Annotated in this window: 93 protein-coding genes (1 of these 93 running past the window's edge); 58 read left to right on the top strand and 35 right to left on the bottom strand. The window is 63.3% G+C overall.

Going from position 1 to position 115,343, the window contains the following annotated elements; genetic code table 11:
* Positions 1-848: choice-of-anchor tandem repeat GloVer-containing protein (locus EKO19_RS32995; RefSeq protein ID WP_217705764.1), on the top strand; the 848-nt coding region annotated here is incomplete at its 5' end.
* Positions 849-1,040: 192 nt separating this feature from the next.
* The gene (locus EKO19_RS33000; RefSeq protein WP_129781690.1) at positions 1,041-1,976 is read left to right on the top strand and encodes a hypothetical protein; all 936 of its coding nucleotides are present in this window, start codon (positions 1,041-1,043) and stop codon (positions 1,974-1,976) included.
* A gap of 75 nt (positions 1,977-2,051) precedes the next feature.
* Here EKO19_RS33000 and EKO19_RS33005 read toward each other — a convergent pair whose 3' ends face one another.
* Both EKO19_RS33005 and EKO19_RS33010 read right to left on the bottom strand, forming a co-directional pair.
* Positions 2,052-2,324, bottom strand: a complete 273-nt coding sequence (locus EKO19_RS33005; protein WP_129781691.1) for a hypothetical protein — start codon at positions 2,322-2,324, stop codon at positions 2,052-2,054.
* Between the two features lie 213 nt (positions 2,325-2,537).
* Positions 2,538-3,122: a hypothetical protein gene (locus EKO19_RS33010; RefSeq protein WP_129781692.1), complete on the bottom strand. Its 585-nt coding sequence runs from the start codon at positions 3,120-3,122 to the stop codon at positions 2,538-2,540.
* 558 nt (positions 3,123-3,680) lie between these two features.
* On the opposite strand from EKO19_RS33010, the gene EKO19_RS33015 reads away from it, so the two are divergent.
* The 7 genes from EKO19_RS33015 to EKO19_RS33045 all read left to right on the top strand — a co-directional run bounded on the left by EKO19_RS33015 (position 3,681) and on the right by EKO19_RS33045 (position 10,626).
* Positions 3,681-4,289, top strand: a complete 609-nt coding sequence (locus EKO19_RS33015; RefSeq protein ID WP_129781693.1) for a hypothetical protein — start codon at positions 3,681-3,683, stop codon at positions 4,287-4,289.
* A gap of 19 nt (positions 4,290-4,308) precedes the next feature.
* Positions 4,309-4,857 carry a type III secretion system chaperone gene (locus tag EKO19_RS33020; protein ID WP_129781694.1) on the top strand — a complete coding sequence of 183 codons (549 nt, stop codon included), beginning with the start codon at positions 4,309-4,311 and terminating at the stop codon, positions 4,855-4,857.
* A complete protein-coding gene (locus EKO19_RS33025; protein ID WP_129781695.1) occupies positions 4,841-5,308 on the top strand; it encodes a type III secretion system chaperone in 468 nt (155 codons plus the stop codon). Before EKO19_RS33020 ends, EKO19_RS33025 begins: the two co-directional genes overlap by 17 nt.
* Before the next feature lie 69 nt (positions 5,309-5,377).
* Positions 5,378-5,827, top strand: a complete 450-nt coding sequence (locus EKO19_RS33030; protein WP_157995554.1) for a type III secretion system chaperone — start codon at positions 5,378-5,380, stop codon at positions 5,825-5,827.
* A gap of 7 nt (positions 5,828-5,834) precedes the next feature.
* The gene (locus tag EKO19_RS33035; RefSeq protein ID WP_129781697.1) at positions 5,835-6,287 is read left to right on the top strand and encodes a hypothetical protein; all 453 of its coding nucleotides are present in this window, start codon (positions 5,835-5,837) and stop codon (positions 6,285-6,287) included.
* Positions 6,288-6,297: 10 nt separating this feature from the next.
* The gene (locus tag EKO19_RS33040) at positions 6,298-7,884 is read left to right on the top strand and encodes a hypothetical protein (RefSeq protein WP_129781698.1); all 1,587 of its coding nucleotides are present in this window, start codon (positions 6,298-6,300) and stop codon (positions 7,882-7,884) included.
* 147 nt (positions 7,885-8,031) lie between these two features.
* Positions 8,032-10,626 carry a TonB-dependent receptor gene (locus EKO19_RS33045; RefSeq protein WP_129781699.1) on the top strand — a complete coding sequence of 865 codons (2,595 nt, stop codon included), beginning with the start codon at positions 8,032-8,034 and terminating at the stop codon, positions 10,624-10,626.
* A gap of 126 nt (positions 10,627-10,752) precedes the next feature.
* Here EKO19_RS33045 and EKO19_RS33050 read toward each other — a convergent pair whose 3' ends face one another.
* The 13 genes from EKO19_RS33050 to EKO19_RS33110 all read right to left on the bottom strand — a co-directional run bounded on the left by EKO19_RS33050 (position 10,753) and on the right by EKO19_RS33110 (position 23,227).
* Positions 10,753-13,185 carry a choice-of-anchor tandem repeat GloVer-containing protein gene (locus EKO19_RS33050; RefSeq protein WP_129781700.1) on the bottom strand — a complete coding sequence of 811 codons (2,433 nt, stop codon included), beginning with the start codon at positions 13,183-13,185 and terminating at the stop codon, positions 10,753-10,755.
* A 73-nt stretch (positions 13,186-13,258) separates the two neighbouring features.
* Positions 13,259-13,600 (bottom strand): STAS domain-containing protein, encoded by a 342-nt coding sequence (locus EKO19_RS33055; protein ID WP_129781701.1) that lies wholly within the window; start codon positions 13,598-13,600, stop codon positions 13,259-13,261.
* Positions 13,597-14,655, bottom strand: coding sequence for a type III secretion system cytoplasmic ring protein SctQ (gene sctQ / locus EKO19_RS33060; RefSeq protein WP_129781702.1), 1,059 nt, complete (start codon positions 14,653-14,655; stop codon positions 13,597-13,599). Before sctQ ends, EKO19_RS33055 begins: the two co-directional genes overlap by 4 nt.
* Entirely contained in the window at positions 14,652-15,281 is a 630-nt protein-coding gene (locus EKO19_RS33065) for a hypothetical protein (RefSeq protein ID WP_129781703.1), read from the bottom strand. Before EKO19_RS33065 ends, sctQ begins: the two co-directional genes overlap by 4 nt.
* Entirely contained in the window at positions 15,274-15,771 is a 498-nt protein-coding gene (sctO, locus tag EKO19_RS33070; RefSeq protein ID WP_129781704.1) for a type III secretion system stalk subunit SctO, read from the bottom strand. The genes EKO19_RS33065 and sctO overlap by 8 nt, the downstream gene beginning before the upstream one ends.
* Before the next feature lie 10 nt (positions 15,772-15,781).
* Positions 15,782-17,107 carry a type III secretion system ATPase SctN gene (gene sctN / locus EKO19_RS33075; protein ID WP_129781705.1) on the bottom strand — a complete coding sequence of 442 codons (1,326 nt, stop codon included), beginning with the start codon at positions 17,105-17,107 and terminating at the stop codon, positions 15,782-15,784.
* Positions 17,108-17,112: 5 nt separating this feature from the next.
* Positions 17,113-17,736 (bottom strand): HrpE/YscL family type III secretion apparatus protein, encoded by a 624-nt coding sequence (locus EKO19_RS33080; protein ID WP_129781706.1) that lies wholly within the window; start codon positions 17,734-17,736, stop codon positions 17,113-17,115.
* The gene (locus tag EKO19_RS33085; RefSeq protein ID WP_129781707.1) at positions 17,676-18,419 is read right to left on the bottom strand and encodes a hypothetical protein; all 744 of its coding nucleotides are present in this window, start codon (positions 18,417-18,419) and stop codon (positions 17,676-17,678) included. Before EKO19_RS33085 ends, EKO19_RS33080 begins: the two co-directional genes overlap by 61 nt.
* Entirely contained in the window at positions 18,412-19,221 is an 810-nt protein-coding gene (gene sctJ / locus EKO19_RS33090; protein WP_246039012.1) for a type III secretion system inner membrane ring lipoprotein SctJ, read from the bottom strand. The genes EKO19_RS33085 and sctJ overlap by 8 nt, the downstream gene beginning before the upstream one ends.
* On the bottom strand, positions 19,218-19,658 hold the full coding sequence (sctI, locus tag EKO19_RS33095; protein WP_129781708.1) for a type III secretion system inner rod subunit SctI: 441 nt from the start codon (positions 19,656-19,658) through the stop codon (positions 19,218-19,220). Before sctI ends, sctJ begins: the two co-directional genes overlap by 4 nt.
* A 30-nt stretch (positions 19,659-19,688) precedes the next feature.
* Positions 19,689-20,096, bottom strand: a complete 408-nt coding sequence (locus tag EKO19_RS33100) for a tetratricopeptide repeat protein (RefSeq protein WP_129781709.1) — start codon at positions 20,094-20,096, stop codon at positions 19,689-19,691.
* Complete coding sequence (locus EKO19_RS33105) at positions 20,093-20,566, bottom strand: type III secretion system chaperone (protein ID WP_129781710.1); 474 nt, start codon at positions 20,564-20,566, stop codon at positions 20,093-20,095. Before EKO19_RS33105 ends, EKO19_RS33100 begins: the two co-directional genes overlap by 4 nt.
* A 27-nt stretch (positions 20,567-20,593) precedes the next feature.
* Positions 20,594-23,227: an inositol phosphate phosphatase SopB gene (locus tag EKO19_RS33110; protein ID WP_129781711.1), complete on the bottom strand. Its 2,634-nt coding sequence runs from the start codon at positions 23,225-23,227 to the stop codon at positions 20,594-20,596.
* A 170-nt stretch (positions 23,228-23,397) separates the two neighbouring features.
* Between EKO19_RS33110 and EKO19_RS33115 the strand changes: the two genes are divergently transcribed.
* The 14 genes from EKO19_RS33115 to EKO19_RS33180 all read left to right on the top strand — a co-directional run bounded on the left by EKO19_RS33115 (position 23,398) and on the right by EKO19_RS33180 (position 46,622).
* Positions 23,398-25,020: a hypothetical protein gene (locus EKO19_RS33115; protein WP_129781712.1), complete on the top strand. Its 1,623-nt coding sequence runs from the start codon at positions 23,398-23,400 to the stop codon at positions 25,018-25,020.
* A gap of 12 nt (positions 25,021-25,032) precedes the next feature.
* Positions 25,033-27,732: a hypothetical protein gene (locus EKO19_RS33120; protein ID WP_129781713.1), complete on the top strand. Its 2,700-nt coding sequence runs from the start codon at positions 25,033-25,035 to the stop codon at positions 27,730-27,732.
* A 33-nt stretch (positions 27,733-27,765) separates the two neighbouring features.
* The gene (locus EKO19_RS33125) at positions 27,766-30,327 is read left to right on the top strand and encodes a hypothetical protein (protein WP_129781714.1); all 2,562 of its coding nucleotides are present in this window, start codon (positions 27,766-27,768) and stop codon (positions 30,325-30,327) included.
* Between the two features lie 72 nt (positions 30,328-30,399).
* Positions 30,400-33,495 carry a hypothetical protein gene (locus EKO19_RS33130; RefSeq protein ID WP_129781715.1) on the top strand — a complete coding sequence of 1,032 codons (3,096 nt, stop codon included), beginning with the start codon at positions 30,400-30,402 and terminating at the stop codon, positions 33,493-33,495.
* A 21-nt stretch (positions 33,496-33,516) separates the two neighbouring features.
* The gene (locus EKO19_RS33135) at positions 33,517-36,648 is read left to right on the top strand and encodes a hypothetical protein (RefSeq protein WP_129781716.1); all 3,132 of its coding nucleotides are present in this window, start codon (positions 33,517-33,519) and stop codon (positions 36,646-36,648) included.
* 76 nt (positions 36,649-36,724) lie between these two features.
* Positions 36,725-37,861 (top strand): type III secretion system gatekeeper subunit SctW, encoded by a 1,137-nt coding sequence (sctW, locus tag EKO19_RS33140; protein WP_129781717.1) that lies wholly within the window; start codon positions 36,725-36,727, stop codon positions 37,859-37,861.
* Entirely contained in the window at positions 37,858-38,232 is a 375-nt protein-coding gene (locus EKO19_RS33145) for a type III secretion system chaperone family protein (RefSeq protein ID WP_129781718.1), read from the top strand. The genes sctW and EKO19_RS33145 overlap by 4 nt, the downstream gene beginning before the upstream one ends.
* A 9-nt stretch (positions 38,233-38,241) precedes the next feature.
* On the top strand, positions 38,242-38,637 hold the full coding sequence (gene sctX, locus EKO19_RS33150) for a type III secretion apparatus assembly protein SctX (RefSeq protein WP_129781719.1): 396 nt from the start codon (positions 38,242-38,244) through the stop codon (positions 38,635-38,637).
* Positions 38,638-38,753: 116 nt separating this feature from the next.
* Positions 38,754-41,975 carry a hypothetical protein gene (locus EKO19_RS33155; protein ID WP_129781720.1) on the top strand — a complete coding sequence of 1,074 codons (3,222 nt, stop codon included), beginning with the start codon at positions 38,754-38,756 and terminating at the stop codon, positions 41,973-41,975.
* 11 nt (positions 41,976-41,986) lie between these two features.
* Positions 41,987-42,445 (top strand): type III secretion system chaperone, encoded by a 459-nt coding sequence (locus tag EKO19_RS33160; RefSeq protein ID WP_129781721.1) that lies wholly within the window; start codon positions 41,987-41,989, stop codon positions 42,443-42,445.
* 18 nt (positions 42,446-42,463) lie between these two features.
* Positions 42,464-42,826, top strand: a complete 363-nt coding sequence (gene sctY, locus EKO19_RS33165) for a type III secretion apparatus assembly chaperone SctY (RefSeq protein WP_129781722.1) — start codon at positions 42,464-42,466, stop codon at positions 42,824-42,826.
* 81 nt (positions 42,827-42,907) lie between these two features.
* Entirely contained in the window at positions 42,908-45,031 is a 2,124-nt protein-coding gene (sctV, locus tag EKO19_RS33170) for a type III secretion system export apparatus subunit SctV (protein WP_129781723.1), read from the top strand.
* Entirely contained in the window at positions 45,028-46,092 is a 1,065-nt protein-coding gene (locus EKO19_RS33175) for an ABC transporter substrate binding protein (RefSeq protein ID WP_129781724.1), read from the top strand. Before sctV ends, EKO19_RS33175 begins: the two co-directional genes overlap by 4 nt.
* Before the next feature lie 26 nt (positions 46,093-46,118).
* Entirely contained in the window at positions 46,119-46,622 is a 504-nt protein-coding gene (locus EKO19_RS33180; protein ID WP_129781725.1) for a putative adhesin, read from the top strand.
* A 200-nt stretch (positions 46,623-46,822) separates the two neighbouring features.
* Here the strand turns inward: EKO19_RS33180 and EKO19_RS33185 are convergent, their stop codons facing one another.
* The 9 genes from EKO19_RS33185 to EKO19_RS33225 form a co-directional block, all read right to left on the bottom strand.
* Positions 46,823-47,560: a hypothetical protein gene (locus EKO19_RS33185; RefSeq protein WP_129781726.1), complete on the bottom strand. Its 738-nt coding sequence runs from the start codon at positions 47,558-47,560 to the stop codon at positions 46,823-46,825.
* On the bottom strand, positions 47,524-48,300 hold the full coding sequence (locus EKO19_RS33190) for a nucleotidyl transferase AbiEii/AbiGii toxin family protein (protein ID WP_157995555.1): 777 nt from the start codon (positions 48,298-48,300) through the stop codon (positions 47,524-47,526). The genes EKO19_RS33185 and EKO19_RS33190 overlap by 37 nt, the downstream gene beginning before the upstream one ends.
* Before the next feature lie 93 nt (positions 48,301-48,393).
* Positions 48,394-50,433, bottom strand: a complete 2,040-nt coding sequence (locus tag EKO19_RS33195) for a PP2C family protein-serine/threonine phosphatase (protein WP_129781728.1) — start codon at positions 50,431-50,433, stop codon at positions 48,394-48,396.
* Positions 50,433-52,223 carry a hypothetical protein gene (locus EKO19_RS33200; protein ID WP_129781729.1) on the bottom strand — a complete coding sequence of 597 codons (1,791 nt, stop codon included), beginning with the start codon at positions 52,221-52,223 and terminating at the stop codon, positions 50,433-50,435. Before EKO19_RS33200 ends, EKO19_RS33195 begins: the two co-directional genes overlap by 1 nt.
* Positions 52,220-52,897 (bottom strand): cache domain-containing protein, encoded by a 678-nt coding sequence (locus EKO19_RS33205; RefSeq protein WP_129781730.1) that lies wholly within the window; start codon positions 52,895-52,897, stop codon positions 52,220-52,222. The genes EKO19_RS33200 and EKO19_RS33205 overlap by 4 nt, the downstream gene beginning before the upstream one ends.
* Positions 52,894-53,334, bottom strand: coding sequence for an ATP-binding protein (locus EKO19_RS33210; RefSeq protein ID WP_129781731.1), 441 nt, complete (start codon positions 53,332-53,334; stop codon positions 52,894-52,896). Before EKO19_RS33210 ends, EKO19_RS33205 begins: the two co-directional genes overlap by 4 nt.
* Before the next feature lie 18 nt (positions 53,335-53,352).
* Positions 53,353-53,640 carry an EscF/YscF/HrpA family type III secretion system needle major subunit gene (locus tag EKO19_RS33215; protein WP_129781732.1) on the bottom strand — a complete coding sequence of 96 codons (288 nt, stop codon included), beginning with the start codon at positions 53,638-53,640 and terminating at the stop codon, positions 53,353-53,355.
* A gap of 185 nt (positions 53,641-53,825) precedes the next feature.
* Positions 53,826-55,172 carry a type III secretion system inner membrane ring subunit SctD gene (gene sctD, locus EKO19_RS33220; protein ID WP_129781733.1) on the bottom strand — a complete coding sequence of 449 codons (1,347 nt, stop codon included), beginning with the start codon at positions 55,170-55,172 and terminating at the stop codon, positions 53,826-53,828.
* Between the two features lie 120 nt (positions 55,173-55,292).
* Positions 55,293-56,216 carry a LysR family transcriptional regulator gene (locus EKO19_RS33225; protein WP_129781734.1) on the bottom strand — a complete coding sequence of 308 codons (924 nt, stop codon included), beginning with the start codon at positions 56,214-56,216 and terminating at the stop codon, positions 55,293-55,295.
* Between the two features lie 351 nt (positions 56,217-56,567).
* Between EKO19_RS33225 and EKO19_RS33230 the strand changes: the two genes are divergently transcribed.
* From EKO19_RS33230 to EKO19_RS33270, 9 genes are all read left to right on the top strand, one after another.
* Positions 56,568-57,191, top strand: coding sequence for a sigma-70 family RNA polymerase sigma factor (locus EKO19_RS33230; protein ID WP_157995556.1), 624 nt, complete (start codon positions 56,568-56,570; stop codon positions 57,189-57,191).
* Positions 57,192-57,269: 78 nt separating this feature from the next.
* Positions 57,270-57,545, top strand: a complete 276-nt coding sequence (locus EKO19_RS33235) for a hypothetical protein (RefSeq protein WP_129781736.1) — start codon at positions 57,270-57,272, stop codon at positions 57,543-57,545.
* A gap of 35 nt (positions 57,546-57,580) precedes the next feature.
* On the top strand, positions 57,581-58,927 hold the full coding sequence (locus tag EKO19_RS33240) for a hypothetical protein (RefSeq protein ID WP_129781737.1): 1,347 nt from the start codon (positions 57,581-57,583) through the stop codon (positions 58,925-58,927).
* A 12-nt stretch (positions 58,928-58,939) separates the two neighbouring features.
* Entirely contained in the window at positions 58,940-59,410 is a 471-nt protein-coding gene (locus tag EKO19_RS33245; protein ID WP_129781738.1) for a SycD/LcrH family type III secretion system chaperone, read from the top strand.
* Between the two features lie 9 nt (positions 59,411-59,419).
* Complete coding sequence (locus EKO19_RS33250; RefSeq protein ID WP_129781739.1) at positions 59,420-60,538, top strand: YopB/SseC family type III secretion system translocon subunit; 1,119 nt, start codon at positions 59,420-59,422, stop codon at positions 60,536-60,538.
* A 19-nt stretch (positions 60,539-60,557) separates the two neighbouring features.
* The gene (locus tag EKO19_RS33255; protein WP_129781740.1) at positions 60,558-61,589 is read left to right on the top strand and encodes a hypothetical protein; all 1,032 of its coding nucleotides are present in this window, start codon (positions 60,558-60,560) and stop codon (positions 61,587-61,589) included.
* An 11-nt stretch (positions 61,590-61,600) separates the two neighbouring features.
* Positions 61,601-61,999, top strand: a complete 399-nt coding sequence (locus tag EKO19_RS33260) for a tetratricopeptide repeat protein (protein WP_129781741.1) — start codon at positions 61,601-61,603, stop codon at positions 61,997-61,999.
* Positions 62,000-62,014: 15 nt separating this feature from the next.
* Positions 62,015-62,482, top strand: a complete 468-nt coding sequence (locus tag EKO19_RS33265; protein ID WP_129781742.1) for a type III secretion system chaperone — start codon at positions 62,015-62,017, stop codon at positions 62,480-62,482.
* A gap of 13 nt (positions 62,483-62,495) precedes the next feature.
* Positions 62,496-64,421: a hypothetical protein gene (locus EKO19_RS33270; protein ID WP_129781743.1), complete on the top strand. Its 1,926-nt coding sequence runs from the start codon at positions 62,496-62,498 to the stop codon at positions 64,419-64,421.
* Positions 64,422-64,494: 73 nt separating this feature from the next.
* Here the strand turns inward: EKO19_RS33270 and EKO19_RS33275 are convergent, their stop codons facing one another.
* Entirely contained in the window at positions 64,495-65,460 is a 966-nt protein-coding gene (locus EKO19_RS33275; protein WP_129781744.1) for a hypothetical protein, read from the bottom strand.
* A 58-nt stretch (positions 65,461-65,518) separates the two neighbouring features.
* Positions 65,519-66,028 carry a hypothetical protein gene (locus tag EKO19_RS33280; protein ID WP_129781745.1) on the bottom strand — a complete coding sequence of 170 codons (510 nt, stop codon included), beginning with the start codon at positions 66,026-66,028 and terminating at the stop codon, positions 65,519-65,521.
* Between the two features lie 188 nt (positions 66,029-66,216).
* On the opposite strand from EKO19_RS33280, the gene EKO19_RS33285 reads away from it, so the two are divergent.
* From EKO19_RS33285 to EKO19_RS33295, 3 genes are all read left to right on the top strand, one after another.
* Complete coding sequence (locus tag EKO19_RS33285) at positions 66,217-66,705, top strand: type III secretion system chaperone (protein ID WP_129781746.1); 489 nt, start codon at positions 66,217-66,219, stop codon at positions 66,703-66,705.
* Positions 66,706-66,762: 57 nt separating this feature from the next.
* Positions 66,763-67,836 carry a FecR family protein gene (locus EKO19_RS33290; protein WP_129781747.1) on the top strand — a complete coding sequence of 358 codons (1,074 nt, stop codon included), beginning with the start codon at positions 66,763-66,765 and terminating at the stop codon, positions 67,834-67,836.
* 71 nt (positions 67,837-67,907) lie between these two features.
* Complete coding sequence (locus EKO19_RS33295; RefSeq protein WP_175597278.1) at positions 67,908-70,544, top strand: LuxR C-terminal-related transcriptional regulator; 2,637 nt, start codon at positions 67,908-67,910, stop codon at positions 70,542-70,544.
* Positions 70,545-70,614: 70 nt separating this feature from the next.
* On the opposite strand, the gene EKO19_RS33300 is transcribed toward EKO19_RS33295, so the two are convergent.
* The gene (locus tag EKO19_RS33300) at positions 70,615-73,101 is read right to left on the bottom strand and encodes a choice-of-anchor tandem repeat GloVer-containing protein (RefSeq protein ID WP_129781749.1); all 2,487 of its coding nucleotides are present in this window, start codon (positions 73,099-73,101) and stop codon (positions 70,615-70,617) included.
* 562 nt (positions 73,102-73,663) lie between these two features.
* On the opposite strand from EKO19_RS33300, the gene EKO19_RS33305 reads away from it, so the two are divergent.
* The 17 genes from EKO19_RS33305 to EKO19_RS33385 all read left to right on the top strand — a co-directional run bounded on the left by EKO19_RS33305 (position 73,664) and on the right by EKO19_RS33385 (position 93,135).
* Positions 73,664-74,119 carry a CesT family type III secretion system chaperone gene (locus EKO19_RS33305; RefSeq protein WP_129781750.1) on the top strand — a complete coding sequence of 152 codons (456 nt, stop codon included), beginning with the start codon at positions 73,664-73,666 and terminating at the stop codon, positions 74,117-74,119.
* 39 nt (positions 74,120-74,158) lie between these two features.
* Positions 74,159-75,349, top strand: coding sequence for a hypothetical protein (locus EKO19_RS33310; RefSeq protein ID WP_129781751.1), 1,191 nt, complete (start codon positions 74,159-74,161; stop codon positions 75,347-75,349).
* A gap of 4 nt (positions 75,350-75,353) precedes the next feature.
* Positions 75,354-75,797: a CesT family type III secretion system chaperone gene (locus tag EKO19_RS33315; protein WP_129781752.1), complete on the top strand. Its 444-nt coding sequence runs from the start codon at positions 75,354-75,356 to the stop codon at positions 75,795-75,797.
* A 66-nt stretch (positions 75,798-75,863) separates the two neighbouring features.
* Positions 75,864-78,119: a hypothetical protein gene (locus tag EKO19_RS33320; protein ID WP_129781753.1), complete on the top strand. Its 2,256-nt coding sequence runs from the start codon at positions 75,864-75,866 to the stop codon at positions 78,117-78,119.
* A gap of 10 nt (positions 78,120-78,129) precedes the next feature.
* The gene (locus EKO19_RS33325; RefSeq protein ID WP_129781754.1) at positions 78,130-78,459 is read left to right on the top strand and encodes a hypothetical protein; all 330 of its coding nucleotides are present in this window, start codon (positions 78,130-78,132) and stop codon (positions 78,457-78,459) included.
* A 205-nt stretch (positions 78,460-78,664) separates the two neighbouring features.
* Positions 78,665-81,244, top strand: a complete 2,580-nt coding sequence (locus tag EKO19_RS33330; RefSeq protein WP_175597279.1) for a TonB-dependent receptor — start codon at positions 78,665-78,667, stop codon at positions 81,242-81,244.
* 2 nt (positions 81,245-81,246) lie between these two features.
* Positions 81,247-81,786 carry an RNA polymerase sigma factor gene (locus EKO19_RS33335; protein ID WP_157995557.1) on the top strand — a complete coding sequence of 180 codons (540 nt, stop codon included), beginning with the start codon at positions 81,247-81,249 and terminating at the stop codon, positions 81,784-81,786.
* A 139-nt stretch (positions 81,787-81,925) separates the two neighbouring features.
* On the top strand, positions 81,926-82,180 hold the full coding sequence (locus EKO19_RS33340) for a hypothetical protein (RefSeq protein WP_129781757.1): 255 nt from the start codon (positions 81,926-81,928) through the stop codon (positions 82,178-82,180).
* Positions 82,181-82,199: 19 nt separating this feature from the next.
* Complete coding sequence (locus EKO19_RS33345) at positions 82,200-82,406, top strand: hypothetical protein (protein WP_129781758.1); 207 nt, start codon at positions 82,200-82,202, stop codon at positions 82,404-82,406.
* 161 nt (positions 82,407-82,567) lie between these two features.
* Positions 82,568-83,596, top strand: a complete 1,029-nt coding sequence (locus EKO19_RS33350) for a hybrid sensor histidine kinase/response regulator (RefSeq protein ID WP_175597280.1) — start codon at positions 82,568-82,570, stop codon at positions 83,594-83,596.
* A 173-nt stretch (positions 83,597-83,769) separates the two neighbouring features.
* A complete protein-coding gene (locus EKO19_RS33355) occupies positions 83,770-84,306 on the top strand; it encodes an RNA polymerase sigma factor (RefSeq protein ID WP_129781760.1) in 537 nt (178 codons plus the stop codon).
* Between the two features lie 11 nt (positions 84,307-84,317).
* A complete protein-coding gene (locus EKO19_RS33360) occupies positions 84,318-85,325 on the top strand; it encodes a FecR family protein (protein WP_129781761.1) in 1,008 nt (335 codons plus the stop codon).
* 177 nt (positions 85,326-85,502) lie between these two features.
* On the top strand, positions 85,503-88,067 hold the full coding sequence (locus EKO19_RS33365) for a LuxR C-terminal-related transcriptional regulator (RefSeq protein ID WP_175597281.1): 2,565 nt from the start codon (positions 85,503-85,505) through the stop codon (positions 88,065-88,067).
* Between the two features lie 83 nt (positions 88,068-88,150).
* Positions 88,151-88,753, top strand: a complete 603-nt coding sequence (locus tag EKO19_RS33370; RefSeq protein ID WP_129781763.1) for a hypothetical protein — start codon at positions 88,151-88,153, stop codon at positions 88,751-88,753.
* 173 nt (positions 88,754-88,926) lie between these two features.
* Complete coding sequence (locus tag EKO19_RS33375; RefSeq protein WP_129781764.1) at positions 88,927-89,541, top strand: fibronectin type III domain-containing protein; 615 nt, start codon at positions 88,927-88,929, stop codon at positions 89,539-89,541.
* Positions 89,542-89,761: 220 nt separating this feature from the next.
* Positions 89,762-91,156 carry a papain-like cysteine protease family protein gene (locus tag EKO19_RS33380; protein WP_157995558.1) on the top strand — a complete coding sequence of 465 codons (1,395 nt, stop codon included), beginning with the start codon at positions 89,762-89,764 and terminating at the stop codon, positions 91,154-91,156.
* Positions 91,157-91,614: 458 nt separating this feature from the next.
* Entirely contained in the window at positions 91,615-93,135 is a 1,521-nt protein-coding gene (locus tag EKO19_RS33385; RefSeq protein WP_129781766.1) for a hypothetical protein, read from the top strand.
* Positions 93,136-93,187: 52 nt separating this feature from the next.
* On the opposite strand, the gene EKO19_RS33390 is transcribed toward EKO19_RS33385, so the two are convergent.
* Positions 93,188-94,306 carry a glycoside hydrolase family 3 protein gene (locus tag EKO19_RS33390; RefSeq protein WP_157995559.1) on the bottom strand — a complete coding sequence of 373 codons (1,119 nt, stop codon included), beginning with the start codon at positions 94,304-94,306 and terminating at the stop codon, positions 93,188-93,190.
* Between the two features lie 343 nt (positions 94,307-94,649).
* Between EKO19_RS33390 and EKO19_RS33395 the strand changes: the two genes are divergently transcribed.
* Complete coding sequence (locus EKO19_RS33395; RefSeq protein WP_129781768.1) at positions 94,650-96,608, top strand: J domain-containing protein; 1,959 nt, start codon at positions 94,650-94,652, stop codon at positions 96,606-96,608.
* Positions 96,609-97,208: 600 nt separating this feature from the next.
* Positions 97,209-98,270 carry a PDZ domain-containing protein gene (locus tag EKO19_RS33400; RefSeq protein WP_129781769.1) on the top strand — a complete coding sequence of 354 codons (1,062 nt, stop codon included), beginning with the start codon at positions 97,209-97,211 and terminating at the stop codon, positions 98,268-98,270.
* A 218-nt stretch (positions 98,271-98,488) separates the two neighbouring features.
* On the opposite strand, the gene EKO19_RS33405 is transcribed toward EKO19_RS33400, so the two are convergent.
* The 7 genes from EKO19_RS33405 to EKO19_RS33435 all read right to left on the bottom strand — a co-directional run bounded on the left by EKO19_RS33405 (position 98,489) and on the right by EKO19_RS33435 (position 110,259).
* Positions 98,489-98,671 (bottom strand): hypothetical protein, encoded by a 183-nt coding sequence (locus EKO19_RS33405; RefSeq protein WP_129781770.1) that lies wholly within the window; start codon positions 98,669-98,671, stop codon positions 98,489-98,491.
* Between the two features lie 1,378 nt (positions 98,672-100,049).
* A complete protein-coding gene (locus tag EKO19_RS33410; RefSeq protein ID WP_129781771.1) occupies positions 100,050-101,036 on the bottom strand; it encodes a D-cysteine desulfhydrase family protein in 987 nt (328 codons plus the stop codon).
* A gap of 4 nt (positions 101,037-101,040) precedes the next feature.
* Positions 101,041-102,405, bottom strand: a complete 1,365-nt coding sequence (locus EKO19_RS33415) for an amino acid permease (protein WP_129781772.1) — start codon at positions 102,403-102,405, stop codon at positions 101,041-101,043.
* Positions 102,402-103,631, bottom strand: coding sequence for a serine hydrolase domain-containing protein (locus EKO19_RS33420; RefSeq protein WP_157995561.1), 1,230 nt, complete (start codon positions 103,629-103,631; stop codon positions 102,402-102,404). The genes EKO19_RS33415 and EKO19_RS33420 overlap by 4 nt, the downstream gene beginning before the upstream one ends.
* Positions 103,632-103,691: 60 nt before the next feature.
* Entirely contained in the window at positions 103,692-105,851 is a 2,160-nt protein-coding gene (locus tag EKO19_RS33425) for a S41 family peptidase (RefSeq protein WP_157995562.1), read from the bottom strand.
* A 98-nt stretch (positions 105,852-105,949) separates the two neighbouring features.
* Entirely contained in the window at positions 105,950-107,119 is a 1,170-nt protein-coding gene (locus EKO19_RS33430; protein ID WP_129781775.1) for an aminotransferase class V-fold PLP-dependent enzyme, read from the bottom strand.
* Positions 107,120-107,145: 26 nt separating this feature from the next.
* Positions 107,146-110,259: a TonB-dependent receptor gene (locus EKO19_RS33435; RefSeq protein WP_129781776.1), complete on the bottom strand. Its 3,114-nt coding sequence runs from the start codon at positions 110,257-110,259 to the stop codon at positions 107,146-107,148.
* A gap of 168 nt (positions 110,260-110,427) precedes the next feature.
* On the opposite strand from EKO19_RS33435, the gene EKO19_RS33440 reads away from it, so the two are divergent.
* From EKO19_RS33440 to EKO19_RS33455, 4 genes are all read left to right on the top strand, one after another.
* Entirely contained in the window at positions 110,428-110,964 is a 537-nt protein-coding gene (locus EKO19_RS33440; RefSeq protein ID WP_129781777.1) for an RNA polymerase sigma factor, read from the top strand.
* The gene (locus EKO19_RS33445) at positions 110,961-112,028 is read left to right on the top strand and encodes a FecR family protein (protein ID WP_175597282.1); all 1,068 of its coding nucleotides are present in this window, start codon (positions 110,961-110,963) and stop codon (positions 112,026-112,028) included. Before EKO19_RS33440 ends, EKO19_RS33445 begins: the two co-directional genes overlap by 4 nt.
* Before the next feature lie 62 nt (positions 112,029-112,090).
* On the top strand, positions 112,091-113,209 hold the full coding sequence (locus EKO19_RS33450) for a membrane dipeptidase (protein ID WP_129781779.1): 1,119 nt from the start codon (positions 112,091-112,093) through the stop codon (positions 113,207-113,209).
* Between the two features lie 19 nt (positions 113,210-113,228).
* A protein-coding gene (locus EKO19_RS33455; RefSeq protein ID WP_217705765.1) for a prolyl oligopeptidase family serine peptidase crosses the window boundary here: on the top strand, positions 113,229-115,343 show its 5' portion. The gene runs 48 nt beyond the window's last position; the window shows 2,115 of its 2,163 coding nt (coding positions 1-2,115); its start codon is at positions 113,229-113,231; its stop codon lies beyond the right edge, outside the window.

The raw sequence follows: 115,343 nt of genomic DNA on the forward strand, positions 1-115,343 counted from the left end.
GCCGCGACGGCAACTTTTACGGAACGACGAGCGGCGGCGGCGAGTACTGGGGAGGCACCGCTTTCAGGATCACGCCGACCGGCACGAAAACCGTGCTCTGGTCGTTCGGTGCCGACTACAGAGACGGCAGTGCACCCTACGGCAAGCTGCTGCAGGCGAGCGATGGCAACTTCTACGGAGTGACTTCTCTAGGCGGCGACAATGGCGAGGGCACGATCTACCGCCTCACTCCATCCGGAACCGAAACGGTCGTGCACGTCTTCGACCGTTTCGTCGGCTACCGAGGTTCGATTGCAAGCGGCGGGCTCATCGAGGGCAAAGATGGCGCGCTCTACGGGGTCATCGGCCAGCAACCCACAGCTCCTCAATTGGGGACGATCTTCAGGATGGCGCTCGACGGCACCGTGACGACGCTGTGGACATTCGAAGATGCCGATGGCATCTATCCGATCGGCCAGCTTCTGCAGGCAAGCGACGGCAATTTCTATGGAGTAACCCAGCACGGCGGTGCCGCTGGTCAGGGAACCATCTACCAATTGACTCCCGACGGTGGCTTCTCGGTACTGTATTCGTTCGACCAGGGAACGGGTCAGCAGGCGTCGGGCGGGCTCATCGAGGGCAGTGACGGCAACCTCTACGGAATGACGAAGGTGGCCTGGGCTCCCGGCCAGGGCTCACTGTTTCGAATCACGCCGACGGGCACGCTCACCACGCTGTATTCGTTCGCGGAGGCATCCACGTATGGCTCTCCCTATGACGTTCTCCTCAAGGCTGCCGACGGCGCGCTGTACGGCATCTCGCTTTCCGGAGGCGCGAATGGCGCCGGCAGTGTGATTCAGCTCAAGTGATGGAGCTGAAGGCGCGGCCGAACGGCAACGGCGCCGTGGTCAGATCAACGCCGGATGAGGTGCCCCATGTCGAGCACTCAACGCAAGCCCATGCACTAACCCTCTTCAGGCGAGGACGGTGACATCGCCGGCATTTATGACGAGAGCCTGGAGGAAGACAGCGACGGCGACGAGGAATACCTGATCGGCCTGATGCGAGTTCACGCCGATGGGCGGCTGGAAGTCATCGTTTCCGATCCCGAGCGCGCCGCGTTCCTCGCTTCCTCGAGGCACTGCTGGCTTACGTTCGCGACCATTACTGACTGCGCATCGTTTGATGCCGTTGCAGGCTTCGGCTCGCCTGAAGTCGAGCTCCGCATCGCGAAGATGCTGAGCGGGAAATGCGCCACCAGTGCTCCCAGGGAGGATCCAGTGAAGCCAGGCTCGATTCAAACGACGGGCGGATATTTGCCGGCGACTACGATCTCGGTTGCTCCATCAACTGCCCACCCTGCCGCCGAACCCGATGATGCGCAGGGCGCGGCACCCGTGGAGCCCGCGTCCGAGCCGGCGGCACGGCAACCCAAGGACTGGGCGTGGGTGGCGCGGGGCGTCGCCAAGCTGAGCGAGTTATGCGAGCGCGAGGCGGAGCTCACGAGTCATTCGCGCAATACATTGAAATGGTCCAGCCTGGCGGAGCGCCTGGGCAAGCTGCATCGGACGCTGAGCTCGAACCTCCCGCCGATCGAGCTGGGGCGCCTGCGCACGCCGCCTCTGACAGGCGAGGAGCAGGCGCACGAGGCCGCGGCGAAGCTGGTCAATGAAACCATCGAAGCGATAACGGACGTGGCCTCGACGGCGGCCGCCGGCGGACAGAAGACACCTCGATCCATCGTCGAGCTGTGCGGAAAGATCGCCCTGGGGTTGATCGCCACGCTCGGTGCGATGACAGCCTGCCTCATGGTTCCGGCAGCGGGGCCCTATCTGGCTGCCGTGGCAGGCGTGGTGGGCGCAGGCGCCATCGGCGCCATCACTCTCGCGCACCGAGAACACAACCAGCATGCGGCGGAGTTCGCGGAGGTCGATCGATTCCTGTCGCAACTAGGCAGCGAGCTGGCGGAATCGCCGGCCGACATCACATTCGAGTGATGCGTCCCGGGCTGCAGTGACCACCCCATCGGCGGTGTGCCCAACGGAACTTCGTTGCCCGCCCGCCCCGATTCGTCAGGAATTCGCCGAGACTTGCGACTCGTCACCCGATGCGGGCTGCCCCACACCGTAGTCCGCCAGACGCATCCACGTGACCGTGCGCTCCCAGAACTCGTCCGTCGAGCCGTGCCGCATGTTGCCTGCGATGTTGAACTGCGTATCCAACATGGCCACGTCGATCTTCATCGGCATGCTTTGCGGGGGTGTGTCGTCCAGCAGCTCCAGCAACTGGCGCCCTACGATGTGATCGTCGATCACACCGGTCAGCTCGAGATTGTCGAAGTCCACACCTTGCCTGAGCGCGAGTCGCAGCAGTTTGATGGCATCCGGCGGGAACGGCCGCCGAAGCAGCCTCGCAATAAGCTCAGCGGACTAACCATCCCGGTTGATCCTGCAGCAGACGGAGTTGCCCCGGTCGCTATCCGCGCGACGCAATCTTCGCCCGGTTGCGTAGTGGTGCTTGCTCTGTAACGGCGCGCACCGCGAAGTTCTCTTTCGCTGTCACTGTGTTTCGCGAGCGGCCGATTTCGGGTCCCCAATTCCTGCCAGGGCGTCCAGGGCGCGCACGTACATTTGCAGATAAGCCTGCAGCTTGTCTTCGTAACCACCTGCGGGGATCGGCACCGGACCTTTCATCTCGGTTTCCGCGCGTAGCAGCACCCGCACGGAGTCGACCAGCCTCTCCGCCGCCTCCGGATCCGGGAACTGCAAAGCCGCGCAGGCCTTCTTCGCACGGTCGGTCGCGGCGGCATCGCCGGGTGATTTCTGCAGCTCGACCAGCAGGTCCATGAAACGCTCCACCTGCTCAGGATCCTGGCTCCGCGCTCCCAGGCGGGCCAGCAATCCCTGCGCTGCCTCACGCATCCGGGTGTGACTGTGCATGACCCGTGCAGCGATCGTGAGCGCCGAAGCAGGCGGATATTCTTTTAGCAGCCGGCTGATGATCCTGCGCGTACGGTCGGGAATCCCCATCGAGTCGAACACGACGGTCCGGTGCTGCTTCCCGCCCGCCAGGTTTTTCAGAACCCAGGGAACGAAGTCGGGATCCTCCTTGTGCACGCCCAGCCTGCGCAGCGCATCGGCCACTTCGATGTTGGAGTCCGTCTTCGGCGCGGAGCCTGCCGCTGACTTTTCAGTAGCTGTACAACGTCGCAAGCAGCGAGGCGTGAGAGCAGCAACGCATCGTCCGGCCAGACTCTTGAACTTCTGCCATCCACCCGAAGCGCAGCGACGCGGGCCCTCGGGCTGCGCAACGCGGACATCGCGCGGAGGCGATTCGCCAGTCGCGGCGGGCTTGGTGCCGGCATTTGCGCGGGAGAGCCGGGCCGGCCAGCCGAAACACGACGTCAACAAAGAAAGCGGTTTCACGTGGGCACTCGATCGCGTGGGTTGCGTAGCGATACGTCCGGCAGTATGGGGCGCGCTCCGAAGCAGTTCTCATCACGCACGCAACGCGCGTGCGACGGAACACCGTAACGATCTCGGCGTCGTGACGGCATCTCACCGAACTCACTGTGCAAGGTGCTCCGTGAGTAACCCCGGTCGCCGCCTGAGTTCCTCGCGGCAACCGCATACGCCGGCGCAAGGGAACGGAATCGCGCGCCCCGTTACCCAGTCGATGCCAACACACAGGAACGCGTTTTCATGCCAGTCAATAGCGTGGGCTCCCCGGGTTACAACCCGATTCCATCCGAGATACCGCAGCAGGAAAAACCTGCTCATGCTCGCGCCACGCCGAGCGCAGAGCTGAGAACCTCGGACATTCCACCGAGCGATGCGACTCACGGTACCGACGCGCCGTCCGACGAATCTGTGGACGTGAGCCGCTTGCACTCGGTCCCGCGGTCAGAGCAGACGCCTGAGCAGCGGGAGGCAACTCGCGCCACGGCCGAGAAGCCCTCGGTGCTGCGTCGGATCTGCACCGGCATCACAGGTTTCCTCTGCGGTGCCGTCGGCGGTGTCGGAGGAGGACTGTTCGCCGCCGGCGGGTTGGTCGGAATCACCGTCAATGCACTGCAGGACGCACCGCCCCTGGCATTCGTCGGCGCATGCATCGCGGGGGCGCTGGGGCTCGTATTGATCGGAGCCGGCGTGATCGGCGGCGCGGTCGCCGGCGCGGTCCAGGGCGCATCTACCGGCGAGTTCAAGGAAGCCGCCAAATCGGTCGCCCTGCCAGTGCACTTCGTCCACAACGTCATCAACGCCATGAGTAACCCGCCGCCGAAGGATCCTCCCTCGCCCGCGAAAACCTGAGCCATCACGCGAACCCGTCATGTCCACACAAGATCCCATCTCCCCACAACTGCCGATGTCCAGCGACTTTGGCGACGATGTCTCCCGCACCAGCGCCCTGTTCGCAGCCCTGGGCCTGGGGCCGATCGACGCCGACGACGACGGCTGCTTCGTGATGCGTTACGACGAGCAGACATCGTTGCATTTTCAGATCGTGCCTGGCGCGGATCTGCTGAAAGTCGCAGTGTCCGTTTGCACTCTCGATACGAGCGCGCTCGCATTGCGCATCGTCCTGCGAGCCAATCTGGACGCGCCGCGCTCCGAGCTGCCGGGAGCGTTGAGCCTGGTTGCCTCGACCCGGCAAGTGTTGTTCAACACCGCGATGCCCGTGGTCGTGCCCGTCAATGAGGATGCCGTGCGAGCGGTGCAGCCGCATGAGTTCGAAGCCCTCCTGCAACGCGTGCTCAAGGAGGCATTGCGCTGGCGACGACGGCTCGCACGCGATCTGCAGAACGCCGGCGAAGCCCAGAGCGACGCTACATCGTCACATCTGAATCTGGACGGAGCATCTCATGTCGTACGCGGATGAACTGGCCACGGCGCTCGCCGAGATCGGCCGGCACTACCAGATTGACGATCTGCGGCTGAACCATGCGCGGATGGCAACGTTCGCGCTATCCGACGGACTGACGGTCACGATCGAGTACGTCCCCGAGCCGCACCCTCGCGGCTTTCTCATCGTCGAGCTGGCAGATATTCACGAGAGTGTGTTCGAGGCAGTGGCCACCGCGCTGCTGGCGATCAACGGACGCTGGCTGGACACGGCGGGCGCCTCGTTCGCGTTGCACCCCGGTTCAGACAACGTGCTGGCCATTCTTCCGGTGCCACCGGCGGTGTTGAGCGCCGGCGCGCTCCCTCGCCTGCTCGATCGTTTCCTGGCCACCTGCCGCACCTGGGCCGACAAAGTTCGACGCGGCGAGGCGGACTTCAGTATCCGTGATGACATCGAAGCCGAGCTCGAAGGGATGGCGAACGATTGAGAGAACGTTCACGTCCGCTCTTCATGGCGTGCGGAAGTTTGCAGCTGCCGGCCGTTGGAGTACCCACTCATGCCCAGTCAATCGAATGTCCGAACCCTGTTCGCCGAGATCTATGCGCGCTGCGGAATGCCGCACGACGGCGGTGAGATCGAACCGTTCGTGCTACAGCCCGGCGGAAACGAGAGTGTCTGTGTGCACTATGACAGTGACGAGCAGGTCATCTGGCTCACGTCGCATTTCGAGCCGATTGCAGCGCTCAGCGCAGACAGCCTGTTGCGACACCTGCTGGAGAATAATCTGCGCAGCATCGAGAACGGTTTTGCGTGCGCGCTCGATGCCGGCAGCGCAGTGCCCGTCGTGCAGAGCTGGTTGCGCGGGAACTTGATTCACCTGCCGGATTTCGAGGTTGCCGTCGAGCGGCACGTGGCGGCAGTCCAGCAAGTGCGCGGCCTGCTGACGCTGCCGACGCTCGAAGCGGCGCATTCAACCCACGATTGCCACCATGCGGTGTGGGGGTAGCACGCCGATGAATGACACCGCACAAGTGCTGTCCGAACTGTGCGCCAGCCTGGGACTCACCGGCCCTGGGACTGTAAGCGACCCCATTGTGTTGCCGCTTGGTCTGCACGATGCGGCAGGCCGCATGGAGATTGGCCTGCGCGAGCAAGCGCTGTGCTTGCGAGCGATTGTCGATCCACGCCCGGAGGGAATGAGTACCGCCGCGCGGCTGTGCATGCTCGATCGCAATCTCTTTGCCGCGTGCGGCGGCATGTTCGCCGCCGACGAACAAGGCACCAGCTTTCTCATCCATAGCATTCCGTATGACGCGCACGGCGACTTGTCGGAGATCGGTGAACAAGTCACGCGGTTTCGCGACAGTGCCCGCGCATTCTTCGATGAACTGTTCAGACGAAGCACCGACGCCGCGCCATCGGACACACTCGAACTCACTATTGGAGACACGTCTCATGCCCGTTGATTTCACTTCGATGCTCGCGGCCTCCACGCGGATGACTCCGAAGGAAGCCGGTTCCTCCCGGTTCGTCAGCTCGAACGCTCCGGGTGGCTGGCAGGTCGCGCCGGCGAGCTCCAAAGGTCATTCGCTGGGCACGGCCTTTCGGAGCCTTGCGGATCGTGGCAAAAACGCGCTTGGCGCCGACAACAGCGAGCGCCAGGAACATGCCTCCGGCAAACAGCGCTTCCGCGCGGACGTACAACAGGCAATCCAGGACCATTATGGTCCTACGTTCGGTCAGGAACTGTGCGAGCGTGTCGGCCTGACCAAGGATCACTGGCCCACGCCGCAGCAGATCAGGCAGGTCCAGACGACGGCCAAAACGCTCCACCCGGAGCTGGTCGCGTTGGCGAGCCATATTCACGAGGACGAAAGACTCGGCCTGTCCTTGGTTTTGCCGCAACTGGAGCTGCTGAGCAAGGAACAACGATTGCAGTTCAACGCGGCCTTGCTCAGATCGTTGACGGAAGGGCGCCCACCGGAGCAAGTCAGATTCAGCGAGGCCGAAGCGTTGGCTGCGGCGAAAGCACTCATGGTGCAGCCGCAGTTCCGCCAGATGTTTCACGATGCCAAGCTCGCAACACTGTCGGCGGCACAACAGTCGCTGCAAGTAGTCGCAGCGGATGGCAGGAGCAAGACGTTGTTTGGGGAGGACTTGGGCGTCGACGCGGCTGCCGCACACCGCGCAATTCAGCGAGCGTATGACCACTACAGGGTGCAACCGGAATCATTGTCCGACACCATGGGCGCCGCCGGCGTAACAGGTGATCTTGTTGATCTGGCGCGACAGAACTTCGCCGAAGACTTGCTCGCCCCCTACATGGCGCAGCTGACCACCGATACTCCGCAGCGTCGCGCCTTGGCGGCCAAGCTCGGAGGTGCCTACGGCCCGCAAGAGCTCGATCAGCTCCTGGCATCCGCAAGCGATGACTTGAAGAACCACGCGAGCGGAGAGATTCGTAATCTGTTGTTGGGGGCGGCGGCGCCCTTGGAACGACGGATTTGCGCGCGCGTCGCGACGGATGCAGTCGCGAGTCTGCGTACCCCGGGGCCCTTGCGCGACCGTTTGAAACGAGAGCTCGGAGGCACGTTGAACGACGTGGAACTCGACAAGGCGCTGAAGAGAGCCGAGAAGAGTTTGCGCGCCGACACGCCTGTGCACGCCCTTTACACGCTGGCAACAGATCCGGCACGCGCGCTCGCTCGGCAAATGAAGCTCGATCTTCTATCGCCTTACCAGGCAGACGGCGACCCGAACGACGCGCTGATCGAAAAGTTCGAGGGCGTGCTGAGTCTCGGCTACACCGACACTTGCCGGCAGTTGGATAACGCCAGGCACCATGCTTCAAGAAAGCCGGAAGAGCTCGACAGGCTCGATTACGCAGCCCTGAAGAAGGATCCCAGCAAGACGCTGATGAGCATGATCGGCGACATGAACAAGGAAGCCGCTGCTCGCAAACAGGTGGAGGATGCCAAGATTGAGGCCCTCCGCGCGAAGCAGAAGGCCGACGCGGCTGCGGCGTCAGGGTCCGGCGGCGCGGCGCCCGCGCCATCCAATTGAAGCAGGACGCCGCAGCCATCTTTGGTTGCGGCGTCTCCGAAAGCTTCTGACAGGTGAGCCGCCCGGGCCGACCCCCTGCATCGTGGGCGTGGCATTCGTTGTCTGATACGATTCAGCGCTCCACCCGATTGGAAGCGGTGTCACAACGTGAGGGCTTCGACAGGATTGTCGCGCAGCGGCCGTACCGCAGGCTGGATTGCCGGCGTGATCGGCTTGCTCGGCGTCGCCGCTGCAGCCCTCGGCGAGCCAGTACGCTTCCCATTCTCGATTTCGTCTCAACCCCTCGCCACCGGGCTGCTGCAGCTCGGGCATCAAGCCGACATTTCCATAGCGTTCAATCACGCATTGGTCGAGAACAAGACCGCGGCCGCCGTGCAGGGAACCATGGATGTCAGCACGGCGCTCACGCGAGTGCTGACAGGCTCCGGCCTCACTTTCGAACTGGTGCGTCCGGACCTGGTGCGCATCGTCGCCGCGCCGGCACCGGAGCGCCCGCGACCGGCTCGCCCCATCGTTGACACCTCCATCACGAGCGGCCCGATAGAGGAAGTCACGGTCACTGCACGACGCCGCACGGAATCTTCCCAAAGCGTTCCTATATTTATGTCGGTCATGCAAGGCGAAGAACTCGCCGCCGCCAACCTCAACGACATCGAGGACATCAGCTCTCGCATCCCCTCCCTTCAGTTCCGCCCCAACCCCACGCAGAAAGACCGCTCGATCTTCATTCGCGGGCTCGGCACCATCAGCACGTCGCAGAGCACGGAACCTTCCGTATCCACGGTGATCGACGGCGTCGTGATGTCGCGTGCCGGCCAAGCGATGGCCGATCTGCTGGACCTGGAGCAGATCGAGGTACTGAACGGACCGCAGGGCACGCTGTTCGGCAAGAATGCCTCCGCGGGCGTGCTGAACATCACGACGCTGGCACCGACTCCGCATCTCAGCGGCTATGCAAGGCTGGCCTACTATGGGGGCGACGAATACCGCGTGAGCGCGGGCATTTCCGGGCCGCTGTCGAAGAACGTGGCCGCGCGCATCTCGGCGTTCCACAGCGACTACCCGGGCAACATGAAGAACCTGTACAGCGGGCAGGAGCTCAACGGCTACCGACACTATGGGGCGCGCGCGAAGTTCGTCGCCACGCCGACCGATGCGCTGAAAGTCAGCTTCGCGGTCGATCTCACACGCTCCTGGGAAAACGTTCCGGGCGGCGCCTTCGTCAGCAGCGCTCAGGATGAATACTGCCCCGTGGACCAGCTCGATCCGCTGCTGCGCAGCCTGTGCACACCGGGCGATGTGAACCTCAATCCCTTCCTGGAGCAACAAATCGCCGCTGGCGGCGTAACCCCGTCGGCGAGCAATTTCGCGATCAGCCACGATTCCGCCAACGAGACCTACGACCGCAATGGCGGCGCCTCGCTGCAGATGGACTGGACCCGTGGCGCTTATCTGCTCACCTCCATCAGCGCGTGGCGCGAGTGGCGCAACGTGCTCGAGGACTATGACTACGATCAGCTGTCGGTCGGGCCGCCGTACGCTTTTCCCAAGGTCGTCGACCATGGTCGCGTGACGACCAGGCAAACCTCGCAGGAACTGCGGCTGACCTCACCCGCCGATCGCCCGGTCGACTTCGTGGCAGGGCTTTATTTTTTGCGTGCTGAGAATCGCGAGCGCTACATGCGCGAGGACACCATCGTCGGGTTGACTCCGCAACCGCTGCCCTGGGGTTACGCGGTCAATCACTTTGGATCGACCAGCACGAATTACGCCGCTTACGGCGAGGTGAACGTCGATCTGGCGCCTCGCTGGCGGGCGTTCCTGGGATATCGGGCGATCTGGGACGAATTGAGCTATGACACGAATCGCGTCGGCTACGCTGCCAGACCGGGCCTGGTGTTCGCCATCGCGCCGGACTTCGCGGGCAGCGGCAGCGATCGCAGGCAAGGTTGGGCTGGCCGGACCGGCGTGCAGTGGCAGCTGACATCGGACGTCATGCTCTACTTCACGGCATCGCGCGGCTACAAGGGGCCCGCATACAACGTCTTCTTCAATATGCAGGCGGTCAATACTCAGCCGGTCCGGCCCGAGAAATCCGACGCCTACGAGATCGGCATGAAGAGCTCGCTCTGGGATCGCAGGCTGCGCTTGGACGTAGCGGCCTTTCACACCAGGCTGTCGGATTACCAGGTGAATCTGCCGCAGGTCATCGTCGCTGCACGGGTGACGAATCTGGTGAATGCCGATTCGGCCGTCACGCGCGGCGTCGAGGCGAGCCTCAGCGCAGCGGCGACCTCGCGCCTGACGTACAGCCTCGATGCCCAATACGACGATGCCCACATCGAGAGCGTTCCTTGCACGCCGCCGCTGATCGCATGCAGTGTGCGCGGGAACAGGCTTCCGTTCGCGCCCGAGTGGCGGATCAATGCCAGCCAGGAATATCGATACCCGCTGAGCGACCGCCTGGATCTGGATTCCAGCCTCGCCTACCGCTGGCAATCGCGCACGTCGTTTCAACTCATCGATACGCCGGATCTGAGCCAGGCCTCGTACGGTATCTGGGATCTGTCGCTGGGCTTGCGGGATACAGAAGACCGCTGGTCGAGTTGGCTCGTCGTCAAGAACGTCCTGGACAAAAACTATTCGTCGTACCGCGCCGGCGGCGATCTGGGCGGAATCGTCCGCTGGATCCCGCGCGACGCGCAGCGCTATGTCGGCATCAACGTTCAGCTCGACTTCTGAGCTTGCCCGCCTTCCTGGCGTCGCTTCGCACCTGCACGCGCGAACCGGCAGATGCCGGCACGTTTACGCTGCTGCTGCGGCGTAAACGTGCCGTGTACGGGAAGATCGACGAAGCAGGCCACCTCGTCACTTCACCTGTAACACCGAACCCAGGCCGTGCGAGAGCATGCCGTAGAGGGTACCGTCGGCGGCCTGCAAGAGCCCGCCGATAGGTGTGATCGAGAAGGAGAACTGAAGCGTTTCCTCGCCCGTGAGCGTCACTTGAAACAGCGTCCCTTGGTCGCCGGCGCCGCCATTCGAGGTAAAGCCGTAGAGATTGCCGTCATTGCCCTGGATGAGAGGACCGGTCGGATGAGATCCGTCGTTTTGTCCACCCTGGAAGGAATACAGCGTGGTGATCTCGCCGGCGGGCGTCATCTTGAAGACGGTTCCCAGATTGGCGGCGCCGCCATTGGCGGTAGCGCCATAGAAGTTGCCGTCGCTGGCGGCGATGAGGTTGCCGACGGGCAGCACGCCGGCAGCGCTCGCGGAGCCCAACGACGTGAACGTCGAGGTTGCCTGGTCACCGTCCACCGTAATCTTCACTACTGCTCCGCCACCGTATGCCCCACCCATCGCAGCCAGGACGTAGAGATTGCCAGCGGCGTCCTGCGCCAGCCCCCCGGACTCCGTGGTGTACGGCCCGCCGTTCCATCTGAAGAACGGCGTGAAAGTGGTCAACTCACCCGCCGGTGTGATCCGGAAGACAGTGCCGACATCATCGGTCCCCCCGAACATCGTGACGCCGTAGAAATTTCCGTCCTTTGATTCGAGCAACCCGCCGATGGGCCACGCGCCTTGTCCGTCGTCCCTGAACGACCAGAGCACCGTCTCCTCGCCGGCGGGCGTCAGCTTGAATACTGTGCCGTTGGAGAAGGCGCCGCCCCCGAGCGTCGTCCCATAGAAGTTGCCGTCGCGAGCCTGGATGAGACTCGAATACGGGTACCAACCGTCGCTGCCCGCACCGAAGGACCAGAGCACCGTCAACTCGCCGGCCGGCGTGAGTTTGAAAACCGCGCCGGCGTCATAGGCGCCACCTTTCGGCGTCGTGCCGTAGAGGTTGCCATCTCTGCCCTGGATGAGACTGGTGAAATTCGGCGAGGAGGGACCCGGGGCGCCGGCGAAAAGAGCGAGTTCCGAGACCGCCCCGGGTCCGCATGTCACGCTCACGCCCATGGCCGGCCCGTCACCCATGACTCCCGAACCGTTGAGCACCGTACAGGTTTTGGTCACCGGGCTGCTCACCACGGAGATGTTGTAGCTCGCACCGGTTGCGACCGCCGAGGGCATCGTGAAGGTGCTTGCATTGGCCAACACAGTCAGCGTTTCGCTGCCGTTCGACAGGACCAAGCCGTTGGTTGTGAGTCCGTCGATCGTTCCACCCAGCGTGAAGGCCGTCTGCGCGCAGGTGATCGAGACAGCGGTGACGGGGTCTGCGCCCATCGTCCCGCTGCCATCGCTCACCGTGCAGGTGAAATTCGCGGGCTGTGCCTGGACGACCAGGTCGTAGTTGCTGCCGAACGCTACCGGCGTCGGCATCGTAAAGCTGGATGCGTTCGCCTGAATGCTCAGGGTGTCGGGGCCGTTTGCAAGAACGAGCCCGGAGACGGTCAATCCGTGGATCGAACCGCCGACGTCGTAGGACTGATCCGCGCAGGCAACCACGACGTTCGTCAGGTCGCTCGCGGGCATCGAACCCGAGCCCTGGCTGATCGTGCACGTGAGGCCGGCAGGCGCCTGCTGGACCGTGACCGAGTACGCGGCGCCATAAGCCACGGCGCCAGGCATCGTGAAGCTGCTCGCGCCCGCATCGACGTTCAGCGTATCGGACCCGTTGGCGAGCACGAGACCGCTGTTGTTTCCCAGCCCCGTGATCGTGCCGCCGAGCGCGAACGACCGGTCGGTGCACGTAATCGAAATCGCGGTGACGTCGCCTGCAGAGAGGACGCCGGAGCCATTGGTCACGACGCACGCAAGACCGTCCGGCTGAGTCTGAACGGTGACGGCGTAGCTGCTGCCGACCGCCACTGCGCCGGGCATCGTGAAGGTCGTCGCCCCGGCATCGATAGCCAACGTATCGCCGCCATTGGTCACCACGAGACCGGAGACGCTCAATCCTTGAATCGGCCCGCCAATGTGAAATGCCTGATCGGCGCAGGTCACGACGACGTTCGCCGTATCGGCGGCGGCGATCGTGCCAGTGCCGCCCGCGACGGAACAGGTCTTGCCGACCGGCTGAGCGGCGACACTCACCGCGTATTCCGTGCCCGACTGCAGCCTGGTCGGGAAGGAGAAAGTGGCTGCGGTCGCGTCAACCTGGATGATCTCGACGCCATCGGTGAGTTGCAGTCCGCTGGCACCGCCGAGGCCTGAGACCGATCCGCCAAGAGAATACGTCTGAGTGACCCCTCCCCCGGTTGCCGGTCCTGAGGCAGGAGCAGAGGAACTACTGCCGCATCCAGCCATGATCGCCAGCGCAAACGCTAGCGCCGAGCTGAGCAAGAGACGAATCTGTCGCATGGGGTCGATCTCCAAGTGTCACCAGGTAGTGGCACTAGTAACCGCACTCGCCGAAATGGTTCCTCCCGAAGTCCTACGCGCTGCACGCGGCGAGCGCCGTTTCCCGCGATGGGCAGATCGTGAAGATCGACACGAACCCGCTGATCTCGAACACTTCGCGCACATGCGGTGCCAGCGAGCACAAGACCAGCTTGCCGCCAGGCACCGAGCGCATGCGCTTGCCGGCGATCAAGGTGGAACGCAGACCGGCGCTGCTCACATATTCGATCTCCGAAAAATCGAGCACCATGCGGCTGCTGCCGCGATCGAAGACTTCCGCCACCGCGCGCTCGAAAGCACCGGCGGTGGCACTGTCGATGCGGCCCGCGGGGCGAACGACATCGATGTTTTCCTGCGTTTCGACATGTATGTTCACGATCGATCTCCTCCGTCTGTCGCCTGGATACTTACAGCGAGCTCGGTGACTCGGACAGCCACGCGGCCGGCCAGCTTCACGAGCTCGCCGCGGCCGATGAGACTGCCATTGGCACGAATGCCGACGAGCTGTGGCAGCGGCACATCCAAAGCCAGCACCTGGCCGGGCTGCAGTGCCGCCAGTTCGCCGAGCGTCAGGATCTTCTCGCCCAATTCGAAACCGAGGCGAATCTCGAGCGCGTCGAGCGTCGCCGGGGCAGTTCCGGTCGTTGTTTCGGAAGAAGGCTTCACTTCATGTTTCTCCTGCAAGACAGAGTCGACGACGAGCGACTGCTCGTCGAGCTTCGCGCGCGCGGCATATCTGGAATCGGCGCGCAGATAGACGATGGGGGCTGCCGCGTCGATCTCGCTGTCGGGCATCAGCACATCGTTCACGGCAACCGCCTTCAACGCCGACAGCGCGATGCGCATCTCGCCGATTTCCAGACGCAGCGGCATCGGCGTGTCAGGATCGATGGAACGCTTCTGCGCCGGCCGGCGGCGCGCGAGCAAGGCGAGCAAGCCGAGTCCTGCCGCATCGGCGGCGATGATGCCTTCGAGTCCATCCCGCGCCGGTTCGCTATCCAACGAAACCGAAAACCGGAATGGTGTAGCGAGCAGCGAGCGCGCGTCGGCGGCCCCCGCCCTTGTGAAGCGCACGCGTCGCCCGCTCAATTCTTCGAGCTGCGCGGTCAGCTCGCCAAGCGACAGCTGCAAGGCCGCGAGTGCCAGATCTTCCGGCAACACGTCGACCTGCGCTTGTGGAAAACGATGTGCATACAGCAGTGGAAGCATCGCGCGCCCGGCGATCAGATGCAGCTGGCCACCGCCCCACTCCAGGGTGAGCTGGAAAGGATCGCTCAGTTTTCGAGTCGGCCCGGACACCGGCGCGAGCTTGAAACGCAGCGCGCTACTGCCGAGCGCGAATTCGCCCGCTGCGAGACGCGTCGCGATGAGATCCAGGTGCTCCGCGGTCTGCGAATCGATCGCAGGCAGCACATACGGCTCGACGCTCATGCCGTATCTCCCTTGCAACCCGAGGCAGCTGCGAAATAGGTGCTCTCCACGGCATCGCCTGGAAGCGCTGAGAAGACCAGACGCACTTCAACGTCGCTACGCAGCCTTTCGGCAAGCTCGCCTGCGAGCTGCTCGCCGGCATGATCGAGGATCTCGAAGCTGCGGGCGTCGCTGATGGCGAATTCCACGAGCCAGCGTCCGTGCTCCTGGGTGATACGCACCTCCACGCCGGGCAGCACGTCCTCGCGAATGAAGATCCGAGCCTCGCGATCGGCGTCAGCCGAAACCAGAATTCGATCGGCAACTTCGCTCGCCAGGCGCGACGTGACGGGTTGACGCCCGGGGGCAAGCGACGTGGATGTCTCACTCTCAAACTGCGGAGCGCGGCTCATCCCACCGAACAAACCGAATGCACCGAGAGCATTCGGCGTCTGCGCATCAGATGACCGTGCGGTCGTTGACGAGGCACTGACCTCGTCTGCACCGGCAAGTGCACGACGAAAGCGATCGACGTGTTCCTCCGCAGCCTGCTCGCCCAGCCCTCCACTGCCGGCGTGTGCGCCGGAGCTGTCTGCACGCGTATTGGCTTGTGCACCGATATCGAGTCTTACGGTTCGCTCACTCATCGTCGCGCTCCTCCCAGTCTTCGCGATCGCGCGTCACTGAATACAGATCTTCGAGCTCGACATCCTCCTTGCGTTCGGCCTCCACGCGGATCTCTTCCGACTGAGCCTCGACCAGTTGCACGAACTTCTCACGAGTGCGAGTCGCGCGTTCGTGGGCTGTACGGGAGTCGCGTACCGCCGTATCGGCCTGCGTGCGCTCTGCCTCGACATTCGTCAACGTTTCATTCAACGCGCGCTCCTTCACGCGAAGCATCACGACGTCCTCGCGCAGATGTTCGAGATCGCGCGGGCGAACGATGCGACCATAGACGGCTCCGTAAATCTCTCGTTCGTGCGTCTCGCTCCACTGCTGATAACTCACGAGAGCCCGCTGGGCCTCCTCCTTGCGTTTGGTCACTTCCGAGAGCGCCAGGCGGCTCCTAGCAAGAGCCATCTCCGCCTTATCCTCGCGATATCGTTTCAAGCCCAGCAGTTCGTTGAGTACGGTCACGGGTAGCGCCTCAACGTATCAGCGCCGTGAGCGCTTTCACGGCATCGGCAAGGCTGCTGCGCTCGTCCGTTCTCTGCCGGAGGAACTTGCGGATCGTCTCGTTCTTGTCGATGGCCGTGTCCGTCAGCGCATCGCCGCCGCGCTTGTATTCGCCGATCTTCACGAGCAACTCGACCTCGGCGTACTTCGCAAGAAGCTCACGCACCTTGCCGGCCGCAGCCTTGTGCTCGGGCGTGACGACTGCGTTCATCACGCGGCTCGCCGACGCAAGCACGTCGACTGCGGGATAGTGATTCGCGGCGCCGAGCTTGCGCGAGAGCACGATGTGACCGTCCAGGATGGAGCGGGTCTCATCGGCAACCGGCTCGGTCATGTCGTCGCCTTCGACCAGCACGGTGTACAACGCGGTGATCGAGCCCTTGTCGTTCATGCCGACGCGCTCCATCAATTTTGGCAACGTCGCAAATACACTGGGCGGATAGCCGCGACGAGTCGGCGGCTCGCCGGCAGCGAGTCCGATCTCGCGCTGTGCTCGGGCAAAGCGCGTGACGGAATCCATTAGAAACAACACGCGCTTGCCCTGGTCGCGAAAATATTCGGCAATAGCCGTCGCCACATAGGCAGCTTTGGCCCGCTCCATCGATGACTTGTCCGAGGTCGCGCACACGATGATCGACTTGCGCCGTCCTTCCGCGCCGAGCTCGTGCTCCAGGAACTCACGCACTTCGCGTCCACGCTCGCCGATGAGCGCAACGACAGTCACATCGACGTCCGCGCCCTTCACGAGCATGCCCATCAACGTCGACTTGCCACCGCCGGCCGCCGCGAAGATGCCCATGCGCTGGCCTTCGCCGCAGGTCAGCAAGCCGTCCAGAACACGCACGCCCAACGACAGCGGTTTGTGAATCAGACGGCGCTTCAAGGGGTCCGGCGCCTCGGCGAACACCGGGTAGAACTGATCGGTGACCAGCGGTCCATGCGTTTCACGATCCAGTGGCCGGCCCAGGCCGTCGATCACCCGGCCAAGCAGTCCGTAGCCGACCGGCACCACGTGCGCACGGCCCGTCGGAATGACTTCGGTTGCATTCGAGATGCCATACATATCGCCGATCGGCGTCAGCAGCGCGGCATCGCGCGAGAAGCCAACCACTTCAGCCTGCATTCCCAGGCTCTGGCCCGGATTCTTGAGCATACAGACTTCGCCGATGGTCACCGAAGGCACGACGGCCTTGATGATCGTGCCGACCACCTGGGTCACGCGACCTCGAATGGCGAGCGGCGGCGCCTCCTGCAACGCCAGCTCCATGAGCTCGGTGATGTAATCGAACTGACGCATGGCCATTACCTGCGACTGCCGAGGATCTTGGTAAAGGCGCGGCCAAGTGCGGCGACCTGCCCTTCCATCGACGCCTCGACGATGCCGATTTCGGTCTCGACGATGCAGGCATCGCCGTTCAGCCGGCCGTCGGCCACGATGTCCACGTAGCCGATGCCGGGGAAGCTCGCGAGCAACTCGTCGGTGGATTGTTTCAACAGGTCGACCTTGTCCGGGGCGATGCGCAGAGTGACTTGTTTCTGATTGCGAACCGCTGCCAAGGCATTGCGAACCACGGTGGTCACGCGTTGCCGGTCGTCATAGTCGGCGACGATCCGGCGCATGGCTTGCAATACCAGGTCGACCATGCGGCCTTCGACCTTTTCGTAGTAATCGATGGTGCTGCCGACGTTCGCAATCATCTGCTCAGCCGCTTCCAGCCGCGCGGCTTCCAAGCCTTCCGCATAACCCCGCTGGCGCTCCTGCTCATGCGCATCGCGCGCAGCGGTGCGGATCGCTGCTGCCTCGGTTTCGGCAGCCTCGATCACCGCGGTCGCTTCTTGCCAGACCGCGTAATCCGCCGCGGGGATTACCCGCGCAGATGGATCTGGCTGGCGGGACGGCGCAGCGTGGCGAACAAAGAGGACCATGGTGACTCGAATTCCTTCAGGATCTTTCGGACCAGCCCGTGCAGCAGCGCGGCACCCGGCAACGACTTCGCAGGCTGGCCTGGCTCCAGCGGGGTCTTCCACAGGAACCGGCGGCGCACATCGCCCGGCTGGCCTTTGAGAAGCAGGCGCAGGACGTGCCAACCGGTGGCATCGGGGTCATCGCCTGCAACGACGCGAACGTGCCAGTACAACGGCACACGCTGCGTTAGAAACAAACGTTCGTCCTCATCGAGAGCGGTCAGTGATTCGCACGCGGCAGCGCCGTGCAATACCAGTCCGATGCGCCGCGCGAGACGCGCCAGCGGTGATTGCGGAAGTAACGCCAGCATGAACTCGCTGTCGCCGCCATCGCGTACGACGGCTCCGACCGAGGTCACGGTGTTTTCGAGTAACCCGTGCGCGCTCAGCAGATATCGAGAAACATGCGCGAGCGCGCGCTCGTCCGACCACACATCTTCCGGCCATCCGGGCAACAGAGATTGACGCCGCGTGGGATGCAGATCCAATGCCGGGGACCAGAAGAACCGGCCCACCCACGGCCACAGTGCAGCTTCACTGCGCACCCATTCGGCATTGCCCTCGGCTCGAGCGAGCGTACCCTCAGCCAGCAACACATTGGTCGCGCGATCTGCCCTCTCGGCACGAATTGCGCTCTCAGCCACTGGCCACCTCCGAGCGCTTCGCTTTGAACAACAGCACTCCGACGCCTGCGCATGCTGCAAGCAAGGCGAGAGTCAACACGCCGAGAATCACCCTCAATGCGCCGGCCGAAGCGGCGGCCACCTGAATGCTCCACACGGAGTCGAGCCGCGCATCTGAGCCGGCGGCCGTGGTCTGCGGCGCCGAAGGCACCAGCTGCACCGACACCTTGTCATAGCTGAGTCCCGGAATACTGTTGGCGACCAGCCGCCGGATCTGCGGCACGACGGAAACCAGGTCCGCCGTATCTTCGTGCTTGATGAACACCGCGGCCGAGGAAGGACTGGAGGTCTCGCCGAAGCCCGCTTGTTCGGGCAGCACCACGTGCACCTGGGCGAAGATGACGCCGTCGATCTTCGAAATCGTCCGCGACAATTCCTGCGACAGCGCGAACACCATGCGCGCGTGTTCCTCGGTGGGCGAAGAGATCAAGCCGTCCTTTTTGAACACTTCGCCGAGGCTGGCATACGGCTCGCGTGGCAAGCCGGCCGCACGCATGATTTCGATTGCCCGTGCGATCTTGTCGTCCGCCACTTGCACCGACACGACGCCGTCCTTGCCCGGAACCTTCACCGCCTCGATGCCCTGATCGCTCAACGCCGCGATCACGTCGTTGGCCTGCATCTCGGTCACTTGCGAAATCAGCTCGACCTTCGAGGAGCAAGCGGCGAGCAGCAGGGCGAGGCAGCAGCCGAACAGGCTGCGCCATCGCCGCGTACGGATCGCAAAGCTGGCTGTCAGTTGCACGGCGGCGCGCTCGCTCACTGCATCTTCACGAGTTGATCGATACTTTGCGAGGTCTTGCCCGCAATCGTGCCGACCAGCTGGCTTTCGAAACTCATCTGCAACACGCCGGTCTGGAACTGCAGCAGCCCGGTCGCCGAGACCGGCCCCTGCTGCGGATCGAGGTGAGCGACGGCCGAGGACCAACCGTCCTTCATGCGATGTCGCAAGTGATCCAGTCCCTGCAGGATGGCGTCGCCGATGCTCACCGGCGCGACCGCCTGTTTCGCATTAGGGGCGGTCGCTGCCTCCTGCGGCCCGATTGCGTCGAGCGGCGCAACGCCACCGGCAGGCATCGGGGAGTCCAAGGCCGCGCGAAATTCAGCTGCTCGCGCCGCGTCCACCGCGGGCGGCGGGCCGCCGGGCACCGTCGTGTTGATCGCCTGCGCCGCCAGGGCGGCGGGAAACTCTATGGCCACGAAACTTCTCCCAGCGCTTCATAACTTTCGTTACAACGACAGCTTGAGTAACTGCCGGGCCAAACGAGTTCGCGCGGAATCGTCATTGCGCTCGGCCAGCGTCGTGAGCACCGCGCCGGCCTGCTGGCCGCGATTGGCCATGCGCAGCGTCATGCCCAGATAGACTCGTACGTCGTCGTCATCCGGACGGCGGCGCAATGTTTCTTCGAGCACACGCACGGCCTCCTCGGCCCGTCCCATGGCAATCAGGGCGAGCGCGCAACCGATTCGGGGAAAGCCTGCATCGGGGCGCACTGTGCACAGGCTCTCGAACAGCCGCAGCGCCGCCTCCGGCTTGCCGTTGAGCACGCCATGAAATCCGATCGACACGAGCCGGCGGACTTCCTCGGGTTCCAGAGCGACGCTCGATGAGTGCGAGACGAGCGTCGGCGCGATCATGGCGCGATCGCTCCTCGCGGCAGCATTGCGCCCATCGCCAGCGGCACCTCGAACGCCGCGGGTGACGCCGGTGCCGTGGATTGCAACGCCTGCTGCTCCGCCAAGGCCACCTCGACGAACACCGCCAGCTCGGCGGCCAGCGGCTCGACCTCCAACCCTTCCAGCACAAACAACCGGCTCAAGATCACTTCATTGCCGGACAGCGACCAGGTCGCGCCCCGGCTGCCATCCCAGATGTGATTGGCCGCCAGCAGGCCGCGCAGCACCGCCTCCACGCCGCCGGACGGCAACTCGCCGACTGGCGCATACGCGAGCAACGCGGGAGGGCTCGGCTCATAACGCAGCGTCACATCGACGCGGTCGTCGATGCGGATGGCGCACGCACCGGTTTCATCCGGGTGCAGCTCCAGGCCAAAGTTGTCTCCCAGCGCCTTCATCAGCGCAAACGCCTGCTCGGACAGATCGATCATGCGAATACTCCTGAAGCGAGCTGCACTTCAGCTCGCGGTCATCTCGGACAGGCCATGGAAGCTGGCGGTGAGCTCGTCGTGACCGTCGCCGCCGAACTGCCGGTAGAGCGCATCCACGCCCTTGAGCTTGTAGCCCGTGAAACCCGTGTTGAGCTGCTGCATCTCGAAGTTGCCGCTGTTGGTGACCACCTCGTGAAAATGGCGAATCTCCTCCGGCGAGCGCTCCCGCCGGTAGTCCGGCACCGTGCCGGTGGCCGCCATCTGCAGCTTGAAATGTTTGATCTCGGCGTCGAGCTCGCCGGTGCGGTCCTTGCCGCTTTTGCAATTGAATGCCACTTTCACGCCCAGCAGATCGGCGAGCACCGCGAGGCGCGTAGGCATCTTGTAGGCTTCGCCGTCACTCTGCCGATGCGCGCCTTCGCGATGGATCTCGCCGATCTGGCGCGCCAGCTCGCGGACAGCGCCAAGCGGCGTGCCCGGGTCGTTCGGAGCATTCTCGATCCGCTTCAGTTCCGCTTCCAGCGCCAGTCTTTTTTCGTTCGCCTCCTCCGGGTTGGCGCCGCTACTGCGAAGAGTCGCGGCGTTGTGCCGCTGGAGTGCCATCCGCGCTTTGTCGAGATCGCGCTGGTGACGCTCTTCGAGATGGCCAATGCGCTCGCCCAGCACGCCCGAGCGGGAATTGGCGATGTTCGACAGATCGGCGCCGAACAAGGTATGCAAGGCTTCGTCGTTGAGCGTGTCCGAGACATGCCAGCCAGCAACCTCATCGGTGTGAACACCCGCCACGCCTTTCACCGCGCCCTGGTTGACGCCATAGTTCATCGGCACGGGCTGGACGTTCACACGCACGTACACCGGATTGCCTTGGTCATCGGGAATCTGAATCGTCTGCAGGCCGCTGACGGCACCCCACGCGTTCACTTGGTCGGTGACCATGAGGCTCTCGTTGCTGCTCACGCCCTTGCGAAAACTATCCGGCGTGAGCAGCGACAACGACAGCACGTTGACGGTCGGCGGCTCCGAACCGTCGGTCACCGCCTTCATCGCGGCCGCGCGCAGCTCCGGATCGCCAGCCACCGTCATGGCGACAACCTCCTTCGCACGAGTTTCGTTCGCCCGCGCGCGCATGGCGTCGGCAAGCGCGGGCTCCGAACGCACCTTCTTCAGCGTCGCCGCGACGTCCCGCTGGCCGTTGCTGTCATGCGTCCACTGGTCTTCGGGCAACAGGTCGGTCATCAAGCGTTCGAGCTCGTGGTCCGGCACGCTCTTCAGCCCGTCTTTGGTGATGCTGTACGCAGACAGCACGCCATGCCGCACACCGCTGAACAGGGTGTGGCCTGCTGAATCCCGCAGCGTCGTCTGCGCCAGGTTCGTCGAGTGCAAATGCTCCGCGGAGCGATGTGAGTTGACGCCCTTGCCTTTGTAGCCAGGCAGCCGCGCCGCCGGCGCGGGTTTGATTTCGCTTTGGGCAATCCGTGTCTCGACGGCAAGCGCACCGGTCCGCTCGCTGTCCGTGTCGGGTTTGGGGACCACCACCGGCAGATGGATCTCGGTCTTGATCGGCTCCTGCCAGGCCGGGTTGGCGTCCAGAACCTCGAGAAACGCCTCCTGCACCTCGCGCTTGGCATTGTGACCGCTGACCTTCGCATCCTTGAGAATCTGCGCGAGCGCATCCTCGACCACGCTCATTTCGTTCGTGCCGCGCGCTTCGACGTCCGCACCGCCCTTGCCCGACACGATTTGCGAGACGCACTTCTCTCGCGCGCTGCGCTCGGCCGACGCCTTGAACGGATGCAGTATCTTGCCGAGCGCGCCGAATTTCTTCGTGCCGCCAAAATCCTGCGGGCGGCCGATCTCGCCGCGCCGTTCATCCGCCACTTCTTTCATGCGAGCCTGGCGTGCCTCGAAACTGTCCCGGCCTTTCTGGAGCACGGTAACGGCAGCGCGATTGCCCTTGGCCTGTTCGGCCGCGATGACTTCATCCAGCACCGCGATCGCGGCGCCATTGATGTTCGCCTTCGTTTCGTAGTTCTTGGAAACATTGAGCGCCGAAGAGCTCAACGACTGCGACAGATACTTGAGGCGATCCCCGGCGAGCGCCTTGACCTGCTCGGTCCAGGCCTCGATCCGCCCGAGCGCTTTGCCGAGGTTCGCCGTGCTCGATGTGCCCTGGTCACGGATCGCCTCCATCCCCAGCTCGAGGCTTCCCTGTGCGTCGGTATCTCGCCCGGCGAGATCGGCCAGCGCATGCCACTGATCGACCAGCGACTCGCCCACCGCCGGACCGCCGGTGATCAGGTCGCAGGCTTCTCCGATGCGATCGAGCTGCTTGAGCATCGCTCGCGCGAGCGGATGCAGCTCGCCATTCGGGCCTTGGGGCAGTTTCCCGATCGCGGCCAGCACCGAATTGAGCTCATGAGTATTCTGGAACACGGCGTTGCCAACTGGATCGCGCGGTCGTGCCGGCGTCGTCGGCGCTGCGCGTCCGCGAAGCGAGGGAGCGCCATGCGCAGCCGTGCCGCCCACCTGTCCCGGCACACTTGCCGCTGTTGCAGCGGCCCCCGAGCGCTGCGCCGTCGCAGGCGCTTTTCTTCCCGCGACTCGCCATTCGGTCGGGGTGACCGGCAATTGGCTGTGATCGTTTTGAACGCTGAATGGCATCGGCAAAGGCTCCTCGAGGCGTCCGGGCGAGCCGCGAACGCTTGCCCCGACTCTGTAACGCTGGCCGCTGCTGAGTTCATTGCGGATGCGCCCTCGCCCAGGGCGGAACCTCCAGTGGGTCTGTTGTTACAACTGCCGCGGATGCTCTCATCCGTTGGAAATCAGCGCCCATGCCTATCAACGCAACGTCCGGACCCTCTGTCAGCTCGCCGGGCGTCCGCATCTCCGATGAGCCTGCCGCGCCGTTGAGCACGCTCGCCGACCGCATAACCGTCGGCCCTCCCGCGCCGGTCTATCGTGCGCCTCCCGCGCAAGGCTTCACTGCTTGGGTGCGCAACCTCTTTCAGAAGATCACGTCCGTGCTTCCCGGTGCGCCGCGCGCGCAATCGCCATTCGTGCTGACACCGCAGCTGCCGGAGTACCCACAACATGTGAACCCGGAACTGAGTGGAGAGACTCTCGCCGAAGATTCGACGGACGATGAAATCGACGGCCCGACGCAGTCCGAGGCAGCGCAGTCCGAGGAACGAGCACGCGCCGATCTCATCTCACGCACCGGTGCGCGGATCGAATCCGAAGTCGAGAAGGTGCTGGCGAATGCTGCGAAATCTGCGGGCAGTCGCTCACCCGACGAGCTCGCGAATGACATCCATGGCGCTTTCAGCAAGGCCGAGTCGATCCTGACCGAAGTGAGTGGCCCCGACGAGACAGGGGGTGCGAAAACCGAAAAGGCCGCGGCACTCTTCGTCGCTGCGGGTCTCAATCGCCTCGAACCGCGTGAGCTCGAGAACGTGCTTCGTGCCATGTCCGCGGAGGATCTCCACAAAATCTGCACGCTGCGAGCTGCGACTGCCAGCAGCGCCCCCCGCATCACGGCAGCCATCACAGCCGCCCGCTCGGAGATGGCCCTTCGTCATACGCGCCTGCTCACGGACTTCGATAAGAGCAGCCAGGCACTGCTCAAACTGCCGGCCACGTCCGATCTCAGCTCGCCCACGCAGCTGGGCAGCGTATTGAGCGAGCTCGACAGCGCAGGCCAGTCGCTGCACAAGCTGCAGACGCTGTGTGAAGCGTGCGGTCAGAAGCTTCCGCCTGAAGCCTTGAAGCTTCGCGATCAGGTTGCCGACCACTTCCACAAGATGCTCGAGAGCAGCGAGCCGAATCTCGCTGCTCTCAGCAACGCCGAGGTCGTCAAGTTCCGGGCCGCGCTCGCGCAGTTCGGTGTCGAGCTCGACCCGGCGGTGCTGCAGAAGACGGCAGCGAAGCGCCTCGCGCCGCTCGAAGCGGCGTGCAAGCAATCCGCCGCCGCAGTTTTCCGTGGAGTGCTCAACGGCTCGCCGGAAAGAGTGTTACGCGGCCTGAAGGATCTCGAAGACGGCTTTGAGATGCTGCGTGAGACCCAAAGCGCTCTCGGCGATCCGACGAGCGGCGTGCAGGACGGCTTCAAGCTGCGTCAGAAGATCCTGTCGAGCGCGCTGGACCAACTCAGTCCCGCCGAGAAAAGCGAGCTCTCGAAGAAACTGCACGCAGCGGATACGGAAGCCCTTCGCGAAGGGATCTACACCGCCAGCGACGCGGCCTCGACCTCTGGACTCGACGAGTTGAGCGACTCATTCAACACCCTGGGCGCTTATCTCGAAGAATGTACGTCGGTCGCGGATGAAGCCGCGGGCGTGAAACCCGCAGCGACCAGCGGCACTCCCGCGGAGCTTTCGCCGGCGGCGCGCGAAGCGTTCAGCAACGTGCTGGGCATTCGCTGGACCGCCAATGGCACGCCGGTATTCGGGGTCTGATCCGGAGCACGCATGCCACAGATCGACAACCGAGCCTCCGCTACCGGGTCCGCGCCGCTCGATCTCGACGCCACGCTCATGCAGGCCATGCGGGTTGCTGGCAGCGACCAGAAGAACCAGGCCATCGTGCTGGGCGCGGACGGCACCATGCAGGTCCACAGCCTGCCGAACCGGCAGCTGCCGGACCGCTGGACTCACTTCAAGGCGGCCTTCGTGCGCGTGCCTCTGATTGGCCGGCTCAGCTCCGTCCAACAGGCCGCGCACCTGGTCGATGCCGTGAATTTCCGCAACAGCTTTCGCTGCGCGCTCGCACAGCGCTTCGGTTCGGAGCTTGCCGATACCTTCGTTCCACGGGCCGACGGTGAGCAGAAGGTCACGCTCAGCCCACGCAAGATCATCAAGGTGGTGAACTCCGCCAAGCTGGCGCTCGATGCGATCAAGCGGCAGAACATCACGGCGATCCGCACCGGCGATGCGGACTCGCCGCCGCCCCTTGATCAGGATGCCGCGGGCCGCTACGCCTGCATGCTGGGCATGGCCAGGCACGCCGATTTCTTCCAGAAGCACCTGGCTTTCTCGGAGCCGCGCAAACTGCTCGACTCGGCCGAAACGACGCTGCGGCGCATGTCCCGGCAGCCCGGCTCCGCGAGCGGCGCCCCGGGCTTCGCAGCACTGCCGCCCACGTTCGAAAAGGTGCTGGCCTCCTACGAAAAGCAGATCGAGTACGCCCCCGCCGGACAGCGGCAGCAAATCGCCGCGCGTTGCCTCGATGCGCTCGAGAATCTCGCCACGATCGCAGCCGTGCATGACGAACAGGCCAGCGGATCGTCGCATGGCGCTGCGCCGCTCGACCCCCGCGACATGTCGATCGTGTCACAGCTGTGTGTCCACGCCACCGGCCCCGACACCACGCGCTTGCCGGAGCAGACGGTGAAACAGGCGTGGCACGACCTGAACGAGACGCGGCAGAAACTGCACGCCGAGATGCCCGACCTGTCGGAGGAAGCGCTGACCAGCGTTTTGCACGAAGTCACCTCGGGTAACACGTCCATCTCGCCGCAAGCCCTCCATCAGATGGCGCGCGAGCGAATCATCGTCAATGAAGTGAAGCGCATGTTCGATCCGCAGGACGCCGAATCGACCTTATGGAATGCAGTCATGCTCGCCGCACAGGACCACCCCGCAGCGAACGGCGCGCCGCCGACCGCGCTCATACCGACTATCGCCAAGGAAATGATCCTGGATCTCGAGTTTCGCGCGCCTTCTCTGCACGAACACCTCGGCTGCGAGGACCATCTGCCGACCATCATTGCCAAGGCACGCGAAAAGTTTATCGAGAACACCACCGCCGCGGTGGTCGGCCATCTCGACGCGCTCCACGAGATCGAGACATCCACGGAGCTGACGCCCGCCCAGAAGGAAGTGTTCCGCCGCTATGCGCAGGGCACCGAAACCCGGCGGCCGCGCCGGCTGGATCCGGTGCAGGTTCGACAATTCACGGCCATTGGCAACACACTGGCCAGGAACGTCACCAGCCTGCGAGACCCTGCGGCACTTTTCGATGCGATGGTCGAGAACCGTGCCGTGTTCGACAACGGCGTCGGCGAGATCCTGCGACATGCCGAAACGATGTGGATCTCGCGCAGCCTGGACGGCGTCGACTCGGAGGAGCAACTGACCGAAATCTGCACGCATCTCGGACGGGCGAAGCTCGCGCTGCCGCCGGTGCCCGGCAAGCAGCCGGAGGCTGGCGAGCCCCGGCCCTCCAGCTCCAGCCCCACCCGCGCAAACTCCAGGAAATTCTTCACCGACGGTGCATCCCTCGAAACCCTGAAGGCGCTCGGCGAGATCGGCGGCGCGCAGCTCCTGACCGCGCGGGGACAGCAGGAATCCAAGACAGCGATGCGGCAGTTCATGCATGCCTGCAATCAGTCGCCATGGATGAGTGTCGCGAAGCTCGCGATGATGCTCAGCGACATCCTACGCATGTCCGGCCTACCCATCGAAGACGAGGCCCCCGGTACTCCGCAGCCAACACTCAACCGCGCGCCGCCGGATCTGCTGGTGCGCACGTTCGCGCATCCGTCCGGCAAACCGGATGAAGAAGGACAGCTCGATGAGCGTGGCGTTCTGGTTGGCTCGCCGCATGCAGCGCTGGTCGCGCGCGACTTCACTCCGCACGGGGTCCTGAATCCCGAGCGCCACGCGGCAAAACTCGAGCAGGCACGAGCCGACGGCGGCGACCGCATGCCCGCTGCACTGAATCGCGCGCTCGTGGGGGCCGATGTCATCGTACAGGGGCACCGCCTGACGCCCTTTCCGGCGAGCAGCGTGGACGGCCTGGGCAATGAGCCATCCATCGCCGCCTACGAGCGGTTCCTGGGCACTGTGCCGCCCGAAGTGGGCGCCGCCATCAACACGTGTATTTCCTCGAATGCCATGCGTGACTTCGTTGGAGACGTCAATGCCGCGGCGTTCAACCCGCCCGTCGCAATGACCAACCCGCGCGGCTCGCACGAAATCTGGCAGGACAAAGACGGCAGCTGGCTCGTGCGTTCGACGCACGTGAGCTCGCCGATCGCTCAGGGCGGCAAGCCTATCCATACCGACGGCGTGGTCCTTTACACGTTGACCCACCGGATCACCCCCGCGCAGGACGGTGGCGACGCACGAATCGAGCTCAGCGATTCCGACGTCGTCTTCGCGTTCTGATTGCCGTGTTCCAGGCCTGATCAGGAAGCGCACATGCCAGTCGACAATAGAGCGCCCGCCTCCACCCCAGTGGATTTGAACACGACTTTGGCGCAAGCCCGCCAGGTCGCCGGCAATCCTGAAAAGAACCAGGTCGTGCTGCTCGGCGCGGACGGCAAGATGGAGGTTCACAGCCTGCCGACGCGCCAGCTGCCGGGCCGCTGGACTCACTTCAAGGCCGCCTTCGTGCGCGTCCCGCTCCTCGGCCGGCTCAGCTCTGTCCAGGATGCCGCGCGACTCATCGAGGCCAGCAACTTTCGCAACAGTTTTCGAGCCGCGGTCGCGCAACACTTCGGCGAACTGGCGGTGGCGGACCTGCCTCCCAGGGTGCACGCAGGCGAGAAAGCCACGGTGAGTCCGAAGAGAATCATCAGAACGCTGGACACCGCGAGAAAGGCCTCGGCGGCGACTGGCGAGGCAAACGGCGAGGCACTCCTGGGAGGAAACAAGAACGATCCGGCGCCCCTTACCGGCAACGCGTTGGGCCGCTACGCCCGCATGACGGCCATCGCGCAGCAACCCGATTACTTCCGCAGGCCTCTGGGCGCCGAGGAGTGCAACGAGATTCGAGCGTCGGCCAGGACATCGCTACAGGCGATGTCCGGCGCGGCGAGTTCATCGTCGGGCGCGCTGGACTTCGACGCCCTGCCACCGCTGTTCCGGAAGGTGCTCACGTCCTACGAAAGCCGGCTCGAGCACGCCGCCATCGAGGCGCGACCGGCCATTGCCGCCCAAGCACTGGAAGCGCTCGACAACCTGGCCACTATTGCCGCCGCGCATGCGGACCATCTGGCGGTGCCTCTCAACGATACGACCGCATCGATCGTGTCTCAGCTCTGCGCCCGTGCCGCCGGGCCGCAACCGCAACGCTACTCACCAGAGCTCGCGCAACAGGCGTGGACGGATCTGCGCGACACATACGAAAAATTGCGTCACGAGGTGCCGGACATGCCGCCGCAGGCGGTAATGACCGCGCTTCGCGACGTGACGGCGGGCATGACATCCGTCTCGCCCCGGGAATTGCATCAGATGGCGCGCAACCGGCTGCTGGTCAACGAAATGAAGCGTCTGTTCGATCCGCACGATGAGGAATCGATACTCTGGAATGCGGTGATATTCGCTACCAAGGATCACCCCGCTTCGCTGAACGCGCCGATGACGGCAGTCATGGAGACGCTCGCGAAGGAGATGCTTCTGGATATCGATTTCCGTGTCGGCTCGCTGCATACACACTTCGGCTGCGAGGATCATCTGCCGACGGTCATCGCCAAGACACGGGAGAAGCTGATCGAGAACACTGTCGCTGCCGCGGTCGGACATCTGGAAGCCCTGCAACTGATCGAAGAGTCCACGACGCTCAGCCCGTCGCAGAAGGAAGTGTTTCGCAAGTATGCCGAAGGTGGCGAAGGTCAGCCGCCGAGGCGCCTCGATCGGGTGATGGTCGAGCAGATGATCGCGATCGCAGAGCCCATGGCACAGCGTGCCGGCGGCGAGCGCGATCCCGCGACGCTGTTCGACAACATGGTCAAGAGCCAGGAAGCATTTCAACACGGCCTCGGCCAGATCCTCCGGCACGCCGAAACGATGTGGATCTCGCGCAGCCTGGACGGCACGGACTCCGAGGCGCGGCTGGTCGAGCTTGCCGTGCGCCTGGTGGTCGCCAGATTGAAAGACAGTGCCGAGGAAGCAAGCGGTCCGAGCGAGAACCGGCCCGACGCGGACGCGGAGGAACAACGCAGGAAAGTAGAAATGTCGATCCAGCAGTTCATGCTGGCTTGCAACCAGTCTCCGTCCATGCAGGTCGCGAAGCTGGCCATGCTGCTCGGCGACATGCTGCGGGTCTTCAACTCACCGGTGCTCCAGCCAGACGGCAGCATCACCGGCCCGCCTCCGACATTCAATCAGATACCGCCCGAGCTGCTGGTTCGAACGCTGGCACATCCATCGGGCCGCGCGGATGAGGGAGGCTCGCTCGATCATCGCGGCGTGTTGGCCGACTCGCCGAACGAGTCGAGAGTGGCCCGGGATTTCAATCTCGCGGCGGTCACCAACCCCGAGCGCCATGAAGCGAAGCTCGAGCGGGCACGCGCCGATGGCGGCGATGGCATGCCAGCCGCGTTGAATCGCGCGCTGGCAAGCGCCGATGTCATCGTGCAGGGCCAGCGCTTGGCACGCGATCCGGCCCAGGGCAACGAGCCGGCGATCGCGCAGTTCAACAGATTCCTCGGCACCGTTTCGCCCGAGGTCGCTGCCGCAATCAACACGTGCATCTCCTCGCATGCGCTGCGTGACTTCGTCGGAGATGCCAACGGCGCCGCGTTCAACCCGCCCGTAGCGATGACCAACCCGCGCGGCTCGCACGAGGTCTGGCAGGACGAGGACGGCAGTTGGCTCGTACGCTCCACGCACGTCGGCTCGCCCATTGCCCAGGCCGGCAAGCCCATCCACACCGATGGCGTGGTCCTCTACACGTTGACCCATCGAATCACGCCACCTCAGGACGGCGGCGACGCGCGAATCGAGCTCACCGATTCGAATGTCGTCTTCGCGTTCTGACGCGCTGTTTGCGCTGCTCGCTCGCAGGCCCTAACGCAACCGATTGGACACAAGATCACAGGAATCGCAGACATGCCTGGAACGAACATTGACGTCGCCGCGCCTCACACGCCGGCGATCGCGCCGGACATCATCGAGCAGCAGCCGGTCGCCGGCCCACCCCCGAGCAAGCTCGCCGGGCACGTGGAGATCGGCACGAATCCGGGCCCGCGCGGCGGGGTTATCGGCAAGATCATCAGCTTCGCGAAAAAGATGCTGAATCGGATATTTCCGGCTCGGCAGGCGAGCGCCCCGCGTGTCGAGAACATCCAGCAGCGAGAGATGATCTTTACCGACAAGCTCCGCAACATCGGCGACGCCGTGCTAGCCGACAACGCAACGACTGAAACCGTCAAGCAGGCGCTGCTCGAGGCCGAAACAGCGGGCGCGAAGCTGACGACGGCGCAGGGCTCGCCCGACCGGATGATTCCGGAGACGTTCCAGAAATTCTGCGAGGACGCCAGTACGACGCAGCTCAATCGGCTCGTGCTCGCATTCGCCGGCGAGGCGGTGGCCGACGTTCCGAATCAGCTCATCGAGCATCCGGGGGCGACGCAGATGCTCGTCGCGCTCCAGCGATCGCTGAACGCCGAGCTGGGGCGGCGCGCGGAAAAGAACATCGCCGATGAGATCGCCACCGCGGTGAGCGTGATGCAGTCCGGTGGGCCGCCAGAGCGAGTGGCGGAACACCTGCGTCTGGCATTCGGGTCGGCAGCGCCGCTCGTCAAGCACGGCGTGGTGCTGCCGATGCCGCCGACGGACCAGTCGGTGAGGAAACTGATCTTGCAGCATCTGGAGAACCAGCCTCCGGAGACGTTCGGCAAGTTGCTCGCACACCTGAGCCATGAACAGCTCGCGCTCCTGCACGCGGACGTCAAGGACACGGGAAGAGTGATCGAGCGCGGCCTGCAGAACGAGATCCAGCAGCGCCCGATTCGGATGTTCGCGAACCTGCAGCGACACACGGATGAATTCCTGCACAAATGCCAGTCCGATCGTCCGCTGGATCCGCGTGTGTTGCTCTCCGATCTCTCCGGCATCACGAACGCCCTGCGCGCCATGGACAAGCACAGCAAGACGTTCGGCACCCACCTGCCCGCGGAGCTCGTGGCTCTCAAGACAACAGTCGCCGCCGCGCTCGAGGACACCATCACCTCGGGCAAGCTCGATCTCTCCAGCTTGACGGCGGCGCAGGTGACGAACATCGCGACCACATTCAACGGGCTCGGTGCCCGCAAAGCCGGCGAGAAACTGCTGGATCAGGCTCGAGACAAGGCGATGGGCAAGTGCACGCAGGCGTACCAGGAATCGTTCGGTCGAGCCTGCACTGCCCTGTCCGCGGGGCAGCCCGAAGCGTTCCTGAAAGAGCTCAGCCAGCTCGCGGAGTGCAGGAAGAACGTCTTCGACACGGCGGCGGCGTTCTCGTCGAATTCTCGTCAGATCGACCATTCCGCAGTGATGGAGAAGGCCGCCAACGAATGGCTCGCCAGGTTGTCCCCCGCCGAGCAGGAGCAACTCAAATCCGGGGTTGCCGACGCGAACATGGGCGCGCTCGGTCTGACGCTGCTCGATGCAGAACGGATCGCACGCGCCGCTCACGATCCGAAGCTCGCCAACCAGCTGCAGTCGATGCACGAGATGCTGCTGCCCCTGACAGCAACCATTAGGGCGAAGCTGGGCAGCGTCCCGCCAAAAAACGTACCGCTGTCGGAACCGATGAAGACGGCGCTCGGCAAGTTGTATGGCATCAACGTCAACGGCCAGGCCCTGAAGCTGAACACCGGCCACTTCAACGCTCAGCAGACGCAGATGGCCGCGGAATTCATCGAACGCCCCGCGGACGAGGGTGAGATGAAGACGGAGAAGCTGGGCGGCCATGATGTGAGCTGGCAGTTTCTCCGCGACCAGCGCGCCGGGGGCAAGCCGACGATCGCCCTCGAGACGTCCACCGGCACGCGACCTCTGATCAATCGCGAGAACTGGCCCACCTCGGCGAGCTACAAGGACGACCGGACCCAGCGCGTCGAGCAACGCGTCAATGACGCGCGCGAGGCCCGGGTGCTCGAAGGGTATGAACGCCTGATCGATTTCTGTAACGGCAATGTGGACGAGGCACGCGTTCTAAGCACCTACCTTCACCAGGGGCTGAATGGCGGTTCGCAAGTGGCCTTCAACATGGACAGTCCGCTGCATCTCGACGATGGCCGGGTCGGCACCATCGCCAACAACCCCTTCGGCGGCGGCGGCGATTCGCTCGAGTTTCACCTGTCCCGCGGACCGAACGGGCATCCCATCATCGACGTCACGCATCGCTACGAGGGCCGGAACACGTTCATACCCGCGGACGGCGGTAGCCCGATCACTCTGAGCCCGGGCAGCACTGTCGTGCGGCACTTCCGTGCGGAGCTGGTCGACGGCAGCCTGAAGCTGCTCGGCCCGCCTGCATTCAGCTTCCATCTGCAGGCCGATGATTTTCCGAAAGACTACGAGCCGCCCACCGCGAGCGTCATACGCCGCATGACGGTGCTCGACGATCCCATGAAGCTGGACGATCCGCTGCAGGACGTGCTCGCCTTCAGCACGCGCATCGGCAAGGACCATCAGGTGAAGGCGATGCGCGCGGCCGATGCGTTCCGCGAAACGCCGAACCTCATGAATGCGACCGAGATCCTCCACGAGTGCGATCGAGGCGACGACGGACTCCACGCGCTCGTGCCGCAGACCGCCCGCGAGCACGTGCAACGTGCGAACGAGAACTGCCGGCAGGGAATCAACGCAGCCTTTGCGGAGTCGAAGAAATTCGCCGAGGCACGCGTCAAGAGCGGCAATCCGGGCGTGTTGGGCAGCGCCGCGCACGATTCTCAGGAATTCCTGAAGGAGCTGGCGCTACTCGACGGCAAGAGCGGCGCGGCGCTGGTCAACGGCGCCGAGCTTCTGTATCGGAAGTTCGGCGACCAGATCAGGGACCAGGAGAAAGTCGGCGAGCAGCTGCGAGCGGTGCGCGAGAACGCGGAAGCACAGCAGTTCGACGAGAACCTGTTCGGCGACCTGGCCGACGCGATCGCCAAGCGTGTCGATGCCGAAATCAGTGCGCCCATGATCGACGCGATCAAACGCGGCGAGCTCTGAACGAATCCATAGGAAGCACCCATGCCATCCCCTGACTCGATCTCCAATACGCTGTCTCACGTCTCCGTGCCGGGGCCGGCTGCAGACTCGATCACGCAATCCAAGGGCAAGGAGCCCGTTCGCAGCGGCCTCACCAACCGCGTGAGCACGGCGCCCAGCACGCCACCGCGTGCCGGTTTTCTGCGCAACATCGGCCGTGCCGTCGTCAACGCGCTGAGCCGGCTATTTGCGGGGCCGCAAACCAACGTCGCGCGCCTATCCAACAGCGAGAAGCGGCAACTCGAGTTCCAACAGAGCCTGCACGGCCTCAGGGATGCCTTGCTCGCTCCCAATGCAACGAAAGACAGCATCAAGGACGCCTTGCTTGCTACAGAAGCGTCCGCGCGAATGCTGCAGAAACAGGACGGCTCCACGGGAAAGCTGATTCAACGCACGTTTCAGGAGCTCTTCTCCAAAGCGAGCCCCGAAGAACAGGGTCGGATCGCAACGGCGCTGCGCAGCGATCAAGTCGCCGAGGCGCAAGCAGAGTTGTGCCACAACGATCGCGCCATACAGGTGCTGATGGGCGCCGAAGTCGCTCTCCATGGAGAAATCACGCGCAGCGTGCAATCGAACGTGCAGCAGCAGATCGATGCCGCTGTGAATGTGATGAAGCTGGGCGGCCCGGCGGCGCGCATCACGGATCATCTGCGACTCGCCTTCGCCGCCGCCGTGCCCCAGGTCAAACCGGGAACCCTGCCGCCCGGCTACCCGACGGACACCGAGGTTCACACCGCGATCCTCAGCTCGCTGATGAAGGTGCCCGATCCGCAACTGCGCAGCACCCTGCTCAGCCATCTCAATGATCAGGATCTCTGCTCGCTCCATGAGGCTGCCCAGGGCTTGGGCGAAGCACCCATCAAGCGGGAGTTGGAAAACGAATTGCAGGAGCGCCCCCAACGTCTTGCCACGAGCGTGCGGCTCCGCGCCCGAGAGCTGGAACAGCGCCACGGCGCGGCAGGCGCGTTCGAGCGCAAGACGTTTCTGCGCGAGGTCTCGGCAATCGCCCGGGGGCTGACCGCTGTCGATCAGCATGTTTCCCGTTACAACGCTTTGGTGAGCACCCCGCCCGAGCTGGCACAGGTCAGGCAGTCCGTCCTCGCGGTGCTGAAAGAGACAATCACTTCCGGGAAGCTCGATCTCAACGACCTCATGGCGATCGAGATCCGGGAGCTCACGTCCGCCTTCGGTGCGCTCGGCGCCTCCGAGGTCGGCAACACGCTGTTGACCGAGGCGCAGGGCAAGATGCTCCGGCAGTGCTGTCACGAGCTGGAAGGCTCGCTGGACAAGCTCGGCAAAGAGCTGATGTCGGGCAAAGACCCTGCGCAGCTGCTGAAGACGTTGACCGAGGCCGCCGAGAAGGCCACGCAGCTCAACGAGACGCGCCACACGCTCGGACCGGTGGCGAAGCAACTCCTCGAGGGGTCGACGGTGCGGGACGTCGTCGCGCAGTGGTACAGCGGCCTTCCCGAGGACGGGCAGTTGAAACTCGTCGCTGCCCTCTCCGGTCCCCACTTCAAGCCGCTCACCGCGGATCTGTTTCAGGCGCACAGCGCCGCGCAGGACGCCAAAGAGACGAAGCTCGCCACGCAATTTCTTCAGATGGCGCAACTGCTGAACGACATCGAGGAAGGAATACGGGAAGAGCTCACCGAGCCGCCGGCCGAGACCCACGCTGCCGCGCCTGCCTCGGAGCCCACGCGGCAAGCGCTCGGCCAGTTGTATGGCGTTACGCTCTCCGGACAACAGGCGACGCTGAAGGCGGGACACTTCAATCCCGAGCAGACCGAGGCCGTCGCGCAACGCCTTGGGCAGCCACTCACGGTCAGCGACCTGAAGTGCGTCCGGGTCGGGACGCAGATCGTCGCCGGCAACTTTCGGGAGGATGCCCGCCGCCGAACGCCGAACATTCATCTTGCAAACGCGGACGGGACTCGCACGCCGCTCGTCGATCATACGAACTGGCCGGCCGAGGACGATACCGACTACAGCAAACGCGACGCGCGCATCGCCGAGGGATTCGTGCGCCTGACCGAGTTCTGCGGGATCGATGCGGCGCAGAGCCTCGTCGTCCATTTGAATCAGCAGATCGCTGCCGGGCTCGGCACGGCCTGTTCACGAGACGGCAGCCCGCTGCATCTGGAAGACGGCACTGCCGGATCGATTCTGGAAAATACTGCCGGCGGCGGCAAGGTCGACATCGACGTCACCATTTCGAAGGGAGACAACGGACAGCTGGCGCTCGATGTCACCTACCGCGCCGAAGGGCGCAACACGCTCGCACCGGTCGACGGTGGCGAGCCGATCATGCTGAGTCCGGACAGCACCGTGCAAATGGACTTTCGTGCCCAGCTGAACAGCGATGGCACGCTCAGCCTGCTGAATACCCCCTCGTATCGTTTCTCGCTCAAGAGGGACGACTTCCCGAAGCACTACGCGCCGCCGACAGTTGCGTCGCTGCGCGAAGCCGCAGACGGAAGCAGCGTACTCGACGACACGCTCATCTATGCGCAGTCGGTCGGAAAGGAGTACCAGATCACTACGCTGCGGGCCGCCAATGCCTTCGAGCGTCAGCCTACGCTTCAGAACGCCATCGCCGTCATGACGGAATGCGATCGCGGCGGCGAGCAGGCCGAAGGACTCATCAGCCCGGAAGTCCGGCAGAAGGTTCGGGCGGCGGCCGAGAACAGCAAGCAGGGAATCCTCGCCTCGCTCGCCATGGCCGAGAGCACCGCCATGCAAATCGTTCAGCATCCGGGCGACTTTGCTGGCATTCCCGCTACGACGGCTTACCGTGCCAGGGCCTTCCTCGAAGCGCTGAATGAGCTCAAGGGGAAGAGCGGCGCAGAATTGCTCGAGGGTGCCGAGCGGCTGTACCACGAGTTCATCGAACAGCCGGAAGCAGGGTCCGGGCGACCGGCGGGGGACACACTGCCGCTGGATCCCGAAGTTCGGGAAGACATCGGCCGGCAGCTGGCCGCGCAGCGGCAGTCGCTGACACAGCACGCGTTCTCCCCCGACCTGTTCGGTCCACTGACCGCCACGCTCGACGAGCGCATCGAGGCGGAAGTGCTGCCGGGCCTGATCGACGCCGTCAAACGCGGCGATATCTGAAGGAACTTTGTCCCGTCGCGAAGTTACCCAAAGTCCAGCCCGCATCGCACTGCTCATCGTATGGCGGGCCAGGGATATGCCACTTCGCATCGACAACGCCACCACTCAGCAACTCGGGACGCGCCAGGACGACAACCTGGCGCAGGACCCGTCTTCGCAAGAAGGAGTGTGGCGCGGCGCGAACGTGCAGGTGGCGGCGAGTGCCGAGGATCTGCTGACGGACGCGGCGGAAGAGATCACCATGGAACACTCCGAGCACGTGGAATCTCACAAGCTCGAGGAACGGGAGATCGAGGAAGAGCCGCCGCTGCAGCTGCCCAACCTGGAGGAAATCCTCACCTACCTGGAATCTTCCGGCAAACAGGACCAGCAAGAGAAACTGCAACAGTTCGTCGAGGCCCTGAAGCGCAACTCGCAGCAAGGCAGCGACACGAGTCCGCGCGAGGAGTCTCGTCGACAGTTCGGCAACGAGACCGAACAGTTCCTCGCGTTGTCGTATGCCGCGCGAGCTCTGGAACAGGAAGGCGGGCACGACGCGCTGCTCGCGCAGGTTCGCGAGTCGCTGCAGGATCTGCACGAGGACGCGGGCTCGCAGATCCGGGCGAACCTCAACACCATCCAAGCCGCCGCCGAGTTCGGCGCCGGCAACGCGGAGCAAGTCGCCGCCTTCCAGTCGACGTACCGGGATGCGGTGCTCAATGGCCAGAACCTCGGCGCGATGCTCAAGGGCACGCTCGAGCGCTTCGGCACCGATGACTATCGGGGCGCGGTGCGCTCCTTGATTCGTGCGCTCGGCGATGACCTGAGCTCGATTCGCGGCGCATCCGTGCAACCGAACCGCCTCAACGCGGTGCTGCAGGATCTGTATCAGATGGAAGTGCTCGCCACCCTGCTCGATGGCTGCCAGTCGCTGTCCAGCAAGATGACCGCCAAACACCAGCTTCCCGCCATCTCGGCGGGCATCCTGATGCAGGACCTGGTCGCCGCGAGCGGTGAGCGCTGGAGCAACGGCAGCCGCTTCAGCGCGATCGCCCAAAAGCATGGCGCGGACGAACCGCCCGCACGCGTCGAGTTCCTGACGCAAGCGAAACACCTGGTGCGAGAGATGCCAGTCAAAGTGTTCGCCGACACCGATGCGCGCTCGAACGTGCTCGATGCCGCGCAGGCTGCGCTCGACGACGCAATCGCGCTCGAAGAGGAAGACGCGTCGTGAGCTGGATCAAACATACATTCGAGGAGCTCGCTCGCAGCATTGGCGTGCCGCGTCTGCTGCCGGATGCCAACGGCCTGGTGTCGCTGCGATTCAGCAACGATCACCGACTCGACTTTCGAGTGCTGGAGGACGCGGTGCTGCTGCTCATGGTGCGCTCGATCGACAGCCACGATCGCCTGCTCGCGTTGCGCCGCGCCTTGGACGCATGTCACCTGCGTCATGGCTGGAACCTGCCCGTGCAAGCGGGACTCTCCCGCGAAGGCAAGCTCGTATTCATCACGCGCGTGCGCACCGCCGACTTTCGGCCGAACACGGTCGAGCAGGCATTCGATCTGCTCACTCGCCTGCACGATCGCGTGCGCCAGCGGTAAGGACGCGCCATGCCCATCAACAACGCACTGGAACGCTACAGCCTGGATCGCGGCCTGGAGAGCATCAGCCGGAGCAGTCTTCCGGACGTGCCGCTGCCGGACGCTGCGCATCTGCCGCCGGCCGATCAGCTCAACCGCCCCGAGCTGGACCGGTTGTTACATCAACCCAACTTGCAGGATTTCCTGGCCGGCGAGCTGCGGCCGGAAATCGCCGACCGTGCATTGCTCACGCCGCAACGATTCGAGCTCACGCTGCGGCGAGCCGCGCAGACGCTGAGCGATGCTTCATCGAAGGACGATGCTCCGGCCTCACCGGCGCTGAAGAAGGCCGCCCGGGCGCTCGGCGAAGAAGCCAATCTTCGCGAGCTGCTGAACATGTACCGCAGCACGCTCTTTCAGGGATAATCGCCATGCCTTCGCCGGACCGGGTCGCACCAAGCTCACGCCCTGCTGCTGCATGGGTGCCGCACGTCAACGCCGCCCCCGAGGTACACCGCGCACTGGCTGAACGTTCGGTAGACGTGGATCAACCGATCGGTCCGCGCAACCCGGTGTTGCGTGCACTGACGAGCTTCGGGAGGCTGCTCACGCGTTGCTGTACGGGATCGACAGCCGGCGCGCCACGCAATCTCTCTGCCGAACAACGAACGGCGCGCCAAACGCAAACGCAGGTCTCTCACCTGTTCAACTGCCTTGCGCCACAGCAGTCGCCTCGCAAAGCGACCAGCGCAGCGGCGTCCCAGAAGGAAACAGACAGGAAGACCAGCCAACTCACGAAAGACCTGCGCACGCTCGCCGCGGCTCACAAGACGATGGTCCAGCAGTACCTGGCTCAAAACGCCACGGCATCGAAGCCCACGGACGCCGCGGAACTGCCGGCCGACGAGGCGAAAGCCGAGGCGGCGAAGGACCTGCACGATGCGCAACTGCAGGCCGACAAGGCGATGGAGAAAGCGGTCAAGGACCTCATCGATACGCAATGGCCGGGCGCAAGCGCGCTCAACCTTGCTCGCGACCTGCATGGACCGCTCGCCGCTGCCGCACAGCGATGTCTCGAGGACGATCCAGAGGCGGCGCGCGTGCTGGGCCTCATCGAGAATTGCGTCGCGAACGCCATTCACGAGCGAGCCAATGCAACCATCGACCGCGAGCTCACGCAGACACTCGACAAGATCCGCAAGAACGAGCTCTCGACCGCCATCAGCGCCCAGGCCAAGGAGTCCTTCGACACGGTGCGGGCCGTGCTCGCCCAACTGCGCGAGCAACACTTGCTCAAGCCGACCGGCGGCGGCACGACGCCGCGACGGGAACGGGCCATTGCCGAACAGACTGCACAGATTCTTCAGCTCCACTTCGCCGCTCTCGCCGCGACCCCGGAGCAACTCGACACGTTGCTGCGTCACCTCGACTCGGAATCGCTGGCGATGCTGGTGGCCGAGCATGCCACGGACGAGATCGTCGCAGCCGCGGTGCGTCGCGAAATCGAGGGGCGTATTCCGCGTTTGATGAACCAGCTCGAGGAACAGATCCGAGGCGACAGCGCGAGCGGGCGGGCGCGTTCCAGCACCGTCTACACGTCGTCTCTCGAGACCGACATGCAGGAGCTGCATTCACTGAAGGAGCAGATCTTCGAGCACAAGATGGTGTTCGGACAGCCGCTGGACCAGGACCGATTCAACGAGCTCGTCACAGTGCTCGACCAGCAGATGGAGCATGTCGCCACGTCCGTTCACCTCCGGCCAACAGGCCGTGGCACCGAGCTGGCCAGCGTCGCCAAGACCGCGGTGAGATTGCTGGACCCGAGCGTCACGCAGCGCCTGCAGGGACACCTGGATGCGCAGATCGAGAAAAAGAAAAACGCCGCGCGCGCCAACGTGACCGCCGCGCTGGGCGTGCTGGCGGGGCGCGATCATCCCAACCGGACAGGCGACTATCTTCTCGCCTGCAGGAACGTGGTGAGCGCGCTGCAGGAGTATTTGCTCACGAAGGGCGAGTCGCCAGCCCAGATTGCGGAACCCGGCCGACTCGAACGGGAGTTGGGCGAGCTCATCGCTTCGCTTCCCGAAGTGAATGCCCAGGCCATGCCCCACATGTTGCAGACCGTGCGTTCAGCGGAGATGGTGAGGCTCGCCCAGGTCCTGTCCGAAGCCGCCAGACAGGCCCAGCATCAGCAGCTGCCTGAGCTGCATGCCGACTTGAGCGCGACCGTTACGGTGATGAGTGTCATCGGCGCCGCCTTGACGCAGAAGTCAGGCAACGCAGTCCGGCCGAACCGCAAGGTCTCCACGCTCACACACGCACCTGGCGCGCTTCAAGAGAACACGCGCGAAACGCTGATGAGTCACTTCTCCACGGACGTACACAAAGACGGCAAGGTCGCGTTGACGGCGGGTCATTGCGCCAAGCCCTTCGCCGACAAGGTCAAAGAGGTCATCGAAACCCCCTTCTCCCTGGACGAGGGTCAATTCGTCACGCTGCCCGGCAACCTCAAGGTTCCCGCGCAGTTCTACGCCGACGCCCTGCGTGACGGCACGGATTATCTCGGCCCCGATGATGAGCCGATCATCAACCGGCGCGACTGGTACCGGCTCAGCGACAACGAGAAAGACGAACGCATCGCGGAAGGCTACCAGAAGCTGCTGAAGTTCTACGAAGGCAACGAGACGCAGACCGCCGGCATCGTCATGAACGCGAACCAGACCCTGACCGCGAGCTTCAAGAACGCCGCGCAGTACGTCAACGATCACAGCCCGCTGCGCCTGGGCGAATATGGCGCTGGCGTGGTGAACCGCGGCGCGATGAACACCGACGAACGCACCACGATCCGCTTCCTCAAGGGCGAGAATCATCAGCCCCAGCTCGAGTTCAGTTATGAGATCCGGGGCGGACGATTCGATCTGGTCGACAGCAAGGGCCAGCTCCTCAATCAGGCGGTATACCTGGACCGCCAGCGCAGTCGCGCGAAGTTCGGGGTCAAGGTGGAGGTGGACGCCGCGCACGGCAAGCTGAAGGTCCTGGACACACCCACCTACGACGTCCATCTCGTGAGGAACTCCGTTCAGCATCCGTTCTCGCTGCCGAAACCGGCGGATTTTCTGGATCAGTATGCGTCGCCGCTGTACCAGGCCGCGATCAGCTTCGCCGAAGACCACTCGCCGGAGACGGTCCCGGCGCTGCAGGCGCTGCGGCGGCTCGTGTTGTGGCACCAGGGGGCGGAGTGGCCTCAGATCCAGAAGCTGTACGACGCCCATTTGCGACCCGGCGCGCCGTCCCCGCTCGTGGAGACGGACAACGTCCGCCGCGCCCGCGAGGTCGTCGGAGAAGTGATGCAGCATACGCTGGGCATCTTCGACGCTGCGAAAGCCGCGGCGCAACAGCGGCTGGATGAAATGCCGCCGAGCCAGGAAGTCCGCGCGCTCACTCAGTTCCTGCATCGTATCGAAGAGTTCGAGAAGAATCCGGCCCGCTCGGTCGCGGACGCCGAAGCGATCCTCGCCAGCTTCCCGCTGCTGCCCGACTCGGAGAATCCCGACCGGATCCAGCTCCCCGAAGAAGTCGTCGGCAGGACCTACAACGCCGTCAACACCGTCAATCAGATCATCAAGGAGGACCTGCAAAGCGCGCTGGTGACGCTGCAGAGCGAGGATCTGAACGACAGCATCGACGGCATGCTGGATGCCTTCACTCGGGAGCTGCAGAAGCAAGCTGCCGAGGACCCTACCCCCGTCAACCTGGACATTTGAGGTCTCATGCCATGAATCTGCGCCACCTGGTCGAAGAGCTCGGCCGCCGTCTCAACACCCCGCTCGTGCTCGATGCCGGCGGTCTCGCCCGCATCATCGTCGACCAGAGTCTGCCGGTGGACTTCGAGCTCGACGAGCCGCACGGACTGCTGCTGGTGTACGCCGTCATCGGCATTCTGCCGGCCGGCCCGGCGCGCGAACAGTTCTTCGAAAAGCTGCTCTCCGACAATCTGTTCGGTGCCCAGATGGCGCCCTGCTCGCCCGCTTTCGATCCGGAGCGCAACGAGATTCTGTTGTGGTTCTCGCTCGGGGAGAGCGCGCACATCGAAGGCGCGGTCGATGCTCTGGAAAAACTGGTGGGCCTCGCCGAACAGTGGCGCGGCGAGTTGACCCGTGCCCAGATGGTCGACGCGACCATCGAGACCGAAGCGTTCGCGCCCTCCGCGCTCAACACCTTCATGCGGGCATAGGCCTCGAACGGCGTCGCCATGCACGAAGACGAACGGACGCTGCTGCTGCTGCTGGCTTACGTCCATCTACAACACAGCGCACCCGCGAAAGCGGAGACTCTCTACGCCGCACTCGTGGCGCTGAACCCGAACGATGCGCTGGCGGCGAAGGGGTTGGCCTGTGCGCGACTCGAATCCGGCAAGCCAAAGGCGGCGCTTGCGGTGCTCGACGGAATCGTCGGGCCGGGAGAGCCAAGCGCTGTGGTGCAGTTACTGAGGGCACGGGCGTTCGCGCAACTGGATCAATCCCAGGACGCGCAAGTCGCGATGCGAGCGTTCGCTGCTGCGAGGACGTCGAAGCGAACGCCCGCGCCGCGGCTTGCCCAGCAGGGCGAACCGTAACGCCATCACGGGTTACTAAGTCGCCACAGGCCGGAACGCCGCGGAGCAATCGCTCCCGTGGGCCGCCGCAGTGGAACACTCATGAATGCCGCCATCGACACTCTGAACTCGCGATTGACGCGCTGGATCCTCATCGGCGCGAATCGCACCGACATCCTGCTCGCGTTCGTCATCGTCGCGGTCATCTTCATGATGATCCTGCCGCTGCCGATCCCGCTGGTCGACACGCTGATCGCCATCAACATCTGCTCGGCCGCGATCCTGCTGATGGTGGCGATGTACATCACCTCGCCGCTGGCCTTCTCGGCCTTCCCGACCGTGCTGCTGGTAACGACGCTGTTCCGCGTCGGCCTGTCGATCGCGACCACGCGCCTGATCCTGCTCAACGCCGATGCCGGCCACATCATCGAGACGTTCGGCAATTTCGTCGTGGGCGGCAACCTGGTGGTCGGCCTGGTGGTGTTCCTGATCCTCACCATCGTGCAGTTCGTCGTCATCACCAAAGGCGCCGAACGCGTGGCCGAGGTCGGCGCGCGCTTTTCGCTCGATGCCATGCCCGGCAAACAAATGTCCATCGACGGCGACATGCGTGCCGGTGTCATCGACATGGAGGAAGCCCGCCGCCGTCGCGGCATCGTCGAAAAGGAGAGCCAGCTGTACGGTGCAATGGACGGCGCGATGAAATTCGTCAAGGGCGATGCCATCGCGAGCCTGATCATCGTGTTCGTCAACCTGCTGGGCGGACTCGCGATCGGCGTGGTGATGCACGGCATGACGGCGGGCGATGCGCTGAACCGCTACGCGATTCTCTCGGTGGGCGACGGTCTCATCGCGCAGATCCCGGCGCTCTTCATCTCGATCTGCGCGGGCATGATCGTGACACGCGTGTCGAACGAAGACGGTACGGCTTCGAACATCGGCAAGGACATCGGTCGCCAGATACTCGCGCAGCCTCGCGCATTCATGATCGCCGGCGTGATCATGCTCGGCTTCGCGCTGGTGCCGGGCATGCCGATGCCGGTGTTCATCACGCTGTTCTTCGTCGTCGGCATCATCGGTTTCGCGCTGCATCGGCACGCAACGCGCCCGGCCGGCAAGGGCTCGGGCGACGTGACCAAGGTGCCTGCCATGGCCGCCGCCGGACAGGCCAAATCTGCTGCATCGCCCTCCGAGCCGGGCAGCGAGTTCACCCCGACGGTGCCGCTGCTCATCGACGTGGCCCAGAATCTTTCGGCGAGCTTCCGCGCGGAGGATCTCAACGAAGAACTGATGAAGGTCCGGCGCGCCCTGTACTTCGATCTCGGTGTGCCGTTCCCCGGCATCAACCTGCGTTTCAACGATCATCTGGCGCCGGGCACCTACGCGATCCAACTGCACGAAGTGCCGGTAGCCAACGGCGAGCTGCGGCCGGACTTCCTGCTGGCGCGGGAGAGCGAGGACACGTTGAAGGCGCTGGGCGTCGAGTACCAGACCGGCAAGAAATTCCTGCCCAACCTGCCCACCCTCTGGGTACCGCAGCGCCTGCGCGAGCCGCTCACCCAGGCCGGCACGAGCACCATGGATGCAACCCAGCTGCTGACCTATCACCTCGCCTTCGTGCTGAAGAAATACGCCGGAGATTTCATCGGTATCCAGGAGAGCCGCTTCCTGCTCGCCTCGATGGAGAGCCGCTTCCCCGACCTGGTGAAGGAAGTGCAGCGTGTGATGGCCATCCAGAAGATCGCCGAGATCCTGCAGCGCCTGGTCTCGGAGGACGTTTCCATCCGCAACCTGCGCACCATCATGGAGGCGCTGATCGAATGGGGCCAGAAGGAGAAGGACTCGGTGCTGCTGACCGAGTACATCCGCTCGGCGCTCAAGCGCCACCTGTCGCACAAATATTCGACCGGGCAGAATCTGCTGCCCGCCTACCTGTTCGCTCCCAACGTCGAAGACACGATTCGCGGCGCGATTCGTCAGACATCGGCGGGCAGCTATCTCGCGCTCGATCCAAACATTTCCCGCAAGCTGCTGGAAAGCATCAAGCGTACCGTGGGCGATATCTCGCGCGCCGCCCAGCGCCCGGTATTGCTCACATCGATGGATATTCGTCGTTACGTGCGCAAGATGATCGAACAGGATCTCTACGAGTTGCCGGTCATCTCCTATCAGGAACTGACGGCAGACATCAACGTGCAGCCGCTCGCGCGCGTGGAGCTCGCATGATCGGGCGCTTCTGCCGTGCCGACGCGCATGGTCTGCCCCGCATCACAGGTCGTCCGCACCTTGCATTGCTGGTGTGCATGAGCTTCCTTCTATGCCTCACATTCGCGCTGCCCGCGGCAGCGAGATCGGATCGGCCTTACCACATTGCCATGGTGCTGCCCCACTCCGAAGGAAACATCGAGCGGGCCTTCGAAGAATACTTCGCGAAACGCGACACACCGTTGCGCACGACCTTGGTCACCTATTCCGGCCGCAGCAGCGATCAGCCGGCGCTGATCAGCAAGCTGCGGCGTCTTGCGCCGGATCTCATCTACACGTCCGACACGGCGACTACGCTGGCCGTCGCCGGTCCCCTGAATGCGGATCGTGAACGTTACATCGCCGACATCCCGATCGTATTCACGTCCGTATCAGATCCCATCGCCGCGGGTCTCGTCACGGATTTGCAACGACCAGCGCGCAAGTTGACCGGCATCATCCCCGTTGCACCGATGAGCACGCAGCTGGATACGATTGCGGCTTACCGGCACTTTGGAAAGCTCGGCTATTTGTATGGACCCAGCGCTCAATCGTTGGCCGTTCGCGATCGCTTGCGTGACTCTGGTCGACGCCGGGGATTCAACCTGGTGGACCGGGCCGTGGCGCTGGATCGCAACGGCGCCATCGACGTCGCAGCCCTTGCCGCGCAGGTCCGGAGCCTCAAGCAGGAGGGCGTGGATTTTTTGTACCTCGGGCCGGAAACTTTCATCACCAGCTCGCTGCAAAAAGCCGTGGCACAGGCCGCGCTGGCAGTCGGCCTGCCGACTTACTCCGCCTTGGAAAGCGCCGTGCACGACAACGGGGCGCTGTTCGGCGTCTTCAGCCCCGACAGCAACGTCGGCCGTTTCGCGGCCCTCAAGGCGATGCGCCTGCTGACGCGCTCGGTGCCAGCGGGCAACGAACCCATCGAGTCGCTCGAGCACTTCTCCATCGTCATCAACATGCAGACCGCACAGCGTCTGCAGCTGTATCCGCCGCTGCTGCTGCTCGATGCGGCGCAGGTCCTCGGCGGTCCGCCCTGAGATCACCCCTTCGAGGAATCGCGATCGTGCCCATCCATCGAGTCGCCGTCGGCGCCAACCTGTACCTGTTCCAGAGCCCGAACCCCAACTCGAATCAATGCGTGATCCTGGCGCACAGCGGCCGGAAGGAGGACGAAGGCGCCACCGCCATGCCCGCCGGCACCTCGACGCACTTCTACACCGCCGATCGCAGCTCGACCGCGGGAAATGTGGCGTCCTCCGTGGCGCTGGGACGCGAAGGCCGAGTGGTCCACGAAACGATCCGCCCCGGCGCCGGCGTCAGCAACTATCGCCTCGAGAAATTCCATGAGCAAGGCGGCGCGACTTATCGCAAGATCAAGAATGAAATGGCGCGAAACACCGGCGCCGAGTGGCAACCGCACGTCGTCACCATCCGCAATCGCAAGCTCGGCGCCGCCCGCACCATGCAGCTTTCAGATGTCATCACCGAAGTCCAGCGCGAGCATCCTGGCATCACGCAATTCCACTTCTCCGGCTGCCGCGGCATCATCGGCGAGCACGAAGACTAGCAGGGTGTTGAAAAAGTCCGTCCTGGACTTTTTCAACCTCGCTTGCAAAAAGGCGTGGCTTTTGCGGCGCTCACGAAATCAAGTGCTTGACGCACATGATTTCGCCGGGCCATCCGTGGCCCGGCACTAGCAGGCATGTTGAAAGAATTTTTCAACAGCCTGCTAGTAGCCGTTCCGGCCGGCGTACGCTGTTCTTCGCGTTATTCCGGTACCCATGTCTGCTCGATGACGCTCGGCGATAGGTCGTGGGCCTGCTTCGTCACATTCCACTGCGCAAGCTCGTCGGAAAGATCCATGGCTTCGGCCAGCCTGCGCAGGCGCGCTGCATTGAGTGCTTCCATGTCGATGTCGAGCGGCGGCGCCAGGAGATTGCTGTGAGCGGAGGCGGCCAGATATAGCCAATGCAACAATGCCGCTTCGGGCGTCGCCCTCAGGTAGCCCCGGACATCGGCCAGGCGATCCGCCTCCCGGCCAGCGACCAGCACGGACTCCGGAATCCCACGGAACTGAAACCGTCCGGCCAATGTAGAGCGCATACCAAGCGAGGGCCGCGGCCGATCGCTCGCGAATGGAACAACCGCCGTTACCATCGCGGTGTAGTTGTTCCAGACACCGCTATCGCCGAGCACGGTTTGCAACGACACCACGCAGCCGGGTCGCAGCCAGGTCGCGGCCTCGGCCAATTCCGCCGGCGGGGTCGCCATTCGATTCAAATAGAGACCTCGAACGACCTTGATCAATCGCCTGGACGCGAGCGCATCGTGAATCCAGCGCTCGAGCGATGCGCGCGACAGCTGCGACTGCTCATGACGTGCGAGCCGATAGAGCGTCGATGTGTTCAGCACGCGCGCAGCGTCGGACTCGGAGAGCCGCAGCTCCAGACGGGTATCCCAGCTTGCTTTTACGGCCCTGGGCTTCTTGCCGGTTGCGCGGTCCACTTCATCACCTCGTTCAAGATGCGCTCCTGCATGGCGGCGTATTCCACTTCATTGATCCGTAGCCGCAAGGCATCCGGAATCACGCTCAATGTCTGGCTTTCGAACAGAGGCCACGGCATCGCAGCCAGTTTTTTGATGAGCTGCCCGCTCACATCGCCGTACTTCGCCTGCAGGTTTGCCATCGCCTCGCCCGAAGGTGCCGCCCCTTCGCCGATGAGCAGATCCAGATCGTAAATGTCACGTGGCGCGATACGATTGTCGTCGAGCAGCGCGTAGAGCTTCATCTCCGCGAGCTTGTCGGCCCTGTAGATGTCGATGTAGACCCGAGAAGAAAAGCTTCGGTCGCGAATCTGCAGCAGAGCCGTCTCGATTTCCTCCTGGTTGATCGCATGCCGGCGCGATACCTCGACGGTCAGCTGGAAGTCTTCGCCTTTCGGTCCCTGGCCATGGATCTTCCACCGCGCCACCGTGTCCGTCTGCTTGGGCTCGGTCACCTGCAGCTTCTTGAAGCCGCCCACGAAAGCCTGATCGATTGCCTTGCGGATCGACTTCACCAGGCTATCGAGCCCTCGCCTTGGATCGTGGTCGAGATCGATGTCCTGGGTGAAACGGGCGCTGTCGGTTCTCACCTTCATCGCGCCGCCGCCCTTCAGGATGAGCTCGCCCGGCTGGCGCGCTTTGTAGATGGCCGCCAGCAGGCGCTCCTGAAAGGCATTGCGCAGGTCGGCTTTCGAATCCATCGCAGCCCCCAAAGTTAAGTACATTAGCTGCACTATAGCAGATAACGAACTTAACTCTAGTGCGCGAATTTGTTTTTTATCTTATAAAAACAATCACTTAATAGAACCTGCGTACCGCAGCGTCACACACGTGATGTCGTCCGCTTGCGGCGCGCCGGTCATGTATTGCTGGACGGCCTTCACTACTTCAGCTGGATATGCATCCGCCGGTGCGTCCGGGTCGATGCTCGCCAAGGTGTCGAGCAACGCGGCGTCGCCGAAGAGCGCACCGTCCACATTCTGCGCTTCTGTGATCCCGTCCGTGTAAAGAAACAAAACATTGCCCGGCGCGAGGTCGAGCTCGCCTTCCAGGATCGTGGCCTGCTCGGCGATGCCCAGCGCCATGCCGCCTCGGCAGTCCAGCATGCGCAATTCGTTTCCCGCGCGTAGCACTGGAGGGTTGTGGCCGCCCGTGGCGTAGATGAAGTGTCCGGTCGCGGGATCGAGAATGCCGTAGAAGAGCGTGACGAACATCATCTCTTCGTTCTCCGACACCAATGAGGAATTCACCCGTGCCAGCGTCTCCGCGGGCGAGTCGACGAAACGCGCGCTCATTTTCAGCAGCGTGCGACAGATGGCCATGAAAAAGGCCGCGGGGACGCCCTTACCCGAGACATCGGCAACCACGACGCCGATCCGTCCTCCATCCAGAGGGAAATAATCGTAGAAATCGCCGCCTACCTCCTTGGCGGGCAGAATGAAGCTGGCGAGAGATACATCCGAACGCTGCGGGAACTGTCGCGGCAACACCGACAGCTGCATGCGCCGTGCGATCTCCAGTTCCTGCTGGAGAGCGACGAACGCCTGCTTGGTTTTCAAGGCCTCCCGCAGTTCCTCGATGAGCTCGTGCAGCCGTCCCTGCTGGTCCAGGATGCGTTCGGAGAGGCGTCCCAGCACGAAAGCCACCGTCGACAGCTGATTGCTGTCGTCCGTCGCGGCACCCTCCTCGGCCAGCACGCTCACCAGGTCGGCTGCGATCTCCTGCCTCGCCTCCTCATCCAGCGTCGCCGCCAGGTCACCGAGCTCCTCGCGGATGATGGATTCCTGTCGCCAACGTTCCCGCTGCCGCTCTTCCGTCAGTACTTCGAGATTCAACAATGCTTCGCGCAGACGCGCGATGCCATCGGCGATCTGCCCGGTCTCGTCCCGATGCTGAGCATCGAGCCGTACCGAAGTGTCGCCGCGAGACAGTGCCGTCAACACATTGACCGCGCCGGAGAGCGGTTCGAACGCACGGCGCAGATGAATGAACAACGCACTGAGAATGGCCGCGATGGTCACGACCGCCACGCCGACGATGCCGAGCATCCATCGCAACTCGCCGGCCCGCTCCATGGATGTTTCCTGCATCGTGATCAGGCTCGCCACCAGTTGCCCGTCGGGCCCGGCCACAGGGGTCGCCGCGAATCGATAGTATCCGTCGGGATACCCTTGATTGCGTATCTCCGCACGCCGCAGGGCGATCTCCGGTTGCAGGCGATTGAACAACGCCGTGCCGTTGCCGACTACTGCATGGCCACGCAGATCGGCGAGCACTACCGGACGCGCCAGCCCGTCAGACAACTCATCGAGCACGGATTTCACCGGCTGGCCGACCACGACGCCGCCGATCACCTGGTCCTTCATACGAATGGGCGATGCAGCCACGAACGAAAATTCATCGCTGGTGGTGTCGGCAACACCCGAGAGGTGTTCATCGCCACCGAGCACGCGCTGCACCCCACCCACGTCGAGTTGCAGCTCCTGTGAGAATGCCAGCGACGAGGTGTAAAGAAGTGCGCCCTCGCGATCGAATACATCGACGCGCGCATCCTTGCTCAACACGCTCGATGCCTTGCGAATGGCAGCAACATCCTTGGCCGAGAGCGCGCGCGCCAGATCCGGATTGGCGGCGAGCACGCTGGCGGCACCGTCCAGTCGCTCGAATACCACGGCCTGAAATTTTCGCCAGGCGATCTGCTGCGTGTCGAGCACGAGCCGGTCGAATCGATCGTTCTCGGTAGTGCGCCAGGTCGCGACGATGCCGATCAGCGTCAGCACCAGCAACGTCGACGCAAACGCGAAGACCATCATCAAGCGGGTTCGCAGTGACATCAGCGCATCCTGCCCCAGGGGTTGCGGCGCGCCGCGAACAGCGCTGCGAGCCCGGCGACAATGATGGCAAGCGCCACGGGATGCGATGCATCCGCGGAGAGCTTGCCGACCGTCCAGATCGCCAGCAACGCAGCAGCGACCCCCAGGGAGAAACCTGTCACCGCTCGCGATGGCGGCGCTCTCCAACAATCCGGAACAGCGCCCAGAGCACCCGCCGTGCACGCCGCGCCGAGCCAGGTGAGCCAGGTCGGGCTCGCCCACGCAGCCAGCGCCTGCGGCAGCAACGGCTGGATCAACCAGACCGAGGCAATGACGGCGAGAGCGATGGCAAGCGCGGTGCGTGGCCGCTCCCGGGCGCTGGCAAGAATGAGCAGGCCGGGCAGCTGCACGATCATGATCCAGAGCGCTTCCTCGGGACTGGTCACGCTCATGGCGAATGCCGCGGTTGCCCCACTCCACACCGCACCGCTCAACAAAGGCGCAAGCGCGACGCGCTCTCGCCGCGGTCTCGAAACTGGAATTTCTTCATCGGCGACGCGATAGATCAACCAGCCCGCAGCGACGACGGCAAGCCCCGCAGCGATGAAGTACAGCCACACGGGATCAGCAAATGTATTCAATGCCGCGACGGCGGCGAACACGACAATCGGACCGGCGACCGTGCCGGCGAGCAGCGCCGACGCGACCACGGGGCGTATATATGCACGGCCCGCTTCCATCGCCGCACGCGCAGCGAGCGTGCTGGCAGCCCCTGCCAACAGGTTGCCGGCAATCTGTACCCATTCGAAGCCGGCCGCATCGAATGAATGAGTCGCCGTCAAGGCATTGCAAACATTCGCCAGCGCCGCCACGCCGAATCCCGCCACCAGTCGCGTCGGCCATCGGACCGCCAGACCGCGCGCACCGATCACGAGCCCCACGCCCCATTGAGTCAGGTCGGTCAGCGAAAAAACCGTCGGCAGATTCGCCAGTAGGACGGCCAACGCGGCGAAGCATCGAGCTGTGTCGGCATCGGGCCACGCGCGGCGGTCGCATGGTCTTCCGCCATCGGCAAAACGGAACCGCGCGCACAATTCCGCCACGAGCGTGCCCATTTCGGTGCGCTTGTCAGCATCGGGCTCGGTCCGCCGCAGCGAGTCGATCAAGCGCGCGACGCGTTGGTAGCGCTCGTTCAGCAGAAATACCTGGTCTCGCAGCAGCGACAGGCGGCCGTCGCCGGCGTTCGCCGCCGACAGCTTCCAGGTGACGCGAAAATCCCGCCGCCGCACCGCCTCGCTTTGACGCAGCAGATGTGCGGCGTTGAAGCCGTCCCTGCCCACGTCCAGTAGACGCGCCAGCTCCAGCAGAGGAATGGCGAGCCCGATCGCAACCCCGATCACGACGACCGCCAGACGCAGGAAGACCGGCAGATCGCTCGGCGGCACGAAGTCCGCCTGCAGCTTGCCGACATTTGCTATCGGCGCCTCGAGCGTGCCAGCCTGGCCGTTCGTGTGTTTTCCATCGCGCCACACGACCGTGTCACCGTGGTCCAGCAGCCGCAACGATGCCAGACCGCTGGCGGCTGTGACTCGGGAACGGATCAGATCCTCGAGGCCGACCATTCGGTCGAGCGGAACCCCGAGATGACTGGCCCGCGCGACACTTGCAGCCACGGACTGCAACGCGATCTGCGCAGTCGCCCTGTGTTCTTGAAGAGCGCGCTCCCGCAGCGAGCCGGCCACCACGAGCAATGTGATCAATGTCCCGAAGGCGAGCAGTACCAGCACGCTGACTGACGCGTGATGTCTCATGACCCGAGTCCGGCAATGCGATGCGCTTCATCGTTCACGCGCGCGATGTCGCCGCGCGCCTCTTCGATGACGTGCATGACGTCCGACACGACACCATCCGCCGCAGGATCGAGCGCCCGGGCACGCCGCTCCGTCAGCCATCCAACCAGCAAAGTCAGCAGTCCCACGAGGGTCGCAGCCCACACTACCGGCGCCGGCAACATCACTTCATCTTCGTCGTGCTCGGTCTGATGTGTCAGCACCAGATATCCGGCGATCTCACCGGTGGCATCGCGTAAGGCGGCCGCGAGACTAAGCTCGCCGCCGCTGACGACCTGCCACCCTGCTGGAGTCGCATGCATCGCTTGCCGCCACGAGGGCGGAATGAGCTCGTTTCGCAGCACGCGATCGGAGGAAAAGAGCACGCGGCCATCCTCGGAATCGATCTCGACGGACGCCAGCATCGAAGTGTCGGCGACGGCATTCTCGAGCATCACCTGGGCACGCTCGTTATCGGCAAGCGCGATGCCGACGTGCAAATCCGTTTCCAGCGCCGTGCGCAGCCGCGCTGTCACGCTCTGCAGACGCTGCGTCTCCATGCGCTGCAGACTCACCGCGTTCACGGTGCTGCCCAGAACGCCCATCAGCAGCATGCTGATGAACAGCGTGAGCGCGATCACCACGCGGCTCGTCATGGACAGTCACTCGATTGGCGGGCGAAGAGATGCTTTCGCAGCGATACGAAGTTGCGGCCGTCCATGCGGGCGTAGTGCCATGCATCCATCAGCGTGCGGACCAGATGAACGCCCAGACCGCCGACCGGACGGCGCTCGATATCGGCGGTCAGGTCCGGCGGCGCGATGGAAAACGGATCGAACGGACGTGCATCGTCGATGAGGACGATGTCGAGAACGTCGCCCGCGCGTTCCATGCGCACCACGATGCAACCAGGTTGCCCCACGCCCAGGCCGTGCATGATCACGTTGGTGATCAGTTCGTCGAGCACCAGGTTGACCTGGAACACCGTCGCTTCGGCAAGACCGGCCGCCTCACCCCAGCGGGCAACGTCGTCGGCCAACGCGACGATGTCGCGCAGATCGGTGACCAGTCGCCGCTCGAAACTCAGGTCCATGGTGAATATCAGCTCGCGTCAGCCGGCTTTCTGCAGGACTTCCTTCAACGAATCAAAGAAATCCTTGGTGACCGTGCTGCTGGTCTGGATCGTGATCGTCCAGTTGCCGAGCGCCTGCTGCAGGGCCAGCGAGTCGGTCACCGACGGACTGTCCTTGGCGCCGATCGTGGTCAGCAGGTTGTTGAGGTTGTTCTCGGTGCTCGCCGTTATCTGGCCCAGCGAGCTGTTGATCGTGTCCAGGTCGAGCCCACCACCCGGCCCCGCGCCCACACCGGCGCCACTCACCGCGGGATTGAAATTGATCATCTTGCTTCTCCACTGCTGCAACGATTTCGAGCGCGGCGGCGAGCGCTGTCCGGCTCGCCTGCCAGCTCACATACACATCACGCGCTCCGCCGGCGGACATCGCCTGCGCGAAGCATTCGATCCGTTCCCGTAACGCTTGCGCGATCGTGGGAGCGGACTTCGTCTTCAACGAATCCATCGAGCCATCACCTTTCACCCGCGCCGGCGGACATCGCTCGCTTCGTACCATCCCGCAGCAGCACGTAAGGCATCGGACCTTTGACGACCGCGACGATGTCCTGCGCGACCGGCGCTACCGATGGCGGCAACACGCCCGGTGCGCGGATCTCCTCGACGATCGCGAGCGCAGCGCCAAAACGCTGCTCGAGTTTCTGATGCACGCCGAGCCAGCTCGGACGATCGCCATCCGGCAGCACGCCGCGCACGATGAGGCGGCCGCTGTCGTTGCGATCCAGCTCGCCGGCAATGCGTCCGGCCAGGCCCGCCTCGTTCAGCGCGGCGCTCAGGAAACCGAGCACTTCGTCGCCGGCGAGGACTTGGGAGTCGATGGCTTTGAGCCCCGGCACTCCATCCCACAACGCCGCGACGATCTGGTCGCGCAGCTTCGCTTCACTCACGCGTCCCGTCAGAACCAGCCGGCCCGCGTGCACCTTTTCGAGTGCGACACCGGACTGAGGGAACAGCGACAGTGCATCGCTGGCGAGCGCATCGAGATCTTCGTCCGCGCTCAACTGCAGCAGCACGGCAGGCTCGATCGCTCGCGCGTCTCTCGTCAGCTTCACTTTCTCTGCCCGCGTCGCGACCGTGCCGGTCAACTTCAAACGCGCAGTGCCGACGTGCTCGAACTGCACCTCGCCAGGCGCCGACGCGGCAAGCCTGGTCAGCTCATCAACGGGCCGATGCGAATCCTCGACATCCGCGGCGGACCGCGACGGCGCCAGGGACATCACCAGCACCATCACGCCACAAAGCAGAAATGCAGCGGTGCCCGCCAGGCCGATCACCCAGAACGGCACCTTTCGTCGCGACGCAGTCGCCGACACCGCGGCGTCAGCGCCAGTCGACGGCGCAACGGTTTGGGCTTCGCGCCGGTCGTCGGAAAGAATTTGCTCGGTGACAGGCATGTCGTCGGCGCCACCCTCGGCGGCCAGCGATGTTTGCTCATCGCCGCCCGGAGACTCCGATTCAACGGCTGCAGTGTCGGGCTCGACATGTTTTCGCAATGCCTCCGGATCCGCGGGCCACGGTGCTTGTGGATCGTCCACCGCGAACAGCCACTGATCGAGCTCGAACACCTGTCCTTGCATGAGTGCGACGAGCCCGGTCACGCAGCGCCCGCCGAGCCGCACAGCGTCCGAGAGCGATTCGAGCCCGATCGATCGTTGCCCGATGTAGAGCACGAAGGCGAGCTGTTGCTCGGGCAATCCTTCGAGCACGACGTCGCAGGTTTCGTCGGCGCCGGCGCGATATGTGCCCGCGCCGAGCGGCAAACGACAACCGGCTTGCGGGCCGGAAAGGACTCGAAGCTCCATCGTTGAACCAACCTCGACTCGACGTAATCGCCATCACGGCATGTCCCGTGGCATGACGGATGGGTAACGGTCGAGACGGAATTGGTTCGGAGCGAAGCAAAAGTGCCGGCGTAGCGCGGCTCAGGCGGCGCGCGACGCCGCGACGGACGAGTCCAAAGCGGACATCTCACGCCTCAATGTTTCCAGGAAGCGATGGACCATCGTCGGCAAGCGCCGCCCGTGCATCGTGATCACCTGCATGGAACGTGCAGCGAGCTGCGGCGCTTCGATGCGTTTGACGACAAACCCGCCGCGGGCACAGAGCTCCTGCATCACCAGGCGATTGCCGACCGCGACGCCGCTGGTGAGCGACGTGAATTGATGAATGACCGCGGGGCAATCGGTGACCAGCAGCGGCTCGAAGCGTTTGCCGGCGGCTGCGCAATGATCGTCCAAGAGCCGGCGCAGCGCGGCGTCGTGCTCCGGCACGGCCAATGGATGAGCGAGCAACTCATCGAGCGTGATCGAGGGCTTGCGCGCCAGCGGATGCCCGTAGCGGCACAGCACTTCCACCGGCGAGTCGGCACTGAAGGCAACATTCACGTTGCCCGAATGCCCGGTCGAGCAGGACAGGCCGAGATCGATCTCTCCCTTCTCGACCCAGGACTCGATGTTCTCCGGCGAGCCCGAGCGCACCACGAAGCGGGCGATGGGCTGTTCGCGATGAAAAGCCGCCATGATCTTCGGCAGCAACGAAGCGAATCCTTCGTCGCAACCGATGCGCACGTTGCCGCGCGCCTGCGCATGCGATGAGGAGATCTCGGCGAGTACGGCACTGGCCTCCAGAAACACGCGGCGCGCATGTTCGGCCAGCACTTCGCCCGGCCGCGTGAGCACCATGCCGCGGGCGGTTCTTTCGAACAGGTCGGCGCCGATCTCACGTTCCAGCATCGCGATCTGCCGGCTGATCGCCGAGACCGCCACGTGCAGCTTCTCCGAAGCGGCGGCGAGCGAGCCGGTGCGAGCCACTTCGTCGAAGTATCTCAATGCGGTGCTGTGAACCATCCCACTTCTCCGGAAAGCCAAAGTCGATCGGCGATCGCGCCGTGGAGGGAATGATCCGCGGGGCAGCGAGGCGGCCCCATACGCCGAACGGGTGGGCGGGCGGGAGCCGCCGGGTAGCACGGCCGGTCACCCACCCGTCCGAGTGACGCGCCCCACCCGTCCGTAGCGTTGCATGGCGCGCCAGCGCGCGCGCGAACCTTTCTATTTCTCTGGTTACTCATTCGCCGTTCCCACCCAGCACGCTTGCCGTTTCGGCAACGCTGCTTCGAAACATTGAAATCCGCGCGCAGCTGCGCCTGCCTAGAGTGCCTCCCCACAGCAACTTCGTAATCAATTGCTAGGGAGAGATTTGTGGAACACCTGATTCAGCACGACCGCCCTGTTGTCGGCAACACGCGTACCGCTGCGCTCACCGCCGACGGCGACATCAAGCCCGTCGCGTCATCCGCCCGCAGCACGGAGCAGCAATTCAGCGAATTGGTGAAACTCTATCGCACGCCGATCTATCGCTTCGTGATCCGGCACATCGGCAATCCAGCGGATGCCGAGGACATCGCACAGCAAACATTCGTGGATGCGTACGGCGCGCTGCAGACCTTCCGCGGACAGTCGGCGCTCTCGACCTGGTTGTATGGCATCGCGATGAACCTGGTGCGGAACTATCTGAACCGCGCGCCGCATCGCGTTCGAAAATACGAGTCCGACGACGTGCTGGCTTCGATGGCCACGGACTCGGATGGACCCGACACGCTCATCCAGCGTGCGGAGTTGTTCACTCGCCTCTATTCGGAAGTCGACTCCCTCTCGGACGAGCTGCGTCAGACGTTCCTGCTGGTCGCGATCGAAGGCCGCTCGTACGAAGAGGCGGCGCAGATGCTGAGCATTCCCATCGGCACCATCCGCAGTCGTTTGTTTCGTGCGCGCGAAGCGATCAAGGCGCGGCTCCCCGAACTGCACGACGCGCTCACCGCCTGAGCCGAGAAACTGCAGCCGAGAACTTTTTTTCTGTGGGCGTTACTACACCGGCACAGAGCTGACCGAAGGAAGCTACAGATGACCGCATCGAAAATGTTGACTCAGGAACAGATCGACGCCGGCCTGCGCGAGACGCGGGCGGCCATCGAGCGAGGCCGCAAGACACTGGAGAAGTCGCGCGAGGTCCAGGCCAAGACCGGCCTGACGCCGGACAAGCTCCAGCACATCGTCCAGCGGCTCTCGCCCCGCGCCCGCATGTGGGTCGGCACGCTCGTTTCCGATCGGATGAGCGAGATCACGGGAAACAAGCGGCCCGCTGCCAAGATGCCGCGCAAACCGCGCGCCATGGTCTGAGCCGCACGCTGTATTTTTAGTTCCAGGAGATTCACATGACGACGCCCATCGACGTCACCAGCAACCAGCAGTACATCGATCTCAAGAAGCAGTACGACGATCAGATCGCCCAGGTCGACGGTCCGTACAACTACGTCAAAGACCGGTGCGACCAGATGGACGCCATCTATGACAAGTGGCAGTACATGACCCCCGGTTCCCAGGAGTACCAGGATGCGCAGGACAAGTACGACGAACTCAGCAACGACGTCGCACACTACGACATCTATGGAACGATTCGTCAGCAGGTCTGGAACGGCCAGGACCCGGCAGCGGACCTGAAACAGAAGGAAACGGATGCGCTGAGCGCGCTGGCCACGGCACTGATCAGCCAGGACTCGGTGAACAACGCGAATCAGGCGGCCCAGAACACGCCGCCGTCCGATCCGGCGACGCCACCTGATCCGACGTCCGGTACGACCTCGCCACCCGATCCGACGTCCGGTACGAGCTCGCCACCGGTGCCGCCGATGCCGACGATCATTATTTTCTTCGAGTATCCGCAGACTCACCATCACCACGGGCATGGCACTCACGGCGGCGACGCATCGGCGTCCGGAGACGGCTCCGCCTCTGGCGGCGGCACTGCATCGGGCAGCAGCGGCACGACCGGCAGCGGCTCTGCGTCGGGCACCGGCAACACCACGCGCAGCGGCAATCAGACGGACGGCACCGACACCGACAGCGGTAGCGGTGCTGCCTCCGGCACTGGTGGTGCGCAAGGCGCCCACGGCGGCCATCACGCGCATCGCAAGCATCACGGCAGTCATGGCACCGACGGCACGAATGGGTCGGGCGGCACAAGTGGCACTGGCGGAACGAAAGGTCCCAGTGGCACGACCGGCACCAATGGCGCGTCGGACGCGGGCCAGAAGAAGCTCGACACCGAAGACATCATGACCCGCGCGCTGATCGTGATGGCGCTGCTGGGCAACGCGTGCGACGGCTGTTCGAACGGCTTCATGGATCAACTCACGGACAACTGCGACAAGATCGACCAGCTGAACGGCCTCGCACAGCAGGTTCGCAGCCTGCGTCCGACCGGCACCGATACCACCAAGACGGCCAATGTGGATGCGAACACGATCAATCAGCTGAAGAGTCTCAACGTCACCCTGCCGACCGATCTGAAACAGAACTCGGATGGCAGCTACAGTGTCTCGCAGGCCGATTTCGACACGCTCCAAAACAACGTCCAGAGCCAGTCGAGCAGCCTCACGACGCTGAACCAGAACACGACGATCAGCATGAACAAGGCGATCGACGCGAGTCAGCAGTGCTCGACCTTCCAGGCCAGCGACCTCGAGAAGTGGGCGCAGCTGATGTCGAAGATCCTGAGCTGATGAAGTGCGGCCATGACCCAGGATACGCGAGACATCAACGACCTCCTCCAGGAAGTGGCGGACTTCATGTTCGCCGGCGGCACCGTCGCGGACCTGTACGGCCTGAAGCCGGAGGAGCTGGAGCCGATGTATGCACTCGGCTACAGCCTGTACAACCAGGCCCGCTGGAGCGAGGCACTGAAGATATTCAGCTTCCTCACCTATCACAGCCACCTCGAGCAACGCTTCCACGTCGGCAGAGGCGCGTGCCTGCAGATGCTGAAGCAACACCAGGCAGCGTTGAACGCCTACGGACTCGCGTATCTGCTCGACGCGAGCGATCCGTCGGTGTGTCTTCACATTGCCGAATGTCTGATCGCACTCGGCAAGAAAGAAGACGCACGCGGCGTGCTCGAGGCCGTCGCGGACATGACGCAGGGTGATGCGGCGTCCGCGGAGGTCGGTAAACGCGGAGCCGCGCTGGCGGCGCTCATCGGCCACTAGGAGGTCGCGATGGTCGATGCAACTCACGACACGGGATTTCGTGCGCCCGGCCCTCCTTCCGATCTCGGCGGGCCGTGGCAGCAGCCGAACATTCACACGCCTCCGAGCCACGTAACGCTCGGCGTCCCTCCGTCGCCGGACCCATCGACGTTGCCGCCTCCCGATGAGGGTGGCGGCAAGCCTCCGGGCGGCGGCATCGCTCCTGCCGGTGGACCCGCGTTGGCGCCGCCACAGCGGCAGATGGATCCCTCCGAAATGGCGATGCAGGTTTCGATGCTCATCTCGCGCATCGACGATGCGCAGTCCAACGTCGAGCAGAACGGGCTGCAGGTGAGCGACACGCAAAAGCAGGAGGCCTTCAAGAAATCGAACGACGCGATCGCCAAGGCGGCCAAGAAACTCGCGCAGGCCAAGCATCGCCAGAAAATTCTCGGCCCGCTGGCGACCATCGGCAAGATCCTGGGGAGCATCGCCGCCGTCGCGCTCACCGTGTGCACGGCGGGAGCCGCAGCGCCGCTGGCAGTCGCCATGATCGCCTACACGGTCGTGGACACAGCGCTCACGATCGCGGACTCCATTAGCCAGGCGGCCGGTGGTCCCGCGCTCGATCTCGGCTCACTGCTGCAGAAAGGCTTCACGGAGCTCGCGAAGAAATGCGGTGCCAGCGACCAGGAGGCGGCAACCATCGGTAAATGGACGGCCTTCGGCGTGCAGGCCGCGATTGCTCTCGCAACCATCGCCGTCAGCATCAAAGGCGTCGTGCAGATGGTCAAGGGCACCGCCCAGGCAGGCGGCCTGCTGGCCTCGAAGCTCGGCACCACCGCTTTCAAGGCGACCAAGATTGCCGGCGTCGCGACCCAGTTCGTCGCCGGCGCGACCAACGTGACCGCGGGCGGTCTGGCGATCTCCGTCGGTGTGCTGAGCGCCGACGCTGCGAAAGCGCAGGCCGACAAGACGCACATGGATGCGGTCGCCGCCGCCATCCAGGAGGCGATCCGCAACACGCTGGATCGGCTCCAGCTGATCGCGGCCGACCTGAGCCAGGGAATGCAGTCCGCCGCCAAGGACATCTCGGATATCAGCCAGACGAATATCGAAATCGCCGGCGGCAACGCCGCCATGGTTTGAGAACCAAAGGATCACGCTCATGACCGTTCAGCTCCCCCCCGAAATCCATTTGCTCAGCAGAATGCAGTCCGCCGTCGTTCCCGACCAGGTGCAGGCGCCGGCTCCGGTCGACGGCAGCTCCGGCGTTGCAGCGCCTCCCTACTCCGGCCTTCCGCCCCCGAACAACAGCGATCTGCCGGTGCCGGCCCAACCCCTTCCCGTGCCGATTGCGCCGCCGCCCAGCGGCAGAGCCGACCTAGCGACCCAACAGACCCTGGTAGCTACCCTCAGTGGCATCGCCATCGGCCATCAGGAGAACGGCGGTCCGCAGGGCAACGACATCACCTTCGTTCCGCCGCAGGCTGCACCGCCGGGCACCAACGATCCGTTGCACGACGGCACGCCGGACGGCGGCGATAGCAAGCCGCCAGCCAAAGCGTTCAGCATCGATGACGTGCTGCAACTGCTGGTCAGGGAAGGCGCAGATGGCTTCAAGGAGGAAGCCCAGCAAACCCAGCAGGCCGCCAAGGAGAAGATCGAGTTTCTGGGCAGCGAGGAAGCCGATATGCGCAGCGCCGGCAAGGACCGCGAGTTCGGCGCCATCATGGGCGGCGTCGGCACCATTGCCCAGGGCGCGGCCGGCATGGTGGGGGCCGGGTTGAGTGGGGCGGGCTTCGTCGCTGGAAACAACGCCATCACCAACGCCAACACGCAACTGGCCGCCGGCGCCCCGGAAGGCGCTCCCGCTCCTACGCTGGACGCGCAAGCGAGCGCCCAGATCTACTCTCAAGCCTCCGGCGGATATAACGCCTGGAGCCAGGGGACCAGCTCACTCGGAACGGCGGGTCAGGGCGGCCTGAACGTCGGGCAGGGTACGGAGGAGTCCGCCGCGAGCCGCGCCGATGCAGCCAAGGCCGCCGCCGAAAAAGGCGCCACGGAGGAGGATGCCCTGCACGACAACGCGCAGGCGATGAAACAACAGTATCTCTCCACCGCGCAGGACTTCGTCGACAAGAGAAAGGCCATGGAACAGTCGCACGATGAAACCATGAAAGCGATCATGCGAGCCTGAAGGACACCATCATGAATACCTCGATCGCGACCGCCCGCTTTTCCCAGGCCGAACTGGACGAACTGCATCGCATGGCTCACGGCGCCTACCTGCAGGGCCGTTACGACCAGGCAGTTCGATATTTCTGGTTCATCTCGCTGCATGCGCCCACGGATCTTCGCTATCTGAAAGGACTGGCCGCGGGATTGTTCATGTCCAGGGCATTCTCCGAAGCCTTCGTGGCTTATTCGTATCTGCGCCAGACCGCGCCTGAAGATCCGGAAGTGAGTTGCATGCTCGGCAACACGCTCTTGTTGCTCGGTCAACAGGACGAGGCCAAAGCGCATCTCGAGCAGGCCATCCGCTTGCCGGGTGCCGCAGACGAGATCACCACGCGTGCGCACGCGTTGCTGGAGTTCATCGCGGACTGACGCGATACAAAAACCGTGGACTCGACGCAATGGCATGAGGCGAATGCGGCCGTAGAGCACTTCGGCGCGCAGACCGGGCTGGAGCAATGTTCGCTGGACGAACGTGGCACGGCCCTGCTCGCCTTCGACGATGTGCCGGTGAGCCTGCTGCTGGATGAAACAAACGGTGCCTTGCTGTTGCTGGCGACGATCGGTCGCCCGCCGGCGAGCGCGCAGACGTACGGTTGGCTGCTGGATGCCAACCTGTTCTGGGCCGCGACGCATGGCGCAACCGTGGCCAGGGATGTGGCAGCGGGCACAATCTTCTTGCAGCAGTCGCTGCCGGTCGCGGGTCTGCAGTCAGAACACCTCGAGGCGGCGTTGCAGCGCTTCGTCACCAGCGTCGAAGAACTGCGCCGGCGGCTTGGGCAAACAGATGCCGGCCCCTCGCCCGATGATCGAGGAGAGCTCACCTCCTTCATGCAACACCTCGTTCGGGCCTGACGATGGCGTACGCATGCCGACGGCAATTTCATCTCAGCCGCTGACGCAGGCGACCGCGGGCGCGGCCGGCAGCGACATCGTCCAAGTCAAGGACGGCAAGATCGCCACTGCCCGGCAGAGCTTCTTCGGACGCATGTTGCGATTCATTCCCTCGGGCGCCCGTGCAACGCGCGAGCGTCAAGCGCAATCCGATCTCATCGCACATGCTCTGCTGGTCGACCTGAAACAGCGCTTCGATGGCAATACAGCCGGCGGCGAGGACATCGCCGAGACGGCGATGCGCATGGTCGGGCTGAGCGCGTCAGGACAACTACAAGATGGACGCGGCGCTTCCATTACCGTGCGCCAGATCCGCGACGCGCACGCCTACGCCAAGATGCTTTCCGATCAGGCGAAGCACTCTGCAGCCCTGTCGGCTGCCACACTTGCAGCGACCAGCTATTCGCCAGTCGCACCGGGCTTCGACAAGTTCGCCCGCGAGCAAGCGGGAATCGACCCCGAGCGGCTCACGCAGGCGCAACGCGGGCACTATCAGTACATGCTGCAGAGGCATGTCGCCATCGAGCCAGGCAAATATGTAGCAAATGGCGAGGCTCTGCAGAAGTTGGCGACCCACGCACTCAGATACGTATCGAACATGAGCGATGCGCAGATCGAGACCGCGCAAAACGACACGCTCGCGCAACGCGATGCCGCTGCAGCGGTGCTGGCTGATTTAACCTCCGGCGCTGGCATGTCGTCGTTGGTCGCGAATCTGGATCGGCTGCATGACGCATCTCACGTGGGAATCGTCGATGCCATGTTGGGAGACACGGAATACGGGGCTTTCATGACGCTCGACAGCCTGGCCCTGGAGCGTGCCGCAGCCGCATTGACTCCGCAGCAGGCGCGCGAAGCGTATTTCAAGGCGATGGCGAACGACGGCCCCGGCCGCGCTGCGCTCGCGGCTCTCGATGAGAAAGCAGATGAGCTCGGCCAGCAATCGCGGCAAGCCACCGATGTCGACAGCGAGATGCAACTCGAGCTCGGTGCGAGGCGTGCGCGAGAATTGCATTCAACCGCGCAACTGGTATTGCAGGCGCTCGGCAAACGCGGCGGAGTCGAGAACGTCGAGCAACAAGTTCGCGATGCGAGCGGCAAGGGCGCCGAGCGCACGAAGGCCGCGTCCAGCGCCCGCGCCGTGGTAGGCAGCCGGGTGGATGCAGCGGCTGCGAAAGAGTTGAAAGAGCTGCAGTTGCGGGCAACGGCGCTGAATCGGTCACGCGTCAGCGAGGGTGAGGGAATACTCATTCCGGCCGATGACGAGCAGTTGCGAGAGACCCTGCAGAAAGAGGATCGCATTCCCGCAAGACAGGGGCAGCAGCCGCTGCGCTCCGTCACGAAATCGGGCGACGCAGCCACGGAATTTTTCGGGAATGGCTTCTACCAGGATGTGAACCGCATGCACGTCATCCTGCAGACCGAAGCAACGCAGGCACGAATCGGCACGGTCGCGCCATCCGATCGCACCCCCACCGAAGAAGAGAAGCATGCAGCCAAGCTCGAAGGCCTCGAGCGCTTGGTCGAATTCGTAGGTGATGAAGCCCTCGCGGCGCGCGTAACGCGCTTGGTGTCGCAGAAGCTATTCGTACCCATGAGCTTGGCGCTAGAGGATCCGAACTGCCCGGTACAGCTCCCGGACGGCACTCACGGCCAAGTGCTGCCGGTCGAGGCCAACGACCAGCGTACCTGCACCCTCTCGAAGACCAGCGATGGTGAGATCAGTGTGCACGTGGAGCAGAACTACGCTGCGCGGGCCGTCGCAACGCCGGACGGCGTGCGCGAACTGGATGCGGAACATTCACACTTGCGAATGAGCTACGACTTCAGCATCACGCGCGACGATGTACGAGCGACCAGCCCCGTAACTTATGACTTCCGTTTCGCCGAGGCGCGATGAGCTGGCAGTAAGTCGTCCTCGGTCTCCACCGTGAGTGTCGCGGTGCCTGACTGGGCCGTCGGTGGCGCGGCACTCATTCGTTGGTCTTCAACAAGCCTGCGTGCTCGACCAGCAAGGGAAATTGCGCTTCGAACGACTCGAGATCCTCGATGGGCCACCGGTCATGGCGGATCAAGTAACCACGCACGTCATCGAACAGCTTCTGTGATTTGCCCGCGAGCGCATTGGCATCGGATAGTCCGACCTCCCGACGTACGAATTCCGTGCAGACGCCGAGCAATCCCACCGGCGCCTCCGGCGACTTCTGGCTGGACTTGTCGCGAATCGCCGGTGGCTGCGCGTCGTGCGCAGCCGGCGCCACAGGCGTACCTCGTAGAGCGAGCTGCTGCGCGCGAGTGAGCTCGGGCTGATCATGGTCGACCCCGGCATTACGACGCATCTGCGCGGGACGTGCATTGGCTCCGACACGAGACGGGCCGTCAGGAATCTGCGCCTTGATACGCTCCAATCGAGCACCCGCAGCCTGTTGGCTGATACCGCGCAGCGCGCTACCTAACACATGTTCCACTCTTCGCTTGGTGAGCGGCTTACCCGTGAGCTTCCGGCGAGCCCACCCCGTGTAGTACCCATTCAGCTCGATGCCCTGGTCTTGCTCGACGCTCTTTTCTTCTCGCTCCACTGCCGAGACCAACTCATTCATTCCTTCGGAGTCCAGGGGCTTCGAGTCGACCTCCAGGCGCGCCGCGCGCAACGTGGCCGAGCGACCGAGCAACGGCAGATTCGACAGTGCGGCCTTGATGCGCATCCACATCGTAGGAACGGCAGATGACGAACTGGGGACGACGATCTTCACACCCTGCGCATCGTGGACCGCACGCAGGCCGGCTTCTTCCAAACCCGTCGCCGTGGCGAACGAGCTCACCACGGCGTCGAGCTTGCGGCCCCTGATGTCGATGACATTCGGTGTTGCGCTCGAACAGGCCTTGCTCTGGGGAATGGATGTGTAGCCTATGGAAGGCGCATCACCGATGGGAGGCATTGAATCTCCTGCTAGTCCGCCACTGGGTAACGCTGCATGCCCAGAAGTCCAGCTTTTTTCAGCTCACTTCGGAGCTACGCCACGCCGCCAGCACGAGAATGGCTGGCTTCGCGTTCGCCTCGAACTCTCGAGCACCGAGAACCGGCCAACGGCCGCGCTTGTCGAGGAACGCTCGCACCCGATCGTGCAACCGCTCGGCCTCATTCACCACGAACTCGAAATCGGCGCAGTCTTCGGCACTCTCGTTGATGATGTCAACGCAATAATCGAGCACCGCGCGGTCCCAGCGCTGGCGCATTCGGACCCGGCCGCACTTGGTGCGAACCAACGCGCCGATTTGAAAGCCGGCGGAAACGAATGCCAGCCTACGAGCTTCGCCGAGGCTCGCAGCCGCCCGCAACAGTCTCTCGGCGTCGCGCCTCGTCAGAGGATCCCTGAGAGATCGCGACGCAAGCTCTGCGATACGCCCGCCGAACCGCGTATAGGTTTGCAGCAGACTCGCACGAATCGCATCGGTCGCCGGGCTGCTTGCGAGCGTGTCACGCGGATGACTGGTCTCGATCGGCATATCAGGGGCTCCTCGTCGGTCGCAAAGGTGGTGGTTTTCGCTGAATCGTTACCCCGGCGAATCAGTAACACCGGGCGTTGGGGAGGTTCCGTGGCTTCACGATGGAGCAACCGCCAGGGACGGAACCAGCGCAGCGCTGGCGTTACTGAATCCCTCGACATCACGTAGACGACCTCCCGGAGAATTCGATGGATCATCGCTACCTGGCCAATCAGTTGCTCGCCGCGTTCGGCAAGACCTTGACGGTGAGCGGGCTGGCGTTGGGCGAGGACGATACTTGCGTGCTGCTGTTCGATGACGATCTGGCCCTTACCATCGAGTTCGACGAGTCCGAGCAGCGGCTGGTGTTCTCGATCTTTCTCGACAAGCTGGCCGAGGACGCCGGCTACGCCGGGCCCCTGCTGCGCGAGCTGCTGGCGGCCAATCTCTATTGGCTGGGCACCGGGGGTGCCAGCGTCGGCCTGCAGAGCAGCACCGGCGCCTTGATGCTGTTCCAGGCGAGCCCGGTCGCCGCGTTCGATGACTCGAGCTTCGAGCACCTGCTCGACCAATTGCTCAAGACCGCCGAGCGGCTCCGCAAGCGCGCCGCTGCCCATCGGGCTGGCCTCGCCTCCGGCGCCGATGACGCGACGCCGCCCGCCGCGCTGGCTTCCGAGATCCCGCCGATCTACGGCTGAGTCGAATTAACAAAACCGCCTCCGCTACCGACGTAGTAGTCAAAGGAGGCCAAGACGGTGGTACAGCGCCAGATCGATGAATTGCTCGCCATCCGCGCCTCGGAATGGTTCGAGCTGCTACCTACCGCTTCCCCGGCGCAATTGCACGAACTGCAAGCGTGGCTGAGCGAGTCCAAGGTGCACGTGCAGGAGTTCCTCGAGATCGCGGCAGTGGACCTGGCGCTCGGCGGACTCGACCGGCAGCGTCAGCACGATATAGAAACATTGCTCGGGCGAATCTTGCCGAAAGTCGTGCCGATACGGCCGCGGCCCGCCGCAGCGGCGGCAGCCCAAGCCCCGGCGTGGCGCCGCAGCTGGAAGATCGGCGCGATGGCGGCCTCCTGGGTGGCGCTCGCCTTGGTCTCGACAATGACCGGATGGAAGCCCGCCCCTCCCGAGCAGGAATACACCACGGCCATCGGCGAGCATCGAGCCGTGCAGCTCGCCGATCGATCCCTCGTGACCATGAACGCGGATTCTCACATCGACGTGAACTTCGGGAAATCGGCCCGGGAGATCGCGCTGGTAAGAGGTGAAGCCACGTTCCAGGTTGCGCACGATGCAGCGCGTCCGTTCCGCGTTCACACGCGCGCCGGCATCGTTCAGGCGATGGGGACGAAGTTCAACGTGCGCAATCTGATGAACGGCGTCACGCGAGTGTCGCTGCTGGAGGGCCAGGTTCACCTCGAATCCCGCTCGCATCAAATGACCCTCTCGGCCGGCGAGGAGGTGGACATTCTTCTCGACGGATCGTTCGCGCCGCGTGCCGATGCCACTGTCGCCAATGCCATTGCCTGGCAAGCGCGACGACTGGTTTTCGAAGCTGCACCACTGACCGAGGTGGTGCAAGAGTTCAACCGTCAGAACCGCACTTTGCGCTTGCGCGTCGATGGCGTGGACGGTGTCTCACATCGCTACGACGGCATCTTCGACGCGAACGCTCCGGACGCGCTCGTACAGGTACTCGCGCTCGAGCCGGACCTGAAAGTCGAGCATGTCGGCAACGAGCTCATCATCCGTCCGAAACACCGCCCATCGCAGCCCGTCGAACGCGGCGTCAGCGCAACATCCGCGCAAGGAGCACTCGAGTGAACGCAATGCCGTGCAGTCTGCAACCGGAAAATCCGGGGCCGCAGGCCCGCTCTGGAGAACGGCCGTACGCAGTGCTGCGACCAGTTCCGGGCGGCGGTGCCAAGACGTCGAATCGAGACAACGATTGCTCGCCGTTCGCTTTCGAGCTGCTCGCGAGGCCCGCTATCGAACGGCGACTCGATTCCGTGCTGGCGCACGCCGTCACCGTGCTCGAAGCACCCGCTGGTTACGGCAAGACCGCCACGCTCTGGCAGTGGTACCAGGCGGCCAGACATCGCAGCATCCTCGCTGCGCAGGTCTCGCTGAATGAGCTGGCGCGCGATCCCGAGCGTTTCGTGGCACAGATGAACGCCGCTCTGCGTCCGGCCGGCATTCGCATCGAGGATTCGTCGTGGCAGGGGGTGACGCGGCGCAGCCTGATCTTGATCGATGACTATCCCATGGGCGCCGCGGAACTGGATGAGGCGTTCGGCACCTTGATGCGCAGCTTGCCGTCCGAGCTGCACGTCGTCGTGGCCAGCCGGGCACCGATTCGCTGGCCGCTCTTCAAACTGCTTCTCGAAGGCCATGTGCAGTGCCTGACCAGCGAGGATTTGCGTTTCAGCGCCGCAGAGGTCGGGCAGTACCTGCAACCCCATGGATTCAGTGTCGAAGATCTGCAAACGCTGGAGGATAGTGTGCAAGGCTGGCAAGCGGCGCTCCATGTACTGCGCCTCGGCTGCGAACGCCGTGCGACGGCGGGGTTCAGCATGCTGGCGCCGCCGGAGCTGGCGATCCGCTATGTGATGGAACAAGTGCTGGACACCGTGCCGAAGCCGGTCATCGAGATGCTGATCGTGATGGCAGCAGTAGAGCGTTCCAACGCGCTACTGCTCGACCACATTCGCGACGCCGAGAACTCGGATCGGCTGCTGAAGAACGCGCTGGAATGCGGCGTACCGCTGCTGCTCAAGCAGGGCTGGTATTCGCTGCATCCCTTCATGCAAGCGTGCCTAGCGCGCGAAGTGGCGCGGCTCGGGGAGGCGCAGCGGCGAAAACTGCATCTGCGCGCGCACCAGTGGTTTCTCGAAGCAGGCGACATCGAAGCCGCCGTGCATCACGCCCGGATGGCGGGCGATCCTCGCAAGATTTTCGAAACGATCGAATCGATCGATGGCATCGAGCTGGCCCTGCGCGACGGTGCAACGGCGCTCGAGCGCGTGTTCCAGCAATTGCCGCAGCAACTGCTCTGCGAATTTCCGCGCGCCGCGATTGCACGCTCGTTCCTGTTGGCAAAGAACGGGCGTCTGCACGAAGCACGTCGCATTTTGGAAACGCTCCAGTCCGCCGCCAATGCGTCTCCGGGCTTATCGCCGCAGGTACTGCAGCGCCTGAGTGTGGCTCACTATTTCCTGGCCTTCGCGGAAGATCGGACCGAGGCCGGTCATGACGAAGCCGATCTGCAGCAGAAACTTCTGCAGACCAGCGCAGGCTACGATCCCTGCACCCAGTTGATACTGAACCTCGCGCTGTGCAATGCGCGTCTGCGCCGCGGTGACCTGGTCGGCGCGACCAACAGCGCGCTGGAAGCAGATTTCTGGTGCAAGGAAGCCAATACGCCCTATGCCGCGAACTTCGCGATTCACCGCCTGGGCGCTTCCTATATCTATCGCAACAAGTTGCACCTCGCCCGCGAATGCTTCGAGCGCACGATGCCGATCGTCGCCGCCCTGCAGTCCAAGGAGCCGCAGCTGCAACTGCTGGCGGATACCTTGGGGATCGCGGTCTACTTCGACCAGAACGATCTGCCGACCAGTTACCAGATGCTGGATCGGCTGCTGCCGCGTATCGATCAGCTCGAATGTTCCGTGCACACGTACATGTCGGCGAACATCATGGCGAGTCGCATGGAATACATGCGCAAGGGACTCGGTGCGGCGCTGGAGATACTGGCCCACGCTGCACGATTCGGAGAGCGCCGGCAGCTGCCCGGTCTCTGTCATGCAATAGATGTCCAGCGAGCCGAGTTACTGGCGCGCGCCGGCCAAGGTGAGCAGGCACTGGCCCAACTGGCCCAGCTTGGCGTGCAGATGAAGGACGGACAGTTCCTGTATCCGACCTCGCACACCTGGCTGGAACTCACTTATGACGGCTTGGCGCTGACTCGCGCGCTGCTGGCAGCGGGGGATGCGCACGGCGCGCTTTCGATCTGCACCACCGTCAACGAACAGTGCGCGCGCATCGGCGCGTTCCGTTTCTTGCTTCGAGGCCGGCTGCTGGAAGCGCTGGCATACGATGCACTTGGCGAATCGGAGCAGGCTGTGGAAGCGCTCCGCTCGGCGCTCGACATTGCTGTTCCGGAACATACGTTGCGCCCGTTCCTCGATGAAGGCGAGCCGATGCAGAAACTGCTGAAGCAACTGATACGTGTCACTGGCGTCAATCAAGTGCCGGGCGACACCGTGGACTTCATCGCAGCCGTGCTCGGCACTTCAAGCAGCGCGACAACATCGTCAGCATTGCCTGGCAACTCGATTCTGAGTCCCCGCGAGCACGACGTACTCGCGCAGTTGGCCGACGGTCATTCGAACAAGCTCATCGCACGCAAGCTCGATCTCACGGAGAACACTGTGAAGTTTCATCTGCGCGGCTTATATGAAAAGCTCGGCGTGAGCTGCCGCGTTCTCGCCGTCTCCGTGGCTCGCGGCAAAGGCATCCTCGCGACCTGACGTCCAGTATCGAAATCGCGTCGCCACCGCGGACCGAGCAGCGTTGCGCTGCTCGGTCCGCGCATCAATCCTACTTCAGCTGAAATACCATGCCCTCGCCGGTCGTTCCGCCCGTTGCCATGCCGTAGATCGTACCGTCGCCGGCTTGAACGAGGCTGCCCATCGGCGCATCCGTGAATGAATGCACGATCGACTCGTTGCCGTCCAGCGTCACTCGGAAAAGAGTGCCGGCGCCGGCGCTGCCTCCCTGCGAGGTAAGGCCATACAAAGCGCCGTCATTTGCCTGGAGCAGCGTTCCCACCGGATGGCTTCCATCGCCCGCATTCGCGCCGAAGGAGTACAGCGTCGTACGGCTCGATCCGTCACTTGCGAGCTTGTAGATCGTTCCGAAGCCGTACGCGCCGCCATTGGCTGTCGCGCCGTAGATGTTGCCATCGTTGGCTCGAATCGGGCTGCCCACGGGAGAGGCGCCATCCGGAGCGACTCCGAAGTCCCACCAACTGATGGGTGAGGGTCGGCCGTCTTGAAACTCTCTGAAGAGCGCGCCATTGCCGGCCGTGCCGAACGAACTGCCCCTGGACATCGCACCATACAACGTCCCGTCAGCGTCCTCCATCAGGCCGGTCATCCCAAACGGGAGACCCCGGCCGAAGTCGACGTAGATATCATCTGCCACTTCGTCACCCGCAGGCGACAGCCGGAAAAGCTCAAACGCACTCGGGTTGCCGCCCGAGCCCAACTTGGTGACACCAAAGAAATTGCCATCGCGCCCCTGGTTCAGCGTCAACGGCCATGCCCCAGAGTTGCCGAAGGAAAAGAGTACGTCTTCCTGACCCGCCGGAGTCAGCCTGAAGACCGTGCCAAAATCTCTGCTGCCACCGTTCGCTGTCGTCCCATACAAGTTGCCGTCCGTGCCTCGTATCAGGCCGGAAGTCGGGCGTCTGCCGTCGCCGGGGCCACCGAATGACCAGAGCACCATCTGCTCGCCCGCGGGCGTGATCCTGAACACCGTGCCGAGATCGTTCGTGCCGCCGCCCCAAGTCGTGCCATACAAGCTGCCGTCGTTGTCAAGGAGCAGAGCGCCCGACTGCGGATCGCCACCGTCCCCCGGGTTGCCCTGGAACACGTGCCACGCCGATACAGTCGCTGGCACACAGGACACGTCGAGATTCGACGTGGCCCCGCCCGGCACGGCGACGCCGGACTTATTGCTCACCGTGCAACGCACGGCGGCCGGGTTGCTGACCACGGAAATCTCATAACTCGCGCCCTTCGCAATCGCAGCCGGCATCGTGAAGGTGGCGGCATTCGCCAGAACTGCGAGCGTGTCGCTGCCATTCGCCAGAATCAGTCCGTTCGAGCCGAGTCCGCTGATCGATCCGCCCAGGGTGAAAGCAGTCTGCGCACAGGTAACCGCGATATCCGTCACCGGCCCCGCGCCCATCGTGCCCGCGCCGTTGCTGACGGTGCACATGAAATTCGTCGGCTGCGTGGCGACGACCACCGCATACCTGCTGCTGAACGCCACGGCGGTCGGCATCGTAAAGCTCGTCGCATTCACTGGAACGGTGAGCGCATCCGGACCATTCGTAAGCACCAGTCCCGGGACGGTCAATCCGCTGATCGCACCGCTGATCGCATAAGCGTCGATCGCGCAAGTCACCGCGACACCCACAACGTTGCTCGCGGGCATCGAGCCCGAGCCCTCAGCGACCGTGCACGTCATGCCGGCGGGCGAGCTCTGAACAGTGATGGAATAAGCGCTTGCGTAAAGAAGCTTGGCAGGCATCGTGAAACCGCTGGCTCCGGCGTCGACGCTCAGCGTGTCGGTGCCATTGGCGAGCACGAGACCACTGTTGTTTCCCAAGCCGGCGATGGTTCCACCGAGCGAGAAGAACTCGTCGCCGCAACTCACGGCGATCGCGGCAGCTCCCGCTGCAGACATCACGCCCTCACCGTTGTTCACCGTGCAGGCCTGTCCGACCGGCTGGCTCACCACGGTTACCGCAAAGTTGCCGCCGAACGCCACCTGCTTGGGCATCGTGAAAGTCGTGGTACCAGCATCGACGATCAACGTATCGGCGCCATTGGCCAGTACCAGGCCGGTCCTGGTCAGACCCTGCACCGTCCCACCGAGGGTGAACGCTTGATCGGCGCAGGTCACGACGATATTGGCCACATCGGCGGAATCGATCGTGCCGGTGCCGCCGGCGACGGAACATACTTTGCCCGCCGGCTGGGCTGTCACCGCGACCGCGTATGCACTGCCTGACGCAAGCTGCGTCGGAAACGAGAACGTCGATCCGCCTGGATCGATCGAGAGAATGTCGATGCCGTCGGTCAGCTGCAGGCCGCTCGCGTTGCCCAGCCCCGAGACCGATCCACCCAGCACGTGCCCCGTGCTGGCTGCACCCTGATCTCCCGAGTTCGGGATATCACCCTGATCTCCGGAGTTCGGGATGTCACTCGCCGGGTGGCTGGAGTTGCCACCGCCGCCGCAGGCCGCGAGCAAGGTCGTAACGAAAATGGCAGCGAGCCATGAGCAAGCTTGTTTCATAAGAGAGTTCCGTGTGCCATGGTCGTCGCTGAGTAACGGCACACGCGGCGAAGTTCCCGTTGACGCGTCATCCGTGCGCCGCGAGCGAAGCTCTCATTCCCGAGACACCACGAGGCTTCTTCGGAGTTACAGATCGCAGACGAACACCGGCGTGCTGCGAGACAGAGGTCCCGGGGGTCGCGGTCTACGAGCGCCTATCAGCGCTACCGTCCCACATCCAGCTGCGTACCGGCATCATCGCCGCTGCACACGTCGGATCTCGGCACTTCCCGTTGATGCGCCCGTGGCTACGCCCTCCGCCGATATCGCGCCACCGAACGATCAAAGGACGCTGCGTAACGCATGTATGTAACAACGCTCGTCACGAAGTTCCCAAGGCGGCTCATTAAGAAAGGAGCCGCCTGCATTCGCTTTGCAGTCGCTCGCAAGGGTCCCGTCGAACATCGAACTGGAGTCGATGCCGGCGCGCGCCATCCCTGCGCTCGAAGCATCGACCGAACAGGACCAGCGCTGAAGTCCGGACCGCGAACTTTGTCACGCGCTCGGTTACTCATGCGTGCAGATGGAAGGTCACTCGCATCTCAGGGATCTCGCTCATGCCGCCGCGGCGGTCATCGGCGTTCCGGTCGACACCGTGGGCGATCAGTTCATTCTGACAGTCGATGGAATATACGAATGCAGCTTCACGGTGTGCGATGCCGAGGATGCAATCGAGTTCTCGACCGCGTTGTGCCTCGTTGGAGCCGATCGCGAGCAGCTGTTCGAGCAGGCGTTACGCCTCAATCTGCACGCAGCGGCGACGCGCGGCGCGGCCATCTCCCTGCACCCGGATGCGTCGACATTGGTACTGCACATCCGGCAACGTGCCAGCCATCTCGACGCACAGCGACTGTCGCAGTCACTGATCGATCTCCTCGACACCGCCAGAACCCTCCGCCATGAGCTGCACGATGCCGTCGCGGCGAGCGCCGCGATGTCCCACGAATTCACCCTGCCGATGCACCTGATCCGGGCCTGACCCGCCAGCCGGCAAACCTGTCAACAAAGGAGTCAATCCATGGTATCGCGCACGAGAGCCAACGGAATGGTTGGCGGCCAACCCCCGCAGACCACCGTCGCCCCACCGCCCCAGGCGCCGAATGCACAGCAGGCGCACGCACCGCTGCAATGGCTTCAAGTTGCTCCGGCTGCACGAGGAGCGATCGGCAGCGAAGTGGCGCCACCACCGACGGCTGCTCACGCGCAGCCCTTGATCGGTGAAGGCACGGCAGAGTCGTCTGCGACAGGGGCGGGACGCGCAGCTGTGCGAGAAGGCTTGCACTCGCTGCGGCCTTTCCGGTCCTCGGATCACAACGATGGGGAGATCCTCCGCGAGATCGGTCCGGAGGCCCTAGCAAGTCACGGCAAAGCCTTCCAGCAGCGCTGTGACAACGCCACGCCCGAGCAAAGACAGCAGCTCGCGAAACAATTGCACTATTCCCCAGTGCAAGCTGCCAAGACCACGCCGGAACTGCGGCTTGCGGTGCGCACTGCCCTAGTTCTGGCTTACGCGAAGAACGCGAGTCCCGAGCAACTCGAGAAACTGCGCAAGACGATCGAGGGCGCCCCGCCCGCGATGCGACAGGCGATCCTTCAGGAACTGCAAGGACCCGCGAAGGCATACACGGAGATCGAGTTGGAAAAGGTCAGCCCGGGCGACGTGCGGGGCTATGCCACCGAGCTCGAGCACGCGAACGCGGCTGATGCGGCCCAAGACCCGGAGGCACGAGCCGACCGGGCCGCGAAGATCAACGAGTTCAAGATGTTCCCGCCGGGGAAGGATTACAGCGACTTCCGCCTGTCCAAGGGCGGGCAGACGGTAGCGCTGGCGCGAGTCGGCTACGGCACGCTCGAGGCGGTCGACAAGGATGGCAACAAAGCGGTGTCGCTGGTTCGTGTCGTGACTCACCCAGGCTCGCAAGGCATGGAAGCGCTGGTGATGGAGAAGGCCGTACAGGAAGCGACCAAGCACAACAAGCCACTCCTGCGGTTCGCGCAGACCGAGGCCCAGCGGGATCAATTCGAGCACACGTATGGATTCAAACCCTGGAAGGAGACGTACCATCCGAACCGCGACGAGACCAAGACGGTGCAACTGAATCCGCAGACATCCGACGCCTGGGAAAAGCGCGGCGACAATCAGTACGCATTGCGCGAGCCTCCCGAGCTGATCTTTCCCGAGCCGCGGCCACCGCAGCTCGCACGATAGCCTCATGTCCGGGCACTGCTCGCTTGAACGGCTGCTTGGCTGCCTCGGCCTCCAGGCTGGCGCCACGCAGCCCGCCGAGGCGGATGAGACCGTCGCGCTGCGCTATGCGGACGGCCTCATCTGCGTCCTGGCCATGGATGTCGGCGGCGGCCTGCTGGCCTCGACACCCATTGCATTCATTCATGAGAGCTCGCGCTTGCCGCTGTTCGAGAAGGCATTACGACTCAATGGCAGCCGGGAGCAAGCGCACGAAGGCGTCATCGGCTACGACGCCGTGCTGTCGCAGCTGGAATACTCGATTCGAATTCCAGCCGACGCGCTCGACGATGAAACCTTTCCATCCAAGCTCGCCCGGTTCATGCAGTGCGCGGTCGCTTTGCGAGCCAGGCTTGCCGAGCAAGGTGCGTCGATAAAACCACCCGTGAAAGTGCGCACGGCCACCCTATGAGAGTGTTCTGTCCTCGCGACGGCCTGCTCATCATCGCATCCGCCATCCACGTCCACAGCAGCAGAAATGATGAAACCCGTCGGTGCTGATTCCATCGTTCCCGACATTCCACCGCAGGCGACGCCTTCGGAGCCGCCGCCCGCCGCCAGTGCGAATGCGGGAGTGCTCGACAATCGCCAAGTCGACCATGCGCCCCCGGCCACGGCGCGCGCGCAATGGCAACCTGTGAGGCCGAACGTGTCGTTCCGTCAGGCGGTGGTAGCGCCGCTGGGCCAGGAGCATCCCGAGCACATCGTCAATCGCGAGCTGTCCGAGCTCGAAGCTGACATCGCACGCCTGGAACGCCTTGGTGATCCGCGCGCTGCCGAGCCGCGCGATCTCGCAAACAGCGTGCGGAAAGAACGAAGTCTTCCCAAGGCTCACGAGCTTCTCGGAACATTGCGAAGCAAGCTGCAGGAATACCGGAGCTCACCGGAGTACCAGGTCCACGTCGATCTCGATGAAGCCAAGCGATGGATCAGCGACTACGAGCGGTGGGGCAAGAAATGCCCCGCCTCGCTGACCAGGGCGGCGAAGCAGGCCGATGCGTGCGTCAAGAACGGAGATGTCGCTCGTGCCGGTACACTGCTGCGATCGATACGATCCGAACGAGAACTAACGCAACAGCGCCGGCTGCTCAAACACAAGCATCGTGCCGCCGTTCAAGCGCTGCAGCTGGAGTTCCAGCGCATCGAACCCATCGCCCGGAGCGCGGTACAGTTGCGCCCGCAACTGAAGACCTTGCTGAACAACTATCACGAAGCGCAGAAGGCCGCCAGGTACCACGACAAGGCATCGCCCCAGGATCTGGAGCAGGCACGCACGCGGCTCGAGCAGGCGGCGAATGACCTGATCGTTGCGCTGGCGCGAGAGTTGCAGCCGCAGGATACCGACAGTCCCAAGATTCAAACGGCTCTGGCGCCACTGAACAATGATCTCTACGCAGCGCTCGAGCTGCCCGCTCAGAATCTGGTCGACCGGGCCCGCCTGCTCGAGCCCGGCAATCTCGAACAGGCGTTGCTGCATCGTCGGCTCGCGGACAATGGCACATACCAGCGGACCGCGACGGCGCAAACCCAACTGATCCGCGACGCGCGGGCAGTGCTCCAGCCCGGCGGAGAGCTCAACAGCATGGTCGCCAGCCGTCCGGCTGCCCGTGATGAAGCAAGCTACTTCAGCCGCCTCAATGCCGAACGCGATTCCCTCGACGCCGTCAGGAAAAGCTACCTGATGTCCGCGGAGCTGGATGACTCGGCGGAGACCGATGACGAAAAAGTCCTGAGCCCCGCTGAACGGGCAGCTTGGAACGACCTGTCGCGGACGCTGGCTCGCTTACCTGGTTTCCTCCGCCAACCGGTCAACGTCGGCACGCTCTTGCGCCACGAAGAAGACGCCCTGCGAGCCGATCCGGCTCGCTACACCACTGCCTTGCAGGACCTGGCCCTAGCGAAGCAACAGGCGGATCGATTGGTGCGCCTGACGGCCGCGCGCCTGGAGCAGGAAATCGATGCGCTCGATCGCTTCGCCGATCCCGCCGAAAAGAGCAACGCCGCCCTCCAGTTCGCGAACCAGCACATGCACCACGACGGTTTGCTACCGAGCATGCGCGCTTTATCGGTGAGTCATCAGAGAAAGCTGCTCGATGCCGTACGCGGCGGCCTACCCCAGAACGACCTCAGCACGCAGCAGCGCCGGGTCCAGTCCCGGCTCTACAAATCCATGCAGCTCGATCCGGCTTTCCTGCACGAGGAAAAGCGCCTGCGTGAGGCCACGGTAGCCACCCTGATGGCCCACAAGCCCGAGCTGCAACGCGCTCGCGACGAATGGCCGTCTTTGTCGCCCGCCCGCAAGCTGGAAGTGATCAAGCTCATCGTCGCGACCCATTGCAAAGTCGCGGGCTTCGCGCCACCCGACAATATCGATTTCCGCGACCTCGATTCGTCGACGGTCGCGGCCGTATGGGATGCAAAGTCACGCACGCTGGCGGTGAACTCTGCGGCCGCCGGTCTGAGCGATTTCGAAGCGACGATGAATACCATTTTTCACGAGAACAGCCACAACTGGCAGTTCGAATTGCGCGCGGGTTTGAACGAGCACCCGCCGCGCATCACGGAGCACAGCCCAGCGCACCGACAGGCGCAGCTGTTCGACGCAACGATGGACTATTACGACGACGGTGCGTCCGACCAACGATCGGCCTACAGAGAACAGCCCATAGAGGCGCACGCCATGCTCGCCGGCCCGAGATTTGCGCGCGCCCTGATGAGCGCGCTCGACGCATAGAGATCCAACCATGATGTACGAGGACAGCACCGTCTTCGATCCGATCGGCATCCTCACTGCGTACGAGGATGCGGAAGGTCAAGCCGAACACGCGATCGGAAGCCTCGGGATCGACGCAAACGGCTATCTCGAGATCATCGACGCCGATGCCGGCCGCGAGGACCTTCTGCAAACACTCGTCGAGCGGATCAACGACAAAGCGGCCATCGCCGTGGTCGAGGGTGGGCCTGCCGGCCAGACGTTCGGCACGCAGGTCAGATCGATCCCGCGCGGCGAGGCCAGTTTTCCGGCGGCGCTACAGGAGTACGTGCGCACGTACTATGGAGTGCGGCTCGTCTGAATCCGGTAGCGCCGGCGGCTCTGGCCAGCCCGCCGGCTTTCGTCATCAGGTTCTGCCCTCATCCCCCCTCCGCCTCGGACGCTGTAATATCTGCCGTGCCTGAGGAGTCAGACGCCGTCTGACGAAGCTGTGCCACGCCGGCTCCGTAGAATGAGCCCGCGAGGCGCTGGACCCGACCGATCAATGGAAGACCACGTCGATGGGGATGGCCGCACCTGCTCGTGCCCACCGTTACGGCCTCCGATGGATTGCCGATGTCGTGCTCGCGTTGACACTTGCAGAAGCGAGCTTCGGGCAGGGTTCGGCCGTTCATTTTTCGATTCCCGCTCAGCCCTTGGCCTCGGGCCTGCTGCAGCTCGGCCACCAGGCCGATATTTCCATCGCCTTCAATCACGCTCTGGTTGCTGACAAGCGCAGCGGAGCGCTCGAAGGAGAGATGGATGTTCAAACTGCTCTCGCGCGCCTTCTGGAAGGTTCCGGACTGATATTCGAACTGGTGCGCCCCGACCTGGTTCGGATCGTTCCGGCACGGCCGACGTCAGCAACCGTGGAGCCCGCACCCGCCGCGGTCGTCCCCGCAGTGACCGAGGAAGTCACGGTAACGGCGCGCCGTCGCGAGGAATCCTCGCTGCGCGTGCCGATCTCACTATCGGTGCTGGATGGCGACGAGCTGACCGAGGCCAATCTCAACGACATCCAGGACATCGCCACGCAGGCGCCCGCGCTGCAGGTTCGTACCAGCACGTCGCAAAAGGACCGCACAGTCTTCATGCGCGGCATCGGCACGATCGCCACGTCACAAAGTCCCGAGCCCTCCGTGGCCACGGTCGTCGACGGCGTGGTCCTGTTACGTTCGGGCCAGGCCATGCTGGACATCCTGGACCTCGACCAGATCGAAGTGCTGAGCGGTCCGCAAGGCACGCTGTTCGGCAAGAACGCTTCGGCGGGCGTGCTGAACGTCACGACCAAGAGTCCCACCGACACCTTCGGCGGATTCGCGCACTTCGGGTACTACTCAGGCAACGAATATCGTGTCGCAGGCGGCCTTTCCGGGCCGCTCTCGGAACGCGTCGCCGGCCGGCTCTCCGCTTTCAGCAGTGCCTACGACGGCAACATGACGAATCTCTACAATCATCGGAAGGTCAATGGCTATCAGCATGACGGCGCGCGTGCAAAGCTGGTCACTACACCTCTCGACGATCTCACTCTCACGTTTGCGGCGGACATCACTCACTCCTCCGAGGACGTGCCCAGCGGCGCTTTCGTGAGCACTGGCTACATCGTCTACTGCCCGCGCTATCTCATCTCCCCGCCGGCACCCAATGCCTGCCAACGCAACGTCGTCCAGCACAACGCAGCGCTCGCCGCCATGCTCGATTCGCTGGGCGTGCGGCCCTCCGCCAGTAACGACCAGGTCAACACCGACGACGACAACCGCACAGCCGATCGCAACGGCGGCGCCTCGCTGCAGGTCGATTGGCGGTTCGGCGCAGACTATCTGTTGACTTCGATCAGTGCCTGGCGTCAGTGGCGCAATACCCTGAGCGGTTACGACTACGATCAGCTCTCCGCATACAATGCCTCCTTGCCGAGAATCGTCGACCACGGGAACGTGCGATTTACGCAGACTTCGCAGGAGCTGCGAGTCGTGTCGCCGAAAGGCGGGTTCGCCGATTTCGTCGCCGGTCTGTATTTCATGCAGGCGGAAGATCGCGAGCGATATTCGCGCGAGGTGACTCGCTTCGATGCGACGGGAGTGCCGGCGCAATTCGACCATGGCACCAACCATTTCGGCGCCGACAGCGAGAACTACGCCGTGTTCGGTGAAATGAACTTCAACTTCACCGCACGATTGCGCGCCTTTCTCGGCTATCGCCAGATCTGGGATCGCGTGAGCTTCGACGCGAACAGAGTGTCGAGCGCCACCGCGTCGAACCGCGTGCCCGCCGTCGCGCCCTCCTTCCAGGACAGTGGAGCTCATCGGACCAGCGGCTGGGCCGGTCGAGCGGGCGCGCAATTCGATCTGACGCCCGATCTCATCACCTATGTATCGGCGTCCCGCGGCTACAAGGGCCCAGCGTACAACGTCTTCTTCAACATGCAGTCCTTCAACACGCCGCCATTGGAGCCGGAAACCTCCGACGTTTACGAGATCGGCCTGAAGTCGCAGCTCTGGGAGCGCCGCATGCAATTCGACCTGGCGGCCTACTTCAGCGAGTTCCACGACTACCAGGCGCAACGCACTCAGTATGTCGCCGGCTCCTACGTAACTAACCTGAGCAACGCCGGTTCGGTCGCCAACCGTGGCGCCGAGCTGAGCTTGTCCGCCTCGCCCACCCAGAGCCTCACCTATCGCTTCGCCGGCCTGTACAACGACGCCTTCATTCGTAAATTTTTGTGTCCGATCGAGCTGGTGGACTGTCATGTGAACGGCAACGAGCTGCCCTATGCGCCGACCTGGCGCTTAAACGCGAGTCAGAACTACCGACGCAGCATCGGCAGTGCTCTGGATCTGGATGTGAACCTCGCGTATCGATGGCAGTCCCGGATGCAGTTCCAATACACCGACAACAGCGATCTGACTCAGCCCGATTTCGGCATCCTGGACTTGTCAGTCGGCCTTAGCAACTCGCAGCGCCGTTGGGCGGCCGCGCTGCTGGTCAAGAATATTCTCCGCCAGGAGTACTCCTCCTACCGGGCCAACGGCAATCTGGGTGGAGTCGTGCGCTGGGTGCCGCGCGATGCCGACCGGTACCTGGGCCTCAACCTGCAGCTCGATTTCTGAGCGTGGACCTGAAGCACGCCAATCCGGAAACCTCGGACGCGAGTGCGCGCCTGAACGAGATTTTTCGGCACTGTTCGGCCGACCTGCACCGTTATCTGCAACGCCGCCTGCGCCGCACTGCCGATGTGCCGGATCTGAGCCAGGAGATATTCGCGCGCTTCCTCCAGGGCGACTGGCAAACGCGCGCCCGAAATCCGATCGCCTACCTGTTCGGCATCGCTTCGAATGTCATCGCCGATGCACGAACGGCCGAACGACGCGAGGTAGTGACCTACGATTCCGAGATTTCCAGCCAGGCGGGCGAAGCCATGACCGCGGCCGGCTCGGTCGATGCGGACAACGTCGAGTTGCAGGACGAATTGACGCGCGCCCTGGATCAGTTGCCGGAAATGCATCGGCTGGCCTTGCTGCTCACCAAGCGGGATGGGCTTTCCGGCAAAGAGGCCGCGGCCCGCATGGGCATCGGCGAAGCCAGCGTTCGCGTGTATGTGTGCGAAGCCCGGGCGAAACTGAAGATCCTGTTGCAACAGGACGCAGGCTGAAAGTTCCCTAGGCCGGGCCTCGCCCGTGCCCCCACCCGGCGCCGCCCTCCCAGCCACCCCTTCGGTGCGTTGTTCCTGGCGTTCGTCCCGCCAATCATTCACACACCACATCCGGTCCGCTTCGAAGAGTGACACGCAAATGGACGACTGTCAGACCATAGAGCTCGCGGCCAACGACATCCGTATCGTGGGCAACGAGCGCGGCACGCTCGAACTGCAAGGAACGAGCACCGAGGCGCGTGCCATGTGCAATGCCATTCTGGCCAGCCTGCATTGCGGGGCTCGACTTGCCGGCATTCGCTGCGTCATCCAGTTCACCGACATCGAAGAAGTCGTCATCGAGTCCGACCGATCCTCATCCACGCGGCACACAATCGCCGCCCCTATCGTCTGATGCAACAGGGAGAGCGCTCGTGATATTCAAACGCAAATCTCAGATCGTCACCTCGCGTCCGGCGATCACACCCGATCCCCAGCAGGCTGCGGACCTGGAACGCCGCCTGGCCGAGCTCTCTTACCAACCGAGGCACGGTTTCCTGCGCGACTATCAGCAGGTGCGCCATGAGCGCCCGGCAGTGCTGAACGTCGCGCGGGTCGGCTGGGAGACGAGGGAGCGTTGATCATGCACCCCCTGAATCCCGGGCAGGATGCACAGCGGCTCGAAATGCTGGGTATGTTGAGCTGCGGCATCGCGCACGACCTCAACAATATGCTGGCCATCGTCGAAGGCTATACCAGCCTGGTCGATCGCGAGCTGCCGCGCAATCACGCGGCACACGATTTGCTCGACACGATCTCCGATGCGGCTCACCGCGGCATGGAGATGGTGCGGCAAATCATGGCGTTCGGCCGGCCGAGCGCCGAACTCACGCGGGGCCAACTGCGCCCTGTGATCGAAAGCTCCCTCAAACTGATGCGCTCCACGCTGCCCGCGAAAATCGAGCTGCGCACGGACCTCGCGCAGGCGGTGCCGGACGTCGAGATGAACGCCGGCCAGGTCTCCCAGATCGTCATGAACCTGTGCATCAATTCCTCGCACGCCATCGGCGCAGCGGCGGGCACCATCGGTCTTGCTATCGAGGCTGTCGAGCTCGATCCGGCACGGGCCCGTGCCATCGCATCGGGAATGCGACCTGGTGCGTACGTTTGTTTGTCGATCAGCGACACCGGCTGCGGCATGAGCGAGGCGACCCTGCGGCGAATCTTCGAGCCTTACTTCACCACCAAACAACCGGGCAAGGGTACCGGCCTCGGCCTGTCGCTGGTACGTGACATCGTCACGGTCCATGGCGGCGGAATCACCGTACGCAGCCGCCTCGGCGAAGGAACGACGTTCGATATTTATCTGCCTTGTGCGCGGAGCGCGACCGACATGAAGACTGAACAGCGACCTGTCGGCCCGCACGGCGGACCGATCCGAATCATGCATGTCGACGACGACGAGGCGATGGCGGAGCTCATCAAGGAACTGCTCGATCGCATGGGCCACAGCGTCGAGACCTTCATCTGTCCCGAAGAGGCCTTGGCTGCATTCAGTGCGCGCCCTGGCGCCTACGATCTGATCGTTACCGACATGAACATGCCGGCCATGGGCGGCATCGACCTGGCGCACAAGCTACGTGCCTTCCGGCGCGACCTGCCCGTTGTTTTGTTGTCCGGATGGGTGGGGCCCGAGGAGCAGGCGATGGCACAAACGGCTGGCGTGAATGGCATCGTGCTCAAATCGGGCGACGTCCATGAACTGACCGAAACGCTGCACCGGATGTGCCTGAGCCTGGCGCCCGAGCATGTCAGGAAGCTACATAGCTGATCCGGGGAACGGCCTGGCGAACCTGCACCGAGCCTCCCGCCAGGCCGGGCCGATCAGCCACCCCGAGCGGCCGGTCGCACCCGCCCGTCCCGTCTCGCCGCAAAAAAAAATTCCAACGGGAATTAACAAATCCCCGCCGCCGCAGACATTAAAGGGAAAGGAGGTTCCCTGGCGTGGAGCGGCTACCGACCAAGGCGGAGAATTCGGGCGTCCCGGCGGCGCTGGAAGACATTTTTCGCCGCTGTTCGCCCGATCTGCGGCGTTACGTACAGAAGCGGCTGCGGCGCGCCGGCGATGTAGCCGACCTCACCCAGGAGATTTTCGAGCGCTTCATCCGGGGCGATTGGCAGGCCCGGGTACGAAATCCCGCGGCCTACCTGTTTGGCATTGCCTCGAATGTAGTCGCCGACGCCCGCATGGCGGAACACCGCAACGTGGTGACTTACGATTCCGAGGCGTTCCAGGCTGCGAGTGAATCGGCGAGCGCGGGCACGACCACCGATGCGGACACGGTAGCCCTCCAGGAGGAATTGACTCGTGCCTTGGAGCAACTGCCGGAAGTCCATCGGGTTGCGTTGTTGCTGACCAAGCGAGATGGCCTGTCGAGCAAGGAAGCGGCACAGCGCATGGGCACCACCGAAGGGAGCGTCCGCGTGTATGTGTGCGAGGCGCGGGCCAGATTGAAAACTTTGTTGAAACAGCGTTCTTAAGCAGGACTGACATGGTCGTGCAACAGAAAATCGACGAACTGCTCGTGATCCGGGCATCCGAGTGGGTAGACCTGCTGCCCACGGCCACGCCGCAGCAACTGCATGAACTGGAGCAGTGGCTGAGCCAGTCGAAGCGACACGTCGAGGAATTCCTCGAAGTCGCCGCAGTGGAATTCGCGCTGGGCGGGCTCGATCGCGAACGCAGGCACGATGTCGACGCCCTGCTCTCCCGCATCACCAGCAATGTCACGAAACTGCCCGTGCGCAGGGCACCGGCGCCGCGTTCGCGATGGCAGACCTTCGCGATGGCGGCATCAGTAGCGGCGCTCGCGATCCTCGTTTCGTTCCTGGTATGGAATCCGGGCACGAACGAGCGCATCTATGCGACCGAGATCGGACAGTTTCGCACCCTGCAGCTGGCCGATGGTTCGCTCGTGAAGATGAATGCGGACTCGCAAATCGAGGTAGCCCTGCACCGGTCTTCCCGAGACGTGCATCTGCTGCGTGGCGAAGCGACATTCAAAGTCGCACACGATTCAGCACGCCCCTTCACCGTGCGCACGCCAGCGGGAACCGTTCAGGCCCTGGGAACGGAATTCAACGTGCGCAATCGCATGAACGGCGGCACCACGGTCGCCCTGCTCGAAGGCCGTGTGCGACTTGCCTCCACGACGGCAGAGCTATTCCTGAATGCCGGCCAGGTCGCCGCGATCGATCACGGCGGCGCCATCGAACGCCGCATGGACGTGAAGGTCGAGGACGAAATCGGCTGGCAGAAACACCGGCTCACGTTCGATAACGCTTCGCTCGATGAAATCGTCGCCGAGTTCAATCGCCACAACCCCGCCCTGCGCATCCGGCTGGAAGGGGTCGACGGCAAACAGTATCGCTATGCCGGCGTGTTCGACGCCAACGATCCGAACGAGCTGGCCGACTTCCTGGCGCACGAGCCGGAGCTGACCGTCGAGCGTCGCGACGGCGAGATCGTCATTCGACCCAAGGTGGCCGCCACGCATTGATCGTCCTGTCGTTGCCGATCGCTTCGGGTTTTCCATCGCAGCAATCACTCAAGCCTTGAAGGGAGCACTCACGTGAGCGCGATACGGATGAGGATTTCGGACCAGATTTCGGGCGCTGCCGTAGCGCCGACATTGCCGCACGCGGCACGCGAAAACTCGCCATTTGCATTCGACCTCTTGCCTCGACCTCAGATCGACGACCTGCTCGATAGCGTGCTTCAGCATGCGGTCACGGTGATCGAAGCGCCGGCGGGCCATGGGAAGACTGCTGCGCTCTGGCAATGGTACCGAACCGCCACGCGACGCGACCTGCTGGCCATCCATATCAAGGTCGAGGAATCGGTGCGCACGCCGGAGGTGCTGTTCCACCACCTCAACGACGCCCTGGCCCCGGCCGGTGTTCGCATCGAGAACCTCTCGTGGAGCGGCATCGATATTCCCACGCTGGTGCTGATCGATGACTTTCCCGCCGACAGCACGCCGGAGCTCGACGAAGCTTTCGGAATATTGATGCGGAACATCCCGGCGGATTTACACGTCGCCGTGACCAGCCGGGTCCCGGTCCGTTGGCCCATATGCAAGCTGCTGTTGAGAGGTCACGCGCAACGCTTCGATGGTGCAATGCTGCGCTTCACGCAGCAGGAAGTCGCGACGTATTTTTCGGAGTGCGATCCGAATGACGAAGGGCTTGCGTGCCTGGAACATACCGTGCGGGGCTGGCCCGCGGCGCTGCATATATTGCGGCTCAGTCACCAGCACCTGCCCGACACCAATCTCCGCGCGCTGACCGAAACGCCGCCCGAGCTTGCGATTCGCTTTGTCCTCGAGCAGGTATTGAAGCCCGTACCGAACGACGTTCTCGATCTCTTGATCATTGCCGCAGCTCTGCAGCGCGCCGATGCAGCGCTGCTCGACGTGGTACGGGAGGCCGACGATTCGCACGTCTTGCTGCAGAAGGCCCGTGACTGCGGCGTGCCATTGCTGGCCCGCGACGGCGTGCCGGCCCGCCTGCATCCTTTCGTGGAAGCCTGCCTTTCCCACGAAGTAACAAAACTCGGCGAGTCCCGGCGCCGGCACCTGCATCTGCGCGCGCAGAAGTGGTATCTCGAGCAGAGTGACGTCGACGCGGCGGTTCATCATTCGACCTTGGCGCGCGATCCACGCAAGGTATTCGAGAGCATCAACGCCATGGACGGCGTGTGCTTGATGATGCGCAATGGGGCATCGGCGCTCGAACGCGTATTTCAGCATTTGCCACAGCAGCTGTTACCGGAATTTCCGCGCGCCGCCGTAGCACGCTCGTTCTTGTTGGTAAAGAGCGGCCGCCTGCGAGAGGCCAGGAGCATTCTTCAGTCGCTACGAACGAGCAACATGGACGGCTCCGCCTTACCGCCGGGAGCCCTGGATCGACTTCTGGTCGTGCAATATTTCCTCGCGTTCATCGAAGACCGAAAAGAAAACGACTGCGACGAAGAAGAATCGCGGCGGCAACTGGACGCGACGCTCGGCTTCGATCCATGCACGAAGGTACTGATCGGCCTTGCACTCTCGAACGCACGTCTTCGCCGCGGCGATCTGCTGGGCGCGATCGATAGCGTGCTCGAGGCCGAATTCTGGTCGAGGCAAGCCGACGTTCCATTTGCCGCGTTCTTTGTCTATCAGCGCCTTTGCGCGCTGAACCTGCATCGCGGCCGCGTGCGCGCCGCACGTGAATACCTGGAGCGAGCCGCATCCATCGCGGCGGCATTGCAGAAGCACGAATCGCAGCCCGCGCTGCTGGCGGACATCCTGGGCTCGGCTGTCTATCTCGAACAGAACGACTCCACCAGCGAGCAATTGCTGCAGCGTTCGCTGCCCCGCCTCAACCAGATCGAATGCCTGGTGGAGGCTCACATCGCCGCGTACACAATCGCCAGTCGAGCGGAATACGAACGTCACGGACTGGAGCCGGCATTGCAGGTTGTGACACGCGCCGCAGAGTTCGGCGCTCGACGTCACTCACCGCGACTCGTACATGCCATGCGCATCCAGCACGCCGAGCTGTTGCTGCTGGCTGGCGAGACCCGGGAGGCTCTGGCTCAACTCTCCAGCGCCGGCGTGCAAATGAACGGCGATACGATGCAGGCGCCGGACTGGCTGTCCTGGCTCGACCAGATCCAGGCCGGCCTTGCCCTGGCGCGCGCGCTTCGGGCCGACGGCGATCTCCATCGCTCACTGAAACTGTGCGCCGACCTCGCCGCCAGGTGCGAAGCTGCCGACGCACAGCATTTCTTATTGCGCTGTCGCCTGCTGGAGGCGCTTGCTCATCGGGCGCTGGGACAGACCGAGCAGGCCACTGCCGCGCTCCGACACGCGCTGTACATCGCTGCGCCGGAGCGCGCATCTCGTGCCTTCATCGACGAGGGCGCACCGATGCTCGACCTGCTGCGAAGCGCGGTGCGCACGACCGGCATCAACCAGCTGTCCACGGAAGTGGTCTCGTTCGTCGCCTCGATCCTGGGGCAGCAGCAGACCAGCGAGACGACGGAATCGAAACCGGCCGGCACGCTGTTGAGCCCGCGGGAACAGGACGTACTCAATCAGCTTTCGGTCGGACACTCCAACAAGGTGATTGCACGCAAGCTCGATCTCACCGAGAACACAGTGAAGTTTCACTTGCGCAGCCTCTACGAAAAGCTGGGTGTCGGCTGTCGTATGCTGGCCGTCGAGGTCGCACGAGAGAAAGGCATGCTCGCGGAATAGCCCGCAAGGGAACCGGCTTCCCCGACCCGTTACTCACGCGGTGAGGATTACTCACGCAGTACGGAGTCGAGCGTATGAAACGAATGAGTGTGCGCGCCAGCGCCTGGCTGTTGACGGCGATCGCCGCGATGGCCGGCGCGGCATCAACCGCCGAGGCACAGCAGACGATTTCCAGGGCGGACACCTATCAGACGATCAATATCCTCTACGGCAAAGTCACGCTGGTCGAAGAGGCCCAGGCAGCCAGTGCAGCGGCGGGTGGAGCCGTACTTGGCGGCATCGTGGGACTGGCCACACAGCACGGCAAGCACACCGGCGACAAGATTGTCGGTGCTGCTGGAGGATCGGCGCTAGGGGCACTGCTCACGCGCGCCGCAGAAGGCTCTCGCCGTCTGAACGCATACACCATTCATGAGAATGATGGGTCCACCATCAAGGTCATCCAGGAACCGGCCGACATTCGAGTCGGCGACTGCGTCGCTATCGAGCAAGGCAATACATCGAACGTGCGGCACGTGGCGGGCGAGATGTGCCAGGCCGGCCCCCATCTTGCCGATCCCGCCATCGCCGCAAGCCATGAGCAGGACGCCGATGCCTGCGCACAGGCGAAACGTGAAGTGCTGAATGCGAACTCCGACGCGGATTTCGCACGAGCCGAAAAGAAGATCCGGATCCTTTGCTACTGACGCGTCATCGACTTTTCTAACGATCTGCGCATTGAACTGTATGCGCCTCGGCTGCCTCGCCGAGGCGCATCTGCTTTTGTTTGAACGCGCGCGCGCCCTGCACCGCCGTCACGAAACCTTTTGATCCCTCGCTGTTACTACGACCGTCGAAATTCGCGACGGCAGTCGACAGCATGAGACCGGCAAACGCATCATTGTTTCTAAAGCGAAGATCGGCACATGGCACCTGGGCCGCGGTGATGGGCGTGATGCTCGTCGCACTGACCCTCGCCGGCTGCAAGGGCAGCCAATCCGATATGCCCTCTTCCAATCCGGCAGCGGCGCAAGGCGACTCATCGACGCTGCCCCCGGCATCGGGACCCGCACAGTCCAGCGGCGATACCGTCTCGGACACGCCACCTGTCGTCGAAGACCCGGCGCCATCCGAACAACCGGATGAGCCACCCGCCGACGAGCCTGCGGATCCACCGGCCACCCCTCCGGTGGACGACCCGGGGACTGAGCCGGGCGAGCCGCCGCAATCGACATCGGGTGTCATGTTGACCTGGGTCGCGCCCACCGAGAACACCGACGGATCGGCTTTGACCGATCTCAGCGGCTTCCTCATTCACTATGGAACGCAATCCGATGCGCTCACGAGCAGCATCGCGATTTCCACGCCGGGGATGCTGAGCTATTTCGTCGATGGACTGATTTCCGGCACCACTTATTACTTTGGAGTTACAGCGATGAACCAGAACGGCTCGGAAAGCGCTTTGTCCAACATGGTCTCGGTAACGGTGCGCTGACAGCATGCCGTCACCATCCATCTTCACCTTGTTTCGTTCATCGCCCAAGCGTGCCGATGCAAAGGCCGGCCCGAGCGAGACAACCGACGCTCCGCCTGCGGCCAGCGGTCCCGACGCGCGCTCGTATCGCGTCGATTCCGGAACGGCACACGCTCGTTTCAATCGTCATCGCGACAAGGCGCCAGCGCCGGGCAATTCGCCCGTCGATGATTGCCGCCGCATGATGAAGGTCATTGCGACGAGCAAGCAAGCCCAGACCGTTACCGACACGAAAATCCAGCTCGACAGAGCGCGACGCGAGCTCACGCCGGCGCAAAGCGCGCAGCTGGATGACGCGATGGCAGAGCACTTCACCCCTGAAGAGAATCTCCAGTTCGAGGTGGAGCGTTTCTACGCACTGCTCGCGCATCAAACTGCGGCTGACGAACCCTCGCCCCAGATCGACAGAGCGCTGGCACGCATCGAAAGGTTTTTGGCGCAGGTACAGCCCGACCGCGCACTTTGGCCGACCGCGGTCATCAAGCACGTGAAGCGATCGAGGCTGGAGCTCAGCGACGAAACTCTGGCCCGGCTGTCGGCCCTTCCCTCGCCGCCTCGGTCCCCTGCCTGGGACAACCAGGTCGACGTGAAATTCCTGCTCCGGCAGTTCGGCAGAGCGAGCGATATCGAGCAGCGCTTCTCCATCAGCGGCGAGCTGCACCGCATTGAAGACGTCGCCCGCATGGTGCGGGATGCCGGGGGAAGCGATCCTGGCGGGAGCGATCTCGTGCGGGAGCGATTCTCGGATCTCACTCAGCTGGTTCGGAATACCTTCGAAGCGCTTCGGGAAATGCAGCTCAGGGGCAAGCCGCCTCTGGCCAGCGCATTGGAGCAGTTGCTTTGGTTGAACGGCGTGCTCGAACATGCCCCCGGATCCTCGGCGGGAGGGAATGACCGCGCCAAGCTGCTGACGCCGCTGGATCAGGCCCATCTGCAGAGCTGGCTGAGCGCACTGCGCCCGAATCCGGAAAGTGTGGCACGCGCCAATAGCGACGAGCCCATTGCGTACGATGTCGGCGATATTCGCCAGTACCGTCCCAACGCCTGTGGCGATGCCTGCGTGCAGGCAATCCTGCGGCATCACGATCTTCCCTTTGATCCGTACGGCACAAACGACAGACCGGTGTGGCGCGGGACGGACAAACCGCAGATGAGGCAACAGCTCAGCGAGCAGGGGATCGGGACTATCGATCTGCTGCCCACCACGTTCCGGCAAATCTCCAGGAACGAGCTGCGTCAATGGCTGGCACAGCACGGCCCGCTTGTGGCATCCAGTGCCGACCACGCCGTGCTTGTTACCGGCATCGAAGGCGACACGGTGACGATCCATTGTCCCTTGATGGGCAGCCGGCAAGCCTCGCTAGCCGACCTGAATCGCTATTTGAACTGGCAGGAAACCCCGTCTCCACTCGCGGCGACGTATCGGGCGGGAGCACCCACAGTACCTTTCGTGCATCAACCCATGCCCGGAAGAGTGCAGCGCTTCGCAGCTCGCGCGATCGTCGGTACCTGGGAGAAGGCGTACACCAGGGAATGGCAGACAGTGCAGCCGGATAAGCCCAAGAAAAAGAGTTGAGTAACACGGGCGGAACTTCACAACGTCGTTCGGTTACTCATGCTGTGATCTCGATCGCTTCATATGCATCCCGCCCGTCGTAAACGTAGATGACGGGTGTCAGATCGTCGAGGCAGCTGTAACGAGGCGCGCACTTTCCACCCGTTCGTGCGCGGGCTCCTCTTACGTCGGCGCAGTCCCCTCCCCCTGCGAATGCCGATCAGCTACACGATGAGACGACGGGCGGGGGCATCCCCCGAGCGTGCGATCGATGAATCCTCGCTAAACGCCGCGTCAACGGCAGCCCTGGAAACACCATGCCTGGAATGAAGGCTGATCCAATCGCAACTCACGCGTATTCGGCGGCGATCGATCGAATCGATCGGTCCGAAGCGCCCGCTCCAGCGCCCAGCAAACTCGCCGGACGAGTAGAGATCGGCACCAACCCGGCCTCGAGGGCCAGCCTCGTCAGCAGGATCATGAACTTTGCGCGGAAGCTCCTCTGTTGCGTGTTTCCGGCGCCCCGGCCGCGTGCCACCCGGCAGGCCGAGCCGCAACCGCCGAAGAGCACCTTCCCGCAGACACTCCTGCACCTGGGCAACACTTTGGGATCTCGGCAATCCACGAGTGTGAGCATCACGCGGGCGTTGCTCGAGGTCGAGCAGGCCGGCGAGCAATTGCCAAGCACGCTCCGAAGTGCCTCGAAACAGATGTGCGGCGGGGCCGACTCGGCCCAGTTGAACCAGATCCTGACGGCGATGAAGAGCAAGGAGATCCTCGACATTCGGAATTCCTTCGAGGCAGACTCGCCGGCGAGACAGGCGTTCGACGCACTCGCCGATGATGTCAAGCGCGAGCTTCGCAATCGTTCGCAGTCGAATGTGACCAACGAGATCGCCGCGGCTTTGAATGTGATGCAGTCGGGTGGCGACGCGCAGAGCGTCAAGGAACATCTGGGACGTGCGTTCGCGCACGCCGCCTCGCCGGACGCTCTCGCGGTTCATCGCAAGCCGCTCGAATTGATCCTGCGGCACCTGGAGAAACAACCCCAGGACCTGAGCCATTCCCTGCTCACCCATCTGAGTCGTGAGCAGCTCCACCTGTTGCACGGCGCCGCCACACAAGCGAAAAGCCCGCTCACTCAGGCCCTCGCAAGAGAAATACGAGGGCACTCGGCACGGATGATGAGCACGCTGAAAAGCAGCGCGGAGGATTTTCACAAGCAATGCAGCGCCAACGCGGCGATCGGTTCGAAGCAGCTGCTGGCGCAGTTCCATAGCATCGTCGGTACGGTCGAGGACATCCATCAGCACATTCAAATGTTCGGGTCGGATGCGAAAATTCCGTTCGACTTTTCGACCTGCAACCAATCGATCGTGACGTCGTTCGAGCAGGCCGTCGCCTCCGGAAAACTCGATCTTGCCGAGTTGACTGCTGCCGACACCGTCAAGGTCCTGAACGCGTTCACCACACTCGGCCAGGCAAGCACCGGGCAGCAGATACTCAGAGGTGTTCGCGCTCCAGCCATCGCGGAATGCACCACTGCCTGCAAGGGGTCGCTATTTCAACTGGACTCCTGTCTGTCTGCAGACGAGCCGGAGGAATTGCTGAAGGCGATCCAGCACTACTCGCAAAGCGAGCGCGCCCTGATCGACACGGTCGGTGCCTTCTCACCCCGCGGGCACCAGCTGGATGGTTACACGAAACTCAGAGAGCTTGTCGTCGACTGGGTCGACCACTTTGCGAAGAGCGACCCCCAGGGCGCCAGGAGCGCCCTGGCGGGCTTACGACCGCTCATCGGCGCCCTGAAAGCGGCCGCTCAGCAGGCACACGCCAGGCAGGACATCCAGCTGGCGAAACAACTGCAGTCGATGGACGCATCGCTGTCGTCATTGCTCCAATGGGCCGAGCAGCAACTCGGCCCATTGGAAGCGAGCACCGACGGCCTGTCCGAGTCGATGCAACAGGCGTTGAACAAGCTGTATGGAGCGCATGCGTGAGCGGTCGATCGACGATCCCACGAATTGGGATTGACCTTGGCCGGGATCGCATTCAGCAGGCGAGCTTCAGCGCAACCTTGAGCCCGCAGACGCGATCGTAGGCCGCTCGCAGCTTCTGACGAGGAATGCGGCCGTCTTCGACCATTTGCACGATCGCTACGACCGCGCGGTCGGCCACATCGGGCTCATACACGAGATTGTTCGCAAAGATGAACAGGTCCACGCCCGCGTTGATCGACAATTCCAACGCCCGCTCCAGCCCATAGTACTGCGTGATCGCTCCCATCTGCATGTCGTCGGACACGACCACTCCGCGAAAGCCGATGTGCTCTCGTAACACGCCGATCGTCGCTGCCGACAGCGTCGCCGGATAGTTCGGATCGAAACGGCTGTTGTAGAGATGTGCCGTCATCACGAGTTGAAGCGGGTCCGGACCGGCAAGGGCCACGAACGGTTCGAGCTCGACGTCAGACCAGGTGCTCGATACGTCGACAAACCCGACATGAGAGTCCGCAGTCGCGCTGCCGTGCCCGGGAAAGTGCTTCAGTGCCGTTGCGACACCGTGCTCGCGGTGCGCTTCGATCACCTGCGTTGCGTGCTCGATGACCACGGCGGGGTCCGCAGAGTAGCTTCGCTCCCGAGCACCGATCGCCGGGCTGCTTGGGTTCACGTCGAGATCGACGACCGGCGCAAAGTTCAGATTGATGCCGAGATCCGCAAGCGTTGCTGTTGTTACATCCGCCTCCGCGTACGTCGCGGCTGGATCGCCGAGGTCGCCGAAATACTTTGCGCTGTGGGTTTGCGGGAATCCGTAGCGTGACTTCAGGCGATCGACGAAGCCACCCTCCTGATCGATTGCGACGAGCAGGCGCGGCGATCCAGCCTGCCGCTGCAGTCCGGCAATCAAGCTGCGCACCTGGGCAGGCGACTCGATATTGCGATCGGTACCGAGTTCGACATCGCGATCGAACAGAATGACGCCCCCGAGTTTGTGCCGCCCGAGGCTCTCCGTGATGACCTGCGCATCGTCGATGGTCTTGCCTCGAAAGCCCAGTATCAGCAGCTGAGCCGCCTGGTCTTCCAGGGTGGGGCTCGGATCTTCCTGCGGATGACATCCGGTGATCGCGAGCACGAACGCAGCAATGAACGTGCGCCGGAGGCGCCTCCTCACTTGCGCCACCACTGGTCGCGATTGATCTTGGTCAAGACACCTCTGCCGGATCGATCCGCCTCATGCTGTTCGCTATGCGCGGAACCTGTGACCATGAAGGCGGCGAAGAAAGCTCACACGGATACCTGAACGGCTCATCGTCAATCCTCGATGCAGTCTCCTGAACGCTCGCGACACGATGGGTAACGCCATCCGCCTGGTTGGTTCCATCGCATCGGCCCTACACACCGAGAGACGAGAAAGCGAATGACACGAGCACCATTTCACGATTCGGCGCGCGATTCATGGAACTGCGATCGCCCCTACCGCCACCTAATAACGCAGCATCCACCATGGTCAGGATATGCCCAGCGTCAGTACTCCATACAATCTGCAGGTCTACCGTCAAAGACTGGAGCAATTGCATCCCGATGACGAGCTGAAGGGCAAGCTGGTTTCCTTGATCAAGCAAACGATCGAAGCCCACCAGCTCCCTTCAGAAGATCAGCTGACCGACGCTCATTTCAGAGAAATCCTGGAGCGTCTGCATCGCGACGACAACGCCCGGTTCCGTGGCCGATTGCTCAGCGTGGGCATCCCGTACGTCTCGAGATACTCCCCCTGGTCCAACCAGAGAGCGACCGGCAAGGTCATGGCATTGATGGGCCGCCTGAACATCCAGACGGCCGATCTTCAGCCTCGCCGCCAGACAGATGCGCCCCAACCTCACGGCGGAGGTGAACATGCGGCCGACCCTCTTCGGCCACCCGTCGCCGCGCAAGACGAACCGACCGAAGCTCCTGCAGGTGCGGCTGCTCCCGCCCAAGGCGCACCTCCACCCAAGCCCGGCCCATCGCCCGTCGCCGCGCAAGCCGAGCCGACCAAAGCTCTTGCCCTTGCGGCCGCTCCCGCCCACGGCGCACCTCCACCCAAGCCCGTCGTCGCGAAGGCTGCGTCTCGCGCAATCGCGCTTTCCGCTGCGGACAGCTCAGCCAACGCGTATTACCAAGCCGTGTCTCAGGTACAGAGTTGGTCTGTTCACCGCGTACCCTCGGCAGCAGCTATCCGTGCGGCATGCGATAGTTTCGTGACGGCCCTACGTCATTTCGAAGAGGCGCCGCCCAAAGCCAGTGTATTGATCTCCAAGTTCGAGGCATTCGAGCAAGGTATGTACGAAGCACTGATCATCCCGGGGCTCACCGCGGACACGCTCACATACACTGCATGGGCGAAAGGAATGGCCGGCGCCTTCCTTCAGTATGGAAACATGTGGCAGCAGCAAGGCGACATCGACGAGGCCATCAACGCTTATAGAAGCGGCTTCTATGTGATCAGCGACCATGCCAACGTTACTCATAACAGTACGGCACTGATGCCATTCGTCGAGAAATTGCGCGGACTGCTCCAGGGCAAGGCGGAATCGGCGCTGGCGATGGGACACGTTACGGAAGCCGCCGGTTATCTGGCCGAATGCGGGCATCTGTGCTTGACGGTCGGCAACAACGAGGACGGCGAACGACTCTATTCCGATGCCGCAAACCATCTCGAAAAGGCGGCAGAGAAGAATCGAGCCGAGGGGCGCATTGCAGCCGCCAGAAAACTGGAGAAGCTTGCAGCGGGCGTCCGCAAGGAATGCGCCGCCACCTTGCGGTCGGTCCGCAAGCTAACTCCCCAGGAGGTTCGCAATGCCAGGGAATCGGTCGCCTCCTACAAGCGGGCGTGGCAGAGAGGTGAAGCGGGTCCGGCACGCGCCGTCATGAAGTATGCCCGTGTGCTCCAGGACTGGGGTTACAGCGAAGAAGCTGGTGATGCCTTCCTGCTCGCCGCCGAACTGGACGTCCATGCACAGAAGACGTATCCGAACCATCATTGGGCCCTCGAGCAAGCCATCGAAAACTACCAGCGGGCTCAGGCTTTGCTCGCCAGCGACGACACCAGGCTTCGCGGTATCCCGAGGATTCTCGAAGACCTGGACCGCCTGCTGCATGACCTGAAATTCGGACTCGGGCCGGCTGGCTCGACGAGCAAACCGGAGCAAGCAAAGGACCATGCTAAAGAGAAGGCTGAAGAGAAGGCCGAAGAGAAGGCCGAAGAGAAGGCTGAGGCTAAAGAGAAGGAGCACTATGCCGAGGAGATGGAGGACTATGCCGTGCTCGAAGTCGCACCCGGCGCAAGCCTGCGGGAGATGGTCATGTCGAAGCGTCGCCTCCTTCTCAAGCACCACCCTGACAAGGCTCCCGACAAGAACAATGTCAAGGATATGGAGCGGCGAGTGGAGATAACGAAGCGCATCAACCTCGCCGCGGAAAGGCTTGAGATCTAGCGCTATTGAAGATTTCCGCGCTCGACGTGCGACCACTGGATCGAGACTGGGCAACTCGACCGGTAGTCGGAGAACGAAGCGGTGCGATACACACGGCGACCGCCTGTGCAACGCAAGACTGTTCCCTTCTGCTAGACGCCGACTTCGTTTGCGACCATTTTGCTGCAACCTGCATCAAGTGGCTATGTCGCACTTTCAGCGTATCGAGGTCGCCGCTGAGGTGGCCCGGGCTACCCAGGCGGGGATCCGCGGGCCCATCAGGCCATTTATTTGGCCTGTCGACCGGCCCATCTACACGCCGATCCGCCGTCTGATGCGCATGGCGACCGCCGACGAGGGGGACCTTCGTCGAGGTTCTGCGCGCCTATACCGGACAAGGGATATCTGGCGGCTGGGTGAGAAGCATCGCGGTGAGCGAGTGCTCAATGTACCTGCGGTCGCCGTAGCGCCGGAGCCTGTTGTAACCGGACAGTGTACGTGGGCAGCGACGACGAATCCCGCAGCGCCGGTGGTGCTGCGGGACGGGCTTCGCATTCTGAGTTTTTCGAAGTCGCGGCCGGCGAGGCCGGCGGGCTTTGTTGTTAATCACTTGGAGAAGAGATGAAGACAGGATCGACGATGACAGTGCACCTCGCGCTACTATCTGCTGCTGCAACTGTCGTGGTCACAGCGACTGCGGCCGAAATTGAAAGGAAACCTGCGGAAACGCAGTCCGAGATGGAGCAGAGGATTGAAGACGCTCGTCGCAGACTGGACATCGCCGCGGAGGAAGTCGCGGAGTTGAGCATGTCGATGTCCGACTACACGATGCCCCAGGTTCTGGAGACCCGCGCTTTGGGGCGCCCTCGAGCCATATTGGGGGTCAATCTCGGCCCGCGGAGCGATGAGGCGCCCGAAGGCGTCGCGATTGTCAGTGTCAGTCCGGGTGGATCAGCTGAAAGCGCGGGTCTGAAAGCAGGTGATGTGTTGCTAGCGATCGGTGACAAGCAACTCAAGCGCGACGAAGACACGGCCGCGCGTGACCTGCTCATGAAGGAGATGGAACAGGTTAAGCCAGGCGAGAAAGTGCAGCTACGCTACCGTCGCGCTGACAAGATTGCGACCGCAACCGTGACGGTGCAAGCTCCTCCGGATCGCGTGTTTGCCATGCGCGACAGCTCCGGCAGTGCCGCAGGAATAGCGCTGCCTGGATTCGCCACGACGCGTATCGTCGGTGCCTTTGGCTCCGCTCAATTGGTGTCGTTGATGCCCGAACTCGGCCAGTACTTCGGTACCGAGAAGGGCCTGCTCGTGGTGCGCGCTCCCGCCGACGGCCGCCTGATGCTGGAGGACGGCGATGTAATTATCGACATTAACGGGCGGATCCCCTCAAGCCCGAGCCACGCGTTCCGTATTCTAGGGTCCTATCAGGCGGGCGAGAAGCTGACGCTCAATATATTGCGACAAAAAAAGAAGATGTCATTCAACATCACGGTGCCGAGCGACGGGGTGCCCCTGCCCTCTCCGATCATGCTCGATCAAGGCCTCCAAAGACCGCTGATCAAGGGTCCAGGCGGCGTAGTAGTTGCGCCTTTGTCGGATCCCATGCTCGCGCCTTTTCCGCCGAGTGCTCCGGAGACGGTGATCGCCACCTGGGACGAGCAGGCGGTGATCAGCATCTAGCCGAAGCCGGCCAAGCTTCGGTCAAAGGCATTGGCAGTAGGAATCTCGGCATCTCTCATCGGTGATAGCGACAAGGCTGCACAGTGTGCGACCTGTCTCATTTCGTAGCACATTCAGTGCCGCGACAGCACGGTGTTTCCGTACATAGAGAATTCCGCAAAGTACATCGCCGAGAAATTTTCATTCCGAGGATAGCGTCCGGACGGGAAGCGATCGTCTCACCCGTTCGCTATGCTCCCCAACCCCGACACCGGACCGATCCGCTCCAGCAGCGGTTCCGATTGCATCACCGGCGCCGGCATCGAAACCGAAACGGGCACCAGCAGCGACATCAACGCGCCGCAGTCGACAGCGCTGACTTCTGGGTCTAGACACACTTCGAGAATTTCTTTATGCGCCATTCTGTTGGCCTCTTTTTAACCTCTTGATCAAAGTCATAGATGATTGAGCGATTGAGAAGACCCTGCCACCGGGTCCGCTGCACGTAGCACGTAACACCGCACCCTCAGTTAACGCTTTCAACTCGAGCAGACTCGTCAGTCGGGCATATGGATCCGGCGCGCGCTCGCCGAAGATTACCAGGCGAAGCAGCAGGTTTGCTGTCCACCTTGAAGAGCCGGTGATAGGTGATAAGTGTCGAAATGTTTCTGCTCATCGGTTGTGCACTGTTCATCCCGTCAACGATTTGAGTTCTGCGGCACACCTCCTAGCGCATAGCGTTAAAGAAAGAGCCAACGCAGCAGCGCAGATCGTTGCCGCCAGTCGCAAGACAGGATGCAACAGTTTGCGACTACGGTGGATTGAGTCGCCAGAGCCGAGACATTCGCCAATCTGCCAACTGGCGGCTAATCTCTGCGGCCCACTCGTCACGCGGGTGACAAACAGTTGGGCCGTAGGTTCCATATACGGTTGCAAAGCGTCGCACCGGTGTGTCGCGCGCCCATATGGATTCATGTGCGACATCATTTCACGCGGAGCCTCTCCTGTGTAACCCCCCGGGAGGCGCGAAATCACCTTCAGATTGAACCAGCCGGCGCCCCCGTCTACAGTCATGCGCGCAGGAAACATTGAGGCAGGACTCCGGTGCTCGAGGGCCTGCCACGAATAAGTTTGAAATCGGCTGGTACAGAATTGGTACGCAACCGTTTTGGATCACCTAAGCTATTGAATGGGTAACTCAATACTGCACCGTCGGTACAGTCCATCATGGGCGCAACGGAAACCCGCCGATCTAACTCATTCATCGATAAGCTCTTTTCAGGAGATCGCCAGTGTAGCCGAACAATGGGCCGACCGTCATTGACGCTGCGGGTCCTGAACCAGAAATCATTGTATTTGCAGCGATTTCGTTCCCTCACTTCAGCGAATTAGCATCAAACTTGGGAAACAACCCAGTTGTGGCTGGTACAAAATTGGCACAGGAAACGTGTGTACCAACTCCGCAGATTATTGAGGGTCGTGCCGCGACCGTCCGTTGCTGGCTAGCAGGCCGCAGGTTCAAAGCCCTCACCCAACCATTCATAACATTCAAGATTTATCCACAGACAGTTGCCGAGATGCTGGGGGATTCTGCTCGGACTTCGGGCGGGGTGTTGCGGCACTAGTCGGCCACGCCCCTGCCGATTGAGACTCAACGGAAAAATGATCAATCAATCTGACAATCTCGTAGGCATGGGCGCGGTATAGAAGCGCGACAGAAGGCGTCAGAATGCGCCTGTGCCCAGGCCGCCGCGCTAAATTTGGTTTGCGCACGCGGATGATTCCGAGAAGGTTCCATGATCAGAGCAGATCGTCGTAGAAGCCGGACAATGCCGCCGCGCCTCCGGTATGCCAGAACAACACTCGCTGGCCTTTGCCAATGGCGCCTTGGAGGATCAAGTCCATGCACGCGCCCATTGCACGGCCAGTGTAAACGGGATCGAGTAGTAATCCCTCAGTGCGCGCCACGGTCCGGATGGCATCACGTTCCAGCGGCCCGACGACTGCATAACCACCGCCGAGATAGTCGGCGTTGATGTCGATCTTCGACATCAAACTACCCGCTTCTACATGATCGCCGCGCACTCCGAGCAAAGCCGCGGCTCCGAGCGCCAGCTCCTGTACACGCCTGGCCAGTTCGGCCGCTGCGGAATCGATGCTGATTCCCAGCACTCTTCCGCGATAACCAAACAGCGCCTCACCCAGGACCAGCCCGGCCTGCGTGCCGGCGCTGCTGCTCGCGACGACCATGAGGTCGATCGGAATGTTCAATTCCTCGAGCTGAGCCGTCGTTTCCTGCATGGCCGCGGCGTAGCCGAGCGTTCCGAGCGCGGTCGATCCGCCGAGCGGCACGAGATAAGGCCGCTTACCCTCGGCTCGCAGTTGAACCATCAACTCCTCCGCCACCTCTTCTCGAGAACGCCCCCCGCTCCACTGGATCTGCGCGCCAAGGAGCTCATCTAGCAACAAGTTGCCAAGACAACGCCCGGGTGGATCGCCGCGTAAAACCACGCTGCAAGCCAAACCGACCTTCGCCGCAGCGGCCGCGGTCTGCCTGCAGTGATTGCTCTGCGGACCGCCAAGCGTGACCAGGTGATCGCAGTGCTGAGCGAGCGCGTCGGCGACGAGAAATTCGAGCTTGCGAACTTTGTTGCCGCCCGTGGCGAGGCCGGTCTGGTCATCACGCTTGATGTAGATCTCTGGACCGCCCAGATGCCCACCGAGTCGCTCGAGTTTTTCGATTCGGGTAGGGAAGTGTCCTAACGGCACGCGAGTTGGATATTTCATGATGTCACTCTGTCACAGCGATGCGCCGTGCTGCCCGAGCCTGCCAGATAAAGTACACCGGCACGCCGACCAGGATGATCCCGAAGGTGATGGCGGTGTTCGCCGGATCGGTCCACAGCGCATTGGCGATCATGCCCACCGAAGCGAGCAGGAACAATGCCGGCACGACCGGGTAGCCCCACGTACGGTAAGGCCGCTGCAGATCGGGACGCTTGCGTCGTAGCACGAACACCGCCGCGACCGCCAGGGCATAGGACGGCCAGGCGCCGAGAATGAACTTGTCGGCCAGTTGCGCGAAATCATTTTGCAGCACGTAGATCACACCCAGCGCGGCCGTCAGCAAGATCGCATGCGAAGGCGTATGAAAACGAGGCGAAACCCGCGCGATGCTACGAAAGAACAGTCCTCGCTCCGCCATCGCGAAGAACACCCGCGGGCCGGTCATGATAGAGCCGTTGAGGCTGCTGAAGGTGGAGATCATTACGATAGCCGCGACAATCGACGCGCCGAAGCCGCCCAATAGCGGGATGTTCGCAGCCGCCGTGGAGGCAATGAACTGCGCACCGGCCATCTGCGGCAATGGCAGCAGATAGATGAAGGCCAGGTTGATGAGCATGTAAATGACGATGACCGCCACCGTGCCGATGATCAGCGCCAGCGGCAGCGACCGCTGCGGATCGCGTACCTCGCCGCCGACAAAGGACAAATTCGACCAGCCGTCGTAGGTCCAAAGAATAGGGATCAAGGCAGTGCCCAACAGCGACGCACCGACTGTCGAGCTCCACAGCGGAGTGAAGTTCTCCGCGCTGCCGTTGCCTGCCGAGAACGCAAGCAAGCCGAGCGCGGCCACCGCGATGAATTTCAACAGCGTCGCGAAGTTCATCACTGCAGCGGCGCGACCGACGCCGATGTAGTTGAGCAGCGCCACGGCAACGATTGTCGTCGCGGCACAGTAGCGCACCTGCGATTGGGTCATCGCGATGAAGTACCCAAGGTACTCGGCAAAGATCGTCGAAATGCCACCCAAAGCCGCGGCACGCACCACGGCCAACTCGGCCCAGCCCACCAGGAACGCCGGCAAGGGTCCGAAGCCCTCGAGGACGTAAGCGAAAATGCCGCCTGAACGCGGCAGGGCTCCAGCAAGCTCGGCGATGGTGAGCGCACCGAACAGCGTAATGAGACCGCCGAGCACCCAGGCCAACATCACAGGGCCCGGGTCCTGAAGGTGCGCGGCCACCGTCGCGGGAACGCGGAAAATTCCGCTACCGATGGTGATTCCCACTAACACGGCAACTGCACTCCATAGGCCGAGGCTGCGCGGCAGACGCTCGCCCCAAGCATCAGCGCTGTGTCCGGACGGCGCCGTCACTGCAGCATCTCGAAGGCAAGCTCACGCAAGGCGAGCAGCGATTCGTTGCCCTGACTCACGTTGTCCGTATTGAAAGCGGCAATCACACCCGTGCGTGTGGCCGGATTGAAATAGAGAAAGGAATGAAAGCCGGCCTGGCTGCCGGTGTGTCCGATGATGCGCAGTTCGCCTCGCTGCTTGATGAAGAACGACAGACCGATGTGATCCTCGCCCGCCCTGCCCTGGCTTGACGGAATCGGCAGCTGTGGCTGCCACATTTCTTCCAGCGTGGTACGAGCCAGAACGATCTCATGCAGACGCTGCCCACCTGGCTCGATTGTGGCCGCGCCAGTCAGGAAGCAGAGGTATCGAGCGACGTCGTCGAGGGGCGCGTTCCATCCGCCGTTCGGATTGGTGATGCCCGGATCGAAATCGCGACCGTTGGCCTGCCGGATCGGTCGACCGTCCGCTGCGGTCCGAATGGTGTAGTTGTTGGAACGATGCTTGGCGAGATAGTGCGGCGTGGTGCCAAAGTAACTGCGATTCATGCCGAGCGGTGCGAACACGTTCTTCTGCACGTATGTGAGCCACGGCTCGCCGGTGATCACCTCGACGATGCGCGCCAGGTACACGTATGCCGGATTCGAATAGCTATAGCGCTCGCCGGGCTCGAAGCGCAGTTGCTGGTAAGGCAGCATGCTCACCAGTTGCTCCCAACTCGTCGGCTCGAACGGCTCCCAGGACAAGCCCTGCTTCCAAGGCCACGTTGCGACCTGAAAGCCGGCAGAGTGATCGAGCAGCATGCGGATGGTGATTCGATCCGCCCAGCCTGGCGGCGCGCTCACCTTGCGCAGCTCGGGAAGGTAACGTGTTGCCGCATCGTCGAGCGACAGCTGGCCTCGGTCGCGCAGCTGCAGGACGGTGATGGCGGTGAGTGTTTTGGTGATAGAACCGTACTGGAACAGGGAGTTCGCATCGATCCGCTGACCCAGCTCCAGGTCTCCCATGCCGGTATCGCGACGAAAGGCAACGCGTCCGTCCTTCACCAGCAGCGTACTGGCGCCAACTGTTTGCGTAGCGCGCACGTACTCATCGAAGTGCGCAACGTATTTCGTCCAAGACTCCGTGGCGCTGGAAGATGCGCCCGATCGTCTTGCCGTTACCTCGCCCACGCAATCGGCTAGAACCGGCAGTGAGACGATACTCACCAGCGTCAACAGCACCATCGAGCAATAGAGCTTGCGCATATTCGGCATTCCAGTGATCTCAACCGGGGGATGGCGGCCGGACTCGGCCAGCGGCGCTGCTCAAGGCAACGACGCTTTCAAGAACTCGATGGCTCTGTCGAGCACTTCATCCCGACCGCTTCGGATTCCCGCGAGCGTCGGCGTCGCGACAATGTGAGGTTGGATTCCCATTCGCTGCAGCTGACGCCCATCGCCATGACGCACGTCGTGGCCGCTGAATCTCACGTCAATGCCGCCGGGCAATGCGACCGAAGTCACATCACCGTTTGCGCCATTCGTCGGGCTGCCAATGAAAGTCACATCTGTCGCCGCCTCGACGAACAGCGCTGTGTGCTCCGACTGGCTGATGGCGTCTTCGTTGATGAGCATCACCACTTTACCGCGGTACGCACCGCGGGCGTCCGGGACGATGGACTGCGTAAACTTCCGGGCGATCGGCGTCTGAAACTCGATCGCATGCAGCTCCGGGCGTTCGAAGCGAGCAGCGACGGCAGGCTTGGTAGCCAGCCTGGCGGCGAGCTCGAAGAAGATGCCGCGAGGATAGCCGCGCATGTCGAGGATCAACGCGGGAGTATCGCGGACCGCAGCGAATGCGCGATCGAGCTCCTGCGGGCCGAGGCGCGTGAGATCGAAATATCCATAGCCCTGTTCGAGTACGGCATAGCTAGGCGTCTGCCGCGCCGGCTCGCCCACTTCGCCTCGCGGCACGCGAGCGACGAACTTCGTGCCGTCGCGACGCTCGACACCGAGTACCGCCACGCTGCCCGGTGGGCCGAGCAGCAGCGCCCGATCAACCTTTCGATGAAGGGCCTGCGGCGTGGAGGCCGGGAGATAGCGAGCGAGGCGCGAGCGACGCACTTCGACTGGCTCGCCGTCGATGGAAACGATCGCATCGCCTATCTGCAATGTCCGCTTCTGCCGCGCTGCCGCTCCCCACATCCCGACGATTACGGTTGCATTTTCGACGAGCTTCACGCGCAGCGGCGCGACGTGGCGACCGACGTAGTCATCCAACACTGGGCTCGAAACCACGACATGCGAGTCCTGCAGGTGTGTTGCCAACTCGGCAATCGTGAGGTGATATTCGAGTGCGTCGCGGGCGGCTTCGATGCGCGGGATGTATTCCGCCAGCAAGTCATTCCACGATCGGTCCATCAGTTGCTGGTAGGGGAAGAACCAATGAATGGTGTTCCAGAATTCGAACAGGGCCACCAGCCGATATTCGCGCGTCGCGTAGGCATCCTGCCGGCGAGGCAACGCTGGGGGCGATGTGCTCGAAGCCGTTGGACGCGGTGGTCTGGCGAGCAGCCGGCCGGAGCGAGCCGCTGTCAGCACAGCTTCCATGGCCCCATCAACCCGGCCCAGCGCTGGCTGCACCAGGTCGGGATGAAACCCGAGCGAACCGTCAGCGTGGATCAGCTCGCCCACTCGCACCAATGCGGTGAACTCCGGGAAGCTGAGCGGCAGCATCGGCCCGCCGTCGAATGTAGGCTCCCCGGAATGGATCACGCTCGCCAATCCCGCCGTCTGCAGTCCGTCGAGCAGTGGCAGCAGATGACTGACGTTCGCGTCGGTGAGGATGAATACAGGAGGACCGGGCCGTGCGGAATCGCCGCCACCGGCAGATGTCCCCTCGCGCGAAACGAACGCCGAGAAGTATCCGCCACTGCTCGCGTCGCCGCCGGGCGCGAACCCGGAGTGCACTCGATATCGAATCGACGATTCAGTGAATTTCGCGCCCACCAGACCGGCAAGAGATTCACGTAGCAAACCAGCAAAGGCTTGGTTGAGCACGCGGTCCGTCACTGGATCCACTCTGGGGTTACCGCGGAGGTCCAGGATAGCCGCGCGTGCCCTGCGCGCCTCGTCGAACATCCGTGCGAGCAGTTCGATCCGTCCAGTGACGGCAATGAAATAGTTGGGGTCGGGCACGGTAAGCAACGCGATTCGGTCCCCGGTCCATCGTATCGATGCGGGAATTGGATCTACGGACCGCGCCGATAACGCCGCGCGCGAGTCGACCGTGCGTGTCGCGGGATCATTCAAGACCGCGAGCAACTCATCCACCGCGGCTCGGTACTGCGTGTCCGACGTTGCCACATCCACCTTGGCAATGGTCCGCGCCAGCGCGTCATCCCAGTCGATCTGCGCGGACGCCAACTGCGGATGCACCCACTTCACCGTTCCCCACAGCTGGCACAGCTCCACCAATCGTTGCACGCGTGCGGACGCTGTAACCGATTCAGCGGATGCGCCAACGCTGCAGGAACACGCCACGATCAGAAGCGCGGTCCGCCACCATCCATTCGCAAGTGCGCTCATGTGTCTGCAAGCGCCGCGATAGCGGCGTCGATCTCCTCGATGGTGTTGTAGCAATGCGGAGCGAAGCGGATGGCTCCCTCCCGCAGAGAATGTATGACGCCTGCTCTCGACAGACGCAGCGAGGCTTCTCGAACATCGACTGGGGACACACAAACGATGCCGGCTCGTTTGTTTGAATCAGACGGTGTGACGAGGCGCATGTCGCTGCGCGTTTGGGCCCAATCGACGATGCGACCAGTGAGCGTGTCTATGTGATTTGCAACGGCATGCGTGCCGAGCTCGGAGAGCAGATCGAGGCTGCGGCCCATGGCGACGAATTCCTGTACCTGCAATGCCATGACTTCGAAGCGACGCGCATCCGCGTAGTACCGCAGGTCATAGTCGAGCAGCCGGCCGTAATCTTCGGAGGCCGGACCGACGAACCAGCCGACGATCGGCGGCGTGAGCTGTGGAGTCAGCGCCTCGCGCACGTAGACGAATCCGGCGCCCCACGGCGATAGCAGCCATTTGTAGCCGCCACACGCGACGATATCTGCGCCACAAGTTGTCACATCGAGCGGCACGACGCCCAAGCCCTGCATCGCATCCACGACCAGAAAGATGCCGCGCTCGCGACACGCCTTGCCCAGCCGTCGGAGGTCGATCCGCTGCCCGGTCGCGAATGACACCCACGACACAGTGACAACCCGCACGTCTGTCTCCTGCAGGGCCAGCAGCATCGCATCTTCATCGAGCAACCCAGCGCGAGTCGGCACAATTCGCAGCCGAATGCCTCGCTCCTGCTCAATGGCACGCCACGCATAGATGATCGACGGAAACTCCCGATCGGAGACCAGCACGACATCGCCGCGATGGAGTGGCAACGCGCGCGCCGCCAGATTGAGGCCGAATGAAGTGTTGTTGACCAGTGCGATCTCGCTGGAGCGCGCTCCAACCAACTCGGCACACTGCTCTCGCACGCGTTGCAGAGCTGGAAACAGCACTTCGCGATCAGGGATTTCCCAGGGCTTCGTGCGCCGCTCCGCCCAATCGGTCAGCGATGCCACCGTGCGACGGGGCAGCGGCCCCGTGCCGGCATTGTTCAAATAAATCTTGTCACCGACCTCGCTCCAAGGAAACTCGGCAGCCCGCAGTCGCGCGACATCGAACGTCGTACCCTTCTCCATGAACGCACCCCCGGGAGCGGCGCGCTTCAGCGACCGAACGTTTTCTTGAGCGCGATGTAGTACGTCGCACCTCGGGGGTCGCCGAAAGAACTGTAGTAGTACGGTGCAGCGGTCCCGCGCCCCGCATCGAACGGTGGCAGCGCATCGAACACATTCTTGACGCTCAATTGCAGCTGCGTGCCATCCAACAGATTCGCGGCACGCGAACCGCCCGCCAGCTCGAAACGATAGGAGGCAAACAAGTCGTGGTACACCTGCCGCGACACGTGCAGGCCACCCTGATTGGCCACGGCGATCTCGCCCGACGTGTTCACATTGGCCGCCACCTGGTATGAATCGTAGTAACGGCCGCTCCAACCCAGCGTCCATGCGCCGTGCTGCCAGCTCACCCCTGCATTGCTCTTGAACTTCAGCGGCGAGTTGCTGGTCACGCCAATGTTCTCTTCCACCGGCAACGTCGGCACGACCTGCGTCTTGTAGTGCGTCTGCCAGGTTCCCAACAGATAGAAATCGAATGAGCCGTGGGCCGCTGTGTCGAGGCGATAGTCGAGTGCGATATCGTACGCCTCGACCTCGGCGCGTGAAATATTGAGCAAGCTCACGTCCAGCAACGTGATGGGGCCGGCCCAGCCGATGGGATCGTCAGGCAACCGTTCGCCGCGCACGATGCGACCGGGCAGAATGTTTTCATTGTCGATCGTCTGCTGCGCCGTCAGCTCGGTGATGTTATCGCTCTTCTTGATGCGGCTGTAGTCCACCGACAAACGCACGGCATCGAGAAATCGTGGCCGCAACACTGCACCGACCGAGAAGCTCTCCGATTCCTCCGGCGTCAGACCGGGATTGCCGCCATACACGGTCACATAGGGACCGGCAGCAGAGTTGCCACGCAATGGATCGACGCCGTCGGTGAGTAGCTGCGTATCCGGCGGATTGGGAAAGATCTGGCTGACGTTGGGCGGCAGGAAGCCCGTGCCCCAGCTGGCGCGCAACATCACATCGGGCAGCGGTTGATACCGCAAACCCACCATCGGATTGGTCGAGCTGGTCTGCGCAGTGCGCCGTTCGACCTCGACGTCCGAGCCGTCGAACACGTAGCCGGTGGCGCCGGTGACGGAGTAGTCGTCGTAACGCCCCGCGAGTTGCAACTCGAGCGCCGGCTCGGCGCCGGGCAGGCCACTGCCGGCGAGCAGCGGCAGCTTCAATTCCAGGTATGCGCTCTTGACGGTCTGCGATTTGCCGGGGAAGTATCCGCCGGTAAAGCGCGACGACGCCAGGATCTCGTCGCGATGCTCCAGCATCGCTGCCATCGTCATCGGTCCGGCCGGCAGCGTCCACAGCGGGCCGGCGAAGCGCAGGGTGGCGTCCTTCAAGGTGGAGCGATGCGGGCCATTCACACCGGACGGCGAGAGATACGAAGCGAAGTCGACCGGATAGGCATTGAGATCGCGCAGTACGTCGATCGTGCCACTTGAAATCGGACCGATGGCGCCGAACGCCATGCGCGGTTCCACGATTCGGAGGCTGGCCTCGCTCCAGGTGTAGTCGGCTTCGGCAAGCCAGCGCCCCGGCAGCTTCACGATCACGCCTCCCATGGCTCGCCGATCCCGATTGGCGGCGGACGACGCGGAAGTCGCTCCGACCAGCGGCACAGTGACGCGAACCGCCTGACCGAATGGATTGTTCGCCGCGCCGGCCGGCAACGTATAGGTGTTGAGTCCGACAATGGTCGGATACGAGCTGTCGCCTTCGGCTGCGGCGAGCTCGACGAACGCGTCGACGTTGGCAGAGAACTGGCGACGCACTGTGGCGGCCGCTGCCTTGTTGCGCGAACCTTTCAGCACATGCGTCCCGGCACCGCCGGGATACTGAGCCGTACGCGGAGGATCCAGGTTGTACTGCCCAGCGTTGGCTTGCAGCGGCGCCAGGCCTCCGCCACCTGCGTAACCGACCGGCACCGAGGTGAAGTTCGCGCTGCCCGGCCCGAACAGCGGCGAGCCGTCGGCGCTGCGAATATTGGTTGTGGCGCCCAGCGGCGGATTCGGGCTGTCGAAGAAATAGCCGGGGTTGTTGTCGAGGATTCGATTGCGTGCGCGGCGCGCATACTCCGTATCGCCGAGCGACAGCGTGTCGCTATCGGCATAGCTGCCCATCAGCAGCACGTTAGTGCGATCGTTTTCGAGCGTGAATCCCGTAGCGAAGTCCGCGCGCATGGCACCGACGCCGCCGTCGAAGGAGTTCTCGTAGCTGGTGGTCACTTCAGCGCCGGAATAGTCCCGTCGCAAGATGACGTTGACGACACCACCGGTGGCGCCGCCGCCATAGATGCCCGAAGCCGTGGTCGGCAGCACTTCGATGCGCTCGATGGCCGCGAGCGGGATGCTGTTGAGGTTCGCCTGCAGTGGCGTACTGTTGCTGGCGCTCGCGATCCGATGGCCGTCCACCAGAATCAACGTCTGGTTATCGCCCAGGCCGCGCAGATTGATCGAGCTCAAATTGCCGAGCGGGCTGGCCGTCTGCTCCATGCGTGCCGGCGCCGAATTCATGGTGAGCCGTTGATTGAGAAACTCGTTGACGTTGGCGGCGCCGGAAGTCTCGATGGTCTTGCGGTCGAAGATCACATACGGCTGCGGATCGTCCCGCGTACGCTGGATGTCCATGTTGAGGATCTTGCTGCCGCTCACCAGGATCTCGGGCATGCCCAGATCGCTGTTGATCTCGGGCACCGAGACCGACTGTGCGGCCTGGCTCGATGCGGCCACGGTTTCAGATGCCACCGACGATTGCTGCGAAACCTCGGAGATCGTGAGCCTCTTGGCGGCGGTCGCTCGCGCGGCGCCGCGAATGGCCACGGTGCGATCGTCGAGGAATTCGAACCGAAGGTTCGTGCCCGCCAGCAGCCGCTCCAGCGCGGCCTGCGGCGTGTAGCTGCCTTCCACCAGGGGTGCCGTCGCACCTTCGACATCCGCCATCTGAAAGATCACTTGGAGGCCCGTTTGGCGCGCCAGCGAATTCAGCGCGTCCGGCAACAGCTGCTCGGGAATGCTTATTTTAATGGGCGGAGCCGGCGTGGCCGCCTCCGCAACGGAACACATCAGCGCAAGACAAGTGGCCAGCAACATGTTTTTTGGAGCTTGCATCGGGACGATCCGTATGAGTGTGTCAGAGACCTACACTCGCTTAAGTGCTGCCGCGCGGACCGGAAGGGGTAGTTCGCCCCCGAGAAAAATGCCGCATCACCCCGACTACCCCTTTTTGCTTCGAGCCCTACACTTCCTGGTCAGGAGCCCAGTCAAAACCGCCCCGCCATGACCGCGAAGACCCGCCAGCGCCTCCCCTCACCGGCCAAGCCGGCGCTGGCACAGTACCAGCAGGCCCTGCATCGCTATCTGATGCGCCGGCTGCGCAGCTCCGAAGATGCGGCGGACCTGGCGCAGGAGGTCTATCTGCGCATGCTGAGGGTAGAGAACAGCGAGCTGGTGCGCAGCCCTCTGGACTACTTGTATGGCATTGCCTCGCACGTCGTCTATCAGTTCAGGTTGCGTTCGCAACGGGAGCTGGTGACGTTCGACTCCGAGACAGTGGCACAGGTCTCGGAGAATCCGCGGGAGCTGGTTCGTGACGAGGTGGCTGATCGACTCGAAGCGCAACAGCAGCTGACCTGGGCGCTGGAGCAGCTGCCACCCACCCATCGCATCGTCCTCCTGTTGCGCAAGCGAGACCGGCTGTCCGATCGACAGATCGCCGAGCGCCTGAACCTGTCGGTGCACACCGTTAAAAAATACCTGTTCCAGGCCCAGGCACGGATGAGAACGTTATGGAATCCGAATGGAGCGGACCGATGAGCCGTCAGGTACCCCTGGACGCGCTGCGAATCGCAGAGGAAGCCGCGCAATGGATGGATGCGCTCGAATCCGGCGACCCGCAGACCCACAGCGCTTTTGCCGCCTGGCTGCGCGCCTCACCGCGTCACATCGAGGAATTCCTGTTGCTTACCGCAAGCGATCGGGCGTTCGATGAGCTCGATGCCGGCCAGCGGATCGACGTGGACGCATTGATCGCACAGCTGCCGAACAATGTCGTGTCCTTACAGGGCGGTGCCGGCGAGCCTCACTCAGGGAGCACTCCGGCCGCCCCGCGCTCGCGATCGGCGACAGGAATGCGGTGGGCCGCGAGCATCTCGGCACTCGGCCTCAGCCTGTTAGCCGTGTGGATGTGGTCCACGAGCGAGCTGCGGAGTTGGCAGCCCTACGCCACCACCGTTGGCGAGCAACGCTCCATCGGGCTTCCCGACGGTTCGCTGCTGCAGCTGAATGCCAGATCACGCGTCGAGGTGCGTTTATCATCCGAGCGGCGTGATATTCGCTTGCTCGAGGGCGAAGCACTCTTCAAGGTTGCACACGATGCTACGCGCCCGTTTCAGGTGCATGCCGACAACACGGTCGTGCGCGCGATCGGCACGCAGTTCAACGTCAGACGCGGGCTCAACGACACGGTCGTCTCAGTCATCGAAGGGCGTGTGCAGGTCTCGCGAGATGACGAAGCTTCGACGGGTCACCTTCCAGCGCTGCCCGAATTGCTGGGCGCCGGCGAGCAGGCGCGCGTGGTGCCCGATGGGCAGGTCACGCGGCTGAAGGTGAATCCACAGGACGTCGGTGTGTGGCGGCAACGGCGACTCGTGTTCCGCGACAGTACGCTCGGCGAAATCGCCGATGAGTTCAATCGTTACAACCGTGCTCCGAAAATCATCGTCGCAGACGTCGACCTGCGTGCGCGCCGCTTTGGTGGCACCTTCGATGCCGACGATCCTCAGGCGCTGGTTCGCTTCCTGCGAGCCGAACCGGATCTGACCTTCGAATCCCAGGGCTCGACGCTAGTCATCCGACCGTCGCCCGCCGCCAGTCAATAGCACCTCTCCTCTGCTTTCGTAACGAACGCCCGCGGCCTATCGCGCGGGTGCAGGGACACCTCATGCCAAGAGATTGCATTCCTCAGATCAGCCGACGCGAGTTTCTTGCCGCTACGGCAGCGTGCGCCATCGCTGGCCCCGCAGCCGCAGCCGCGCCGAAGTCGGGTCCTTACATCGACGGTTTGAGTTTTCTGCCGCAGCGGTCCGCGCAAATCCGCGAGTCGCGACTCGATGCTTTTCTCTGCGATGTTTCGAGCGGAAAGATGGACACCGACGAGGCCGGCCGCCCGTTCTATCACCGCACTTTCGAACTGTGCGACCAGAGCATCGATGCGGCGGACAGGTACATCCAGCAACATCACTCGGATGTGCGCCTCGCGCTGACCGGACTCGATCTCGCCAAGCCGGGACCGCCAGCGGCAATCTTCCAGTTCCAAGGCTGCGAACCGATCGGACGCGAGCTGGCGCGCATCGAGCACTTCAGAAACAAATCGCTGCGCGTACTGCAACTCACCCACAACGAGAGCAACGCTTTCGCCACCGCGTACACAGACGAACGTAGTGGCACGGGCTTGTCCCCTCTCGGCATCGAAGGATTGGCGGAGATGAACCGTCTAGGCGTGATTCCAGACGTTTCGCACGCGTCCGAGGCGACCGCGCTCGACGTCGTGAGCGCCTCGAAGTCGCCCGCCATCCTCTCGCATGGTGCCTGCCGTTCGCTGCTTCAGCATCCCCGATGCGCAACCGACGCAATGCTGCGCGCCGTCGCGGATAGCGGTGGCGTGTTCGGAGTCTTCATGATGAGCTTCTGGTTAACCGATGCGCCGGTACCGACTCCGGAGCATTTCGTCGCGCACGTGCGCCACGCCGTCAAGACAGCGGGCATCGATGCGGTCGGCATTGCCAACGACAATCCCATGGCCGGTCTCATGACGGGCGATCGTCGGTTCGACAACCGCACCGACATGAAAAGCTACGCGCCCTGGTGGGAAGCCAACCGCGAGCGCGGCATTCCGGGTTTCGGACCGCTGCCTCGGCACGCGGTCATTCCAGAGCTCAACAACATCGATCGCATGCCGCTGATCCACCGCGCGCTACTGAACGGAGGCTTCAGCGCTAGCGAGGCCGATAAGGTCATGGGCGGCAACTGGGCTCGCTTCTTCAAAGACAACCTGCGCTGACTTCGAACGGAACACTCCCATGCAACTGTCCATCGATCTACGGGCCTTGCGCAGCGGCGTGACGCGGCGAGCGGCCATGACGATCCTCGGTATTGGCTGCGCCTTGAGCTGCACAGTCATGGCGTCCGCTGCCGGCACGCCCACTCCAGACGATGAGAACCTCTGGCTGGAGGACATCACCGGCCAGCGCGCCCTGGAATGGGTCAAGGAACAGAACGCGGCGACCGAACAGGAACTGAAAGCGCACCCGGAATTCCCAGCCGTGTTCGCTCGTCTGCAGTCCATAGGCAACTCGAGCGAGCGCATTCCCGCCGTCGAGTTGATCGGCGCCCATCTATACAACTACTGGCGCGACGCGAGTCACCCGAAAGGATTGTGGCGACGGACTTCGTTGGCCGAGTACCGCAAAGCCTCGCCGCAGTGGGACGCGGTACTGGATCTCGACGCGCTGGCGGCGCTCGAGTCGGAGAACTGGGTTTGGAACAGCGCGCGCTGTCTGCCAGGCGGCGGCGATCGGTGCCTGGTGCAACTGTCGCGGGGCGGTACGGATGCAGTCGTGTCGCGCGAGTTCGATCTGAGCACACGCACCTTCGTGCGGGACGGATTCGCACTTCCTGAAGCCAAGTCTCACGTCGAATGGCGCGATCGGGACACGCTGTTCGTGGCCACCGATATCGGGCCCGGCAGCCTGACCGACTCGGGCTATCCACGCATCGTCAAACGCTGGCGCCGCGGAACGCCACTCAGTGCAGCGGAAATCGTGCTCGAAGCATCGACCGCCGAGGTGCGCGCGTTCGCCTATCGAACCTTCTGGCCAGGCTTCGAGCGCGAGTTCGCCGTCCAGAGTCTCACGCTATCCCACAGCAAGCTGTTTACAAACACCGCGCAAGGCTGGCGGCAGCTGGCGTTGCCGCTCGATGCAATCACCGAGCAGTACCAGGACCAGCTGCTGATTCAATTGCGCACCGAGTGGCAAGTTGCCGGCGAGCGCTTCCCTGCCGGCGCGCTGCTGGCGGTGAACCTGGATGCCTTCATGAAGGGCGAGCCCCGCTTTGAAGTCTTGTTCACGCCTGCGCCGCGCAGCGCGCTCACAGAATTCGCAATGACGCGCGATCACGTGGTGCTGCGCGAGCTGGAGAATCTGAGCAACCGTCTCTACGTGCTCTCGCGTGAGCAGGGACAATGGCAACGTCACCGGCTCCCGGTCCCGGAGTTCGGCGAGCTCTGGCTCGCGGCGCTGGATCCATTCAGTTCAAATGAATTCTTCGTCTCGCACTCCGGGTTCCTGCAGCCCGGCAGTTTGCAACTCGGCAATGCCGAGCGCATGAGCCTCGAACCTCTCAAACAACTGCCCGACTTCTTCAGCACCGACGGGCTGGAAATCGGTCAGTTCGAAGCGGTGTCCGCGGATGGCACCCATGTCCCCTACTTCCAGGTCTCCCGCCGCGGACTGAAGCTAGATGGCCGCAACCCGACGCTCATCTACGCATACGGAGGTTTCGGGATCACGCAACTGCCAGATTACGACGCGAACATCGGCGCCGCCTGGCTGGAACGCGGCGGCGTGTACGTGCTGGCGAATATTCGCGGTGGCGCCGAATTCGGCCCTGCGTGGCACGAGAGGGCGACGAAGCAGCACAAACAACGTTCCTACGACGACCTCATCTCGGTGGCAGAGAACCTCGTCCGCCGCAATGTCACCTCCCCGCCCCATCTGGGCGTAATGGGAGTCAGCAACGGCGGACTGCTGGCCGGCGTGATGTTGACGCAGCGGCCCGATCTGTTCGGCGCGATCGTCAGCCGCGTGCCGCTGCTCGATATGCGTCGCTATCACCGCCTCCTGGCGGGCGCCAGTTGGATGAGCGAGTACGGCAATCCCGATGAGCCGCAGGATTGGCGCTATATCTCGCAATACTCGCCTTATCAAAATTTGCGCCGGCAGACACGCTATCCACGCACGCTGCTGATCACTTCGACTCGGGACGATCGAGTGCATCCCGCCCACGCCCGCAAGATGGCGGCGCGCATGGAATCCCAAGGGCACAGGGTTCTGTACTACGAGAACACGGAAGGTGGGCACATGGGCGCCGCCGACAATCGTCAACGCGCCTACATGAACGCGCTGACCTACGTT

The sequence above is a fragment of the Peristeroidobacter soli genome, assembly GCF_004138485.1.
Classification (GTDB): domain Bacteria; phylum Pseudomonadota; class Gammaproteobacteria; order Steroidobacterales; family Steroidobacteraceae; genus Steroidobacter; species Steroidobacter soli.

Bases quoted from the DNA above. Each gene is read 5' to 3' on its own strand.
- EKO19_RS33000 (WP_129781690.1), top strand. From the start codon at position 1,041: ATGCGAGTTCACGCCGATGGGCGGCTGGAAGTCATCGTTTCCGATCCC.
- EKO19_RS33015 (WP_129781693.1), top strand. From the start codon at position 3,681: ATGCCAGTCAATAGCGTGGGCTCCCCGGGTTACAACCCGATTCCATCC.
- EKO19_RS33020 (WP_129781694.1), top strand. From the start codon at position 4,309: ATGTCCACACAAGATCCCATCTCCCCACAACTGCCGATGTCCAGCGAC.
- EKO19_RS33025 (WP_129781695.1), top strand. From the start codon at position 4,841: ATGTCGTACGCGGATGAACTGGCCACGGCGCTCGCCGAGATCGGCCGG.
- EKO19_RS33030 (WP_157995554.1), top strand. From the start codon at position 5,378: ATGCCCAGTCAATCGAATGTCCGAACCCTGTTCGCCGAGATCTATGCG.
- EKO19_RS33035 (WP_129781697.1), top strand. From the start codon at position 5,835: ATGAATGACACCGCACAAGTGCTGTCCGAACTGTGCGCCAGCCTGGGA.
- EKO19_RS33040 (WP_129781698.1), top strand. From the start codon at position 6,298: ATGCTCGCGGCCTCCACGCGGATGACTCCGAAGGAAGCCGGTTCCTCC.
- EKO19_RS33050 (WP_129781700.1), bottom strand. From the start codon at position 13,185: ATGCGACAGATTCGTCTCTTGCTCAGCTCGGCGCTAGCGTTTGCGCTG.
- sctQ (WP_129781702.1), bottom strand. From the start codon at position 14,655: ATGAGCGTCGAGCCGTATGTGCTGCCTGCGATCGATTCGCAGACCGCG.
- EKO19_RS33065 (WP_129781703.1), bottom strand. From the start codon at position 15,281: ATGAGTGAGCGAACCGTAAGACTCGATATCGGTGCACAAGCCAATACG.
- sctN (WP_129781705.1), bottom strand. From the start codon at position 17,107: ATGCGTCAGTTCGATTACATCACCGAGCTCATGGAGCTGGCGTTGCAG.
- EKO19_RS33080 (WP_129781706.1), bottom strand. From the start codon at position 17,736: ATGGTCCTCTTTGTTCGCCACGCTGCGCCGTCCCGCCAGCCAGATCCA.
- EKO19_RS33100 (WP_129781709.1), bottom strand. From the start codon at position 20,096: ATGATCGCGCCGACGCTCGTCTCGCACTCATCGAGCGTCGCTCTGGAA.
- EKO19_RS33105 (WP_129781710.1), bottom strand. From the start codon at position 20,566: ATGATCGATCTGTCCGAGCAGGCGTTTGCGCTGATGAAGGCGCTGGGA.
- EKO19_RS33110 (WP_129781711.1), bottom strand. From the start codon at position 23,227: ATGCCATTCAGCGTTCAAAACGATCACAGCCAATTGCCGGTCACCCCG.
- EKO19_RS33115 (WP_129781712.1), top strand. From the start codon at position 23,398: ATGCCTATCAACGCAACGTCCGGACCCTCTGTCAGCTCGCCGGGCGTC.
- EKO19_RS33120 (WP_129781713.1), top strand. From the start codon at position 25,033: ATGCCACAGATCGACAACCGAGCCTCCGCTACCGGGTCCGCGCCGCTC.
- EKO19_RS33125 (WP_129781714.1), top strand. From the start codon at position 27,766: ATGCCAGTCGACAATAGAGCGCCCGCCTCCACCCCAGTGGATTTGAAC.
- EKO19_RS33130 (WP_129781715.1), top strand. From the start codon at position 30,400: ATGCCTGGAACGAACATTGACGTCGCCGCGCCTCACACGCCGGCGATC.
- EKO19_RS33135 (WP_129781716.1), top strand. From the start codon at position 33,517: ATGCCATCCCCTGACTCGATCTCCAATACGCTGTCTCACGTCTCCGTG.
- sctW (WP_129781717.1), top strand. From the start codon at position 36,725: ATGCCACTTCGCATCGACAACGCCACCACTCAGCAACTCGGGACGCGC.
- sctX (WP_129781719.1), top strand. From the start codon at position 38,242: ATGCCCATCAACAACGCACTGGAACGCTACAGCCTGGATCGCGGCCTG.
- EKO19_RS33160 (WP_129781721.1), top strand. From the start codon at position 41,987: ATGAATCTGCGCCACCTGGTCGAAGAGCTCGGCCGCCGTCTCAACACC.
- sctY (WP_129781722.1), top strand. From the start codon at position 42,464: ATGCACGAAGACGAACGGACGCTGCTGCTGCTGCTGGCTTACGTCCAT.
- sctV (WP_129781723.1), top strand. From the start codon at position 42,908: ATGAATGCCGCCATCGACACTCTGAACTCGCGATTGACGCGCTGGATC.
- EKO19_RS33175 (WP_129781724.1), top strand. From the start codon at position 45,028: ATGATCGGGCGCTTCTGCCGTGCCGACGCGCATGGTCTGCCCCGCATC.
- EKO19_RS33190 (WP_157995555.1), bottom strand. From the start codon at position 48,300: ATGGATTCGAAAGCCGACCTGCGCAATGCCTTTCAGGAGCGCCTGCTG.
- EKO19_RS33195 (WP_129781728.1), bottom strand. From the start codon at position 50,433: ATGTCACTGCGAACCCGCTTGATGATGGTCTTCGCGTTTGCGTCGACG.
- EKO19_RS33200 (WP_129781729.1), bottom strand. From the start codon at position 52,223: ATGAGACATCACGCGTCAGTCAGCGTGCTGGTACTGCTCGCCTTCGGG.
- EKO19_RS33205 (WP_129781730.1), bottom strand. From the start codon at position 52,897: ATGACGAGCCGCGTGGTGATCGCGCTCACGCTGTTCATCAGCATGCTG.
- EKO19_RS33210 (WP_129781731.1), bottom strand. From the start codon at position 53,334: ATGGACCTGAGTTTCGAGCGGCGACTGGTCACCGATCTGCGCGACATC.
- EKO19_RS33215 (WP_129781732.1), bottom strand. From the start codon at position 53,640: ATGATCAATTTCAATCCCGCGGTGAGTGGCGCCGGTGTGGGCGCGGGG.
- sctD (WP_129781733.1), bottom strand. From the start codon at position 55,172: ATGGAGCTTCGAGTCCTTTCCGGCCCGCAAGCCGGTTGTCGTTTGCCG.
- EKO19_RS33225 (WP_129781734.1), bottom strand. From the start codon at position 56,216: ATGGTTCACAGCACCGCATTGAGATACTTCGACGAAGTGGCTCGCACC.
- EKO19_RS33235 (WP_129781736.1), top strand. From the start codon at position 57,270: ATGACCGCATCGAAAATGTTGACTCAGGAACAGATCGACGCCGGCCTG.
- EKO19_RS33240 (WP_129781737.1), top strand. From the start codon at position 57,581: ATGACGACGCCCATCGACGTCACCAGCAACCAGCAGTACATCGATCTC.
- EKO19_RS33245 (WP_129781738.1), top strand. From the start codon at position 58,940: ATGACCCAGGATACGCGAGACATCAACGACCTCCTCCAGGAAGTGGCG.
- EKO19_RS33250 (WP_129781739.1), top strand. From the start codon at position 59,420: ATGGTCGATGCAACTCACGACACGGGATTTCGTGCGCCCGGCCCTCCT.
- EKO19_RS33255 (WP_129781740.1), top strand. From the start codon at position 60,558: ATGACCGTTCAGCTCCCCCCCGAAATCCATTTGCTCAGCAGAATGCAG.
- EKO19_RS33260 (WP_129781741.1), top strand. From the start codon at position 61,601: ATGAATACCTCGATCGCGACCGCCCGCTTTTCCCAGGCCGAACTGGAC.
- EKO19_RS33270 (WP_129781743.1), top strand. From the start codon at position 62,496: ATGCCGACGGCAATTTCATCTCAGCCGCTGACGCAGGCGACCGCGGGC.
- EKO19_RS33275 (WP_129781744.1), bottom strand. From the start codon at position 65,460: ATGCCTCCCATCGGTGATGCGCCTTCCATAGGCTACACATCCATTCCC.
- EKO19_RS33280 (WP_129781745.1), bottom strand. From the start codon at position 66,028: ATGCCGATCGAGACCAGTCATCCGCGTGACACGCTCGCAAGCAGCCCG.
- EKO19_RS33285 (WP_129781746.1), top strand. From the start codon at position 66,217: ATGGATCATCGCTACCTGGCCAATCAGTTGCTCGCCGCGTTCGGCAAG.
- EKO19_RS33300 (WP_129781749.1), bottom strand. From the start codon at position 73,101: ATGAAACAAGCTTGCTCATGGCTCGCTGCCATTTTCGTTACGACCTTG.
- EKO19_RS33305 (WP_129781750.1), top strand. From the start codon at position 73,664: ATGGAAGGTCACTCGCATCTCAGGGATCTCGCTCATGCCGCCGCGGCG.
- EKO19_RS33310 (WP_129781751.1), top strand. From the start codon at position 74,159: ATGGTATCGCGCACGAGAGCCAACGGAATGGTTGGCGGCCAACCCCCG.
- EKO19_RS33315 (WP_129781752.1), top strand. From the start codon at position 75,354: ATGTCCGGGCACTGCTCGCTTGAACGGCTGCTTGGCTGCCTCGGCCTC.
- EKO19_RS33320 (WP_129781753.1), top strand. From the start codon at position 75,864: ATGATGAAACCCGTCGGTGCTGATTCCATCGTTCCCGACATTCCACCG.
- EKO19_RS33325 (WP_129781754.1), top strand. From the start codon at position 78,130: ATGATGTACGAGGACAGCACCGTCTTCGATCCGATCGGCATCCTCACT.
- EKO19_RS33330 (WP_175597279.1), top strand. From the start codon at position 78,665: ATGGCCGCACCTGCTCGTGCCCACCGTTACGGCCTCCGATGGATTGCC.
- EKO19_RS33340 (WP_129781757.1), top strand. From the start codon at position 81,926: ATGGACGACTGTCAGACCATAGAGCTCGCGGCCAACGACATCCGTATC.
- EKO19_RS33360 (WP_129781761.1), top strand. From the start codon at position 84,318: ATGGTCGTGCAACAGAAAATCGACGAACTGCTCGTGATCCGGGCATCC.
- EKO19_RS33370 (WP_129781763.1), top strand. From the start codon at position 88,151: ATGAGTGTGCGCGCCAGCGCCTGGCTGTTGACGGCGATCGCCGCGATG.
- EKO19_RS33375 (WP_129781764.1), top strand. From the start codon at position 88,927: ATGAGACCGGCAAACGCATCATTGTTTCTAAAGCGAAGATCGGCACAT.
- EKO19_RS33380 (WP_157995558.1), top strand. From the start codon at position 89,762: ATGATGAAGGTCATTGCGACGAGCAAGCAAGCCCAGACCGTTACCGAC.
- EKO19_RS33385 (WP_129781766.1), top strand. From the start codon at position 91,615: ATGAACTTTGCGCGGAAGCTCCTCTGTTGCGTGTTTCCGGCGCCCCGG.
- EKO19_RS33395 (WP_129781768.1), top strand. From the start codon at position 94,650: ATGCCCAGCGTCAGTACTCCATACAATCTGCAGGTCTACCGTCAAAGA.
- EKO19_RS33400 (WP_129781769.1), top strand. From the start codon at position 97,209: ATGAAGACAGGATCGACGATGACAGTGCACCTCGCGCTACTATCTGCT.
- EKO19_RS33405 (WP_129781770.1), bottom strand. From the start codon at position 98,671: ATGGCGCATAAAGAAATTCTCGAAGTGTGTCTAGACCCAGAAGTCAGC.
- EKO19_RS33410 (WP_129781771.1), bottom strand. From the start codon at position 101,036: ATGAAATATCCAACTCGCGTGCCGTTAGGACACTTCCCTACCCGAATC.
- EKO19_RS33420 (WP_157995561.1), bottom strand. From the start codon at position 103,631: ATGCGCAAGCTCTATTGCTCGATGGTGCTGTTGACGCTGGTGAGTATC.
- EKO19_RS33430 (WP_129781775.1), bottom strand. From the start codon at position 107,119: ATGGAGAAGGGTACGACGTTCGATGTCGCGCGACTGCGGGCTGCCGAG.
- EKO19_RS33435 (WP_129781776.1), bottom strand. From the start codon at position 110,259: ATGCAAGCTCCAAAAAACATGTTGCTGGCCACTTGTCTTGCGCTGATG.
- EKO19_RS33440 (WP_129781777.1), top strand. From the start codon at position 110,428: ATGACCGCGAAGACCCGCCAGCGCCTCCCCTCACCGGCCAAGCCGGCG.
- EKO19_RS33445 (WP_175597282.1), top strand. From the start codon at position 110,961: ATGAGCCGTCAGGTACCCCTGGACGCGCTGCGAATCGCAGAGGAAGCC.
- EKO19_RS33450 (WP_129781779.1), top strand. From the start codon at position 112,091: ATGCCAAGAGATTGCATTCCTCAGATCAGCCGACGCGAGTTTCTTGCC.